Genomic DNA, 115,343 nt, shown 5'->3' with positions numbered 1-115,343 from the left:
ATCTTCATATCGCACTTTATTTGCTGGAGTAAAATCAGCTAAATTTCCTAATAAGAAACGGAAGGTGTTACGAATTTTCCGATAAACCTCTGCGACCTGCTTCAAGATTGCGTCTGAAACACGAACATCCGCTTGATAATCAACTGAAGCAACCCAAAGGCGTAAAATATCTGCACCTAACTGATTCATGACTTTCGCAGGGATAACGACATTCCCAATGGACTTACTCATCTTCCTGCCTTCTCCATCAAGCGCAAAACCGTGGCTTAATACTCCTTTATATGGTGCTTCACCTGTCACGGCTACAGCAGTAGATAATGACGAGTTAAACCAGCCTCGATACTGGTCCGATCCTTCAAGATAAAGATCAGCTGGACGAACTAAATCATCTCTTTCAAGCAAAACAGCTTGATGGGAAGATCCTGAATCAAACCACACATCCATGATATCTGTTTCCTTAGTAAATATACCATTTGGACTTCCTGGATGGGTAAAGCCGGCAGGTAGTAATTCTTTTGCCTCACGCTCAAACCATACATTCGAACCAAATTCACGGAATAAATCTGAAACATGATTAATCGTTTCATCTGTAATGATTTCTTCGCCAGTTTCTGCATAGAAAACAGGAATTGGTACTCCCCAGACACGTTGACGAGAAATACACCAGTCACCGCGGTCACGAACCATATTAAATAATCGCGTTTCACCCCAAGCAGGAATCCATTTTGTTTCCTTGACTGCATCTAGTAATTCATTACGGAAATCTTTAATAGATGCAAACCATTGTGCTGTCGCTCGGTAGATTACCGGTTTCTTCGTTCTCCAATCGTGTGGATATGAATGGGTAATAAACGAAAGTTTGAGCAATGCACCTGCATCTTCTAATGCTTGTGTGATTGGTTTATTAGCTTTATCGTAAAATAACCCTTCAAAACCTGGCGCTTCACTCGTCATCACACCTTTATCATCAACAGGGCATAGGACATCTAAACCATATTTTTGGCCCACGTAAAAGTCATCTTCCCCGTGACCTGGTGCTGTGTGGACACAGCCAGTACCTGCATCTGTTGTTACATGTTCTCCTAACATCACCAATGAATCCCGGCCATAAAGCGGATGGACAGTTAAAATATTCTCTAAATCATTTCCTTTTACCTTTTTAACAACGGTTAATTCTTCCCAGCCAATTTCCTTCGAAACAGATTCGAGAAGAGCCTCAGCAACTAGATATTTGTTTTCATTTGCTTCAACCACAACATATGTTAGGTCCGGATGTACAGAAATACCTAAGTTCGCCGGAATTGTCCAAGGAGTTGTTGTCCAGATAATAATTTGGGTGTCTGCATCTAGTACACCTTTTCCATCCTTCACCTTAAAGCCTACATAAATCGAAGCGGATTTTTTGTCTTGGTATTCAATCTCTGCTTCAGCAAGTGCAGATTCACTTGATGGTGACCAATAGACAGGCTTAAGTCCTTTATAAATATAACCTTTCTTAGCCATTTCACCGAAGACTTTAATTTGCTGTGCTTCATAGGCAGGTTTTAAGGTAATATAAGGGTTTTCCCAGTCACCGCGGACACCCAGACGTTTAAATTGTTCACGCTGATTGTCAATTTGCTCGAGTGCATACTTAGTACAAAGTTGACGGAATTCTGCAACCGTCATTTCTTTACGTTTCACACCTTTATTCGTTAACGCTTGCTCGATTGGTAGACCATGTGTGTCCCAGCCTGGTACGTATGGTGCATGGAAACCGCTCATGGATTTATAGCGGACAATCATATCTTTTAAAATTTTATTAAGGGCATGCCCCATATGGATGTCACCATTGGCATATGGAGGACCATCATGTAATACAAACATCGGACGTCCTTTGGTCCGTTCTTGAACTTTTTTGTAAATATTCAACTCTTCCCATTTTGCCTGAATCTCAGGCTCTCTTTGCGGAAGATTGCCACGCATCGGAAATTCAGTTTGCGGCATTAATAACGTATTTTTATACTCCATTTTTTCTTCCTCCTGTAATCCTCTTCATATAACAGAATAGCCAATAGACAAATAAAAAAACCCTCTCATCCCAAAATAGGGACGAGAAGGTTTTATTCCCGCGGTACCACCCTGATAGATAGTTCGAATCAAATCGACTATCCTCTTTAGCATTCGTAACGTGAATAACACGCCTAAGCCTACTAGCCTTAAATTAGGAAGTTCAGCTTTGGAACTCAAGGGTGATCTTCAATTTTTCAACTTTACCAGGCTTCCACCACCCCTGACTCGCTAAAAAAGTCCTAGAAAAATTATACTGTCCCTATCATCGTCATTGACCATTCTTTATAACTGTTAAGAAATTATATGCTATAAAAACACTTTTCGTCAAGCTAATGAATCTTCTTCTTCATGAACTTTTAGTTCTGTTGCATCTACCTCATATTCTAATAAGTGATCCCAATCATCGGTATTTAACATATCAAGCTGGGCCTCAATCAACATTTTAAAACGTGTACGGAATACTTTTGACTGCTTTTTTAAATCCTCGATTTCAAGAGCAATCTTTCTTGCTTTTGAAAGGGATTCATTGACAATCCGATCCGCATTTTTTTCCGCTTCCTTAATAATCAACTTTGCTTCCTTTTGAGCATTCCTTTTAACATCCTCACCCGCTTCTTGCGCAATGATGATTGATTTATTTAAAGTTTCTTCAATTGTAACAAAGTGACCAAGTCGCTCATTCATATCATTCAAGCGTTCTTCTAATTCTTTTTTTTCTCTAAGTACTAATTCATAATCCTTGATAACCTGGTCGAGAAACTCGTTTACCTCATCCTCATCATATCCTCTAAAACCCTTATTAAACTCCTTATTGTGAATATCCAACGGTGTTAACGGCATCAATGCCACCTCCATACAATCTCTAATTCTATATGTATATGCAAGAATTCGACATCATTCATCGAATTTCCTTCTTTATTTTTGTACTTATTTTTGTTTTCCGACATTTAGTCGCCATTTTTCTTTTTTTGTTTTCCCTTCAATGGCAAGAATTTTTGCTCGGCCACTACCTCTAACAGAAATCATATCACCCACACCGCATTCAAATGATGGATTTTCAATTAATGTCCAATTCACCTTCACGAGTCCCTGTTGAATAAAGAGTTGTGATTTCTGCCGTGACACATGATAAATTCCTGAAATCACAGTATCAAGCCTCAAAGAAGATATCGTTAAATCACTTTCCACCAATTTTTCATTGGTGGAAAGTGCATTTTCTATATCTGTTTCAGTTAGTTTTACGCCTGCCCTGCCAATTGTTTCAACGTTACTTAATATATAGTCGCTAATATCCTTTGCAGCAAAAAATTGGCATTTCCCATCTATAATGATGATATCCCCAAATTTCCCCCGCTTTAGGCCTAAGGACATAAGCGTACCCAATACCTGTCGGTGTTCGATTGTAACAAACTTGGTTGGATAATGGATGTTGAAAAGGCTTATTTGAAATTCATCATGATTAATCGAAGTTAGATAATCTGGAAAAATTAAGGCTCTTTTTCGTTCTACATCCGTGCCGCCGCCAAAAAGTTTATATTTTACATCACCATTTTCACCAATTAACATTTTAAGAATATGCTGTTCTCTTGGATCAAGGAAATCAGTTAATTTAGGAGTATATTGTGTGTCTACATAATTCTTCCAATTTAACACCTGATCAATAAATTCTCGCTCTTCTGGACGAAAGTGCTGATAAATATTCATAATTCAATACACAACCTAGATTCAATATTCTTAAGAAACAAGAAAACGATAGACACTTGATAATCCACTTTGCGCAAAATTAAGAACAAGAAAGGCAACGATTGGAGAGATGTCCATCATACCAATCGGTGGAATGATTCGTCTAAATGGCTCTAAATAAGGTTCACAAATCCTCGCAAAAAATTGTCCAATAGATGACTCTCTAGCGTTTGGGAACCAAGACATTAAAATATATATAATTAAGGCATACGAATAAAGTTGTATTAGCTTCTGTAATAAACTAAAAACCAGTGCCATTAAGCATTACCACCTCGTATTTTGATTTTCAAAGTCAGGAATAAGTTCTGATATATTTCCTGAAACCTCAACATTATCGGGTGTACATAAGAATATACTAAAACCAATCTTTTGAATGTCTCCACCAATTGCATAAACAGCGCCACTGAGAAAATCGACAATTTGTCTACCCTGATCACTATCAATTCGCTGCAGGTTCACGACCACTGCGCGGCGGCTTTTTAAATGATCAGCAATTTCAGTTGACTCAGAATAAGAGCGTGGCTCAACTAAAATTACTTTGGATGACTTTGTGGAATTGGCAGCCTTTTGCACGGTTTGCAAGCTGACGACGTTTTGGTTCTTTACCACTGGTTGTTGCTTTTGTTTTACAGGAAGTGGTTCAACTACTTCTGGATAATCAACTTTGTTATCATCATATTCATCATCCAAAAAGAAAAATGTTTTTAATTTCGATTTAATCGTCATGATTTTCTCTCCTAACCATCTTCACCAACAAGCGCAGTGCCTATTCTTACCATTGTAGCCCCTTCTTCAATAGCAATTTCAAAATCATTTGACATGCCCATCGAAAGTTCGGTGCAAGGAGCATAATCCAAATTTAAGGCTTGGACTTGTTTACGAAGTTCACTTAATTTATGAAAACATTCACGTATTTGCGATTCATTATCAGTAAGTGGAGCCATTGTCATTAAACCTTCAACACTGATGTGTTCAAACTTACGAAGTGATTCAATAAAAGTCAGTACTTCTTCAGCAGGTAAGCCATGCTTGGATTCTTCTCCAGAGACATTAACTTGGACCAAGCATTTTACCTTACGCTCTGCCCGTTTATTAATTTCTTCTGCAAGAGAAATCCTGTCCAAAGAATGGATATACTCAACAATATTAACAATATTCTTTACTTTTCGTGTTTGAAGTGAACCGATATAATGCCAAACAGGCTTGTCCCTAAGTTCTTCCCACTTCCTGAGGAGTCCCTCATCCCGATTCTCACCTAGATTTATTATTCCTGCTTGAAGTGCTTCATTTGCTCTCTCAGTACTAACATATTTAGTAACCGCTATCACCCTGACTTCTTCAGGGTTTCGCTTGACTCGAAGGCAGGCCTCAATGATTTGTTGTTTTATTATTTCGTATTTTGCTTCTACCATCATAAACGTTCCGTAGTCTCCTTCCAGCCTATAAAAGTTAACATTCTTCCTGTTTTCCCTTGGTCACGACGATGGGAAAAAAACTCTTTATTACAACTAGAACAAAAGTTTGTCAACTGGATATTCGTATTCGGCACACCAGACTTTATTAATATTTGTCTATTTACCTCACGTAAATCTAAGGAATATTGGCCTTCTTTAATTAAATTATAGGGTAAAATTTCGACATCTTCTAGTGTATTTTCGACCAAGTTTATCACATACTTATCAACAATATAACATTTTTCACAAATGGATGGGCCAATTGTAACTAGAATCTGTTCTGGGTTAATTCCTTCTCTTTTCCACGCAATGATCATTTCCCTTGCAATTTGACCTACAGTCCCTTTCCAGCCAGCATGGGCTACACCAATCATTTTTGATTCAGGAGCAATAAAAAAAAGAGGGACACAGTCGGCATAGCAGAGTGTTAACAAGACGCCCTCCTCATTCGTATAAAAACCATCTGTATCTTTAATAGCATTTTCATAGGAATTGGATCCTTTGCCACGGTCAAGTTTAGAAATTTTTTTCAGATGAATTCCATGTGTTTGTTCAGCTCCGACCCAGGACTTTAGTGGAAATGTGAGCAGGTCTGAAACTTTTTCTCGGTTGGAACAAACATCGCTTTGAATATCACCAACGTGAAACCCAAGGTTAAGGGATTTGTAATCCCCTTTGCTTACCCCGCCATTATTAGTGGTTATTCCTGCAACTAAACCTGGATATTTGCTTACCCAATTTTCAATAGTTAAAAAGGATTGATTTTTTAAAACAAAGGGTTCCATATTCATACCTCTTATGTTTTTTCTATAGTTTACCATGAAAAGAAAATTTGGTCACCGCAAAAACAAGAGTTAAACTTCTGCTTCTTCCGTTATATTTTCTGCACTGCCTTTATATCTAACCAAAATGACATCTTGACCTATTTTTAAAATATTCTTCCAAGGAATAACTACGTCGTCATCTTTACCAAAAAAGCCAAGTACTCTTCCGCTGCCGCTAATCACCACTGCTTCAATCTTTCCTGTTGTTAAATTTATCTCAATATCACCAATATTCCCAAGCCTCTTTCCATCTGCTACATTCACCACATCTTTAATTTGGAACTCAGAAATTTTTACCATCTCACTCACTCCCGGTTTTATTTCTATAAAATATATGTTTACTCAATGACATTTAGTAAAAGGAATAAAAATAAAGCTGCCCTAAGGACAGCCTAACTTTGGATATTTTTATTCATTTGTCTTATCGCAGCTTTTTCTAAACGAGAAACTTGTGCTTGAGAAATCCCAATTTCATCTGCGACTTCCATTTGTGTTTTCCCTTGAAAGAATCGTTTTCGTAAAATTAACTTTTCGCGATCATTTAGCCTGCGCATTCCTTCTTTTAATGCAATTTCTTCAATCCAATGGATATCTTTATTTTTTTCATCGCTTAATTGATCCATTACATAAATTGGGTCGCCGCCATCATTATAAATTGGCTCGAAAAGAGACACTGGGTCCTGAATGGCATCAAGGGCGAAAACGATTTCTTCATGTGGAACTTCTAAGACCTTCGCAATTTCTTCTGCGGTTGGTTCCCTTGAAGTTTCGCTCATCAATCGCTCTCTTACCTGTAGGGCTTTATAAGCAATATCCCTCAAAGATCTAGAAACGCGAATTGGATTATTGTCACGCAAGTACCTTCGAATTTCACCAATAATCATTGGAACCGCATAGGTTGAAAACTTTACGTTTTGGCCCAAATCAAAGTTATCGATAGATTTCATCAGCCCAATACAGCCAACTTGAAACAAGTCGTCAACAAACTCGCCTCTATTGTTAAAACGTTGAATGACACTTAATACGAGTCGTAAATTACCGTTGACGAGCTTTTCTCTGGCATAAATATCGCCCTCTTGCATTTGCTTGAAGAGTATTCTCATTTCTTCGTTTTTTAGGACAGGAAGTTTTGCTGTGTCCACACCGCAAATTTCAACTTTATTTCGAGTCAATCCTTTTCCCTCCTCACAGGAGTTGCTGTACAAAAAACAGTATCTCCTTGAGAAGGAAAAATATGCACTTATCCACGATGATGGACAAGTGCATATTTGTCGAAAAATGCAATTAAGTCACGAAAATCATAGGTTTTTAATGGAAAAAATTTTTTCTTCTTTACACCATTTTATTAAATTCTTTTCGCAGCCTTTTTATAATTCTTTTTTCTAAGCGGGAAATATAAGATTGGGATATTCCCAGCATGTCAGCTACGTCTTTTTGGGTTTTTTCTTCTCCATTTGTAAGACCAAACCGGAGTTCCATAATTTGTTTTTCACGGTCAGTTAGTTGATGAAGTGCTTTTGTCAGGAGCTTTCGGTCCACATTGGCCTCTAAGTCCTTTGTAATAATATCATCATCCGTCCCTAAAACATCAGATAATAATAGTTCATTCCCATCCCAATCAATGTTTAAGGGTTCATCAAAGGATACTTCTGACCTGATTTTATTATTGCGCCTTAAGTACATGAGAATCTCATTTTCGATACAACGTGAGGCATATGTAGCAAGTTTTATTTTTTTCTCAGGATTAAAGGTATTGACGGCTTTAATTAATCCAATGGTTCCGATACTAATTAAATCTTCGATATTAATCCCGGTATTCTCGAATTTTCTAGCAATGTATACAACAAGACGAAGATTTCGTTCAATTAATATTGACCTAGCTGCTTTATCACCACCAGGTAATTTTTTCAGCAGCATCTCTTCTTCATCTTTGCTTAAAGGAGGCGGCAAGGCCTCACTACCACCAATATAATAAACTTCATCTGTTTTTAAACCCAATTTCATTAATAGTTTATACCAGTAATAGGATAGGCGAAGCCTCCATTTTTTCATATGTGTTCCTCCTTCTAAAATATGTTTTTCTGAGTATAGTAATACTAACTCACCTTAATGGTTTTCATTTGCTGCTTAGGACCTGTGAGCATCTTTGGATGAACAATACATTGAAAGGCATCTTCACTTGAGAGTTGCTTTGTTGTAAAGGAAACAAGACCTTTTTCACATAAATATTGAGTATCTTTATGTTCAATAAAAATGTTTTCTGGCTTTACCGCAATAATTAGTTGATGCTCTTGTCCAATCACACGAGTAGGTATAATTCTGATCCTATTTTGCCATTCATCTGGAAGGTCTCCACTGCTATTGATAAGTAATTCTGGGTCTCCTGCAAGCTTTCTTATTGATTCTGAAATTGTTTCTAGTTGGTTTTTAATGGAAACAAACATCACAGGAAGCTTTGATAATGGATCATAAAGTTGATTCCCGCTATCCACTAATCCTTTAAAGGTAAGTGTTTCGTTATTTATATTGATTCTGACTTTAACAATTTGATCAAATTGTATTTTTGTCATCTCCATGCTTTCAACATTTTTCCTTGAGAAGTGCCAAGCAACGGGAAATCCAATTAGAACGAATAGCCAGCTTATCGGATCTCCAAACCCTTTTGTACTGGACACAAGGACCTTGGTTGTTAGCTCAGAATCATACTGTATAAAATAATGGGCCCCCATTAATGCTCCGCCGATTAAAAAGGTGGACACATAAAGTGTCATTAACGCCTTAAAGAAAAAAGACATCCGCTTATATCCAAAGGTTATTAACACCATTAGGATTGAAAATATGAATTTTGATATGGGATGGCTTGTATAGACATTTAATGGCGTAAATGATAATAAAATTATCAAGGAACCAATAAATCCTCCGGCAGCTAGTCTCCCTATTTTAATCTCTCTTTTTAGAAAAATAGCTGTTAAATATAGAAGCAGACTATCAAATAATAAATTTAGAGCCCAGATCACATCTAAATAAATAGTTACCAGCTTCCTCTCTATAGATTTATCAGCTTTTCCTTTCTGTTTACGAAAAAGTATAACGTACTTGCATGGATGAAGTGTGTCACTTTGTGTAATCAAACAAACAAAAATTTGCACTATTCACAACGTATTTTGTCAGATGGATTTTGTCATACATTTTTATTTTAAACATACAAAAGACACGACCCAAAACAAGGCCGTGTCTTTTGTATAATTATTCACTTTTTATCTTCTACGATTGCGGTTCCGTAAGAAGGTTGGAATATCTAATGTTTCATCTTGGGAAACTTGTGTATGGCGGACAGGCTCTTGCTGAACCTCTTCACGTTTTGGCTGTTCTCTTTTAACATTACCCATCTGTGGTTTAGCCTGACCAAAAGTAGGACGAGTAGCTTTTGGCTGCAAGGTTTCTTCTTTAAATCCAGTAGCGATGACAGTAACGATAATTTCATCCTTTAATGATTCATTGATAACAGAACCAAAAATCATATTTACTTCCTGATCAGAAGCAGTTGCTACGATATCAGCAGCTTCTTGAACTTCATAAAGACTTAAGTTTGTACCGCCTGTAATGTTCATTAGTACCCCTTGTGCTCCATCAATAGATGTTTCTAATAAAGGAGAACTAATTGCTTTCTTAGCAGCCTCTGCGGCACGGTTTTCACCAGCAGAAACACCAATACCCATTAAAGCAGATCCCTTATTAGACATGATTGTCTTTACATCAGCAAAGTCCAAGTTAATAAGACCAGGTACAGCAATTAAATCTGATATACCTTGTACACCCTGGCGAAGTACATTATCAGCTTCACGAAATGCTTCCAGCATTGGAGTGCTTTTATCTACAATTTCTAGGAGACGATCATTTGGAATCACAATTAGTGTGTCAACCGCATCTTTCATCGCACCAATTCCACCTGATGCTTGTCCAGAGCGTTTTTTTCCTTCAAATGTAAACGGACGAGTAACTACACCAACGGTCAATGCACCTAAGTCTCGAGCAATTTGAGCAATAACAGGTGCTGCACCAGTGCCTGTTCCACCGCCCATTCCCGCAGTAACAAATACCATGTCCGCACCACTTAATGCTGCTTCCAATTGTTCTTTACTTTCTTCAGCAGCTTTCTTTCCAACCTCTGGATTAGCACCTGCTCCTAGTCCACGGGTCAGTTTAGCACCTATTTGCATCTTAACTTCTGCTTTAGAAAGATTCAGTGCTTGAGCATCAGTATTAACAGCGATAAATTCTACTCCTTGAACGCCATGTTCAATCATTCGATTTACCGCGTTATTACCCCCACCCCCGACACCAATTACTTTTATAGTTGCAAGAGAATCTAAATTTGTATCAAATTCTAACATGACAATCCTCCTAATTCTTCGATTTCTTTTCGATTAGCCTATTCGAAAAAGTAACCAAGGAATTTTTTTACTTTTGATGACATCTTTTCTTCCGGATGTTTTTCTGCTTTTGGTTGTTTAGGTTGTTGATGTTGTTTAGGTGCTCTCTTTTCGGCAGGTTCAGAAATGGTTGAAGAACCAGCGTGTCCACCTGGTAATCTAGCATTCTTGTAAGCATACTTAATTAAACCAACCGCTGTGGTATATTGTGGTTCCCTTACACCAATATAGTCTGGCACCGCAATGCGTACTCTATTCTGTAATATAACCTGAGCAAGTTCAAGTACACCTTGCATATTTGCAATACCGCCAGTTAATACATAACCGCCCGGCAGGTCACTATATCCTAAGCGTTTCATTTCATGTAATACTAGTTCAAAAATCTCTTCCATTCTCGCTTCAATAACATCAGATATTTCCAGCTGATTAAACTGTTGATGTTGATCACTGCCAATGATTGGTACACTAAACACTTCATCTTCTGACGCTTCGTCATAGAATGCATGTCCGTGTTTGATTTTTATTTTTTCCGCATCTTCTGTCGAGGTCCGCAGGCCCACAGAAATATCTTTTGTAATATAGTCTCCGCCAATCGGAATAACACTTGTTTGGGAAATAAAACCTTCTTCGAAAACAGCAATTGTAGTGGAACCACCACCAAGATCGATAAGAGCGACACCGAGGTTTTTCTCATCTTTTGACAGTGCATAATCACCTGCTGCTAACGGCTGAAGAACAATATCTACTATTTCTAGACCGGCCCGTTCAACACATCGAAGAGTATTAATGATAATTGATTTGGAACCAGTAATAAGAATACCATCCATTTCCAAGCGAACCCCTATCATCCCACGGGGGTCGTTAATTTCATCTTTACCGTCGAGAATAAATTGTTTTCGGATAACTCCGATATTTTCTCTTTCAGGCGGAATCGAACCAACGTGTGATGCTTCAATGACACGAATGACGTCTTCATTCGTAATCTCTCTATTTTGGCTGGAAACAGCTACAATACCATGACAATGTTGAAGCATGACATTGTTACCTGAAATGCCAACCACCACATCCTTTATTTCCATCCCAATCATTCTTTCTGCCTGCTCTATCGCCCTTCTAATCGAATGAACGGTGTCGTCCATATCAACAATTGATCCTTTGCGCAATCCTTCGGATTTCACATTTCCAACACCAATTATATTTAATGAGTCTTTACCCGAGTCATTGACCATTTCACCAATGATTACTTTCACACTGGATGTACCGATGTCAAGACTAACATATATTTCATTGCTGTTCATTCTTTGGCACCTCCTTTAGATTTCCTTAAGTTGAACAACAACTATATTTTTTTTGTTCAATAAAAGTTCACTATACATATCATATAAAATTATTCGTCACAACTAAATGATTCCCTTTAAAAAAATTCAATTTTTTTCTACTTTTTCTTTGTTCGTTGACCATTTTGCCAATAATATTCGCCTTATTACGGCAATATTCTGAAACAGTCTGACACCAAACGCGAAAACTGCCGCTAAATATAAGTCTACACCAAGATTAACACCGAGAAAAGCTAAACTTGCAGCAAGTATAATATTAAAGAAGAACCCTGATACAAACACTTTTTCATCATATATATTTTGCAGGTATGCCCTGATCCCACCGAAAAGAGTGTCGAATGCTGCTAAGACAGCAATCGACAAATAATTGGAATATTCCTCAGGAATACGGATTTCTGTTAATAGTCCCAGAATGATCCCAATTACTAATCCTATGAATGGAAGCCACATTAAGAATCGCCTCCTTCTTTTGCCGGTTCCATGTAGCGGATGCGTATGGAATCATCGTAGGCTGGTACCGTTAAGTTCGGAATTGGTTTTGAAATCGAAAGTCTTAGATTTTCAATAAAGAATTCTTCCGTTGCTTTTGATACTTTCATCCGATTATATAATTTTTCAGCTGTAGAGTTATCATCTACACCTACAACAACTTCGATTGGCAACCTTTCAATCGTATGCCCATCAATTTTTGTTTCCATATTGATGTCGCGAATTACAGTGGTATTAATAATTCTCTTCCCATCGATTGCTACATATTTAGCTTCGTACATATTCAATTCGTTTAACAATCTTGTTAGGAGTTCAGGAGGAATAACTCTATTTACAGGTGTACCTATCTTAATTTCTTCGATTACTGGTTCAATCTTTAATTTAATACCAGGAACAGTAATTTCAGATAACCCGGCTTCAAGCTTTAGTTCCTTTAAAGTATCACTTAAGGCTTGTTCTTTGCTTTGTTTCCGTTTAGATTCATAGGCTGCCAGTTTTTCTTCATTTGAACGAATTTCACTTAATAAGTTGGATTGAAGTTCTTTTTCTTTTAATATTGCATCACGAAGCTGCCATATATCACGAGTATCCCGTTCAACAGGTTTTTTTACTGTTTGAAACTGGATAGCAATCATGAATCCTACTAAGACTGCGATCAAAGTAAAACTTAAATTTATTTTTTTGTTGTCCACTTTTTTCACCTAACCTTTTAAATTATCTTAACGTGGACATTTCCTCATGACTAACTGCCTAGGATGGGATCAAGAACAATTTCATTATCTTTTTCCAGTGTAAAAATAATATTATCGTTTACTAACTGATCTTTCACCCCTCCTATAAGGTTTATGGATGAAGAGAGGACTTCAGGATCTCCGATTGCTGAAATTATGAAAGGAGCTGGATGCTCAATTCCATCAACCGTAATAACTGGTCCATTACAAATAATATAAGAATGGCTTGTCAGCCTCTGACCATTTATGGCAACTGCTGCTGCCCCGGATATATAAAGCTCATTTACAACTTTAAATACGTGATGTTCATGAACAAGATAATTATTGATATTATCCTCCTTTGGGTCGTAAGCACCATCCGTCAGTGTAATCTTGACCCCTTTACCTTTAACCTTCACTTTCCCTAAGAACATTCGAAATTTCTCGGCATCTTCAGCAAGATTTTCATAAACCTCTGCCTCTTTAGAAAGATCTTTCTCATTTTTAAAAACCAAATCTTGTTTTTGACTTAATTCCTTTTGCAGTTCACGATTAGTTTTTTCTTCATTAATTAATTGGTTTCGAAGTGCAAGGGTCTGTTCCCACTGTCCATCAGAAACATTTGGTTTCCCTTTGTTCATTTCCAATTGTGTTAAATGATAGGAAAAGGCCATCAAAAATCCTAATACAAGGCAGACTAGGGACAAAACAACATGCTTACCCTTCACCCTTATCTTGCTCAACTTCTTTTTCCTCCACTTCGGTGTCAAAGGCCTTAAAATACGTTCCTACTTCCAGGTCAATAATCCCCTTTTTGTTGGGATCAATCTGAGAGATAATTGAGGGATAATGTACCATTTTTTCCGAGAAACTTCTTAATGTAGCACTAACCTCAAATCCATCATTCATAAATAAGGAAATATGATATTTATCAGTTTTTTTCGGAGTATAATGGATTTCAGAGATAGAGTTTGAAATTTCATTAGGAAGTTTTTCTAACTCTTTTACCATTTGATTGAGGGCTGCACCTTCTTTAAACTCGAATAAAATGGGAGAATTTACAGGAATTTTCTTCGCTGCTTTTTTGTTCACTATTTTCCCATTCTCCATAATTGGTAAGAATTTATTTTCTTTTTTCAGATAAGCAATTCTTTTGTGTTCTTTTACTTGGATGACCACTGTATTTGGCCAATGAGTCTTGATGGTAACTGTCTTTATCTCAGATAGACGCTTTATTCTCGATGCCGTTTCATCCTTTTTGATTTTCCAAATATTCGTATTATTCGAAAGGCCGCTCTGACTGATTAATTCCTTATCAGAATACACACCATTTCCTTTTATTGTTATCGTCTTTACATGGCTTAAAGGTGATTGTGAATAGGCGATAACTACTATCATTGTAAAAAACAGAATTAATAGGAGTACAAGGCGTCTGTTTGCTTTTCGTCTTCTTTGCTCCTTAAGCTTAGGAATACGGTCCTCGAGAGCTACAATTTTACCTTTTTCCATTTAAATTCCTCCACATAAAAAGCAGCTGCTCTAAAATAAGTAGACTAAGCCTGTCCAACATTCGATAGTGTTACCTCGAAAAGAGAAACAACGGCACGAAAAACCATGCCGTCACTAACTTTTTCGAGGTTGCACCTATAATATTATCAGTAATTATAACACAATATTTGTCATTCGGACGACATTTCTTACAAGAAAAGTAAGGATAATTTCTTTGGAAATTTAGTATAAATCCTTCCAGTTTTCTTATTTCCTACCGATTATTTCAACCTCTGTTTCCATTGTTACTTTATATAAGCTAAAAATGGTATCCTTGACATGTTGAATTAATGCCAGCACATCCTCTGCAGTGGCACCTCCAGCATTTACAATAAAATTCCCATGCATTTCCGAAATCTTTGCACCGCCAATACTAAATCCCTTTAACCCAGCGGTTTCAATTAATTTCCCAGCATAATTCGGCAGCGGATTTCTAAAAATACTGCCAGCACACGGAAAATTCCACGGCTGTGTCTCTTTCCGATAATCTTTGTTTTTTTGCATTTGTGCGACAATGGCTGATCGATCGCCTTTCACAAGATCAAAAACAGCTTCCACAACAATTCCTGGACGAGTTTTTTGTAGTACAGAAGTCCTGTAGGAGAACCCCATTTCCTCATTTGAGAGCCATTCCATTTTTCCATCATCAAATAAAATATGTGCTTTGGTTAAGATTTTACTAATATCCGAACCATGCGCACCTGCATTCATATAAACTGCCCCGCCAACTGAGCCAGGAATTCCACTCGCAAATTCCAGACCTGCAAGACCTTTTTTACTAATAAGTGTTGAAAAGCTGACGAGGGAGTGACCACCACCAACGGTAATACTTGTATCGTTAATCTCAAGGTGATCCATTCCAGAACTAAGCTTGATAACTGCCCCTTCAATCCCCTTATCCGACACTAACAGATTTGAGCCGCGGCCAATCGCACGCCATGGCAATCCATGATTTTCAATCACATTCATGACAGTTTTTAAATTTTCAACTGAAGACGGTTCTATAAAAAGGTCTGCAGGACCGCCTATTTTCATCGTTGTATGATTGGCTAATGGTTCATTTTCCTTAACCTTTCCGATATTTAAAGCCAATAACTCATTTAAGATTCCGTCCATAATTACCACCCTTACTTTCCTAGATGCATTTACATCAGTTTATGCTAAAAATCTTTATGGGCTACTTTTGATTTGTGTTTACCAGTTCTTGCATCAAGGAATAGAGTCTTGATGCTGAATCCGGAACACCCATTTTTTTAGCCTTAACCTTCATCTCTTTTAATTTATCTTTATTTAAAAGAATACGATCAATATGATTCACAAGACTATTATTATTTAAGTCTTTTTCTAATAATAGTTCTGCTGCACCATGGTCACTTAATGACCGAGCGTTTTTCTCTTGATGATTATTTGTTACATATGGACTTGGGACTAAGATGCTTGGGATACCAAGTGAAGTTATTTCTGCAAGTGTGGTTGCTCCTGCTCTCGATACCACTAAATCTACTCCTGCAAGTACTTCTGGCATATTATGAATAAACGGTTTAATGACTACATTTTTAGGGTTTCCAATTAATTCAACTTCTTTTCTGACATCCTCATAATGGACGTCGCCCGTAATATAAAGGACTTGATATGGTTTCTCAGCCAAATCAGCGAATGCCTTCACGACTGCCTCATTTATCGGCCTCGCACCACGACTACCACCGAAGATTAAAACCACTGGCATAGTTGCACTTAGTCCAGCACCGAGACGACCTTGAATCCCGTCTTTGCCCATTACTTCAGATGCACGAGGATTGCCCGTAAAAACTGTTTTCTGTACTGGAAAGTACTCTTTTGCCTCTTCAAAACAAATGGCAATCTTGTTTACATATCTGCTTAAAAATTTATTAGTTAACCCTGGAACACTATTTTGTTCGTGAATGATTGTTGGGATGCCCAACTTTGATGCAGCATACACTACTGGTCCGCATACATACCCGCCTGTTCCGATGACAATGTCTGGTTTGAATTCCTTTAACATTTTTTTACTGTCTTTCACTCCTTTTAGGAAGCGGAGAACCGTTTTTACATTTTCAAAGGATAGTTTTCTTTTAAAACCAGTTATATGAATCGCTTTAAAATCAATATTCTCCCGCGGAACTATTTTGCTTTCCAAGCCATTGGTTGTTCCTATGTATAAAAATTGTGCCTCTTTGTTCTGTTTTTGGATTTCACGAATGAGTGCGAGAGCAGGATAAATATGCCCGCCAGTCCCTCCGCCACTAACTACTATTTTCATTTTTTCCACCTCATTAACTATTTAACACCTAATGCCTACCCTATCTTACTATAAAAACTCACAAAATAACGCAAATGAAAAAAGAATGTTACCTAATTGTAAATTAACACAGCCTAAAATAAAAAAACCCTGCCGCTAAACAGGGTGAAGGTTCATAATCTCGAATACCTGCTGATATTAAGAAGAACACCTATCGCCATTAACATCAAGGTTAAACTAGAACCCCCGTAGCTTAAAAATGGTAAGGTAATGCCTGTAACAGGCATTAGACCTGTAACAACACCAATATTAATCATGACTTGAATCGCTACCATGGCGATGATTCCTACAGCTAGAAAGCTGCCGTATAAATCTGGTGCACCTAAAGCGATTCGTATTCCTCTCCATAACAACAGTGCAAACAAGAGTAATATAAATGATCCACCAATAAAGCCTAGTTCTTCAGAAAGAATCGCAAAGATGAAGTCTGTCTGGGGTTCAGGCAGGTAGAAGAACTTCTGTCTGCTCTCGCCAAGTCCAAGCCCAAACAATCCACCAGGACCAATTGCATAGAGTGATTGAATAATTTGAAATCCCGTTACAAGCGGATCCGACCAGGGATCCAAAAAAGATGTGATCCGTTTAATACGGTACGGAGCGGAGGCAATAAGACCAATAAATCCCGCGACTCCCAACAGTCCCAGAAAGGCAAAATGACTTACACGAGCACCTGCAATAAAAATCATCACAACACAGGTTCCCATCATCACCGTACCTGTGCCTAAATCAGGTTGAAGCATGATCATTGAAAAGGCAAGAAAGGCAAGACCTAATGAAGGAATAAGACCTTTCTTAAACGAAGTAATCAACTTTTGCCGTTCGGAAAGATACTTAGCCAAAAAAGCAATCATTGCCAGTTTCATAAATTCAGAAGGCTGTATTGAGAAGGCTCCAACACCTATCCAACTACGAGAACCATTCCTTTCATTTCCAATTCCAGGAATCAACACAAGGATAAGTAACAAAAAACAAACCAGTAGAAAGGTTTTGGACCAGGTCCGCCACGTCCAATAATTGATGTTCATGATGAAAAACATGGCAGCCACTCCAACCCCGGCAAAAAGAGTTTGCCTTTTCGCGAAGAAAAAGGAATCATTAAATTTATATTCAGCCCAAATAGCACTTGCACTGTAAACCATGATTAGCCCTATTGCCAAAAGTGTGAATGTTACAATCATTAAAATAAAATCAGGAGTAGTTCTCTTTGTCGGCACCACCATACACCTCAACTGCTAGTTTTAGGGCTTAGCAGAACCTCTAATTTTGCCTAGTGTCAAGTGCACTTGAAAAGTGAACTTTTCGACTAAGACAAGCCCTTACTTAAGCTTATGCACCGCATCGATAAAAATGTCTCCCCTGACCTCAAAAGTTTTATATTGATCCCAGCTTGCACATGCAGGAGATAATAATATCACGTCACCTGATTCAGAGTATCGATAAGCCTCAGGCACAGCCATGTCAACATTATCGACACGCTTGATTCGTTTTATTCCCGCTTCCTTCCCTATTCGTTCCATTTTAGGTGCAGTTTGCCCAAAGGTTATCATTGCTTTTACATTTTTCAAATAAGGAAGTAGTTCATCAAATTCATTTCCGCGATCCAAACCACCCGCAAGGAGAACTACCGGGGATTCAAAAGCAGCCAAGGCATTTACCGTTGCCAAAATATTCGTTGCTTTCGAGTCATTGTAAAACTTTCGTCCGTTCACTTCAGTTACGAATTGCAGACGGTGCCTGACACCAGTAAATGTTCGAAGAACCTGCTGGATGGCTTTATTTTCTACACCTGAAAGCTTTGCTGCAGCCATAGCGGATAAGATATTTTCAAGGTTGTGATTGCCTGGTAAAGCTATATTCTCAATTTCCATCACTTTATCATGATTAAACATAATCCAGCCATCAGATAGATAAGCACCTTCAGTCAGCTTCTTCTTCGTCGAAAAAGGAATAATTCTGGCATTAGAGTGACGCGCAACTTCCAATGTTTCTTCTTGGTCGGCATTGACAATAAGGTAGTCAACTTCCGTTTGATTTTTTGTAATGTTTGCCTTTGCATCAATATATTCCTTTTTTGTCCCATGATAATCTAAATGGGCATCATAAAGGTTCGTTAGAATGGCAATCTTAGGTTTAAATGTGTCAATTCCCATTAACTGAAAAGAGGATAATTCAATGACTATCGTATTTTCTGACGTAGCTTCTTCGGCTACCCCTGATGCCACTGTACCAATATTCCCTGCGATTAACGGGTGCTTCTGCCCCTCATTTAGCATCTCATAAACCAATGTTGTTGTTGTTGTTTTCCCATTGGTCCCTGTGATCCCAATAAATGGAGCTTCAGAGATTTCATAAGCAAGTTCAACCTCAGTAATTACAGGAATCCCTTTTTCTATAGCGCCTGCAATCATAGGGTTGTTATATGGAATACCGGGATTCTTGACAATCAACTCGAATCCTTCATCAAGCAACTCAATAGGATGATCCCCACAAATCACTTTAATCCCCTGTTCTAATAATCCCTGAGCTTCTGGATTTTCCGAAAATGGCTTTTTATCATTAACTGTGACAAATGCACCAAGTTTATGTAATAGGGCGGCAGCTGTTACCCCGCTTTTCGCCAAACCTAGGACAAGAATTTTTTTATGACTGAAAGATTTAATCTGTTTCAATTATAACCACACCTCAATATAGATTCCTAGTATCGCAAGAATTAATCCAACACTCCAAAAAGTGACGACCACCCGCCATTCCGACCAGCCAACTAATTCATAATGATGATGTAAAGGGCTCATACGAAAAATCCGTTTACCCGTCGTTTTGAAGGAAATAACCTGTAAAATAACTGATAACGTTTCAATAACAAATACTCCACCAATGATAATAAGTAAAATTTCAAGCTTCGTAAGAATAGCAATCGTTGCAATTGCACCACCGAGTGCTAGAGAACCTGTATCTCCCATAAAAACTTTTGCCGGGTGGGCATTAAATACCAAGAATCCTAGTACAGCACCTACCACCGCCACAGAAAATATCGCAATTTCTATCTGTGATTGATTCCATGCAAGAACTGCAAATGCACCAAATGCAATAGCAGCGGTGCCTGACACCAAGCCATCCAGTCCATCTGTTAAATTTACAGCATTGGAGAAGCCAACCAGCCAGAATATGATAAAGAAAATGAAGAACCATCCTAAATCAATTGTGGAATCTGTAAATGGAATGCTTATTTCGGTAGAAAAACCTTGTTGTTTATAAATAAAATAAAAAATTACTGAAATAATAATTTGACCTGCCAGCTTTTGTTTGGAAGTTAATCCTAGATTCCTTTTAAGAGCAACTTTGATAAAATCGTCTAAAAACCCAAGCAATCCAAAACCAAGTGTAACAAGAAGCAGCAAATATGTTTTAACAGTCGGTTCAGAAAACTTACCCGTCATGACAAGTGTTGTAATAACAATCGAAAATAAAATCATCACACCCCCCATAGTCGGTGTGCCTGATTTTATTTGATGGGATTTTGGTCCCTCCTCACGAATGCTTTGTCCAAATTTCAACCTTCTTAAGAAGGGAATAAAAACTGGAGAAAGCAATACCGAGATAAGAAATCCCATAATTATTGTGAAGAAAATAACTTGCTCGAGCATTTTATTCCCTCCCTTCAGCGTCGTTTTTGCTTGTAATTTCGTTTAACATCACAGCTATATCATATGTTTCTTTATTTTTATTAAGAAGTTTTTTATTTGAAATTTTAAAGTTAGTTATTTCCATAATTTTATCTGTTTCTCCATTTAATTTTTCATGATAACAATTTAAGATAGTTACAATCGCCTCTGCCGGGTCTGGTGTAAAGAATAGTGGAAACTGGTTTGGTATATAGCTTGGAAGTTCAAGTCCTTGATCCCAAATCGCTGCTATTGCCCCGTTCGAGATTGCATCAGAAAGTTCCCCAGCGTTTTTAGTTAATGATACAAATAATCCTTTAGGCTGTGCTGTGTGAGCTTGGTCGCAAACTGTAACAAATAGCAGGTTATCCTTGACGCCACGACTATTCTTAAATAGACTTACCAAGTCTTTTAAAGCTAAATACATAGCTATCTCCCCTCAATCGCTTCCCGAGCAACTAACCGATCGTCAAAATCGTGAACTTCATTGCCAATAATTTGATAGGTTTCATGACCTTTGCCTGCGATTAAGATTACATCACCTGCTGATGCCTCTCGAATAGCAGTTTGAATCGCTTCTTTGCGGTCAGGGATCATTCGGTATGCTGAACCTTGCACTCCTGCTTCCATGTCCTTCAAAATGGCTAATGGGTCTTCACTTCTTGGGTTATCCGAAGTTAGGATGGGATTTGTGGACCATTGGCAGGCTATTTGAGCCATCAATGGTCTCTTCGTACGATCACGGTCACCACCACAGCCAACTATAACGAAAACCTTTTTCTTAGCAAAATGCTGAACCGTTTTTAATACATTTTCAAGACTGTCTGGTGTGTGGGCGTAATCAACAATAACAGTAAAATCCTGTCCTGCATTTACAAGCTCAAATCTGCCTGATACTCCTTTTACACCTTCGATCGACTGGATAACTGCTTTAATATCAATGCCGGACACAACGGACGCCGCAATACTTGCTAAAACATTATACACACTGAATTTACCAATTAATTGCATTTTAATCGGATATTTTTCCGAATGAACCACAAGCTCGAACTGGGTACCTGAAGAAGTCATTTGAATATTCTTTGCTTGAAGATCAGCTATATTATCGATTCCATATGTAATAACATGTGCAGCAGTCGACCTGCGGTACATATCAGAAGCAGGGTCGTCTGCATTTAATACGGCAAACTTAGGTTTTTTCTGATCAAATGTATTACCCAGCTGGGCAAATAATAAACTCTTAGCACGCTTATATTCATCCATTGTTTTATGATAATCCAAGTGGTCCTGCGTTAGGTTTGTAAACACAGCCACATCATAATCGCAGCCATGTACTCGGCCAAGATCTAATGCATGTGAGGAAACCTCCATTACTGCTATATCAACACCTGCTTCAACCATTTGTCTAAAGGTTTTTTGAAGTGTTAAACTTTCCGGGGTTGTGTTTTTTGTTTCAATCGTCTTTTCAGCTATTTTAGTATACATCGTGCCAATTAGACCTGTTTTTTGATTGGCATCGGAGAATATTTTCTCAATTAAATGGCTGGTAGTTGTTTTCCCATTTGTTCCGGTAATTCCTATTAAGTGCAAGTTTTTCGTTGGCTGTTCATAAAAAGCATCAGCTAGCACTGCCATTGCTCTCGTTGTATCTTTAACAAGAATGACAGGTACATCTAGTAATAACGGACGCTCAGCCAATACAGCAGCTGCCCCGCTTTTTACTGCAGATTCTGCAAAATCATGGCCGTCTACTGTGTATCCCTTAATACAAATAAATAAGCTCCCGCTTTGCACCTTCCGATTATCGTTTTCAATCGAAGTTATTTCTGGATCCTCACCTAAATAAGGAACTAGAAGATGCAAATTCTTAAGCAGCTTTTGTAGCTTCATTTCTCTCAAATCCTCTCATAACCGTACATACATTGACTAATTATCATTTTGAAAATTCTTCTTAAGAAAGTTCCATCTTATTTTACATTAAAACATTTTATTTTGCTATTTAGTAATCAAAGCTTAATGAAAAAATTAGGCGGCGGAAATCATTCCGACCGCCTCTAATTTAATGAATTTTTTAATTGCATTAATCCTCCTTACCAAAATAAAGCCTAATTTTTGACCCTTCCTTAACTTTGGTACCTGCTTCAGGGGATTGTCTAACGACCACATCACCCTCACCACTTGCATCAATCTTTAGATTTATCAGTTGATCCATTAGTTCCATTTTTGTTAAACCTGTGAAATCCGGTAATTTTATTAACGGTGTATCCGGCCATTTCAATTCTTTTTCAATTTGACCCTTTCGAGGTTTAATCCCCATCTGACTCAAACTATCCTTCATAATATTACCAACAATTGGAGCACTGACTGTACCACCGAAGGCTGTAACTCCTTTTGGATTATCAACTGCCACATAGACAACAATTTGCGGATCATCTGCAGGGGCAAATCCAATAAAGGAAACGATAAAGTTATTTTCTAAATATCTCCCGTTTTGTGCTTTCTGGGCTGTTCCGGTTTTTCCGCCAACTCGGTAACCATCAACAAACGCCCTTCCCCCTGACCCCTGGGCAACTACACTCTCAAGGGCATGGCGAATTTCTTTTGAAGTTTCTTCCTTAATTACCCTGCGTTTTTCCACTGGGGAATTTCTCATTACGACTTCGTTTGTAATTGGATCGATGAGCTCTTTTGCAATATATGGCTTATATAAAATCCCGCCATTAATAGCCGCAGATACAGCCGTAACTTGCTGGATAGGTGTTACTGATACTCCTTGTCCAAAGGCTGTAGTTGCTTGTTCAACTGGGCCAACACGGTCTAAATTGAATAATATCCCTGTTCCTTCTCCTTGTAAATCAATACCGGTCTTTTGACCAAAACCAAAATCCTTCACATATTTAAACAATTTTTCTTTCCCGAGTCTTTGTCCTAATTCGACAAATCCAGGGTTGCAGGAATTTTGAACAACCTCTAAAAAGGACTGATCTCCATGGCCCCCTCGTTTCCAGCACTTTAACCTCGCCCCCGCAACCTGAACCGAACCCGAATCATGGAAATGCTCTTTTTCTAAATTCACTTTTCCTTCATTCAAAGCTGCCGCAAGGGTAATAATCTTAAATGTTGACCCTGGTTCGTACGTTGACCATACAGGAAGATTTCGATTATATACCTCTTGAGGAACATTTTGAAAATTAGCCGGATCAAAAGTTGGTCTGCTCGACATGGCTAATATTTCTCCATTATTCGGATTCATTGCAATGGCAACAATCCCATCCGGGTTATATTTTGCGTCCGCGATATCTAACTCTCTTTCTACTATCGTTTGGATTTTTGAATCGATTGTCAGCTTCAATGCGAGACCGTTTGTCGGCTTCTCATAATCATCTGCCATATCGTTCATTCTTTCCCCTTTAGCATTTGCATAAAATTTAACAGAGCCCCGTTCACCACTTAGTTCTTTATCATAATATTGTTCTAGTCCCATCAACCCCTGGTTGTCAACTCCTGCGAACCCAAGAACATGTGATAAATAGCTCCCCATTGGATAATGCCGCTTAGAATCTTCACCAATATAGACACCTTCGAGTCCTAGGGATCTGATTTCCTTGGCCTTCTCATGTGAAATTTTTCTGCCTTCCTTAATCCGAACAATTCTTTCTCTCAGTGTAATATCCCGATAGGCCTTTTCTTTTGACATATTTAAAACGGAGGCAAGCTTTTCCGCGGTTGTTGCCGGGTCTTTAATTTGTCTTGGAACAACCCAGACGGTTGGAGTACTAATATTTGTGGCAAGAGGCACCCCGTTCCTGTCAACAATTTCTCCTCGTTCAGGTTCAAAGGGAATATTACGGCTCCAAGAGTCTTTAGCACCTGCTGTTAACCAATCACCAAGGACAAATTGGACATATCCAAGCCGAATATCAATTATTAAGAAGGTGAGAATACCAATAAATAGTGCAATCATTAATCGTTTACGGACAGTAACATTTGAAACACGCATAGTTTGAACGACCCTCCTTTTTCTATCGTTCATTTATATGCTTGTACTTTTTTTCTTAGAACGCAGGTTTTGGTCATTAGATAGGAAAAATCCCGCTAAGACAGCGGGATTTTCTATTAATCCTGGACTAGATCCTCTGTATTTTCCTCAGTTTGACCTTGAGTATTTGTTTTTTCATTATTTTCCTGTTTCCACTGCTCTTCAGGAGTCTTTAAGTCAACGATTAAAAAATCTCCTTTTTGAACATGTGTTTTCGGTTTAATATTTTGCTGGGTTACAAACCCTTTTCCCTTTGAATTTAACTTCAATCCGGCAATATTCGCTACTTTCATTACATCTCTAAGTGACCAACCTGTCATATCAGGGGCAAATATTTCACCATTTGTTTGTATGATTACCTTCTCACCCTGTAAAACAGTTGTCCCAGACTCTGGTAAATGCCTGACAACCTCTGCTCCTTTTCCAATTACGATAGGTTCAATTCCTTTTCCTTTTAATTCAGCTACAGCTTCAGTAACCGATTTCCCCTTAAAATCTTCTAGTTTATTCAATTGTGCCTCTTCAAGTTGAGAAGGCTTAATGTTCAAGTAATGCAGGCTGTTTTTCATGACTGGGTTAAATATAGCAGAAACAGGTATTGCACCTTGACCAGTTTCAAGCCCCTCTAATTCAGGTTGCTGAACAGCAACATAAACAATTAATTCCGGATCATCCTTTGGTGCCATCCCTAAAAATGAGAACATATAGTTATTAGCACCTTGTAAATACCCGCCATTCGGTCCAGGAATATTAGCTGTTCCCGTCTTCCCAGCGACACTGTATCCATCAATTTTATACCGGCCGCCAGTACCCTTGGGTGAGGTAACAACTGTTTCAAGGATATCCCGAACCTCCTTGGCCGTTTCTTTTGTGATTGGTGTTGAAACAACTTTAGAGGACCCTGATTTAATAACCTCACCTGTATCATGATTGACAATTTTTTTTACCACATGCGGTTTAATCATTTTCCCGCCATTTGCAATGGCTGTTGCTGCTTGAATTTGCTGTATGGGAGTTATTGCAGTGCCCTGCCCGTAAGCCGTCGTAATTTTTTCAATCGGATAGGTAAATTGGATTTTCCCAGATGTTTCGTTGGGAAGGTCAATTCCTGTGGGCTGATCAAAGCCAAACTTTGTTAAATATTCTCGAAACTTTTCAAAGCCAAGCTTCTCTTTAGCTATTTTGGCGAAAGCAACATTTGATGAACGCTGTACCCCTTCAAGATAGGTGATCGGCCCCCATCCCGAGTAATTATGATCATGAATTGCTTTATCCCTTTTCGTTACTTGATATGAACCAGATTGATAGATTTCGTTGGGATTAAACACCTTTTCCTGGACGGCTGCGGCAAGCGTAAAAATTTTCATGGTCGAACCAGGTTCGAATGAAGTTTCAATCGCTTCATTATGCCAGCCGTCTTCAATTCCTTCTTTTGTTTTTGGATCAAAAGAAGGCCGTTGTCCCATTGCTAATATTTCACCGGTTTTCGGATCAGCCACAATCGCAATGATTTTCTCCGGTTTATATTCCTTAGCTGCTTTGTTCATGGCATCTTCTAAAAAGGTTTGAATCTTTTGGTCGATGGTCAAATAAACATCATTCCCATTTTTTGCAGGAGTAATTTTTTCTTTTCCATCCGGAAGTATATAACCCCACAAATCACTTTCAAAATTAATCTTCCCATTTGTACCCGTTAATTCATCATTTAGACTTTTCTCAATCCCCATTTTACCCACTGATTTAATACTTTTGTCCTTTTGTTCAATCCGATCAGCATAACCAACTAAGTGGGAAGCAAATACACCATTAGGATAGAAGCGCTTGGAATCACGGATAAATGTAATCCCTGGAAGTTTAAGTTTTTCAATCTTATTCTTTGTTTCGTGGGTAATATCTCTGCCTGCCTTGCCGAATTCAACCTGAAATTTATGACTTTTTATTCCTTTTGTTAAGATACTGTAAATCTCTAATTCATCCATTTCTAGATACTTTGCCAATTCTTGTGCCGTTTTCTCCGGGTTTTTTACGTGCTGCGGCTTTTTTGAATTTGTTGTCATCTTTTTATCTAAAATAGCAATTAACGTGTAGGCATTTGTATCTTCAGCAATCACTTTACCATTCCGGTCTAAGATATCGCCCCTTAAGGCGGTCAAATTCCCTTCTCTGCTATATTTTTCTTGAGCCTTTGCAGCAAGAGGCTGTCCATCAACTTCACCAGTGATTTGAATTGAAAAATACCTGAAAAGTAAAACAAAAAAGAGCAAACCGAAAAATCCAAATAAAAGGGTTGCTCCTGCATTCATATATGGCTGTTTCTTGTTCATTTCTAATGCACTACCTTGACGTTATTTTCGTTTTTAATTAGGCCCATTTCCTTGGCCTTTTTATAAATTCGATCGTATGCACTTAATTCGCTTACTTGAACCTGCAAATCACTATTTACTTTCTGTTGTTCCGATACCTTAGCTTCCATAATTTGTATATCTTTGTTAACATCATAAATTTTTGCTTGATTTGAAATAATATGAACGGCACCAAAACATACAAATCCAGCAAAGACTATTCCAATAATTTTTTCCCCTGGAGTGAGCCAGGATTTTTTAATAATGACTTGTCTCTTTTGTTGGACTTTCTCCTCCGTGTGTTGCTGTTCTACATTCTTCCTGGCAAGATTACTCAAACTCTTCCCCTCCAGCTTATTATTTATTTTTAAATCTAGTTTTGAATTTCTGAATTTTTCCTTACAGCTTTTCGGCAACTCTTAGCTTAGCAGATCTAGCGCGATTATTTTGCTCTAATTCTTCATCAGATGGAAGGATCGGCTTCCGCGAAATTAACTTTAATATCGGTTTATACTCATCAGGAATGATTGGTAAACCAGGAGGTAAATTAGGAGTTTCACTTGCTTTCTTAAAGGCTGCTTTGCAAATTCTGTCCTCAAGAGAGTGGAAGGTTATAACGCTTATTCTTCCCTCAGGGTTTAACATGTCAATCGCTTGATTTATTGACTGTTCGAACACCGCTAATTCATCATTCACAGCAATTCTGACTGCTTGAAAAACTCGCTTAGCTGGATGTCCACCTTTTCTTCTTGCAGGGGCCGGAATCGCGTCCTTAATCAGTTCAACTAATTCTGCCGTCGTTTCAATTGGTTTTACCATCCTTGCTGCTTCTATTTTACGAGCTATTTGTTTAGAGAACTTCTCCTCACCATAACGAAAAAAGATGCGCACCAAGTCTTCATAGGCCCAATGATTAACCACATCGTAGGCAGAAATATCGGCTTCATTATCCATTCTCATATCTAGTGGTGCATCATGATGATAGCTAAAGCCTCTTTCAGGAGTATCCAATTGCGGAGAAGAAACTCCAAGGTCGTAAAGTACTCCATCCACTTTAACAATTCCTCTATTTTCAAGTTCTTCTTTCAAATACAAGAAATTGCTTTTAATGATTTCTAAACGATCCCCATATTCAGCCAACTTCTCTTTTGCGTGTTCAATTGCAGTTTCATCTTGGTCAAATGCAAATAGTTTACCGCGGGCTCCAAGTTTTGAAAGAATAAGCGAACTATGCCCCGCTCCACCCAAAGTACAATCAACATAAATTCCATCAGGCTTAATATTTAAGCCATTAACAGCTTCCTTTAACAACACAGTTGTATGTTCAAACATGTAGTAACCACCTTTTCCAATCGAACAATATATAACAGAAAATATATTAACATAATTTATCCATTATATATCAAAGCCAATCATATTTTCTGCAATTTCTGCAAAAGATTCTTCTGACTCGGTAAAATAGTCTTCCCAAATCTGTTTGCTCCAAATTTCAATTCGATTGGAAACACCTAAAATTACACATTCTTTTTCCAACTTTGCATATTGCAAAAGTGGTGCAGGGATATTAATTCTTCCTTGTTTATCAAGTTCACTCTCGGTTGCACCTGAAAAGAAGAATCTAGTAAAAGCCCGGGCATCTTTTTTTGTCAGAGGTAAGCCTTTTAATTTCTCTTCAATCAGCCCCCACTCTGATAACGGGTAACCAAACAAACATTGATCCAATCCACGTGTAATGATAAACATTTCACCAAGTTCATCGCGGAATTTGGAGGGCACGATCAGTCGGCCTTTATTATCAATGCTGTGATGGTATTCACCCATGAACATACCCATGACCCCCACTTTCTATTAAAAATGTACCACATTCCCCCACTTTCCACCACCTATTTTTAAACTATTCTTCTTAAAACCATGAAATCCTTTTTTATCCAGAAATTTCACAAAAAAAAACTTCACTGCTGTGAAGTTTTCTACATTTTTATTACCTTATGCCGACCATCAAATTCAAATTTACCTGACATTAAGTCATGAATTAGATTCAACCCATATTGATTTAGGTAATAAAATATATTCCAAACCCTCTCTTGGGGAAAACCATCCGGTCTTAATGACAGATCCACACGATCATATTTTTTAAGGATATTGTCGTGTTTCAACTTTCCGGCCTCATATAATTTAGCTTCCATAAACCCGAGTTCTTTAAGTAAGTAACTTTCATTTTTCTTTAACAATGGTAATAGGCCGCGATCCAACTCAGCTGTCTTACCTTCTATTAATCTGTACTGATTTACTAATTGTTCTTTTGCAAGGGAAAATAGCGAAACCACTTCTTTATCTTTTATTTTTTCAAGAAATTGAGTTCTCTCTTTTTCTGTTCCATTGCTTAATATTTCATTTAAGTTTAAACGTAGATCAGAAACGTCTGTTTCAACAGATCGATCAAGGATCGTAATGTTTAAACGAGGAACAATAGGGGGCATCTTGATTTGAAAATATTCAAACACTAGTTTTAGTTCTGCCCAGTAAGAAATTTCTCCCGGCCCCGCAATAAAAGCAATAGATGGGAAAAGCCATTCCTGCATTAACGGCCGCGTCACCACATTATTGCTTAAAGAGGCTGGATTCTCCTCAGCAAGCTCCACTAATTGTTCTCTTGAAAAGGTAAGAGCCCCATTTTTCCCCACAAAACAATCATTATCACAGTCATATTCAAGTAAAATCCGATCATTCATTTTCTGATCATAGTAGAAAAGGTTCGCATTCCTTTCACTTGCATCAATCGTTACCGGAAAACCCTTTTCATCAATACGCCTTTGTTGTTCAAGTAGCTTGTGTGTAATCATTTCATGGTTAAGGATTTGCTTTTTAAAAAATTCTTTCTGCACCTTCCGAAAGTCATTGTTACCTGAGTCAACGATTAATAACCCATAATCCTTGAACAATTCCATAATAATATTTGCAAAAAAATCGACGAAGTTGGTTGAGATGGACACTTGTTTTACAGCAAAAGCTAAAAGTGTATTGGTATGTTCTGTCTCACCAAAATTCTCTATTAAGTTTTGTACCCAAGAAATGCAGACTTCTTTGTTTAACTGAATATCAGAAACCATTTTCTTTTGCAGGACTCTTTCTGGATATGTCCATTTATCAACCTTTTGATTCACAGGTACAAACACATGATTAACCTCTTGGTAATCATGGTCTTCTCCCGCAATCCAAAATACAGGAACCACTGGTACGCCGAGCTGTGCCTCTTTTTGCTCAGCCAATTTAATAATAGAAATTACCTTATGTATTGAATATAGCGGGCCTGTTAAAATACCTGCCTGCTGTCCCCCAATAACGACGAGGCTATTACTTGTTTTAAGTTTATCGATTGACTTTATAACAGCTTCAGACGATGGAAACCGCTTCATAAAGCTCTCAATATGTTCAGCAACCTCTAAGCGAGGAAATGATCGGTTACTAAGTTCAGCAACCCGTTTGGCATCATCGGTTCCATCATTAAACCGGTAATGAAAAAAAGGCTGGATTTCTGGAGATTGTTCCAAATAATTCGAAGCAAACCGATTGGCTGCTGGTAAAGAGAGATTTAAAATCTCCATTCTTGTACTTCCTTTCTGATCACCCAAATTCATTCTGTTAAGAGTATACCACTACCAACTTAATTTGAAAAAACTTTGGCTTATAATTCAGTTGGTAAAAGTAAAAATCAATGCTCGATGAATTAATCCATATAATGTTAAGGTGAGGTAAGCAAGAAGAAACAGGAGAAAATTAAAACGCCAAAAACCCTTTATCACTTTTTTTATGAGAATTTCTTCTTTTACTTTCCAATGAACCAACACAAAAATCATCGCTATTAAAATCATAATTAATATTATTACCCAAAAATATGATTTTTCCCATATAGTTACAATTAAAAAATGAACAGATATTATAAATAGAAATGTTGTAGAATCTAGTGATATATGCACTGCCTTTCGCGTGCTTTTTGTCACGAGTTTCGTGACTATAAAAACAAACAGGAATCCTAAAAATGGTATCGCAAAGAAAACAGAAATGAAATAGGATAGAAAAGTAATCAAGCGTATTCCTCCTTTATCATCTCTTTTCCTTTAATTAAGTAATATAGGTTAGCCACTTGAGGTGACTTCATCCCTTTATGTTCTGCCACTTCTAAAATATATCCCAATATTGCATCCACTTCTGTCATTCTGTGTGCTTCTATATCTTTAAGCATGGAGGAACGATTAGCAGAAGTATTATTACAAATAGTAATAATTTGCTGCAACTGTTCTTCAGTATTATCTAAATATAAAATTGAAGATACCTCGGAATATAAATTCTTTAGGACCTGAAAATAGTATTCATTTTTTATTAATTTGCCATTTTCCACCTCGAGGATGGCGGTTAATGGATTAATAACGGCATTGACAACTAGTTTACTCTGCAGCATTGTAAAATAATCATCCTTAAAAACAAGTGGAAATTCCAATGGTGCAAAAGAAATACAATCAAACAAAAATGTTGGGTTCCCTTTAAATACAGCCACTTTAGTCACAGCTTCACCATTATGGGAAACGGTATATGAATTTTCCTTCAGCGCTCCGTGCTCAACTGCACCAACAAAAATATTAGTGTTCGGGATGGTTTCAAGCTGTTTTAAATGGCCCATACCATTCTGTAAAAATAAGAGATTGTTAGGAAGAATGGGCAACTGATTAATTTTTTCAATAATTGGCCGAAGTTGATATTGCTTAACGGAAATGATGGTAAGATCCTCAATTCCCTTCCATTCGTTTATTGGCAATGCCTTCGTGTTGGAAATTGTTTGTTCCCCGTTTTTCTTCAGCACAATTCCATATTTATTTATCTCTGTTGCTTGTTCTGGTGTTCTAGTGTATACCGTAACATCTAATATCCTGCTAAAATACGCTGCGAATAGGAGGCCAATTGACCCAGCACCAATAATTCCAACCCTCATGGTAATCCCTCTTTTTTAGTCGTCTTTACCCATATTCTATCAGAAGCTGACGATAGTTTGTTACTAAGAATTAGAAAAAAATTAAGCCCTATTCGACAAACACCGAATAGGGCCAATAAAGTTAAACGGGGTATACCGGATGCTTACGTATGCTAAAATTAAAATCCTTGGTTTCATAATAAGCAAAGCGTTGAATCAAAACATTTCGTAATTCTGTTGGTGCGACAATTTCATCAACAATTAATTCCGATGCTAACTTATAAATGTCGATATGTTCTTTATATTCTTTATGCTTTTCTTGGACAAAAGCTATTTTTTCTTTCTGGTCTTCTATTTGATTAATTTTGTTCGAATAAACAGCATTGACTGCTGCTTCTGGACCCATAACTGCAATTTGTGCGGTCGGTAAAGCGATACAGCAATCCGGCTCAAAAGCTGGGCCAGCCATAGCATATAGACCAGCACCATAGGCTTTTCGAACAATGACAGAAATTTTCGGGACAGTGGCCGAACTCATCGCTGCAATTAACTTGGCCCCATGACGAATAATGCCCGCACGCTCCACCTTTGTTCCAATCATGAACCCAGGTACATCTGCCAAAAATAAAAGCGGAATATGAAAAGCATCACAGAGTTGAATGAATTTTGCTGCTTTATCTGCAGAATCTACAAATAAAACACCGCCTTTCACTTTCGGCTGATTAGCAATAATTCCAATCGGTCTTCCATCGATTCTTGCTAACCCCGTTATCAATTCAGGGGCAAACAATTTCTTAATTTCATAAAAACTTGAATTATCCACAAGTTTATCAATACATTCATACATATCAAACGGAGCGTTTTGGTTTTCTGGGATAATCGCTTCCAGCTCGCGGCCTTGTTTTGCTTCTACACCAGGTGTCATCTTTGGTTTTTCTTTAAAGCTTGCAGGGAAGTAGCTGATATATTTTTTGGCTGACTCGATTGCTTCCTCTTCGCTATAAGCGAGAATATCCCCACAGCCTGAGACTGAACAATGCATCCCCGCACCGCCCATTTCCTCAAGTGTAACCTTTTCACCGATTACTTTTTCAGCCATCCTTGGTGACCCCAAATACATAGAAGCATTTTGGTCAACCATGATGACGATATCACAAAAGGCAGGAATGTATGCTCCACCAGCCGCGGAAGGGCCAAACAAAATACAAACCTGGGGAATCATCCCGGAAAGTTTCACTTGATTGTAGAAGATTCTTCCTGCCCCGCGACGATTTGGAAACATCTCTAACTGATCTGTTATTCTAGCCCCGGCTGAATCAACAAGGTAGAATAATGGAACCTTTAGTTTTTCGGCAACTTCTTGAATACGAATAATCTTTTCAACTGTCCTGGCTCCCCATGAACCAGCTTTAACGGTTGAATCATTCGCCATAACACAAACCGTTTGGCCATTAATTTTCCCAATCGCCGTGACAACACCATCTGCAGGAAGATCACCAGCTTGAAAATTGGCAAATTTACCATCTTCTTCGTATTTACCTTCATCGAACAATAAGGCAAGACGTTCACGAACAAACAACTTCTTTTTCTCTTTTGCCTTCTCATGATATTTTGGATGTCCACCAGCTTCAATTATTTTACGGTTCTCATTTAACTGCTCATTCAATGTATTGGTTACAGACATGATTTTCACCCCTCAAACTTTATTCTAGGACGATCAATACGTCGCCTTCATTAACGAAATCACCAATGCTTACTTTTACATCTAATACTAAACCTTCTGAAGTGCTTTCAATTGGAATTTCCATTTTCATAGATTCAAGCATCACGACTTCCTGACCAAGTTGTACTTGATTCCCTTTTGCTGCGAATATATTTAAAACAGTACCTGCCATACTTGCTGTTATTTCTTTCATTTTCATTCTCCCCCTAGTTCACTAATTTTTTGGTTAAAAAGCTTGTGGTGTACTTTCCCTTTTGAAAATCATTATCTGTTAGTACATTAAGGAAAAGTGGTGCATTAGTTTTAATCCCTTCAATTTTTAAGTCTTTAAAGAAGCGAACCGCTTCTTCTAATGCTTTTACACGTGTTTCATTGTGAATAATAACTTTCGCAATCATTGGATCATAGAACGGTGTAACCACACTTCCTTCATCATAACCTGAATCAATTCTTACTCCCGCCGAATGACCCCATTCAAGCCTGCTGATTTTACCTGGCGACGGAAAAAAACGAACAGGGTCTTCAGCATAAAGCCTAAATTCAATAGCGTGACCTGACAATGTGATTTCATCTTGGAGCAATGGTAACCGTTCACCTCGAGAGATGAGGATTTGCCATTTCACTAAATCGAGACCAGTTATCATTTCAGTTGCCGGATGTTCAACCTGAAGGCGAGTGTTCATTTCTAGAAAATAAAAATTTTCCTTTTCATCAACAATAAATTCAATAGTTCCTGCATTTGTATAATTAACAGCACTCGCCGCTTTTAAGGCTGTTTCAAACATCATATTTCGAGAATGGTCCGATAAACAAGGTGACGGAGATTCCTCAATTACTTTTTGATGTCTTCTTTGAACAGAACAGTTTCTTTCAAACAAATGAACAATATTTCCATGGCTGTCTCCAAACACCTGGACTTCGACATGTCTTGCATCTTTGATATACTTCTCGATAAAGACTTCGTCAGAGCCAAAATAGGCCATTGCTCTTGCTTTTGTCTGGGCAAAAGACTTAACGAGCGCTTGCTCATCTTCACAAAATACCATTCCTATCCCGCCGCCGCCGCCGCTTGCCTTCAGCATAACTGGGAAGCCGATTGTATCTGCAAGAACAATTGCTTCCTCAATAGCTTTTATACCGCAGCCACTGCCGGGAACCACCGGGACACCCGCCTTTTCCATCGTCTGACGAGAAATAATTTTGTCACCCATTAATTCAATAGTTGCCGGGTTCGGGCCGATAAAAATAATACCTTCCTCTATTGCTCGTTTAGCAAATGTAGCATTTTCAGATAAAAAGCCGTAACCAGGGTGAATTGCATCTACTTTCTCTCGTTTTGCTATTTCTAAAATTTTATCTACTTGTAGATAGGATTTGTTTACAGGAGGCTCCCCCACACAGAAAGCCATATTTGCTGCTTTTACAAAGGGCATTTCCTTATCAGCCTCGGAATAAATAGCAATTGTTTCAATCCCCATCTCCTGACAGGTTCGAATAATCCGAAGGGCAATTTCTCCTCGATTAGCAATTAAAATTTTTTGCACGCTTTTTCCCCTTTCGTACCCTGTTTATTCCACCATTTATATGTTTCTACACGATTCTCTGAATTTCCTGCAAATTTCTGAAAACGCTTTCTGAACTTATTTGAAGAATTTTTTGAGTTTTTGTTATATAATTAGAGTGATTCATTTGAAAAATGCCAAAATTACTTCAGTTCATGTTATTCAAGAGCAAATGAATATATACAAGATTATGAGTAATCATATTTAGGAGGTTGACTATGGCAGTAAAAGTGGAAAGACTCAAAGTAAATTTTAAAACACTAGAAGAGTTTAAAAAATTCAAAGAATATGGGATTCAAGAATTATCAATGCTTGAAGATCTTGAAGCAAATATGGTTGATAATAATAGTGACTCACCTTTTTACGGAATTTATTTTGGAGACAAATTAGTAGCTCGAATGAGTCTATACCAAATTGATGCAAAGTTTGACCGCTATTTTTATCCGCCGCAAAATTACTTAGAGTTATGGAAACTTGAGGTATTACCGGATTATCAAGGTAAGGGTTATGGCAAGGCGCTTGTCGAATTTGCGAAAAGCAGCTTTGGTCTCCCGATTAAGACGAATCCAAGAGTACAATCAAGAGATTTTTGGGAAAAGATGGGCTTTGCGAATGTCGATTACGATATGGAGCGTGACCGCGGAGAAAATCCATTGGTTTGGTACCCTTCAGGCGTAGAGGCACAACAGCATAATTAATACAAATAAAAAAGCGGACATTTGGTCCGCTTTTTCTACTTTTCTACTCTTTCGAGGTTACCATTTTTGTCCATCTGGAATTTTACTTTTTGTTGCCGGTCCTCATCTTGAAGAACTACCATTTTCCGAGCTCTTTCCATAATTTCAATTAACGAACGATAATCCTCTTCAATAGCCTTTAAATTTTTAGATAATCTTTCGTTTTCTGCTGCCAAGTAGTATGCCTTTTTTTCCAACTCTTTGATTTTTTCATTAGATTTCTTCCGTTCCGCTTCATTGTTGGATGAGGCTAGTGCTTTTTGTTGGAGTCCCTCTAAAAAATGGATCACCGTCGAAAATGTAATTGTGCTTCCTTGTTCATTTCCTGTTGGAGAGGGAACAGCTTCTACTTTAACTTGTTCTTCAAATGATTCTATTTCATTTGAAACTGGCTGTTTTTTTAACTCTTTACGCTGCTTTTTAGCCAACTCAATGCCCGATTTATATTGTTTTCTAACAAACGAATTCCAACGAAAGCCACAGGCTGCTGAAGTACGTGTGAGCTGCTTCCCTACTTCTTCGAATGCTTGCAGTTGCGTCCCGCCTTCCCGGATGTGTCGTAACACAACCTCAGCAAGCAACAAGTCTTCATCTTGGGACCATGCATCTTGTCGAGTCGGTGACATGAAATCATCCCTCCTAGTGTTTTTATAATACATATGCATCTACTAGAAAAGATAGACTTAATCAAGCCCTGTGTTTTTCATCTTTATTCATTGTTTTTTCGTATAAACGCATTTACATATTCATGATGAATTTCGCTTTCCCAAAGGATTGCACACTCTCTAATCTCTTCATCTATTCTTTCACGCAGTTTTGTTTCTTCCCACTTTCTAATCCAAATTCTTTTATAGGATTTTAGTACACTTATATCGTTAGATATCATCTGTCCAAGGTATCTATCACAAGCCTGGAGAGAGTCATCCGTGTACAGTGAGTTAATAAACCCAATTTTCTTTAAATATGAGGCAGTTTGGAGCTCTGCTTCCATTAAAAGCTTCATTGCAATAGAAGCAGGCAGCTTTTCTGCTAAAATTGAACCTCCGCCCCATCCCGTTGTTATCGCTTGCTTTCCTTGGATAAACCCTGCCAATATACCTTCTCGCGCAATACGATAATCGCAAGCAGCCGCAAGTTCACAACCACCGCCAACTGCTGTTCCATTAATGAGAGCAATAGTCGGAATAGGCAATGTAAGCAGCGAATAAAGGATATTCGCCATCTTTGAGAGCATCCCATAAGCTTCTTCCTTTGTACGAAGGGAATGGAAAACAGACAAGTCTCCCCCTGAACAAAAAGCAAGATCATCTTCTCCGGTAATAACTAGTGCCTTAATATCAGGGTGAAAAGATCTTTTTATTGCTTCAGCCAATCCTTCCATGACTTCAAAATTAATAGCATTTCTTTTTTCACTTCTAGTAATGGTAAATACCAAATAACCCATATCACGTTTTTCAATTTTGTACGACAACCTATAACACAGCCCTTCTTTATTATTTCGCAAAAATGAGTATGTATAAATCCAAAGAAACGATAAAAGCACAAGGGAAATAACCCCTTGTGCTTTCTATCTTACCTTAAAATTAGTCGTTCACTACATCTTTTCCTTTGTATGTTCCGCAAGCTTTACATACACGGTGTGAAAGTTTCATTTCACCACAGTTTGGGCAGCTTACCATACCAGGTACGTTTAATTTAAAATGAGTACGACGTTTTCTTTTTGCAGTTTTAGAAGTCCTTCTAAAAGGTACAGCCATTCTTCCCACCTCCTTAAAGAGTATTAAGAAAGTAATGAAGGCCAGGAATGCTGGGTCTTCACTTTGCTTCTTAGATTTGTCGATTAAATTTACGAAGAAGAATTGTTTTCATCGAAAAACTTTGCGAGACCTGCTAGTCTCGGATCAATTTTTTTAGATTGATCTTCTCCATGAACAACTTCCCAATCCTTGCCAGATTGTGGAGCAGCATCTTCACGATTAACATCTTCGCAAAAAACTTGCATTGGTACCTCAAGTAAAAGAATCTCTCGAAGGATCGGCATCACATCAATCACTTCACCTTTCACTTGATATGCTTCCTCTTCAGTTTCATAAACTGAACCTTGCAAGAGAAACGTTTCAGTTGTTTCGACATTAATTGGAAGTTTAACATCCACTAAAGTACGAGAACATGGAAGTATTAAGTAACCTTCGATTTTTAAATGGAACGTTACTTTTGTTGAATCGATATCGCCCCGACCTGTAATATGCATCGGAGAAACTTCCCGGATGGTTGGATCATCTTGTTTGATCTCATCCACACGAACTATCTCATCAATAATAAATTCCTTGTTTCGATATTTTTGTAATTGACTTAATGTCCATTTCAATTGAATCACCCCAAGGCAACAAAGGTAATTATAGCCTTCGATAAATTTTTTGTCAATGTTTTTTCTTTACACCCCGTCAGATGATTAAAAAGCAAAATGCACCTATCTGTTTCCAATACTAGTTTAACCAGATTAGCCTTTTGCAAACATCCTTAATATCTTACCATATAATTTGATTGGTTTCCTTAAAATATTGCTATAATGTTAAGAAAAGCAAAAATCACACAGATTTTAAAGTTTTAAGGAGAAAACAAATGAGAGCTGTTGGATTAATCGTAGAGTACAACCCTTTTCATAATGGGCATGCCTATCATTTACAGGCATCTAAGGAAGCAGCAGAAGCTGATATTGTTATTGCAGTAATGAGCGGGAACTTTTTACAGCGCGGGGAACCTGCACTTGTGTCCAAATGGCAGCGAACCAAAATGGCATTGTTAAATGGAGTAGATATTGTTTTTGAACTACCTTATTGCTTCGCCACTCAAAAAGCAGAAACCTTCGCAAATGGTGCTGTGTCAATTTTGGATGCAGTGGGCACTCATTGCCTCTGTTTTGGAAGCGAGAGCGGAGACATATCCGATTTCTTTCGTACAATTGATCACTTAGAAGCGAAGCAACATCTATTTAATGAAAACATTAAACAGTTCCTAAGCACAGGTGTCAGTTATCCGAAAGCTTTATCCCTTGCATTTGGGCAATTGCCAGATTCGGATAAATATTTGGATTTAGCTAAGCCAAATAATATACTTGGACTCGAATACATCAAAGCTATAAAACAACAAAAGTCGAATGTCATCCCAATGACGATACCTCGAAAAAACGCTAACTACCATGATCAGGATTTTACCTCTGCAACGATTGCAAGTGCAACCAGTATCCGAAAAGCTATCTTTGCTGATAGCGATGGAAAATCTGCTATAGACCAATATGTACCAAAGGCTACCAAACAATTGCTAAATGAATATTTACAATTTTATCAAGTATTTCACCAATGGGAAAACTATTGGAGTTATCTTCAATTTCGTTTAATTCATTCGAGCCCTGAAGAGCTGAGGAATATTTATGAAATGGAAGAGGGGCTTGAAAATAGACTTCTCTCTGCGGCACGAGAGGCTGATACATATCTTGAGTATATGCAAAAAATTAAAACGAAACGTTATACTTGGACAAGACTGCAAAGATTATGTGTTCATATATTAACTAATTCAAAAAAAGAGGACATGGCAATGATCTCAGAAAAAGCCTCTTATTTAAGACTTCTTGGTATGACCACCAAGGGCAAAGAATACCTAAATAAAAACAAGGCTCATCTTAGTCTCCCCCTAATATCGAAACTTTCTTCTTTTAAAGGAAAAGAGATTAACCTAGATATTAAAGCAGCAAGGGTTTTTTCACTTGGGCTCCCTATCCATTTAAAAAATAAAATGATCCATCAAGAATATCAGCAGCCTCCGATTTATATAAAGTAAAAAGCTCTGTTAAACAGGGCCTGTTGATTTCCGCTCCAATCAACAGGATGCCAAAGTCAACAATATTTCTTAACTTAACCATAATAAAAAGATGATGCAGGCGCACCATCTTTTTATTATTTTTCCTTTAGCTTTTCTAAGTAGCTAACAGCTTCGTCAAATGTATCAATAGGAACAATTTTCATGTTGGTTTTTATCTCACGGGCCGTCTTTACAGCATCCCGGTAATTGGAACTCTTTATTCCTTTTTCATTCGGGGCTAAAAAGATTTCTGCGCCTGCTTTGTCCGCTGCAACTATTTTTTGTTCAATTCCCCCTATAGGACCAACCGTCCCATCCACTTCAATGGTCCCTGTACCTGCAATCTGATACCCTTTTGTCAGGTCACCGTCGGTCAACTGGTTATAGATTTCTAAAGAAAACATGAATCCTGCGGAAGGTCCACCAATTTCATCCGTCTTTACCTTAACTTTTGGATCAACCATTATTTCTTTATCATCAACGAGCGAAATCCCAATTCCAACCTTTCGAGGATCTTCTTTAAAAGCTTGGAGTTTTAATGTAACAGTCTTTGTACTTTTATTTCGTAAATAGGTTAATTCTACCTTGTCACCAGCATGTTTATTACTCACGTAACCAATGAATTTTTCCGAGGAAGGAAATTGCTTCCCATCCACTTTAAAAATCCGATCACCCGCGGAAAGTTTGCCATATGCAGGCATATCAGGAATCACTTGAACCACATAAATTCCCTTATATTTATATTTAACAGGCAGACCCGCTTTCCGGTAAGCTACCTCAATGGCATTTAATTTCGAACCCGCCATAAGATGGAGCTGTCGTACATTGTATTCTTCTTCGGTTTCTTTTTTATTTAATATCATATCAAGTGGATAAAGCTCCTCATATTTTCTAACTTTTGCTTCTATATAAGAGAAAACATTAGCTCTACCCATTCTAACCGTCGTAAGCATAAAATTTCCTTCATCCTTATCGCCGCCTTCAACACTGATGATTGGTCCCAGTTCCTTCGCCATTCCCGGTTTGGAGACATAGTATGGCAATGAATAAAACATTCCCCAAACAAAGATAATCGTAATAACTAGTGCAGACCCTATATATATTTTTTTGCGCATCGCAATTTTTACCCCTTCCACTGTTCAATCACGGTTTTTATTTGCGTTAGATGTTTTTTCGCTTCAGCCTCGCCTATATTAATAATCTCTTCAATATTTATAAAGGCTCGTGAACTATAAGTTTCGACAGGGGGACGAAGCATTACACTTGCAGCAATTTCCCGATTGTTAATTATCTCTGCTTGCATAATATCAATACTCTGCATGATGACATCATAGATAGAGGTAATTTCTGCGTTCCTCTTTACCCTTGAAACATCTACAGCGATAACGATATCTGCCCCCATCTCTTTAGCGACAGAAACAGGAACGCGATCAGATACGCCGCCATCTACAAGGATTCTGCCATTATATTTTTCGGGTACAAAAATTCCGGGTATCGAAATGCTTGCCCGGACTGCATCTGCAACAGGACCCTTTTTAAATACCACCTTTTCACCCGTCAATAAATCAGTAGCGACGATTCCAATTGGAATCGAGAGCTCCTCAATATTTTTACCGTGGGTAAATACCTTAATAAATTCTTTTACCTTTTTACCTGAAATAAAGCCCATTTTTGGAACTGTAAAGTCCAAAAAGTACTTCCTCTTAAAGGCAGTGGATAATTTATATAACCGATCCATATCAATACCTGCACCGTAAAAACTTGCAACTAGTGCTCCCATACTGCTGCCAGCAATCAGATGAATCGGAATTTCAGCGTCTATTAATGCTTTAATGACACCTAAATGAGCAAACCCGCGTGCACCTCCTGAACCAAGCGCCAAGCCTATTTTTGGGTGCTCCATAATTATAGACCTCCTATCAATACCTAATCAAAATAATTGATTTCTTAATTGACGGACTTTACGAATTCCTTCCATGTAAAAGTGAAATCTCGTTCAATCTTATGGTCTAAATAAACGTTCTATGAGTATATTTGAGTTATATGAGGACAAGTCAGGATGGAATATTTCTTTATTTTACCATTCATTTAATCGATTGCACAGTTCAACGATTTCCTCGGGAGGAGGTCTCTTCATTGTTTCGGTCCAAATTAAAAACAATTTTTTTATCCATATCCGTCACCATTCTAGCTGGCTCGCTAATATTTTATCCACAAGAGTCCTTGGATGCATCTATCCGTGGCTTAAATATGTGGTGGGAAATAGTTTTTCCATCCTTATTACCATTTTTTATTGTTTCTGAAATGTTAATTGGCTTCGGGGTTGTAAAATTTATTGGTGTATTATTGGAACCACTAATGAGACCTCTTTTCAAGGTTCCTGGTGTGGGCGGATTTGTTTGGGCTATGGGGATGGCTTCTGGATTTCCTGCTGGAGCAAAGTTCACTGCAAGATTAAGAGAAGAAGGCCAGTTAACACGAATTGAAGCGGAAAGACTTGTTTCTTTCACAAATTCATCAAATCCATTATTTATTTTCGGGGCTGTTTCGGTAGGATTTTTCTATAATCCACATTTAGGGGTTATCCTTGCACTATCTCATTATTTAGGAAATATTTGTGTTGGGTTAATCATGCGCTTTTATGGAAAAGAATCACCTGATGAAATCCCTCCGAAAAGAAAAAAGTTCAAAATCCGTTCAGCTTTATCAGCTTTGCATCAAACGAGACTAAAAGATAATCGACCAATTGGAAAACTACTTGGGGATGCCGTTAATTCTTCTATTCAAACCTTATTAATGGTTGGCGGGTTTATCATTCTTTTCTCTGTGATAAACAAAATACTTTATCATTTACATATTACGGCCACATTAGCAAAATCTATTGAGGTGCTGCTATCTGCGCTGTCCTTCCCTGAAATGTTAAGTATTCCGTTTATTTCAGGTTTATTTGAGATCACTTTAGGCAGTCAATTAACGAGTCAAAATCCAGATGCAACACTTTTACAAAAAGCGATGATTACCAGCTTTATTTTAGCCTTTAGTGGTTTTAGTGTCCAAGCCCAAGTTGCTAGTATCCTGGCACAAACAGATATTCGATTTAAACCATTTTTTATGGCGAGAATCCTTCAAGGTATTTTCGCAAGTTTGTTTGCATTGATCTTATGGAAGCCCGTTTATTTGCGTTTTAATGGGAATGAACAGCCTTCAAATGCCTTGCCAGTCAGTTTTTTCGAGAATGGCTCATGGGCAGACCCTCTATTTCATAAAATGATTGTCATTGGGCCGATTATCACCATCATCTCACTCATAGTTTATGTGCTTATTTTGTTTTCCCGCTTAAAAAAACAATAATAAAAGAGCTGGCAAGCATAGCCTGGCTCTTTTTTCATTTACCCTTTAAACTTCTTTTGTAATTCTTTTTCAACAATTGGCGGGACTAGGGACGAAATATCCCCATTATATTTCGCCACTTCTTTAACAATACTTGAGCTTAAGAAGGAATATTGATTATTCGTCATGATAAAAAAGGTTTCAATCTCATCATTTAGCACTCTATTCATCGAAGTAATTTGCATTTCGTACTCAAAGTCCGAAACTGCCCGCAATCCACGGATGATGGCATTAGCATTAACTGCCTTTGCATAATCAACCAGTAAGCCTGAATGAACATCTACTTTAACATTCGGAAGATCTTTTGTTACAGCCTTGATGAGATTCATTCGCTCTTCAACAGTAAATAATGGATTTTTAGATGAATTATTTAAAACGCTAACATAAACGGTATCAAATACTTTGGCGCCTCTTCTAATAATATCTAAATGACCAAATGTAATTGGATCAAAGCTTCCTGGACAAACGGCTATTTTCGTCAAATTGATTCCCCCTTACTCAATATCTGTTCGAATATAAATCGTTACCGCAATCATCCCATACTTTTCATGTTTTATTTGGCTAAATCGTCCTACTGCTTTGGGTAATTCAACATCAAAGCCATGCTCACACACAACGATTCCATCCTTGTTCACTACATTCTGATTATCCATCTTTTCCATTAAATTGACCAGTTGCTGTTTTTTGTATGGCGGATCTAAAAATATGTAATCAAAGCAAATCTCTCTTTTAATGAGAGCCTTAAGTGCTCTGTCAGCATCATTACGGTAAACCTCTGTCTGGTCCTCAAATTTACAGGCTTTTATGTTTTCCTGAATCACTTGAATAGCTTTTGGCTCTCGATCAATAAATATAATTTTATCCAATCCTCTGCTAAGTGCCTCCAAACCTAATCCACCACTGCCAGCAAACAGGTCTAACCCAATCCCTCCATCAAAATAAGGACCAATCATATTAAATATAGCTTCTTTGACCTTATCCGTTGTCGGCCTCGTCGTATTTCCGGGAACTGCTTTCAGCGGTCTTCCTTTACAACTGCCTGAAACCACTCTCACTTACCTATCACCACATTTTTTCAGAAATAATTTCTTAATTCATCCTACCATAGTTTATTAAAACTAGACAATTTCTGTGGATGATATCTTAATTATTTTGTCGAAGCACACCAAAGATTGTTATATCTCGAAATTTTATCATAAAACACGTATAAGCTTTTGGGTTGTGGAAATAATGTAATTAACAACATCAATTCGAGGATGTTGTTGCCAACCGCGGAGAAGACTTACGTTTCCCCATAAGTTCTTCCTCCGGTTTCTCCTCTCCCTTTGCCTTCTATCCTTTATGAGGATGTGGAAGGACCCTGCAGAAAGTTCTGCAGGTTTTTTTTTGTTTTTTATTCAAAAAATCCTTTTTAAGTGATAAAGTATTGAAGTATTGATTCATTCTAAAGGAGCGTTTTAATTGATCCAGCGTTTTATTGAATTAGGTGAGGGATATTCAGATTTATATGAATTACTAGAACTTATTAATGCCAATCAGCACCGTCTTCAACATCTGCTTGCACTTCACACAAAAATAGATGGCAGAGAACTAACCTCCTTGGTCGTTATTTTAAAACCTACTGACCCAGGAAAGTTCCAACCACTTTATGTTTGTCGTGAGGGCATTCCGAATCCAAATTATTGTCCTAATAAAAGGTATGAACTTTTTGCCCAAACTGCTGCCGCGTATAATAAACAAATTCACGAACTATCGGTTAAGCCATCTTCCATCTTTTATGAAAAGGAACTTTATTTCCAATACCTAATTGGGATTCTGAGGCTTAATCATTATTTATTACCACTACAATAGGAAAAGGTGAGGGACTAAATATATTCCCTCACCTTTTTAAATACCCATTTTATAGTCATATTCTTTTGCTTTATCGGGTGCTGAATTTTCATACTCCATTCTTAAGAATGGTTTATATGAAGGTTCTACTTTTTTTACAAACGAAAAAGAATTCAACTTTTCCATAATCTCATCTACTTCTTGTTGATTACAATACAGTACAACATATTTTAGCTTTTTTGAAACATAATGTACATTTCCGAAGCGTCTAAGCATTTTAGCTTGTTTTAATGAGTAAAGCCAAACCACCAATCCTTGTCTTTGAATAAACATACTATTTCCCCTTCAACAGAACCATCATTTTAACTAAGTCTAGCATATAAAAACGCTTCATTTCAATTCAAACTTTAATTCTTATCCATATTATATGGTAGTAAAAAAATATTTACTGTACTCTAAAGAAAAAAAATCAGCTAACATTAGCTGATTTTCTCATCCACACCCACAACTTCCTCCACCGCCACAGCCGCTTCTATGGTTGGAATTTGTTTCGAAAAACTGGTTGCCGGTTGGGACTTTTATATGTTCTGAAACAGCACCACCTACGATGATGCTGATTGCATCTAGAAGGTCTTGCAGGTCATTTTCTGCCAATTTAAACTCCGCTACTAGTGGATCCAAATCCATTTCTCTTTTACTTTCGCGGATTTGGGTCATTACCTTTTTATAATCAGGATGGTATTTTCCAAAGCGTTGAACCTCATCATATAATTCCTTTAGACTAACAAAACGCTTTATTTTACGCTGTGACTCCCTATTACTTTGCAATTTATATAAACAAATTTGATATTGTTCTGCAATTTCGGATTCCAGAACCATTTTTGCTAGTTGTTCAGCCTGTTCCAATAATTCAACTCTTTCTAATGTAGCAAGCACGATTACGCCCACCTCCAATGATATTTTAACATGAAAGTGTTAGTAATGCGAAAAATACAGTTTATCTAGTGATATTTACCATAAATTCTTTTTCCATTCCATACGGTTGATTATTTAAATCCACAACTTCAAGTTTAACCCTGTGGCTGCCCGGCGAAAGCCCTTTAATGATAAATGCTGCCGCATTAACTTCTGATTTTTTCTTACCATCAATCCATATCACAAGCTTTCCTAAATTCTTCTTTGAATGATCGGTTTCGCGAAAACTAATTCCTGAAACAACACAATTAATTAATACTGTTTCTCCTTTTATTTGGTGGTGGACAAATAATGAAGGTATTTCGGTCCTTGGCTTAATATGATTAAATCCGGAAAGCATTCCAATCAAAAAAATAATAAGGACTACCTGCGGAAGCTGTTTTTTCATTTTGATTCACTCCTTCTTTGATTGTATTGTTCGCCTCCATTTCATTTTTTAGTCTTAATCCTCTTGTTAACACACAAAAAAAGCCACAAAATAAACATGTGGACTTAGTTAATTTTGATTTTTCATTGCCTGAAACATATGATACATCATGGACGCCATTTGTACACTATTTGAAAATTTATTCACTTGATCTGGAATGGTCTTTTTATAATAGTGTAAGGACTCAATTTCAAGTGCTTGTAAATCATATGGATTTCTTGATAACTTTCGGTACCAGATTGGTTGTTCGCGGATAAACTGCTTTAAATCCTTCTGACTTTCAATATATTCAAGGACATCTCTTCTCATAAATTAAAGCCCCTTCCTATCAGTCTTTTCTAAACAAAAAGGGATGTTTTGGTCCTTCAGGTGGTTTTGCTGCCCCCCCCGCTGCATTGTTTCCTTGAAATTGCGAAAGGACGCTTTGGACTGCTCCGAGGGCCTGACTTAAGTTATTAATATGGTTTTGCATCTGATTCGGATCCATTTTCTTAACCATCCCCATAATTGTCGAAATCCAATCACCTTTTGATTCTGTGCTTGCTTCTTCAGCAGCTGATTCATCACTAGTTCCAATCGTTTCCCACCGAGTATCCTCTTCCCCTAACAAATACCACTCTTCATATAACTCCTGCCAGGTTGCCTTCCCCCTCCGTACTTCCTGGACAAGTTTAGGATTGCTTTTAACAAATTCTTTAAATTGTATAACGGTAGGGTGTAATTGTTTTTGTGTCATTTTTCTCACCTCAACCCATATTACTGCCAATAATACATTATGAAAGATCATTCAAAATGTGAAAGGACCACGCAGGATAAATATATTTAATATTTTTTCTGTAAATGATAAGATGGCAGAAGAATAAGGATTGAAAGAGGTATCTAGAATGAAAGATGAATTACGACAATTATTAGAAACATGTATCGAAAATGGTTCAGAAGCAGATCTCAGTTCACTTACCTTCCTCTTAGAAGGGCTAAAACAAAAAATTAATCAAAACCGCATTACCTATATTGACGGGATTCTTCAAATGGACAGGAAATTTGTAGAGAATACTTGCGAAATTACCATTCCCATTCATCCAATAATAAATAATAATCTAGACATCGTCCATGGCGGAATTACTGCTACTGTTCTTGATACTACGATGGGTAGTTTGGCTAATTACTATTTGCCAAAAGGATTTGGGGCTGTTACTAATCAATTAAATATCCATTACATAGCACCAGGTATTGGAGAAACGATTCATTGTAAAGCGGAGATAGTCCATAAGGGCAGCAAAACAATGGTAATATCAGGAGAAGCCTACCGGAGCGATGGAAAAAAAATGGCCTATGCGACAGGTACATTCTTTATTATTAACAAATTAGGACCAGGGGAGTTTGATACATAATGGTCACCGCCATCGTCATTCCAATTATTTTCCTTTACTTTTATTGGCTTACAAAAAAAGAGATGAAGGTAAATGATTCAAAGTGGGCTAGTACTGGTCACGTCCAGCACGAAGCAATTTTAATTGGGGAAATTAAAAGCATCATAGAGGAGAAACAACGGTTTTATTATCACCGTTATATTCATGTTCAATCATTAAGATTGCAAACAGAAACAAAATTAATTACAGTTCAAAAGATTACGCCCATTACTAAAGGCCTTCAGAAAGTTTCCTTTAAAGTAGGGGATACCATTAAAGTATATGGAATGTGGAAGGATAATAAATTTGTATTTAACGAATATGTTATTGAAAAAAGGTGACCTTAACGTCACCTTTTTATTGTTCTATTTTTTGAATGAAATTTTGTGTATAGTATTTTTCATAAACTCCTACTCCAAGATGTGAATAATCCTTATTTAATAGTGCCTCCCGATGACCTTTACTATTGAGCCAACCTTCCACCACAGCAGGGCCATCGGTATAGTTTGCCGCGATATTCTCACCTGCAGACTTATAAACCACTTCAGCAGTTTTTAATCTTTTTTCGAGGTCTCCAAATTTCTTAGATGTATGTGAGAAGTCATTGTTTTCTGACATGTCCTTACTATGTTGAAACGCTGCTTTAGCCGTATTTTCATCCCACTTTAAAACCTTTAATTTGTTTCTTTCTCTTAAGACATTGGTAATGTCAAATATCTGTTGTTCGGTGTCTTCTTCAATCTTGCGCTGCCTTTCCTCGCTAGGCTCAGGAGCCTGAATTAAGACTCCATTATAAACCAGTTCATAGGGACGCTGCTTGATTAGTGTAGACGCATCTAAGAAACGAACACTTGAGAGGTTTCCTGTGAACTTATCTATATATAGTTGAACAAAAATATCACCCAATTGTACCATCGGCCGAAGATTTAAATCAGTATCGTTTAGTTCAAAGCGATAAGAATTTCCCTTAAATTCGAGATTAACATTCGTATCAATATAGTGTGTATTAAAAATTTCCTCAACTGGTTGTCCAATTTCAAATGGTGCTACATCTAAATTCTGACCAATCGCAAAAATCGTAACAATACGCTTATTTTCTACACCCACTTGTAAATAGCCTTTAGAATTTTGATTATAAATATACCACTGATAGCCATACATAGATTCATCAATCCGTAATGGTCTACCAAGTTCCTTTTCTAAATCCTCTTCATTTTTTCCAATTAATAAAGCCAAACCTTCTTTTGGTTTCTCTGAGATAATTTTTTTACTAGGTTTATTCACTGGGTTTTGGCTTATATTTTGTTCTTTTACTTCTGATGTATTATTTTCTTTAATTAAAATAGTATCATCATTATTTTCGTTTATACTAACATAAAAACCAATGGTTAAAAAAACAGCTGAAAGGATTAAAATTTTTGACAGTATACGCAGAGGCATTCACCCTCTCTGGAACTTTTTCTATCATTATATGTATAGATAAAATTATTATATCATCTATAGCTTGAATAATAATAGTGATTATCATAAATATCAGATAAATGAACTGATTAAAAGAAAACAGGTACACTGAGTACCTGTTTTCTTTTAATCGACTATTTTTTTTATATAATAATTCTTAGTGTTGTACATTATTAAAGTTTTGTTCAGATATTTCTGTTAAGGCGACCTTTGCCTGATCATCAGTTAATTCTCTGATGGCGAAGTCACCTAATGAAACAATTCCAACTAATTTATCTCCTTCGACCACAGGTAAACGGCGGATTTGATGTTCTGCCATTATTTTTGCCGCTTCCTTGCTTGAAGCATCAGGTGTGACTGTAATCAGTTGATTACTCATGATATCTTCTACCTTGGTAGACCCAGGATGTTTTTCAGCCACACCTCTTACGACAATATCACGGTCTGTTATCATGCCCACAAGCTTGTCCTGGTCAAGAATCGGGATAGCACCTACATTTAACTCTTTCATTTTTAAAGCCACTTCATATACATTATCCAATAAAGTACAACTTTCAACGTCTTCCGTCATAATATCCCTGATATTTTCCATTTTCTTACCCCCATGGTATAATTATTACAGCTTATCATTATTCTAGGTTTTCCATCCAATAATGTTTTATTCGCCTGAATCTATTCATTGCAAGTTGCTTGATTTTCAACTATTATTAAAATTGAATAATAATTGCTTTACTGATAAAAGAAACATTGGGGTAATGGTATCGTTTTTAGGAGGGATTATTTATGAAATTCGAGAATACTGAGATTGAAAAGTTAAAGGCTGACTTAAACCGACTAGATGAAGTCATGTTAGACCACGGTTTAGTGCGCGAGGGGCAATGGGACTATGAACGTGTTACATATGACCGCAAGTTTGAATTAAAAGAAGGGGTATTTTATCTGCGCGTTCGCGGACATGCGATAGAAGGTGATATTGGGGCTAATAAAGCAACAATTCAATTAATGACCCCGCTATTAGGTAAACATTACTATCCGCATGGTGTGGAGTATGGTGAAGGTGAAAACTTCCCTGCCTCACTTGTGAACCAATGTAAAAAAATCCTTGATGCTGTGAAAGCCGAAGTAAGTAAATTTGCTCTATAAAATAAAATATAATAAAAAAGACGCATGGAGTCATGCGTCTTTTTTATTTTGAAGTTGCAAGGACCCTATTTTACAGTCCTAGGATTGCTTTAATCATCGAAGTGGTCTCTCCGCCATGATAAAATACATAAAGCAATAGATATACAGCAACTCCAGTGATTGCTGTAAAAAACCATATAACACTTGTTATTGGGCCAAGTTTGCGATGGATAGAAAGTTTATTTTTGTATCCGGTAAGAATAGACACAACACCGAACACAGCTCCTATTGTCGCAAGTGTAATATGAAAGATTAAAAATATGGTGTAATAAATTTTAATATTTTCTGGCCCACCGAACGACGTGTTTCCAATAAAGATTGTCCGGGAAGCATAAATGATAAAAAATATCACAGCAAAAATAGCAGCCAAAACCATTGTTTTTTTATGAGATTCAATCTTCCTGTGCGCAATTTGCCACCATCCAATGGCAACGGTAATAGCACTTAATACGATAAATGAAGTACTGATCGTGGGTAAAATCGGTAAGGAGTTCATTCCATATCCTCTCTTTTCTTATATTCTACAATAATAGTAGTTCAACTACCTTAACAATTCAACGGATAAACATGAAATTTCCTCTAAACAGTAAAAAAATCTCCCAAGAGTATGGGAGATTATTTTATAAGGAGAGGATTTAGCTGCTGCTTCATTTCTTGTTCAGTATCGTCTTGATCTTTTCGATACCATTCAAAGAAAACATGTCCAAGAATTACTCCGTAAATGATTTCTTGAATAATTTTCATTAATACTCCACCAAGCTGCTGGTCATGAAGCAGTGACATCGAACTAAAAAGCTCGGGACCACTTAAATTCAAGCTATCAAAGTTCGCAGAACCGACACATAAACTCATTACTTGTCCCCAAACCTGTGGGTCAGAATAGGTCGCATACATTGGAGTATCTGCAAAGATAATTAAGGCACAAGCAGGTGTTAACAGAATTCCATCTGCAAAAATATAACCCACCTTTTTTAGTCCACTTAATGTCTCATGTTCTGGCAATTGATTAAGTAACGGCCACCACATGAAAGTTGCAACAACAAATAATAGGATAGAATAAATAGCATGCAGCCAACCATTTTGCATGACATGGTCAAAAATTATTGGTACGTGATAAAAGGAAAATAAGCCATTAAAAACAATCAAGGCAATTAGCGGCTTTGTTAAAACTGTAAAGATAGAATTGACTGCGCTAATGCTAAAAATTTTCCTCCACACCCAATTTGGGATACTAATAATTAATATAGGTGGTACCACCAATACTAAAGCAGCCATTTGAATCATATGAACCCAAAACATAAGATGGGCTAATAAATCGACTGGCGAACCCTTAATGATATACAGAAGGATTATTGATAAAAGAAACAAACTACCTTGTGTTTTCGTTAAGGGCTCACTATTTGGAAACCAGGTTCTATATTTTGTTGTAAGTACAAAGTATCCTGCAGTAACTACAATTAAGATTAATAAAAAGTACGGGCTCCAAAGTGCTTTAAAACCAAAAATATCTAAAGTAAGCACCCAAATCACCTCTTTTTGAATTAAAAGAATTATTGACTCTATTATACCCTTGGTCAAAACGATAAGCAAAGAAATGGAAGCTTCCATTTCTTGCTCTTAAAAAAGAAAATCGGCTAGTAGCCGATTTTCTTTTTTTGAACCTATTACCACCAAATAATTGTTGAAAAGGCAAGTATAGTTATTGCTCCAACCAACACACCTGAGTATAAAAAGAGTGATGGAGCTTCATGCCCTTTATGGCTCATATGCATGAAATAATATAGTTGGAAAATAACTTGAACCACTGCTAATAAAATAATAAACGGTACAGTAAACCATGAAGTAAACCCTTTAATATATACAGCTGCAAAAGCAATTAATGTTAAAAAAATCATTAAGGCAAAAGAAACTAACTGATATTTCATTTCTTCTGCATTTTTCCTGCGACGATATTCAATGTCTACTCTTGGGTTACCTGAATTTAATTGTTGATTAGCCATCAGTTTATCCCACCATTCCCATTAAATATACTACTGTAAAGATAAATACCCAAACAACGTCAATAAAATGCCAGTATAAACTAAACACATAGAATTTTGGAGCGTTGTAAAGGTCTAAGCCACGTTTAGAATTTCTAAACATCAATGTTAAACACCAAAGTAAACCAAAAGCAACGTGGCCCCCGTGGAAACCAACTAGTGTATAGAAGGCAGATCCGAAAGCACTGCTTGTAAATGTATGCCCTTCATGGACATAATGGGTAAATTCGTAAACCTCTAGTCCTAAGAACCCTGCACCTAATAGAGCTGTAAGACCAAGCCAAACCATCATTTTTTTGAAGGCAAAATTCTTCATATGATACATTGCGTACACACTTGTTAATGAGCTGGTTAAGAGCAGCATTGTCGCAACAAATGTTAACGGTAATTCAAATAAATCCTTTGCTAAAGGATGACTTGAACTTGGAACTTTATCCTTTAATGCAAGGTATGTGGCAAAGAGGGAGGCAAAAAGAACTGTCTCTCCCCCTAGGAAAAACCAAAAACCTAAAAATTTATTTTTTGATTCAAGGGTTGATTTTTCCGGCGCAGCAGGCCATGTTTCATAAGTAAATTTTTCATCAGCGTGCATTATGCCTTTACCCCCTTATCATCGTCATCCATTAAGTCCTCTTTGTGAATATGGAATCCATGATCATCTTTTACTGAACGTAAGAACATGGAACCAAACGTTACTAACAATCCAATAATCATTACTGGTAAAGCCCAAGCCTTATCATTTACATGATACATTGCTCCAAAAGCTGCAATGAATAATCCTAAAGCCATCATAAACGGTAAGAAAGATGAATTAGGCATATGAATGTCACCAAGCGGCTCAGCTGGAGTCATTCCTTTTTTACCATCCATTTTTTCTAACCAGTATGCATCTAACCCACGAACAAGTGGAAGTTGTTTAAAGTTATAGAACGGTGGTGGTGAAGGGATTGCCCATTCTAGGGTTCTTCCATCTCCCCATGGATCATTACCGACTTTAACATTTTTCACAGATGTAACGATGATGTTATATAACATGACAATAACACCTAAGCCCATAAAGGCAGCTCCTATTGAACTAACCATGTTGGCACTGTCAAATCCTTGACCAGGAAGGTATGTGAATACGCGTCGCGGCATTCCCCATAAACCTAAGAAATGTTGGATAAAGAAGGTTAAATGGAACCCGATAAAGAACAACCAGAAAGTAATTTTACCTAACGTTTCATTCAACATTGTTCCAAACATTTTTGGCCAATAAAGATGTGTGCCTGCAAATACTGCAAATACTACACCACCAACAATAACGTAATGGAAGTGCGCAACAACGAAATAAGTATCATGGTATTGATAATCTGCTGCTGCGGAGGCAAGCATTACCCCTGTTACTCCACCCGCAAGAAATGATGGAATAAATGCCATTGCCCAATGCATAGGAGTGGTAAATTTAACACTTCCTCCCCACATTGTTAAAAGCCAGTTAAATATTTTAATTCCTGTCGGTACACCAATTGCCATAGTAGCTACTGCAAAAATGGCATTAGCTACAGGTCCTAAACCAGTTGTAAACATATGGTGAGCCCATACCATGAAGCCTAGGAAACCAATTAATACCGTTGCAAAAACCATGGAAGAGTAACCAAATAAACGTTTTCTTGAGAAAATTGGGAAAATCTCTGAAAAAATCCCGAATGCCGGAAGTATTAATATATATACTTCTGGGTGACCGAAGATCCAGAATAGATGTTCCCAAATTACGGTATTTCCACCTAATGTAACATCAAAGAAATTCGCACCAAACAATCGGTCGAACATCATTAGAACTAAACCAACTGTTAATGGAGGAAATGCGAACAAAATCAGTGCAGAAGTAACAAATGTAGTCCAAGTAAACAAAGGCATTCTCATATATGTCATACCCGGAGCACGCATGTTAATGATGGTAACTAGGAAGTTAATACCACCAATCAAGGTTCCTATACCAGATATCTGTAAACCTAAGATATAAAAGTCTACACCATGGCCTTTTGAGTGAAGTGCAAGTGACGCATAAGATGTCCAACCTGCATCAGGAGCTCCACCTAAGAACCATGAAAGGTTTAGAAATATTCCACCAAAGAAGAATAACCAAAATCCTAGAGCATTTACAAATGGAAACGCAACGTCGCGTGCTCCAATTTGTAATGGCATTACCGCATTCATAAATGCAAATACAAGCGGCATTGCAGCAAGGAAAATCATTGTTGTTCCATGCATTGTGATAATTTCATTAAATAATCCGGCACTAACAAAGTCATTATTAGGCACTGCAAGTTGGATGCGGATAAATATTGCCTCAAGTCCGCCCACTAAGAAGAAAAATCCACCTGCAATGAGATATAGGATAGCGATCTTTTTATGGTCAACAGTTGTTAAAAAGTCCCATAAAGTTGCCCCAAATCCCTTTTTTTGAGCATAGGTACTCACAATTTTACCTCCCTTTCAACCAATTCCCCTTTTATTTCTGAACCTTTAATCCCATTAAATACTCTGATAAGGCATTAAGCTGTTCTTCAGACATTTCAGGGTATTTACCTGTCATCATGTTTCCAGGTTTGTATGTTTCCGGGTTACGGATCCAATTTTTTAACTCTTCTTTATTATGATCCAAAACACCTGCTACACGAGTGCGATTACCAAAATCTGATAAATTTGGTGCAAGACGTGCTGTCTCAGGCATTTTATTTGATGGTGTTACGGCATGACAACCGATACAGCTTTGATTGAAAATTTCTTGTCCCTGTGCAGCAACAGTGCCTTGTGCTTTAGCTGGCTCTTTCACATTCTGCATCGAAGCAACCCAATCATCAAATTTATCTCTGCTGATTGCTTTTACTTTAAAGTCCATTAATGCATGGGATGGTCCACAAAGTTCTGCACATTTCCCATAGAAAAGATTTCCGGCTTCGTTGGCTTGTTTATCATCAAACTCTAACCAGAATTTATTGATATTATCAGTGTTAGTATCAAGTTTTCCACCAACAGCTGGTATCCAGAATGAATGTTTAACATCAGTAGACTTTAAATTGAAGTACACTTTTTCATTCGTAGGTACGACTAAATCCTGACTTGTTACAATCTTCTGTCCAGGATATTCAAAATCCCACCAGTATAAATGTGAGCGCACATTAATAACAAGCGCTTTTGTATTTTTCTTGTCCATTGGTGATACATCTGCAAGCTTAAAGGTTGCAGCTACTGTCGGAACGGCAAGAATCAATAGTAAAAGAATCGGTACAACAGTCCAAATAATTTCTAATTTGTGACTTCCTTCTACTTGTTTTGGGATTCTGTCATCCTTTCGTTTAAAACGAACCAAGATCAAAATGAAAATGATCGCGACAACAATAATAACCCCAACCATGATTAAAGTACTTAACTTCATTAAATCATATTGCGTTTTCGCAACTTCACCGGCAGGCTTTAACGTGGAAAGGTACGGTTCGCCACATCCGGAGAGTACAAGCGCTAAAATCGAAAATAACGAAATCAAACGCCACTTTGCAAGCCTTTTCATAGCTTAATCAAACCCCTCTTTCACTAATAAATTATAAAACATTTGGTGGATCAAAGAAGTATGTAGGATGACTGTTTCCTCCAATTTCATTTAGAAACAATCAATTGCAAAACTAAATCAATGTAACGATAACCATTGCTACAAAAATAATAGTTAAGTATTGCAAAGAGTAAACAAACATTAGTTTTGCCCACTTTATGTCATCTTTGATTCTATATCCATAAATCCCTAATGCCAGCCACCCGATATTTAATAAGATAGCAAGTACTAGAAATGGGATTCCTAACTTGGTTAGAAAAAACGGAATCGGTTGAAGTGCAGCAACCCAGAGAACGATGTGAATTTTGGTGGTTTTAAACCCCTTCACTACCGGTAGCATTGGAATACCAGCTGCTTTATATTCTTTAACTCTTCTCATCGCCAATGCATAAAAATGTGGTGGCTGCCAAGCAAACATTAAAACAAACAATGACCATGCCATAATATCAAGATTTGCATCGACCGCTGCCCACCCAATAAGCGGAGGTACGGCTCCTGAAATGCTCCCGATAATTGTATTGGAAACCAATTGCCTCTTCGACCACAGGGTATAGAGGAAAACATAGCTAAAAACTCCAAGCAGTCCAATTACTGTTGCAGTCATCGTAGTAAAGAATAAAGACAGTGTTCCCAGTCCAATGAGTAAAATACCTAATGAAAGAACTTTTACCGGCCCTATTTTCCCAGTTACAGTTGGTCGCGCTTTCGTTCTTTCCATTAAATGGTCAATATCGCGATCAACATAATTATTGATTGCACAGGACCCAGCGATAATTAATGAAGAACCAACTACGGTAAAAAAGACAATATCTAAATTATTTAGAAAGCTTTGCCCAGTAAAATGTAGTGCTAACCATAAACCAGTAAAAGTAGTAATAAGGTTGGAATTTACAATCCCTATTTTAATTAGGGCCATAAGGTCTTTCCAAGCTGTGGTTTGTAAATTGGTATTCAGGCCCGCAGCGCCATTATCAATAGCAGCATCTCCGTAAGCCTTAGAGTCAGACATTTGTTTCTCCTCCTAAACCTAAATAACAAAACATTCATCATTTAAGTACGTAATATTGATACTTCATTATTTATGCCCTCATTTGTAATAAAAAGGAATGCTCATCAGAAAAAATCAATAAATTTTTTTCGACTTGAATAATAATTATCAAAAAAGAATAGTGATTTTTAAAACACTTTCTCTGTATATTAAATCACACTTTCCGATATTTTTGTGAACTTTTTTTGAATAATTTTATACAAAATTGTAACAGAATTCATTATTTCATGACTAATGTATGAATTTTATGGTTAGGACCTCTTATTTTTATATATGAATCATTCTATAATATATACCCTTATCTATTACTAACAGACTAAAAGTAAAGTTTCAACTGTTTCCACTATAATAATAGTGTTAATCATTTGTTATTCAGGACCTTTTTATTACTAAAAGTTATTTAATAATCTATACTTAATTTCTGTTCTTTTTCGACATTATTCGGTATTATTAATAGGGATTTTAAAAATCTTGTTCTTTTCCATTTATTATACTGTCAGGTTTATCCAATGACAAATTATTGAACTTTTTAAGAGGTGACTTATTTGCGACGATCTTTGAAGTGGTTAGCGGTTGCCACTACCATCGGAATGATTTTTATTCTAATCGGCGGTGCTTTAGTGACAAAGACCGGTTCTGGAATGGGCTGCGGGAGGTCTTGGCCACTTTGTCATGGTAAATTCCTTCCGTTGGCTATAACACCAGAATTAGCTATTGAACTTGCCCACAGGCTTGTTTCCGGATTAGGTGGAATTATGGTTCTCATTCTATCTGTTTGGTCATGGAAGGCGATAGGGCATATAAGAGAAACGAAATTTCTTTCATTCCTTTCCTTTTTCTTTTTACTATTACAAGCATTAATCGGGGCAGCTGCAGTAAAATGGGGACAATCAAGTTTTGTCCTAGCCTTACATTTCGGTATTTCTCTTATCTCCTTTTCATCGGTGTTATTGTTAACACTTTTAATTTTTGAAATTGATAAGAAATTTAATGCAGAAAAACTTTATATTGATAAGAGAATGGGGTTCCATATTGTCGGTGTTTCCATTTATAGTTATCTTGTAATCTACACTGGTGCACTTGTTCGTCATACTAAGTCTAGCCTTGTTTGTCGAGACTGGCCTTTATGTTTAAATGACTCCCCAGTTTTCCCCTCTAACTTGTACGAATGGGTGCAAATGGGGCACCGGGCAGCCGCTGGTCTGATCTTTATTTGGATTACCTATATCCTTATTTTGACAATCCGCAAATATAAAGAGCAAAGAGTTCTTTATTGGGGTTGGATTATTTCCTTCATCCTTGTTTCCTTGCAAGTGATTGCTGGGGCCTTGATTATTTTCACTCGTTTAAATCTCTATATTGCGCTTTTACATGCGTTCTTTATTACTTGCTTGTTTGGGGTTTTAAGTTATTTTCTTTTGTTATATTCTAGGTCTAAGAAAAATTATCATTAAAAAAGTTGCTAGGGAATAAGATCCCTAGCAACTTTTTTTAGTTTTTCGATAAGTCAATTAAAAGGTCTCCCGTTAGTATTGCATCACCGCTTGATACATAAATATCCTTAACGATTCCTGAAAACGGTGCTTGAACGGTTGTTTCCATTTTCATCGCTTCGGTAATCATTAAATGATCACCGCGCTCTACTTTTTCACCTTTTTCGACGATCACCTTTACCACGGTTCCCGGCATTGTCGCGGCTAGTTGATTTTCATTTTTCGGATCAGCCTTTAACCTAGAAACTACCGTAGATTTAATACTTTCATCCTTTATGGAGACTTCACGCGGCTGACCATTTAATTCAAAGTAAACTACCCTCGTACCATCTGCTTGAGGATGACCGATAGAGACAAGTTTAACAATCAGTGTTTTCCCTGTTTCAATTTCCACTTCAATTTCCTCACCCAGTCGCATTCCATAAAGGAATGTTGGGGTATCAAGTACTGAGATATCGCCGTACTGCTCATCTATTTTCATGTAATCCATAAATACCTTAGGATATAAAGCATAAGAAATAACCTCAAAATCCGTTACTTGTCTGCCAAGTTCTTTAAACAATTTTTCTTTAATTTTCTTTAAATCCACTGAATTAAGCAATTCACCTGGGCGAACTTCCAATGGTTTTTTTCCTTTTAAGATTACTTGTTGTAAGTCTTCTGGAAAACCACCATATGGCTGACCAAGCGATCCTTCAAATAGTTCAACAACTGAGTCTGGGAAATCCAGCGTATCTCCCTTTATTAGTACATCTTCCTCAGTTAAATCATTTTGAACCATAAATAATGCCATATCACCAACAACTTTTGATGAAGGCGTCACTTTAACAATATCCCCAAACATATGATTTACACGTGAATACATTTCCTTTATTTCATCCCAACGGTCACCTAAGCTAACCGCTCTGGCTTGTTGTTGGAGGTTACTATATTGACCTCCTGGCATCTCATGTTGATATATTTCAGTATGAGGCGAAACCATACCACTTTCAAAATCTTGATAATATTTGCGGACATCTTCCCAATAATATGACAATTTTTCTAATGCTTTGATGTTTACTTTCGGTTGCCTTGATGTCCCTTCAAGAGCATAAAATAATGAATTAGCACTAGGCTGCGATGTTAGACCCGCCATTGTTCCTAATGCCGTGTCAACAATATCGACTCCTCCCTCTATTGCTCGAGCATACGTAAAAAGACCATTTCCGCTGGTATCATGTGTATGAAGATGGATAGGAATATCAATTGTTTCTTTTAGCTCTGAAATAAGAATGTACGCTGCCTCAGGCTTTAATAATCCAGCCATATCCTTAATTCCTAGTATATGAGCCCCTTGAAGTTCCAACTCTTTAGCCAAGTGTTTATAATATTGAAGATTGTATTTCGTCCTTGCCTGATCCAAAATGTCCCCTGTATAACATATGGATGCTTCAGCAATTTTACCAGTTTGACGAACCGCATCAATCGCAACTTCCATTCCCTTTACCCAATTTAAACTATCGAAAATTCGAAAAACATCAATTCCACCCGAAGCAGATTGATCCACAAATTCACGGATCAGATTATCAGGATAGTTTTTGTATCCTACCGCGTTCGCTCCACGTATCAACATTTGGAATAAAACATTAGGAATTTTCTTACGAAGTGAAATTAATCGGTCCCATGGATCTTCTTTTAAGAAGCGGTATGCCACATCAAAAGTTGCGCCTCCCCACATTTCAAAAGAAAATAAATCGGGTAAAAGTTTTGCAGAAGGCTTAGCGATATGAAGAATATCATTTGTACGCATACGGGTAGCTAAAAGTGACTGATGTGCATCACGAAAGGTCGTATCCGTTAATAAGACTTCTTTTTGATTCTTTACCCACTCAACAAGGCCCTCTGCACCGTACTTATCAAGGATTTGCTTAGTGCCCTCTTGATAAGGCAAATCATAAGGTAAATGAGGAATTCTTGGCTTCGAAAAAACTGGTCTTTTCTTCTTCTCAATTCCCGGAAAACCATTTACAGTGACTGTACCAATGTAGGATAACATTTTTGTCCCACGGTCTTTACGAAACGGAAAAATAAACAATTCCGGAGTCGTATCGATAAATGAGGTATCATATTCGCCGTTCCTAAACTTTTCATGCTTCACGACATTTTCTAAAAACGGTATATTCGTTTTAATTCCTCTAATCCTGAATTCCTGCAAATTACGAACCATTTTTGAGGCTGCTTGTTCAAAGGTCAGCGCCCAAGTTGATAGTTTTACTAATAACGAGTCATAATACGGTGTAATGACAGCACCTTGGAAGCCATTTCCTGCATCCAAACGTACTCCAAAACCTCCACCTGAACGATATGCCATAATTTTTCCTGTATCGGGCATAAAATTATTTAGCGGGTCTTCCGTTGTTACCCTTGACTGAATTGCAAATCCGTTAATTTGTATTTCTTCTTGTAAAGGTATACCAACTATCGGACCATGTATTTCATGTCCCTCGGCAATCAATATTTGCGTTTGAACGATATCGATACCCGTTACCATTTCTGTGACTGTGTGCTCTACTTGAACCCTTGGATTTACTTCAATAAAATAAAAATCATTTCCTGAAACAAGAAATTCTACTGTACCTGCATTCAAGTAATTTATATTTTTCATCAATTGGACAGCAGCTTCGCATATTCTTTTTCGTAATTCATCAGATATAGATACGCTTGGAGCAACCTCTACAACCTTTTGATGGCGCCTTTGGACGGAACAATCGCGGTCAAAAAGGTGAACTATATTCCCATGCTTATCACCAATAATCTGAACTTCTATATGCTTTGGATTTTCAATTAATTTTTCCAGATATACTTCGTCATTACCAAAAGCAGCCTTTGCTTCTGACTTAGCCCTTTCAAATGCTTCACGGATTTCATCTAGGTGTTTCACAATTCTCATCCCGCGGCCGCCCCCGCCAAGAGAGGCCTTAATGATAATTGGCAGCTTGTGTTCCTCCACAAAATCTTCTACCTCAGTTACATCTCTTACCGGACCTGGGCTTCCTGGAATGACTGGTATTCCAGCAAGCTCAGCTTGATGCCTTGCTTTAACCTTATCCCCGAACATATCTAGTTGTGTTATTTGAGGTCCAATAAAAATAATTCCTTCTTCTTCACAACGCTTAGCAAAATGAATATTTTCAGACAAAAAACCATAACCTGGATGAATGGCATTCGCACCGCTTTTTTTGGCGATTGCAATAATGCCGTCTATGTCTAAATAGGCATCAATCGGTTTTTTCCCTTCCCCTACGAGATAAGCCTCATCAGCTTTGTAACGATGGTAGGCTCCAGAATCTTCTTTAGAATAAATTGCAACAGTTCGAATATTCAGTTCTGTACAAGCACGAAAAACCCTTATGGCAATTTCTCCTCGGTTGGCGACCAATACTTTATTAATTTGTCTAGTCACAAAAAAGCACCTTCTATTCTATGTATTTTTAAAAACGCGAAGAGGTTAAATGTTCTTCGCGTTTTGACTAAATATAAAAAACCTTACCATCGCTTTGTTTAACTCGATTATCCATTTGTTCTTGGTTATTTTTATATTTCTTTTCATATTTATTGAACATTGCAACATTAACAAGTATTCCTGTTGCCGCTGCAAGCATTAAGAGAGAGGATCCCCCATAGCTTATAAATGGCAGTGGTACACCAGTAAGAGGAATTAACCCAGATACACCAGCTAGATTGATAAACGTCTGGATACCAATCATGCTGGAGATACCAAAAGCAAGGAGACTCCCAAAAGGGTCTTTACATTGTAATCCGACATATATTCCTCTCAATACAATATAAAAGAGAAGTATAATAACGAATCCCACACCCCAAATCCCTAATTCTTCGGCAATTACCGCCATGATGAAATCTGTATGTGATTCTGGAAGATAGCCAAGCTTTTGAATACTCTTCCCTAGGCCTAATCCATTAATCCCGCCCGAACCAATTGCAATGTAGGAGTTAGCTAAGTGAAATCCTTCATTATTTACGTACTTATCAGCAAACGGATTGTTTAATACGGCAAAACGACTTTGTTGTTCGTCAGAAAAAAACTTTCCCCAGGAGACCAAAACAAGCGGCAAAAGAACGATCATTACAATAATAAGTAATTTGCCGATACTTTTAAAACTCAGCCCAGAACACAAAATCATCGTACTTGCGATGGCCATAATAATCGCAGCAGTACCAAAGTCAGGTTGAATGATAATAAGTGAACATATAATAAAAAGATAAACTAAAGGTGGGAGAACACCTTTGTTAAATTGATTGATATAGGCTTGCTTTTTCGCATAGACGGCTGCCAAATAAATGATAGCTGCCAACTTCACAAACTCCGATGGCTGGAATAAGAAACTCCCAATTGAGTACCAGCTTTGCGCATTATTTTTTTCTACCCCAAATACAAATAAACCTAACAAAGATAAAAGAGAAGCTAGCACAATTAATACCAGAACTTTTTTGAACATCATGATCTTATATGGAAGAATTGCAGTGAAAAGGAAGATTACAGTAAAAATCATCAACCATACTTTTTGTTTTTGATAAAAGTAATCAGGTGGATAACCATACCTTTGAACTGCGGAAGCCATACTGGCACTGTATATCATAACAAGTCCAAAAGTACACAAAAGGATAGTAGCAATAATTAACGTATAATCATATGATTTCAATATTTTTTTTAGCATTTATTGGTCCTCATTTTCAATATTGATTTATATCATTCTATTATAATAGAAAATATACATTATTTCTTGAGGAAAGGTTAATTTGTTACAACAAATTAATATTGGAGTAGGCCCAATAATAAATGAAATCACCTGCTCATAATTAACAAAAAAACCCAAACAATGAACAGTAATTGTTTGAGTTCCTATGCAACTATTTCCTTAATGAAGCATCATGAAGCATTGATAACTCTTTCTCTAATGTATCGAGGATTGCTTTACCATCTTTACTATCTATTAAACCTAATCGAACAGCAAAATCTATCTCTCTTGATAGGCCAAACATTTGCGTATCCAGCACCTCTTCATAAAGAGGGCATTGGGGCATTGTGAGATTGTCCATTTGCACTTTGATTAGCCTTAATATTTTTTCTGCGTCAGCCTGTAATAAGGCAAATGCTTTTTCTTGGTGACTCACGATCATTTCAGAGGCCAACATAAATCCCCCCATTTCAGAGCGATAATTCAACTTATCTATAAATTTTACCGTTTACAACGGAAAATTGCAAGAACAATGAAGCCGATTAAATAAAGTAGCAAGTTGAGACTTTTGTTCTTCAAATATGATTTATCTTATCGCGGACCTGATTTTACTACTATGACATTTTGCCAAAAAGAAGTTATACTAATTATGCAAAGGTTTAGGGGGAATAAACTATGGAAAATATCATTATCATTTCAGGAAACGTGAAGTATACAATTACACTTGATCCAGGTGTGTGGATTTTTGACGACCGACGAGTTGATTTAACCACCTACTTTACAACAAAACTAGAGAATACTGAATCATTGGAAGAGTATACGAAAGCAGTATCCAAACATTGGGACCGTGAAATTATCGAGGGTGCGATTTACCCGCCCACATTGAAAACTGAAAAGAAATTTGAAAAAGAAAAGGTATTGACTGGAACCTTCGGTATACCATTAAAACCCTTTCTACAAAATTCAGAACCTTCTAGTGATGCAAATACATTTGTTATACATTGTATTGACAGTGAATATGAATACCCTCTAGAAAAGGCCAATGATTTTATCTTAGGATTTTCCAATAATGGAAAGCCACTTACAGGAGACGGTCCAATCCATGTCTATTTTGGCGATGGCTCAAATCTTACAAGTCCGATTAAAAACGTAAAGAGCTTTACCATAAAATAAGACGGGTGCCTTTGGCGCCCGTTTTATTTTTTTATATAATTTAGAGTAAGTCTGCAGCTAAAAGAGCTAATCCCGACCTTTCCCCTTTCATTAATTTAACATGTCCTGAAATAGACTGATCCTTAAACTTTTCTACAACATACGTTAAGCCGTTGTTATATGCATCTAGATAAGGATGATCAATCTGTTCAGGGTCTCCCATTAACACAATTTTACTACCTTCTCCAACACGCGTAAGAATCGTTTTCACCTCATGCTTCGTTAAATTTTGCGCTTCATCTATTATGATGAATTGCTTCGGTAAACTTCTGCCACGAATATACGTTAATGCCTCCACCTCAATTGATCCGAGTCCTGCTAAAATCGCATCAAGTTCACCAGGCTTTTTGGTGTTGAATAGAAATTCTAGATTATCAAAAATGGGCTGCATCCATGGTCGAAGCTTCTCCTGTTTCTCTCCCGGTAAAAAACCTAAGTCCTTCCCTACCGGTACTATCGGCCTTGCCACTAAAAGTTTTTTATATTCCCGGAAATCTTCCGTTTGCATTAAACCAGAAGCAAGTGCTAACAGCGTCTTCCCTGTTCCTGCTTTCCCAGTTAATGTAACTAAGTGAATATCTTTTCGTAATAACAATTCAATTGCCATTGTCTGCTGAACATTCCTAGAATGGATGCCCCAAACATGCTCTTGATTTAAAGCTAATTTTTTTACTTTCTTACTGGTTTTATCTACCATTCCTATGGCAGAGGCAGAACTGCCCAATGCATCTTTCATTACTAAAAATTGATTGGGATAAAATGGGTGATTTGCTATCTCCGAGAGATTCAGTTCACCTTTTTCATAAAAACGACCCAATAATTCGATGGGAATCAACACTTCAAAAAAGCCTGTGTAGATATGATCAATTTCAACCACTCGATCATTCAAAAAATCTTCGGCATCTAAACCAATTGCATCTGCTTTGACCCTGACAAGAGCATCCTTACTTACTAGAATAACCGGCTTTCCATTTTCTTTGGTTTGTTCTTCTAAAAATAAATTTTTCGCCACAGCCAAAATTCGATTATCATTTGTTTTTTCTACAAATATATCCTGAAGTTCATGAAAGGTACGATGATTCAACTCAATTCGGATGGTCCCTCCGTTTTCAAGAGGAATTTTTTCATGGAGTTTTCCTGAAGCTCTAAAACCATCAATTAACCTTGATACTTGTCTTGCATTTCTCCCTACTTCATCCATGTACCTTTTCTTTGAGTCCACTTCTTCAAGAACCACTGCAGGAATTACAACCTCATTATCTTCAAAGGAGAAGAGTGAATACGGGTCTTGCAACAAGACATTCGTATCTAACACGTATATCTTACTCAAAGCAACGCCTCCTGCTTTACTTGTTGTTTGGATTGCATCTTGCAAACAACCCTTCTGCTAGATTGGACTTTGGTAAAATATATGTTTATTGGAATAAAGATAGAAGGATTTCCGCACAATAAATGTTAGTGAGACATTCAATTCAGATAAATGATTTTGACTTTATCTCAATTATTTATAAAGCTTGCGGAGGTGGAATAAAAATGAAGAAAACCTTAATCATAACTGCATTATTGCTCATCCTAGCGGGCTGCAGTACAAAGAAGGAGCTCTCAAACAATGTAAATGATTCATCCGTTAAAGTAAAAAACAGTTATATTGAAAATGTTGATCGAAAAACAGGGCAAGAAATCTCGAAACGATTGGTAAAACTTGCAACAAGTATTCCAAATGTTAAAGATGCAACTGCTGTCGTTTTAGGAAGATATGCAATTGTCGGAATTGATGTAAACGCAAAAATTGATCGTTCACAAGTAGGGTCTATTAAGTATTCCGTGGCTGAAAGTTTAAAAAAGGATCCGTATGGTGCCAAATCAGTAGTCGTAGCCGATGCGGATACAACACAGCGTTTGCGAGAGATTCAAGAGGATATTAATAAGGGAAGGCCAATCCAAGGGATTATGGAAGAACTTGCCGATGTAGCGGGTCGATTAATGCCCGAGATCCCTGGAGATATACTTACCCCAAGCCCTAAAAATGCCCCTGAAAAGCCAGATAAGAAGCTAAATTCTAACGATCAAAAGAAGCTGGAAAAAGAACAAGAAGACCAATCTAACCACTACAAATAGAAAAGCAAAAAGCTTAGGGTAATTCCTAAGCTTTTCTTATTGCACCCATTACTTGATTGTCTAACTTTTGGGCAGCATTTTTATCATAGGTTTTATCATATTGAACCTCTGTGACTATTTTTGAACCATAAAACATTACATCCCTTACAGCAGTAATGTCCACCTGGATTAGAGCAAGTTTTAGTGGAACATCCTGCAGTCTTTCCTCTTTTACCTGAGCGTTCCCGTGAATAGCATATGTAGATTCGTTCGCAATCAAATTAATAACCACTTGATTGTTTTTATGAATATTTTCGATGATCCTAGAGCGATTATCAACTGCAAAATAGATGGTACTTTCATCCTTTGCAAGCACCCAGGAAATCGAGCTGACATTAGGACCCCCTGTTTCATAATCAACTGTTGCCAATGTCACGAACCGCTCTTTTTGCAGTTCATCATATAAAGGCTTAATTAGCACTGGTTCTACTTGATTTGCCATTTTTCTACATCCCCTTAAATTAGTCCTTTGCTCTGTTTAAAGAAACAGATATTCTCATATTACTACTATCCCATTCTTTCATCAAATTTAACCCATTGATTACTTACAAACATTCTGCCATGATATACTAGAGGAAACATCGGTTATTAGAAATAGTTAAAGAGGTGTCTTATGAGAGTTAAATGTGTAATTTGCGATAAAATTGAAGCAATCGAGGATGAATCGTTTGTTGCTAAACGACTTCGCAATCGTCCCATCCATACATATATGTGTAAAGAGTGCAATTCAAGAATAACGGAAAAAACGAATGCCAGATTTGAAACAGGAAATTTTCGATTATTTCGTAATAAAACTGAGGAAGACGATTGGTAAAACGAAAAATTCCAGACCCTATGAGGTGAGTAAAAAAAAACCATCAGGTCAATTCCAACTGGAATGACTTGATGGTTTTTTATTATTCTTCGATAGGGTAGTTCTCATATTTTTCTGGTTCATGATTAATCTGCTGCAGCATGACTTCAATTAATTCCCGCGGAAAGCGAGTATTTTTCGTTTCTTCTCCTTGTTGATAGGAAACATAATACATGACTACATCTGTTGTTACCTCAATGTTCGAGAGGTTAAGATCCGCCAGCATTTCCTCAAAAAGGTGTAATGTATCTCGAGCTGCTGTATCATCAGGCCGTGCGTCGCATACAACCTTAATTGTAAGCCAATTATATAGTGTATCCTGTACGGATTTCATTTACCAAAACCCCCGTTATTTCGCTTCTGCCTGATGCTTTTTCGTCTGATGTAAGCGTATTTTATAGATAATCAATAACACGGCCGCACCTGCGAGTCCCTCAGCGATTGGCAACGCATAAGAAAAAATCAGCATCACAAAGCATCCAATCAAGAGACAAATATAAATAACAATGTTTTTCAAAAGAGGCAATTTTTTTGCAAAGCCTAACTTATAGACAATGGCCGCTAAAATAACAATATATACATACTGTAACCACACAGCGGTTTTTACATCTGTTAGTTCAATGAAAAATCTAAGGCTAGGAGAGAATCCTTCCATCTTCTTGCACTCCTTTTACTTAACTCTGTTCAGCATATTTTTTCTTTTTAGCAGCTCTTTCACGTTCATTTTTATCAAGAATTTTCTTACGAAGACGAATTGATTCCGGTGTAACCTCACAATATTCGTCATCATTTAAATATTCTAAAGACTCTTCTAAGGTCATAATGCGCGGCTTTTTAATCACTGATGTTTGATCTTTGTTAGCTGAACGCACATTTGTTGCTTGTTTCATTTTAGTAATATTAACGGTGATGTCATTTTCACGAGTATTTTCACCCACGATCATCCCCTCGTAAATTTCAGTACCTGGTTCAACAAAAATAGTTCCACGGTCTTCCACTTGCATGATACCATATGTCGAAGCTTTTCCAGATTCCATTGAGACAAGCACACCTTGGTGTCGTCCACCAACTTGGCCTGGTAACATCGGCTGGTAGCTATCAAAGGTATGATTAATAATTCCATAACCACGAGTCATAGTTAAGAATTCAGTAGTGTAACCAATTAATCCACGTGCTGGCACATTAAAGATTAAACGAACTTGGCCGGTACCATTATTGATCATATCCAGCATTTCGCCTTTGCGGGCACCAATTGATTCCATTACAGAACCAGTATGCTCTTCAGGTACATCGATTTGGACTCTTTCCACTGGTTCACAACGTACACCATCAATTTCTTTAACAATAACTTCCGGTTTAGAAACTTGAAGTTCATAGCCTTCACGACGCATGTTTTCAATTAAGATTGATAAATGAAGTTCACCACGGCCAGAAACGATCCATGCATCAGGTGAATCTGTGTTATCCACTCGTAAACTTACATCTGTTTGCAATTGAGCACGTAATCTTTCTTCAATTTTCCTTGCAGTTAAATACTTACCTTCTCTACCTGCAAATGGACTGTTGTTAACAACAAATGTCATTTGTAATGTTGGTTCATCTATTCTTAGGATTGGCAGTGCTTCTTGATGTTCAACCGGGCAAACTGTTTCACCAACGTTGATATCTTCCATACCTGATACTGCAATTAAATCTCCCGCTACTGCTTCTTGGATCTCTTGACGCTTTAATCCAAAGAAACCGAAAATCTTGGTCACACGGAATTGTTTCACTGAACCATCTAATTTCATTAAGGCAACTTGTTGACCCACCTTCATCGTACCGCGGAAAACACGGCCGATCCCGATTCTGCCAACATAATCGTTGTAATCAAGAAGTGCAACTTGAAATTGTAATGGTTCTTCACGATTATCAACTGGAGCAGGTATATATTCAACAATTGCATCATACAAGGATTGCATATTTTCATCTTGCTTCTCAGGGTTAGTACTTGCTGTACCATTAATCGCTGAAGCGTAAATAACTGGGAATTCAAGTTGATCCTCATTTGCTTCAAGTTCAATAAATAAATCGATAACTTCATCGATTACTTCTGCAGGTCTTGCAAAGTCACGGTCAATTTTATTAACAACAACAATTGGAGTTAAATTCTGCTCTAATGCCTTTTTAAGAACAAAACGAGTTTGTGGCATACAGCCTTCATAGGCATCAACTACTAGCAATACCCCATCAACCATTTTCATAATCCGTTCCACTTCTCCGCCAAAGTCAGCGTGTCCTGGAGTATCCAAAATATTGATACGAGTATCTTTGTATTGAATCGCCGTGTTCTTCGCGAGGATGGTGATTCCACGCTCTCTTTCTAAGTCATTCGAATCCATAGCACGTTCTTCAACATGCTCGTTAGAACGAAATGTTCCAGATTGTTTCAACAATTGGTCTACCAATGTTGTTTTCCCGTGGTCAACATGGGCAATGATCGCAATATTACGTATATCATTTCTTATATTCAAAAAATTCCACTCCTATATTCTAAAAATAAGTCTATTTGTAGTTTCCCATTCACAACTAAAACATTATACCACAATTAAAGTGGAAACCCCTAACCATTTTATTGTAGAATTAAAATTATACTAAAGCACTCAATTTTTGAACTAAAAAAGGGGTATCAAAAAATGAAAAACGTGAAGTGGTCATTACTCGTTTATGCCATCCTTGCAGCCGCGAGTATAATGGGGATTGGCATTGCAATTAGCGAAAAAAGCATAATCGGTGCACTTGGCTGTATCATTGCAATTATCGTAATTATGGGGATGGGCTTTAAAACCAAAAGAAAAATGCGTGAAAATGGAGAATTATAAAAAGAAGAAGCCTGCATCGGCTTCTTCTTTTTACCATCTACCCTCTTTTAAGTAGTCCTTCAAGATTGATTGGTGCAATCCATGATTTGCAGTAAATAATGAATCCTGTGCAAGAAAATTAAGTTTTTCTCCCCTTAGATTTGTAACCACCCCGCCTAGTTCTTCAATAATTACTGCTCCTGCAGCAACATCCCAAGGCGATAAGCGCATCGAGAGGTATGCGTCAACCCTTCCTGTCGCAACAAACACCATTTCAAGGGCTGCTGAACCATATGACCTTGTTCCCCGTGAATCTTTCACTAGAGGTATCATTAAATTATGATCAATACGGTGATTTTCCATTACCCATGTTGCATTTAGTGCAATGATGGATTCCTTAACCAGTGTATCCTTGAGAGGTACCAGAGTCTTTTCATTTAAATAGGCTCCATTTCCCTTTTTGGCATGATACAGTTCATCATGGACCACATCGTAAATGAGTCCAATTTTACCAATCCCATTCTCATATATCCCAAGAGAAATAGCAAAATTTCTTTGTTGGTGTATAAAATTCATCGTTCCATCGATTGGATCAATCATCCAAACCACACCATCAAGACTTTCAAGTGTGTCTCCAAACCCTTCTTCTCCCAATATTTTATGATCGGGATATACCGCTCTGATTTTACTAATAAAAAATTGCTCAATTTCTTTATCCATATTTGTAACCAAATCATTAGCATTTGACTTCGTTTGAATATTCAATGTTTCATCAAAAGATAATCTAATTCTAGCTCCAGCGTCATTAACCCATTCCTTTGCATGAGAATAAATTTGATCCCAGTTCATAACACTCCTCCAAACACATCTAAATAAATTCCTGTCTAGATTTCAATGTATGTAGTATGATGCATGATAAATTAAATAATGTACCTTTAGCTTAATCAAATTGTTAGAACACATCAACTTTTAAGAGGTACACGTACCACATCAAAAAGGACAATAATAAACGAACCCCCTTCATTTTTGCTGGAGTTCGTTTTGATAAGTTCAGAGTATATTCTATTTCTCTCCATCCTGCTTTATTTCTCCTTGGATAAAAAACATCATAAATTTATCAAAGTGCTTTTAATCGTAATAATTCTTGGCGGATTTTTTCTAATTTTTGTTTGCATTCTTTCATTTTTTTCTCATTCTTTTCTTCAATCGCTTCGAATAATGTAGCTAATTCATAATCCATTTCCAATCTTAATACTGCAGTCCTTTCCTTTTCGCTTGCTTTTTTTAGTGAGGTATTCATCAATTGTTTCACGTTTCTCCTCCCCTTCCTGGATTTGATTCATTTTTCAGATTATTTTTTTACTGTATAATATGAGTCAGGGAGATATGTTGCAACAAATATGTGCTCTAACCTAGAAAGCATCAAACTATATGTCTCTCTGATTGTTATGCTACAATTAGAAACAAATGTTTATTTGGAGGTTTATATATGGGTTTTACAGGATTTACAAACGAAGATTTTGATGTTTTTTTAATAGATGGTTTAGAGGCAAGGATGGAGGCTTTGAAGGAAACGGTCCGACCTAAATTGGAAGAATTAGGAGATTATTTCGCCCCATTCATTTCTTCACATACGGATGATGAAATGTTTGTTCACGTGGCAAAACATGCCAGAAGGACCATTAATCCGCCTAAAGATACATGGTTTGTTCGCAAAGTATGATTGACTGAAAGCCCGTCGTTGCTTACTTTTACCCCCACTATAAAATGATTAAACATAATGAAGGAGTACGAAAAAATGCAATTTCAAGGATTTTCGAAAACTGATTTCGATACCTTTAATATAGAAGGTCTTGACGCAAGAATGGAAGCAATCGAAGAACGGATTCGACCAAAGTTCCGTGAAATCGGTCAAGTATTAACGGACGAACTTTCCGTTAGTCTTGGACAAGAAATGTTTTTACATATAGCGAAACATGCCCGCCGGACTGTAAATGCCCCGAAAGATACTTGGTTGGCAATAGCGGGGAATAAACGTGGATATAAACAACACCCGCATTTTCAAGTTGGATTGTTTGACGACCATGTTTTCATTTGGTTGGCGTTCATATATGAATTACCGAATAAAGAGGAAATCGCAAAGGCGTTCTTGAAGAACTTGAAAACGATCAAAACGACCATTCCAAATGATTTTGTTGTTTCCCAAGACCATATGAAGAAAGACGCAATGTCAATAAAGGAAATCAACTTTAAAGCTGCACTAGAACGTTTTCGGGACGTCAAGAAGGCGGAATTCCTTATTGGCCGACAAATTGCAGCCAATGACCCGATTTTAACCGACGGCAGGGAATTCTTGGACGTTGTAAGAAATACGTTTGAAGCACTTATCCCATTATATAAATTAGCGTATAAATAGAAAAAAGGCGTCTTCACCCGCTATGCAGAAACGGGTTCGGACGCTTTTTCATATGCCTTTTTATTTATCCACGTATTGAAATTTTGAATCCCCGTTTCGCTCCACGTTTTTCCGTCAAGATAAATTTCTTTTATACGTACGTCAACCTTACTTGGGACGCTTTTTATGATATTAATACTTTATTATAGTTTAACGTAGATTTAGTTATATTATGAATAGCTAAGAAAATCATCAAGTACATGTAATTTTAGCTGTTCTTGTGTTTCAAATGGATTTAGATATTTTTTCATATCCGAAAATACTGTCTCAATATTAGCTAAGTCAGAATCCGTATAAATAAGAGCATATATCTCAAATTCTCTAAAATAATCTTTAAGTTTTTTCATTTCCTTTTCAAAGTTCCCTAAAGCTATTGCGTTTATTTCTTTTTGTAACTTACCTTTAGTTCCTGATAAATAACCGTGTGTTGACCAAGGTGACAATTCAAACCCGTATTTATTTAAAGTATTCGGGTCTATTATAGTAAAATCAAGTCTATATTCGTGCTTTCTTGCTAGACCACCATATCTAAACTCGGGAATTAATAGTGGAATTTCTTCTGGTTCGTCTGAATTTCGAACTAAGTCACAATACTTACTCGCAATTTCAAGTTCATATTGTGACCCCGAACCCCGAACCAAAACATTCTTAAAAAATTTTAAATATTGCTCTATATCCGGAAATTCAATTTTTTCATTTTCAAAAGGTACCACAAGCCCTGTCTCTAATACATGACCGATAGTCCAATACTTTTTTTTGAAATGTCTAATTTCACTTACATCATTTTCCCAATTACCATTACTGAACCTTGGAGTAACTAGAATTCCGTATGTCGCATTTTCTTGACCTATCCACATTGTTGCTTCCTCAACTTTGGGACGCTTTTTTGATAAAGCAGTATAATTTCTCATGTAAGTTCTTTCTAAAAAAGTAAAAGCATAGTCCCTAACAACTTCATACCTTTGAATATATTGTAAAAGTTCATAAATATTGCTGCTTTCCTTATACCCTGTTATTTCCATCACTTCAGGTAGTAGTTGATTTAATTTTCTAGTTTTTGAAGCTAATTCTTTTTGAAAAGGAGACCATGCCATAATGTGCCCCCGACGAAATAATTTTATTTTCATATTAGTTTAAATTTTATTGTAAATCAATGGAAGTTTAATAGTTTTTGTAATAAAAAAGACTACTACCGAAGGCATCGCGGTTTCGAAATATATTAGAACACAGCAGCCGCTTCCGGCTTTTTCTTTGCCGCAGCTCCCTTCTTCTCTTTTGCATCTACCTTTGCCTTCGTTTGCTTTGCTGCTTCCACCTTTTCTTCGTGCTTGTTGTTTTGCCTACGCTTGTTGGCGTCCTTTTTTGCCCGACGAAATGAATTGAACCGCAACGACCCAAAGAATCAAACAAGCACCTGAAGCAAAAACGAACTTCTTCGCCTTGCCGCTTTTTTTAATTGCGCAACAATCGAAATTATTAGAAGAACAACCGTCTCAAGAAATAAAATCAACTTTTGAAATATGGACGTCTTTCGTTCAATGATTTAATATTGAACTTGAATGAACGGGGGTGGATATTTGGGGACGAAGTACGTTTTGCGAAGTCATTTAAAAGAGGTAATGGAAAAGGATTTTCGGGGAATCTCGGCGAATAAATTGGCGGCGACTATAGGCGAAAGGCGTTCGACGTTGAACGATTTGATAAATAACAAGGATATGGAAACACGCCACATTCCTGCCCGTTTAATAGCGAAATTGTGCGTTTGGTTCAAAATCACGCCTTCCGATTTGTTTTCCGTTATCGTCATTAATGAAGACGAAGAAGGCGAAGGGAAAGTTGTTGAAAGACTATCGAACAAGTATTGAAGGACTGACGAAAATAGACGAAAAAAAAGAGCCGCAAGGCGTCAAAACGACGTCAAGCGGCTTTTTTATGCGTTTTTTTCTGTTTTATCCATTGTCTTCAAATCGTCCCTCTTTATTTCTCCGAACGCCCTTCTTCGATCCAGTTCCGCTTTGTATTCGGTATAATCGAAATGACTGCTTGGACGAATAGGCGTCATGCTATTCGGGTGTAAATATACTTTACTTCTGGTTCTTTTACTGTAATGAATAGGTAACATAGTTTCACCCCTATATTGGCGATTAGACGCCTTTTCTTGTCTTTGTTGTGAATTGATATTCTTGCGGAAGTTTGGTCGTCTTTTTGTGTTTTTTGATTCGAAAATTGAATCGTTCTATTAAACCTTCAATATCTTCGCCTTCCATACTGCGGACAACAACGTCATTATTTATTCCTTCGCCTCATTCGGCTTCCCCCTTGTAATTAATATCGTTCAAATATTCCCGTTCCAAATCACGGACAACAAGAACCGGCAATTTGCAAAGACCTGCAATCTTGAAGATATTGTTCGGTGTATCATTCCGAAGCATATCCGCTGCCTTTTGTTTTCGGGATTCCAATTCAGTACGAAGATTATCTTCCCAAAATTCGCCCCTTGTTGCGTGAACTCCATAATCAATCCCGTTTGTTATTTGTTCCGTAATATCAAAAAGACGACGCATTATTCTGCACCGCCTTGAATCACTTTTAATTCCCTTTCAATTGCTTGTAATTCTTCGTTGATATCTTCGTCACTCATTTCTAGAAGACGCTGGTTATTGATTGTTGTTGTTTGATTAATTTCACGGCGTTCAACAAGAAGACCAAGCATTTTGACCGCCAATTCTATCGAACGGAAATCACCTTTTTTGATATTTCGTCGAAGTGCCCCCATAATATCGGGAATGTCGCTTTCCAATTCTTGAACTGCAAGTTCACGTATCGCACGTTTTATATGCGTCTTTTGACGGTATCGAAACAATTGCCTTTCGGATATTCCAACGGCTTCGGCAATTTCTTCGTAAGTTCTACCGCCCTTATCGGCAAGTTCAACGACAATCTTTGCTTCGAGTTCGGTCAATCCTTCGAAAATATCCACGTTATTCACCTCCTAACGTTGCAACAATAGAACGTAATATTTGAAGTTGATCCCGCAGTTCACCGTTTGTTGTTTCCTTCAACGGCGTTTTATTCCGTACCTTTTCGAACTTAGCCCAAAGTAAATTTGCCCGACGTTGTTCCAGTTCTTCCGCCTTTGAAAGTTTCCGTTCGGGCTTTGGATTTCGGCGACGAAGTTCTTCTTCAAGCTGCCGACGCTTTTCCCACGTTTCTATAAACGCTTGTTCTTCCCGCCAATTTAATTTTGTTGTATCAATCCCGTAAATCGTGATACTTAATTTTGAAATAAGTTTGTCAATTTCTTCCCAACGCTTCAAATCTTCACTTCCAGGCATTCCATTCACCCCCGTTAAACAGAACGCCAATTTCTACATGCAAACACGAAAAAATAGGCGTAACAAACAAAGACGGCAACAATCATTTTTAATTGTCACCGCCGTTTAATCGTTGAATTCAGCTTGTAGTTCAGCCATTTGCTTCGCTAATTGCTGGAATTCTTCGCTATTGGTAGAAATATATTCTTCTTGTTTATCTTTGTTTTCGTGATACGGCTGCATATAGTCATCGATAGCCTTTTGACGTTCCTCTAGTACGGCGTCCCGTTTACTTTGCAATTCCGACATTCCTAACGTAAGAAGTTCAATCGACGATAAAGAATTTCTATCCTTTAAATATCGTTCCCGAAGTGCTTCGACCGAATCAGAGGGTTTTTCTTGTTTCATAGGATTTCGCTTGTTGTAGCCGTCCATAATATCGTGAAGCGGTCGCCGTTTGGCTTCTTCATAACGTAAATTATCAAATTCGTTTAGCTTCATACCTTACAACCCCCGTTTTAATCGTCTTTGATACCGGTTCAAATCTTCCTTCGCAACTTCAAGATGTTTCGGACGTGCTTTGTTCACTTCGGTAGGAGATACGCCGACAAACTCGGATATTTCTTCGACCGATTTCCCTTCTTCCTTCATTGAAAGAATCATTTCTAACGTTTGGACTTGATAATCTAATTGTTTAACGAAGTATTCAAATGCCGACATAGTGCCTTGAACCATTAATTCGCACCCCCGAACAACTTCGGAATAACACCTGATTTATAGACTTGCTTTTGGAGATTTCCTTCGACGCCTAAACAATCTTCTTCCCGTGTCCAGCCGCCAGATATAATTGTCCTTTCGTTAATTGCAGCACCAAATCTTGCAGTTGGTTCGCCAAGTTCACGCATTACATTATTAAACTCGGCATTCACGCTGCCGACTTCCTTTGCAACCCGTCCAAGTTCGGCAAGTTCACGAAGGAATACGTTCCTTGCTTCGATAACCTTTGTCGCTTGTTCGTCATAACGCTTTTGAATCGCTTCAACCTTTTTAGCCCGTGCTTCTTTGACAAAGGGAACGGATTCAAGGGCGACGGATTTCCTAACGGCTTTCACCCGTTGGATAAGTTCGTCAATTTCCTTGATTTCATTTTTCTTCGCTTCAAGAAGTTCCTTTGCCCTTTCAACGTCTTTTTCGTCAACGTCCCCGAGTGCATATGATTCAATAGTACCGAAAAACGTTCAACTCATTATAATCGTATCAAAACAACCGAAAGGAATGATTTGCGTGACCGAACGATTAAACAAGTATAGTCGAATTGCTGCGTACTTGCGGAAATCACGGGAAGACTTGGACACGGAAGACACACTTTCAAAACACCGTCTTCAATTGAAAGAATTCATTACGAAGAACGGTTTTAAAAACGTTGAATTTTACGAAGAAATCGGTTCGGCCGATTCTATTTCCAGGCGTCCCGTTTTCATGGAACTATTGGATAAAGTTGAAGCTGGTGCATTTGACGCCGTGCTTGTAGTTGCTTTTGACCGTTTGACACGTGGAAGCCAAAAAGACGCCGGAATCATTAACGAAATCTTTAAGGAATCCGATACGCTTATTGTGACGCCAAATAGAACCTATGATTTGAACGAAGAGTCTTCCGAAATGCTTTCCGAATTCGAATCGTTGATTGTCCGTCAAGAATATCGTCAAATCAAGAAACGATTGAAGCAAGGCAAAATCAACGGGACGAAGGAAGGAAACTTCACAAACGGAAAGCCGCCCTTTCCTTATTACTACGATCGAAATACAAGGACGGTCAAGGTTGACGAAAACGGGCGTAAAATATACAACTACTTGTTAACGCTATTCCTTGAAGAAGGTCTTTCAACGGAAGAAATCGCCCAACGCTTCAACGTCGAAGGAATCCCGACAATTTCGGGGAAACCTAATGCGGTTTGGCGGCAATCACAAACGGCAAGACTTTTGAAACACGAATTTCATCTTGGTTATGTCTTTCACGGCAAATTTCGGCGTGTGAATGGTAATCATTACCGTGAAAACGACCCGTCAAAGATAATCAAGGTCAAAGGACATCATGAACCGTTGAAGACCGAAGAACAACATTGGTATATTGTTCAACGGCTTGAAGAAACCCGTCTTGTTCCGCACCGTGCCCGAAAGGGCGAATATATTCTTTCGGGAATATCGAAGTGTGCTTTTTGTGGTCATGGAATATCGTGGTATCGTGACCCAAAGAATCGTGTTTATTTGAAAAAGTGCCGTCATATTCTTCCCGACGGGATTCACCGCTGCGACAAGAATCAAGGTTGTCAAGAAGACGTCGTTCTAAGGGCGTTACGGGACGATATGGAAGACTTTGCAGCAAGGTTGTTCAGTAAGACCCAAGACGCCCCAAAACGCCGAAATCGGGGCGGCAAGGCGTTGATTGCACTTCAAATTGAAGCGATTGAAAAAGCAAACAAACGGATTGAACGAATAAAGGAATTATTTATCGACGGAATGATTGACCGAAAGGAATTCGAAAAAAGGAAAAAAGCCGAAGAACAAAAAATTAAAGCTGCGGAAAAAGAGGTTGAACGATTATCCCAATCAAATGAATTTATTGACGAAGCAAAGAAAAAGGAACGAATGAAGCGTTGGACTGAAATTAACTTGAAGGAACTATTCGAAGGGAATCTTTCGACCCGTGAAAAGAATGAAGGTTTCAAGAAATTGATTGAACGAATTGATTAAAAGCGGGAAGGCGAAAAAGTGGAATTAAATGTGTTATATAAATAAAACGGCGGCGGTCATTTTAACACAATAAAACGCTTGGTTAGCTATAAAAAATCTATCCAAGCGATATTATTATCTAATATTTCACTGTTCAATTATTGCCACCGTTAGCTGAACAAATTTATATAAAAAATTTTAGTTATTTAGGAAATATCCAGTTTTGTTAGACTTTTCTTTATTATAATTCCTACAACTAATCCGGGAATTACACACAACATAGGGAGCCAAACAGGTCCCAGTAAAACCCCAAATAATAGAAAACTTGAGGAATAAATACATCCCACATTGCATAAAAATATAAACATGGATAAAACATTAACCACTGATAATCAGCATGTACAATCGCATTTTGAATATCGCCTTGAAAACTTGCAATAATAATAACGTTGAAATTCGCTTGAACATTTACCAGAAACTCTAATATCACAAAAACAATGCCTTTAATTACTTTTCCGTTTAGAAACTGACCAAACCCAGGAAGGGCGATGCTCCATAATAATTTTTCAATTGCATTATTCACATGATCACAATCCCCTTATGATTATCCTCCCCTCATAGAAGTGCTATGATTTATAAAATTGGTTTCTATCAATTGGTTGTGGTGGTTGCTCTATCCAGCCTCGTTCAATCAAAAGTTTAAGCCCTTCGTCACCGTACTTCATTACCTCTGTTAAAATAAGGATATACTGGGTTGCTAAATCTTTTCTCATTGATACAGACAATGCATCTCCAAGTGCAGAAATAGCAATTTGGTTTGAAGTAGCTATAATAAACAGTATTAATCTTTCAGAAAATGGGGAAATTGTTGAATTTGTCACCTCCATAGTTATTGGAAATCCAGTAAAATGATCATTTTCTTTTAATAACTTATCAAATGTATCGACTTGCTTTTCAGCAAGTTTTTTTCCCTTTAATAAATAGTTCTTTATTTCCTTATCTTTTGTTACCTGTATTAATCCCATCAAAAGGATTAGACCAATTGCATTTCTTTCGATTTCGATAAAAAGTTCTGTTATTTCTAAAGTATTTAGAGGTCTTTTATCACCTAACCAAGTATTGATTAATGACGGGTGATCTTTAATAAACTCAACATTTTTTGGATACTCCATCTTTGGAGGTCGATCATTTAATCCTTTTGAAAGCATAAGGTTTAATGCTTCCTTATGTAATTTCGTTTCACTGTTTAGACACTCCTCAAAAAAATTATAAATATCGATTCGTGTCACTCTAGAAAGAGTATTTGAATATTGAGGAATAATTACTTGCCCTCCACGATATAGAAAACTTAATGCAAATAGGTCTGTATAAAGGGCAGGGGCTGTTAAGTCAATATCTTTATCCGAAAATCCCTTTGGTATTGGGAAGTTTTCTTTTTCGAAAATTGTTTCGATTTTCCTAATAATTGTTTCAACCAAAACCACAGCTTCTTTAATAATTGACTTTATCTCCTCATCTTGAAGATATTGAAGAAAATATTTATAAAAACATCTTACAGCTGTGTTTTGAATATATGTTCTCCACAGAGTTGCAATTTCAGCAGTAGTTAATTTAATATGAACATCATTATTTTCCATTTCCCATAGAAACCTCCTCAATATAATCCATTAAGGATAATATCCCCCAAAATAGAAAAAGTATCTATGGAACAACCTAACTTATCCATCAAATTTAAAAGCCTTATTTTGAATCCTCTAATTCGTAATATTATTGATGAACTAGTTCAACTACTTCTTTCCCTATCCTACCTCTTTAGTTTAAGTACAAGTTTTCACAAAGTCTTATTTATAAAATCATGTATTTATTTTACCTTATGAAATCAAGTTTTTTCGCTATTGTATTTTGTGAACAAAGCATACTTGGGTTGCATTCTCAAATAATCCTCGAGGTTATAAGATGCTTCCCCATTTTCAAATCGGCATGTGGAATACCCATTTGTTTATATGGTTTGCTGTTATTTATGAAGCACCTCAAAAAGAATTAATTGCTGAAAGATTTTCAAAAAAAATAGCAAAAATTTACAAAGATACACCAAAGGACTATGTTTGGTCAGTGGATCATACAAAGCCAGAAACCATTGCCCACAGACATTTATCAAAGGAAGAACTTCGTTCGCTTTTTGACCGCCTGCATAACGTAAAAAAAGCAGAATTATTATGTGGTTATACAATTGAAAGAGAAAAAGTCATTCAATTAGGTTCTGATCAATTAATTCAGCAAATTGAGGGTGTTTTTGAGAAAGTTGCCACTTTATATCGAATTTCACAAAATAGAAAGTAAGAAAAAAATCAGATCTTGCACAATAGGTGCAGGATCTGATTTTTTCTATTTCATTTTAATTCTATCCCCGGAGGCTGCATCTTTTACTTTTTTTATAGTTCGATAAGAAGAATAGCCACTCATTTCTTCAAATTCATTACAAATTGTCTTTTCTTCGGCTTTGCTGGGAACGATTTCTTTAAAGCGGCGATATGCCTTCAATACCACATCGCGGTCAATTCCCTGTTCATATGCCTTTTCAATTGTTTCAAAAAATGCAATTACATCCACAATTTCTTCTGTACTCCAATGATGGTCAATAGGATATTGGTATTCCATAATTTCACCTTCTTACTAATTCAACTAAACAGAATCATATACTTATTTTCCCCATTTTGCACGAATTTGTTCAGCATCATGTATCATTCGATGAAATAATTCTTCAACTGTAGGGACATCTTTTATTAAACCCATCACTTGCCCTGCCCATGCAAAACCATTATCAGGTACACCATCATAAATATAGCGTTGGTTTGCAGTTCCACTAATGTAATCTTTTAAATCATCATATCCCCCATTGTTTTTTTCAATTTCTAGAATTTTTTCTGTCCAACTATTAGCTAATGCTCTAGCCGGAGCACCGATAGTCCTTTTAATCACCACTGTGCCAGTTTCATTGCCTTCCACTAAGGTATTCTTATATAGTTCATTGGCATGAACACATTCTTTTGTTGCAATGAATCTTGTACCCATTTCAATACCCTCTGCACCTAAACTAAGGGCAGCCATTAGTCCACGTCCATCACCTATTCCCCCTGAAGCAATAACAGGTATAGAAACAGCATCTACCACTTGAGGCACTAGTACCATTGTACCTACATCATCTCGGCCAAGGTGGCCCCCACCTTCCTGCCCCACAACCATAACAGCATCTGCACCAAGTTCCTCTGCCTTAACTGCCTGTCTTCTGGCCGCAACAAGGACAAGTGTTTTTATCTGTGTACCATTTAATTGCTCAAATATGGGTGCAGGATTTCCTCCTGTCATTGAAACAACCGGAACCTTTTCATCAATAGCCACTTGTAGAAAATCGGCAAATGGTCTGCCATGCTGTCCAATCGCAAAGTTCACCCCAAAAGGATTGTTTGTTAGTTGTCTTACTTTACGTATTTCCGCTCGAAGTTGTTCAGGTTCAGCTAATGACATGGCAGTGATCTGCCCAAGACCACCTGCGTTTGAAACAGCTGAAGCTAATTCAGAATAGGCTAAATAGGCTAAACCCCCTTGAATTATCGGATAACGTATGTTTAATAATTGAGTCACTCGTGTTTTCCATTCCAATTGAAGCCCTCCTAAAAACTTTCTACTTGTTATTTCGTTACTTTAGGGTAATTTTCCTGTGTTAAAGGGAAACTATCGTAAACTGGATAAGGAATAACATAAATTTCTTTGCAATGAATGGGAATAATGCTATAATTCCTTTGTTTATTATTGAAATTCGACATAATTAGAGTATTTTTTACAAAGAGGTGTGTTTATAAATTGTCTCAAAATCAAACACCGTTATTTAGCGGTTTATTAGAACATGCAAAGAAGAATCCAATTCAGTTTCATATTCCTGGTCATAAAAAAGGCGCTGGGATTGACCCTGAATTTCGTAACTTTATCGGGGATAACGCCCTGTCTATCGACTTAATAAATATTGGTCCGCTAGACGATTTACATCAGCCAAAAGGGATTATCAAACAAGCGCAAGATTTAGCAGCCGAAGCCTTTGGTGCAGATAGAACATTCTTTTCTGTACAAGGCACAAGCGGAGCGATAATTGCGATGATTATGGCTGTTTGTGGTCCAGATGATAAAATTATCGTACCTAGAAATGTTCATAAATCTATCATGTCTGCGATTGTTTTCTCAGGCGCTATTCCGGTGTTTATCCAGCCCGAAATTGATAAGGAACTAGGTATATCTCATGGAATCACTCCCGATGCCGTGGCAAGAGCTCTTAAACAGCATCCAGATGCGAAAGCAGTATTAGTTATCAACCCAACTTATTTTGGTATTTCCGGGGATTTGAAAAAGATTGTTGAAATTGCACACTCTTATGATATCCCTGTCTTAGTTGATGAAGCCCATGGGGTGCATATTCATTTTCATGAAGAACTTCCACTCTCTGCAATGCAGGCAGGTGCAGATATGGCAGCTACCAGCGTTCATAAACTAGGTGGTTCGATGACTCAAAGTTCGATTCTCAATGTAAAAGAAGGCCTCGTTTCTGCCAAACATGTCCAATCCATATTAAGTATGCTTACTACCACCTCTACCTCGTATTTATTGCTTGCTTCACTCGATGTTGCACGTAAGCAATTAGCTACTAAGGGAAGGGACTTAATTGATAATACAATTAAAGTAGCACAATCGATTCGAAAAAGAGTTAATGAAATCGAAAATCTACATTGTATTGGTGAAGAAATCTTAGGATCAAAAGCTACCTTTGATTACGATCCAACTAAATTAATTATTTCAGTAAAAGAATTAGGATTAACTGGTTATGATGTAGAAAAATGGCTAAGAGAAAAACATAATATTGAAGTGGAACTTTCCGATTTATATAATATTCTTTGTATTATCACACTTGGAGACACAGAAACTGAAGCTGACTTACTAGTAAATGCTCTCAAGGAATTAGCGGACATATGCCAGCACAGTACCGATAGAATTGAGCCTGTAGAAGTTCTACTACCTGAAATCCCAGTGCTTGCATTAACACCTAGAGATGCATTTTATGCGGAAACAGAAGTTATTCCTTTTGAAGAATCAGAAGGAAGAATTATTGCAGAATTTGTGATGGTTTATCCACCAGGTATCCCAATTTTTATCCCAGGTGAAATTATTACAAAGGAAAACCTCCATTACATCCGGAAAAACCTCGAAGCAGGCCTTCCTGTACAAGGACCGGAGGATGATGAGCTCAAATCACTTCTTGTGATTAAAGAGTATAAAGCAATAAAATAGAACAAAAATACAGGATTCCATTTAGGAATCCTGTTTTATTTTTATTAGCTATTATTTATCTTCCTCTGTATGATGAGCCTCGCAACAATTGCACTTAGAATAAAGCACCGTTACTTTTTCATCTTCAAAATGATCAATAGTAGAATTACATGTTTGGCATACTAAAGTACCCATTTGCTCAATCCCCTTTTCATTAATGAATGTCATTAAAGCGAAGTATTTATATATCCTTAAACACATAATAATATATCACATTATAAATTTCAAGTCTAAATTGTATATCACATTTTAAAAATGTTCATAAAAAAAAGGCCTAAACAGGCCTTCCTTTTTGAATTATTACTCATATTGGGTGATAAATGGGATGGATGGGAGTGTTTCTCTGAAGAAGTCAGCTAAATCTTCGGCCTGCTGTTGGTCTGGTATACGGAATATAGTTTGAAGGTAATCAATATCTTCAATATCTTTGGGGTCAAGGAGAGTGGATCGGCCTGTTTGCATGCAAACAACTAAATGCTTCCCAAAAAACATGTTGGTATAAATAATTCCAAAATCATAACGAGTACTTTCCGTGGTAAATCCAATAAATCTCACTTTTGAATATTCATGCTCATCATAGAGCTTCTCAAAAATTCCCATAAGTTCCTCCTTCTTTTAGAATTTAATATTTAGAATATTATTATAATTCAAATTTTAACAAGAAACAAGAAACTTGTACAATTATTTCATGCGGCAGTTGTCATAAGATTTTATTCAGTGCTAGAATAGAGATGGTTAATATTAACTGACTAGTGGGGGGGAATGATGATGGCTGTTAACGCATACATTAAGCTAGTGCCTTCATCTGCTAAACAAAATGTAACTATTGAGGAAGTAAAAGATTTATTTCACGAGTATAAAAAAAATACAACAAAAACAGGAAACCAAATAGGATGGGAATACGGAGAGTCAGCCTTCCCATATGAAATGAAAGAAACAACAGAGGCCAAAGGAAAATGGTTCTATTTACGCTCAAATGATGAACGCTACTATGCTATTTTAGTTGGAATTGATCAGGAAACGATTCGTAATGAAGACGGTCAGGAATTTGAACAAACATACATACAAGTCACTTTACCTGATCAATCTACTTACGGTGATAAAGGAAAAGCCAATGAATTTTGTAAGTACCTTGCGAAAAAACTGCAAGGGGAACTCCATCTATTCAATGAACGTATCATGTATTATTATCCACGAAAATAAAAAAGCTCCTTGAGGGGCTTTTTTAGTGCATAAACATTTCCATGGTATAGTGAATCGAAGTGTATATAACGAGGCTTAAGGTAGTGATAAATAGAGTTTTACGCGCTGATTTGGTTACATGATTTCCAATTAAAAAGGCTAGATAAAAAAACACAAAAAACATGATGACTTTATATATAAGTTGGTCATGCTTTGACAACCATTCAATAAATGTATAACCACTCCAAATGATAAATTGTAATATCACGACAATATAGACCCTCATATTTATCACCACTCTTAATACATTCAAAATTGATATTAGAATGCTGTTTCTTTTAAGTATATGTTCTAAAAACGAGAGATATATTTTGTTTTTATGATACCAGGGATATTTTTACGCCTCAGTACATAAATCAAATCATCCTAAATAGAAAAAGTCCTTTCCGCTATTTAGCGAAAAGGACTTTTTTGTTTCTAAATTATTTCATAATATGGATTGGGCTTCCTAATGCAACTTCTGCCGCTTCCATTGTGATTTCTCCAAGTGTTGGATGTGCATGGATGGTCATAGCAAGATCTTCTGCAGTCATTCCTGCTTCAATCGCTAGGCCTAATTCTGCAATCATATCTGATGCGCTTGTTCCAGCAATCTGTGCCCCAATTACAAGTCCATCTTCTTTCCGAGTAATTAGTTTCAAGAATCCATCACCACTGTCTAATGATAACGCACGACCATTAGCAGCAAATGGGAACTTAGCTGCATTCACAGCAAGTCCTTCTTCTTTTGCTTGCGCTTCTGTATAACCAACAGATGCTAATTCAGGTTCAGAGAATACAACAGCAGGAATACCTAAATAATCAATTTCAGACGTGTGACCAGCAATTGCCTCAGCAGCAATTTTCGCTTCATATGATGCTTTATGTGCCAATTGAGGACCAGCAACAACATCACCAATAGCATAGATATTGCTAAGGTTCGTGCGACATTGTTTGTCAATCTCAATCAAACCACGGTCAGATAACTTAACACCCACTTGTTCTAATCCCATTTCATCAGTGTTAGGGCGTCTTCCAACCATTACAAACACATAATCTGCTTCGATTTTCTTTTCTTCGCCTTTTGTTTCGAACGTTACAACAACGCCGTTTTCAGTTTCTTCAACGCCCTTAGCAAATGCTTTTGTAAAGAATTCTGCACCTTTTTTCTTCATGCTTTTCTTTACAAGAGCAGCCATTTGCTTGTCAAAAACGCCAAGACCGAGTATTTCTTCCGCACCTTCTAAAATGGTAACCTGGCTGCCAAAGTTTGCATAAGCACCACCTAGTTCAATTCCGATTACTCCACCGCCGATAACAACGATTTTTTCAGGAATTTCATTTAAGTTAAGTGCACCTGTAGAATTCAGAACACGTTTTGAATATTTAAAGGCTGGGAGCTCGATAGGACGAGAACCAGTTGCAATAATTGCATTTTTAAAGGTATAAGTCTGTGCTGAATCTTCATTGATTACACGTAATGTATTGGCATCAACAAAATAGGCCTCACCACGAGCAATGTTTACTTTATTACCTTTTAATAAACCTTCGACACCACCTGTTAACTTTTTAACGATGCCTGCCTTAAATTCTTGAACTTTTGTAAAATCCACTTTTACATTTTCTGCGGTAATTCCAAAAGTATCCGAATGCATGGCTGTTTCGTAACGGTGTCCTGCCGAAATTAACGCTTTCGATGGAATACAACCGACATTTAAACAAACGCCGCCTACATATTCTTTTTCAACAATTGTCACCTTTTGTCCAAGCTGTGCTGCACGAATAGCTGCAACATATCCTCCTGGACCAGCTCCGATGACTATAGTATCTGTTTCAATTGGGAAATCTCCAACGACCATTATATTACGCCTCCATTAACAATAGTTCTGGATCGTTCAACAAACGTTTAATATGATTTAATGCATTTTGTGCTGTTGCTCCATCGATCATACGGTGGTCAAAGCTTAAAGATAAAGCTAATACTGGTGCCGCAACAATTTCACCATTTTTAACGATTGGTTTTTCTGCAATACGGCCAACACCCAAGATGGCAACTTCAGGGTGATTAATTACTGGAGTAAACCATTGACCGCCCGCTGAACCAATGTTGGAAATCGTACATGAAGCACCTTTCATTTCATTAGGAGCAAGTTTTCCGTCCCGTGCTTTTCCAGCTAATTCATTGATTTCGTTAGAAATTGTGAAAACTGACTTACGGTCTGCATCTTTTACAACTGGTACAAGTAAGCCTTTTTCTGTGTCAGCTGCAATTCCAATATTATAATAATGCTTATGAATAATTTCACTTGTTGCATCATCTAGTGATGTGTTTAATGCAGGGAATTCACGTAATGCACTTGTTAATGCTTTAACGATGTATGGTAAGAATGTAAGCTTAATGCCTTTGGCTGCAGCTACCTCTTTAAACTTCTTACGGTGTGAAACAAGTTTAGTTACATCCACTTCATCCATAAGTGTTACGTGTGGTGCAGTGTGCTTAGAGTTAACCATGGCCTTAGCAATTGCCTTCCGAATACCACTCATCTTCTCGCGTGTTTCTGGGTATTCACCTTGTGAAATAGCAGCGGCTGCTTTTGGTGCTTCCACTTCAGCTGTTTCAGTTACCGCAGCTGCATTAGTAGCTGCCTGTGGCGAAGGTGCTGCTCCACCGCTGACAAAAGCATCGATATCAGTCTTTAAAATTCGGCCAAGATTTCCTGTACCAGGAACTAACTGGATATTTATTCCTTTTTCACGAGCGTATTTACGAACAGACGGCATTGCTACAATTCGACGATTTGGATCTACTTCAACATGCGGTGCCACTGCTACTGCTGCTGGTTGTGGTGCTGCATCTTGTTTAACCTCTGGCGCAGGGGCTGCTGCCGCTGGCTTCTCTTCTTGTTTTGGTTCATCAGCATGTTCATCGCCTTTAAATTGAAGGTTTTCGTAACCAGGAGCATCAAAGGTTACCAAAACTTGTCCAACTGTTGCGACAGTACCTTCGCCAACTAATACATCAACTACTGTTCCTTCAACAGGGGAAGGGATTTCTACTACAGCTTTATCATTTTGAATCTCGCAAAGTACATCATCTTCTTGAACTTTGTCACCTGGTTTTACGAACCATTTAACAATTTCGCCTTCATGTATACCTTCACCGATGTCAGGCATTTTAAATTGAAATGACACTAGGATTCATCCTCCTAAATTACATGTTTTTTTGAGCAACATAACTAGAAATATTAGTGTACGATTAAATAGGTTAATTAAAAGGTTAAAACCTTTTTAGCTGTTGCAATGACATCTTTATAATTCGGAAGCCAAACAGCTTCTGCTTGCGGGAATGGAAAAACAGTATCTGGAGCAGCCACACGTAAGACTGGTGCTTCCAAACTTAAAATTGCACGATCATTTATTTCAGCAACAACATTTGCTGCAATACCAGCTTGTTTTTGCGCTTCTTGAACAACAATCGCACGGCCAGTTTTTTCAACGGATGCAATAATTGTCTCAATATCAATCGGGCTTACAGTCCGTAAATCAATTACTTCCGCAGAAAAACCTTCTTTTTCTAACTCTTCTGCAGCTTTCAATGACTCATGTACCATTGCACCATAGGTAACAATTGTAACGTCTGTACCTTCACGTTTAACTTCAGCTTTTCCTAGTGGAATTGTATATGACTCTTCAGGAACTTCTTGACGGAAAGATCGGTATAACTTCATATGCTCAAGGAAAACAACTGTATCATTGTCACGGATAGATGAAATGAGCAGCCCCTTAGCATCATAAGGAGTGGAAGGAATAACAACCTTAACTCCAGGTGTCTGAGCCATAAGTCCTTCTAAACTGTCAGCGTGCATATCAGGAGTATGTACCCCTCCGCCAAATGGCGAGCGAAATGTTACAGGCGCACTAAACTTTCCACCTGAACGATAACGTTGACGGGCTAATTGACCAGCAATAGAATCCATGACCTCAAATACGAATCCAAAAAATTGAATTTCTGGAACCGGGCGGAATCCTTGCAAACTTAGACCTACTGCTAAGCCGCCGATACCAGATTCAGCGAGTGGAGTGTCAAATACACGATCTTCGCCAAATTCCTGTTGCAACCCTTCGGTTGCACGGAATACACCACCGTTTACACCAACGTCCTCACCGAATACTAACACATTTGGATCGTTGCGTAATTCCGAACGTAAAGCATCTGTAATTGCTTGAATCATTGTCATTTGAGCCATGGCTTACTTCGACTCCTTTTCTTTGTATATTTCATATTGTTCTTTTAAGTTTTGAGGCATTTCTTCATACATAATAGACATTAAATCTGTTACCTTTTGTTTAGGTGCAGCATCCGCTAATTTAATTGCTTCTTTAATGTCTTCTTTCGCTTGTTCAATTACTTCATTTTCTTTTTCTTCTGACCATAGACCTTTGTTTTCAAGGAATTTACGGAAACGAACTAATGGATCTTTCTTTTCCCATTCATTGTCAAGGTCTGCTGTACGATAACGAGTTGGATCATCACCCGCCATAGTATGTGGACCATATCTGTATGTTAAAGTTTCAATGAATGTTGGACCTTCACCATTAATTGCACGTTCGCGTGCTTCACGTACAGCCGCATAAACAGCAAGTGGATCCATACCATCAACTTGAATTCCTGGAATTCCAGCTGCAACAGCTTTTTGAGCGAGAGTTTTGGCAGCAGATTGCTTTTCAACAGGAGTTGATATAGCGAATCGGTTATTTTGAGCAATGAAGATGGCTGGAGCTTTATATGCGCCGGCAAAGTTCATTCCTTCATAGAAATCCCCTTGTGATGTTCCTCCATCACCGGTATAAGTAATAGCTACTGCCTTTGTTCCACGCTTTTTAAAAGCAAGAGCAACACCGGCAGTTTGTACATACTGGGCACCGATGATAATTTGAGGATGAAGAACATTTACTCCGTCCGGAATTTGCATACCTTGAAAATGTCCTCTTGACCATAAAAATGCTTGGGATAATGGTAAGCCATGCCAAACAATTTGCGGAACATCACGATATCCTGGTAAAATAAAATCTTCTTTTTCTAATGCAAACTGTGAAGCTAATTGTGAAGCTTCTTGCCCAGCAGTTGGAGCATAGAAACCTAATCTTCCTTGACGATTTAAAGAAATAGAACGCTGATCAAGAATTCGTGTATAGACCATGCGACGCATTAATTCTTGAAGTTGTTCATCGCTTAAGTCTGGCATCGCAGCTTCGTTAACGATTTCACCAGATTCATTTAGAATTTGAAGTGTTTGAAATTGTTCCTCAACAACTTCTAGTGTTTTCTTCGCATCAAGCTTAGCGTTTTGAGTTTTAGAAACCATTTAGGTCACCTCTTCCTTTCAATTCAGGAGCTAAATTTTTGAAAATATTATCCACTAAGTTAGATTACCCAAAACCTAAAGAATAAAAGCAGATATTCAGGCCTATTCATTTTAACTTTGTATTGGGTAAACCCGTGATATTACATAGAAAATTGGTTAGCTTAGTCTTAAACATACTAATAAATAGTTTTCACAGAAAAGATAAGATAAAACAATTTTCTTTTACCTCACCATCATTTTATTCTGTATCACTATTTTATGTAACATCATTGATACAATTAATGAACTCATTTACAAGTTTACCTCATTAGTTTTTACACGTCAAATAGTATGTATTAATATTTTTCAACACTAACATGTTGCTAATTAATTGTTTATTATTCCTTCTGTATCATTAGATTTCAAAATCTGTTATATATATATTTTCTTTTTTTGCAGTTGTTATAATATAAAAAAATCGGCATGGTTTGCCGATTTTTTTATATTAAATACTATTTAGTTACTTGAATTAAGTCCTGCCTGCTTATAAAATGACAACTTTTTGTCATTGTATTGTTCTGTCAGCATATTAAATTTTTCATTTGCATTAGAAATCCTTTTATATGTTTCATTGAGTTTATTTACTTGGGCTTCAAGATCATCAAGTGGGAGGTTTTTATTTTTAAACATTTCGTATAATGCTTTATCATTTTTAAGGGCTTCATTATATTCAGTGAATAACTCTTCATGCGCTTCATATCTTTTCATCATCGTCTCATACATTTCATTTGCTAATTTCGTAAGGCTTGGATCTTCAAATTTATCCTTTATTTTTTTAGCTTTTGAAAATTCCTTTTCTGAGAGCTTGATACTGTTTGTTTCCTTATCCATAAGTTCTTTTCTTTGATCTACTAATAAAAGGGCTTCATCTGAAAGCTTAACGATTTGATCATATTCTTTCATGCCGAGTTCAATAATATGGTCATAAATCGCTTTTTCCTTTTTTTCAAGTTCAAAAAGCGGATTCTGTTGTTCCTCGAATACCTTTTCTGCCGTTACGACTTTTTCTAACACGGTATACATTTTTTCTTCAGGTGTTTTTTCTTTTGTACATCCTGCAAAAATCACTGCCAAAACCAATATAAAAAAAATAAAACTAGAATTTTTTATAAATGACATGTTTTAAACCTCCTGCTTATTCCATATTCTACTATATCGGCACTTGGTTTGTTTGACAATAACAAGTTTGTGAAAAGGATTCATCAGGTGGGCTTTAATCAATTGTTAACTTTTTATTAATTGTCTGATAGACTAATTATTATCAATAATTCAGTTAGAGTACAGGAGTGAGTGTTTCATGATAACGATGGGTGATATCATACGAGATGGCCATCCTTCCCTTAGAAAAGTGGCAGCAGAAGTATCCATGCCGCCTTCTGAAGAGGATAAACAAATACTAAGCAGCTTATTAGAATATGTCATTAATAGCCAAAATCCTGAAATGTCTATACAATACGGCCTGCGCCCTGGAATCGGTTTAGCCGCCCCACAAATCAATGTCTTAAAACGAATGATTGCTGTCCATTTAATGGATGAGACAGGGACTCTTTATAGTTATGCGCTATTTAACCCAAAAATTATTAGCCATTCTGTTGAAAAATCCTATTTGAACTCCGGCGAAGGCTGCCTGTCCGTTGATAGAGCAATTCCTGGCTACGTCCCGAGATATGCAAGAATCACGGTAAAGGGAACAACTCTAAACGGTGAAGAAGTGAAACTTCGTTTAAAAGGACTTCCTGCTATTTGTTTTCAACACGAAATTGATCATTTAAATGGGATTATGTTTTATGATTATATTAATCATGAAGATCCATTAAGACCGATAGAAGGTGCCATTGCAATCGAGCGGTAAATCGCCATATTTGAAGTTGTAAAAACATAAAAGAACTGGCCCAAGGGTCGGTTCTTTTTTAGCTGGATTTTATATTGTCAATCTAATTCCATGTTTAACCATGATTGAATCAGCATTTTCTTCATATAATAAAGTAAAAATACTCTTATTTTAAAAAAACTTCAATAATCTGCCATAGCTTACTTTACATTGGACAAGGTTCGTATAAAATAGGAGATAAGGAGATGATCCACTATGTTAAAGAAGCTTAGAAAGAAGCTCTTAAAACAGTGGAATGATTTACTACGAAAAAAATCTATTGCATAAATACATTGCCTAAATTTATTTAGGGCCCTTCAAACTTGCGAAGGGCTCCTTCATTATTGTAAATTGTAAAAACAACGATTCTTTTTACATACTTTTCATACAAGACTAATGTTTTCCAAAGAAAATAAATGAAAAAGATGAAAATGTTTTATATAATAGAAAAAGCTATGTCCCAAGTTAGGAGCGATATTGTAATGATATTTAAAGTATATTATCAGGAAAGCATCACAGAAGTACCTGTCAGAGAGAATACAAAAACCCTTTTTATTGAAGGTGAATCAGTAAGAGACGTCCGTTCAAAAATTGCTGACCGTGGCTATAATGTTGAATCCGTTCAAGAAGTTAAGGGAGCACACCTTAGTTATGAACAACAAAATGAAGACTATAACGTATTGGAGAAATGATAATTTATGAAATTTGTTAAGAATGATCAAACTGCAGTTTTTGCCCTGGGTGGATTAGGCGAAATTGGCAAAAACACATATGCAGTTCAGTTCCAGGATGAAATAATTTTAATTGATGCCGGCATAAAATTTCCAGAGGACGAGCTATTAGGCATTGATTATGTTATTCCGGATTATACCTATCTGGTTAAAAATCAAGAAAAAATAAAAGGTTTATTTATTACTCATGGACACGAGGACCACATTGGTGGTATTCCCTATTTATTACGTGAAGTCAATGTTCCAATTTATGGAGGCAAACTGGCTCTTGGATTAATTAAAAATAAACTTGAAGAACACGGCTTATTAAGAAATGCAAAGCTGATTGATATAAAAGAAGACGATGTCATTAAGTTCCGCAAAACATCGGTTACTTTTTTCCGCACCACTCATAGTATTCCTGATTCTTATGGAATTGTTGTTAAAACACCACCAGGTCAAATTGTTCATACTGGTGATTTTAAATTTGATTTTACTCCTGTCGGTGAACCAGCTAATTTAACTAAAATGGCCGAAATCGGTAAGGAAGGCGTACTTTGTTTACTCTCAGACAGTACGAATAGTGAAATACCTGAATTTACGATGTCAGAACGCCGCGTAGGCGAAAGTATTAACGATATTTTCCGTAAAGTGGATGGCCGAATTATATTTGCTACCTTTGCATCGAATATTCACCGATTGCAGCAAGTAGTAGAGGCTGCCGTGGTATATGGAAGGAAAGTAGCAGTTTTTGGACGAAGCATGGAAGCTGCCATAAATATTGGACTTGAGTTAGGGTATATTAATGCACCTAAAGAGACCTTTATTGAAGCAAATCAAATTAATCGACTGCCTGCTGATAAAGTTACCATCCTTTGTACTGGAAGTCAGGGCGAGGCGATGGCTGCCCTATCAAGAATTGCAAATGGTACACACAGACAAATTCAAATCATTCCCGGAGATACCGTTGTATTTTCATCTTCACCAATTCCTGGGAACACAATCAGCGTGAGCAGAACTATTAATATGCTCTACAGAGCAGGTGCTGAAGTCATTCACGGAAAACTCAGCAATATTCATACCTCTGGTCACGGTGGACAGGAAGAACAAAAGCTTATGCTTCGCTTAATCAGACCGAAGTTCTTTATGCCTATTCATGGTGAATATCGTATGCAAAGAATGCATGCTAAGATTGCCGTTGATTGTGGCGTACAAGAAGAAAACTGTTTTATCATGGATAATGGTGAAGTATTAGCTCTTTCCGAGGATACAGCACAAGTTGCAGGAAAGATCCCATCTGGTTCCGTTTATATTGATGGCAGCGGAGTAGGCGACATCGGAAATATCGTCTTACGTGACCGTAGGATCCTCTCAGAAGAGGGGTTAGTGGTTGTGGTGGTAAGTATTAATATGAAAGAATTTAAAATTGCATCAGGACCAGATTTAATTTCACGTGGATTTGTTTATATGCGAGAATCAGGCGATTTAATCAATGACGCACAGAACCTCATCACCAAACACTTGAATAGGGTAATGGAAAGAAAGACAAGCCAATGGTCGGAAATTAAAAACGAAATTACCGATACATTAGCTCCTTTCCTGTACGAAAAAACAAAACGCAGACCAATGATCTTACCAATCATTATGGAAGTGTAAATAATAAGAGAAGCGGAAGCACCTGTAGGGGCGCTTCCGCTTTTCTTTATTGTCTAGCTCCAGCGCCTAGGGGCTCGGGGTCATTAGCCAATCAGACATGAAGGTTAAAGAACAACCTTCACGCCTGCTCGTCTTATGCCTGTCGCCCCTGAGCAAGGCGCTTCCGCTTTTCTTATTCCAATACCTTTTTTTCAAATCGATCGATATCCTGGTCTGTTCCGATTACAATTAACACATCATTAGCGTGAAAGGTTTCTTTCGCTTGTGGAGAAACAATAATCTCTTCTCCTCTTTTAATAGCAACAATATTCAAACCATATCTCTTCCGAATGTCCAAATCCATAATCGTATGACCACTAAGTCTTCCATTCGCGACAATTTCAACAATACTGTGTTCATCTGAAAGTTCAAGATAGTCAACAACGTTACTAGAGGCCATATTGTTTGCTATACGTCTTCCCATATCTCTTTCTGGGTGAACAACACTGTCTGCTCCAATTTTACGAAGGACTTTTTCATGGTAATCGTTTTGAGCCTTTACTGTAATACGTACGACACCTAGTTCTTTTAGAATAAGGGTTGTTAGTATGCTTGATTGAATATCATCGCCAATAGCAACGATTACATGATCAAAGTTCCGGATCCCTAAGCTTTTTAAAACGGCTTCGTCTGTTGTATCACCTACAACTGCATGGGAAGCAATCATAGCATATTCATTGACACGTTCCTCATTTTTATCAATTGCCAGTACTTCCATCCCCTCATCGGTCAGTGTACGGCAAATACTTCCACCGAATCGGCCCAGCCCAATGACTGCAAAGCTCATTTTCATAGTATTACCCCTCTGCATCAAACATTCTTACTATGATCCATTTTAGCATTATTCATTAAAGATATATAGTATGGTACTTCTATTTACTCAGGTCTGTTTTTCTTCTTTCTATAAAAGAAAACGAAAAGAAATCCTAATAATAATAAAATAGCTATGATAGGGATATTGCCAATAATCAATACAACTAAACTTGATAAGCCAGCCAACAACATATTGATACTTTTCATAAATTGTTTTTTTGTTTTTTCCCAAGTATTTAACTTGTCTTTATCGATCGTTGGAATAACTACGCTTTTTTCATATAAAGTGATGTTAACCGTCGATAGGGATGTTTGATTTTCTAAGAATTTCATCTTTCCTTCAATGGCCTCGATTTCCTCTTGGACAACTGCTAAATCAGCAGAGATTTTCAATAAATCTTCTGTCTTTACAGCACTTTTCATGAATGCTGTTAACCGCTCTTCCACTACCCTTTTTGATTTTAATCTTGATTCAAGATCAACATATTCCTCCGTTACATCCTGCCCCGTAATGCTTCTATGCAGAACCTCAGCAGCTTGGCTCTCTGCATCATGTAAAAAAGCTTGAAAGTTTTTTTGTGGTATTCTTATTCTAATGCTGCCACTTACTTGCTCCTTCCCCTCTTTGTACACATTGGACTCAGTAATATAGCCACCATATTTGATTACTTTCTCTTCAAGAGTTTGGACCGTTTTATCGAATTTTTTTACACGTAGTTCGAGATCCGCTTGATAAATGACCATTTGGTTTTGAATTTTTATATTATTGGGTTCAGTTGGTTTTTCCGCCTTTCCCGATTCACCTGAATAAAAGTCTGCTTGCTCGCTACTTCCTGATTGAGCTTTATTTAAAGCCACATCATTACTTTGAGACATTTTTTCACTTTTTTCCTCACTGCCCGCACTGCAACCAGCAATACAAATTAATAAGATAATAAATAGGATAGGTAACCTTCGTATTCTATTTTTCATCTTCAAACACCCCTTTAATTCTTATTGTTATGGCATGTATAAATATTTACTTATAAATACCGACGAGTAAAAGGCTGCAAGGTTACAGTCATATAAAAAAGCTGCCCGTTGAATTACAACGGGCAGCTTTTCAATGGTTATTATTCTGTTTTTTCCAATTCATCCAAGACACGGTTTACACGTTTCTCGAGCATTTTCATGCCGCTTCCACCTGCTTGGAAATGACGGAGCTTCCCTTCACGGTCAAAGACATAATACGCAGGGACATATTGATTTTCGAACGCTTCTGTTAACTTATGTTCACTGTCTACAAAAATCGGTTGATTGATACCATGTTCTGCGGCTACTTGTTTAATTTCCTCGATATTCAAATCGTTTTCAGAACGCGGCATATGAACAGCAACCACATTTAATTTGTCCTTAAAATCATCACGAAATTGGTTGACTTGAGGCATTGCTTCTTTACAAAGATGGCAGCTGACCGACCAAAAATGGATTAATGTTGGTTTTTCACCGATAAGGTCAGACTTTGTTACTTCACCATTTAACCATTCAACAGCCCCGGTTAATTCTGGCATTGGTTCACGTAATTTCATGTGGTATCCCCCTATTAAAAAGACCTAACACTATAATAGGTTAGGTCAATCTATTTTCTACAAATTATACATTCAATGTAGCTTGTCCAGGCTTCCAGTTAGCTGGGCAAAGACCACCAGTTTGTAATGCTTGAAGTACACGAAGAGTTTCATCAACATCACGGCCGATATTGTTGTGGTTCACAACAGAATACATTAATTCACCTTCAGGGCTGATAATGAATAATCCGCGTAATGCGATCCCTTCCTCTTCAATTAGAACACCATAGTCACGAGCTACAACATGGTTAGTATCAGCTGCTAATGCGTAGTTTAAATCACCAAGACCATTTTCTTTACGGTCTGTTTTGATCCAAGCAAGGTGAGTATGAATAGTATCAGTAGATGCACCAATAACAACTGCATCTAAATCATCAAACTCTTCATAGCGGTCTGATAAAGCTGTGATTTCAGTTGGACAAACAAATGTAAAGTCCATTGGATAGAAGAATAATACAGTCCACTTATCGTTTTTCATGTTTTCTTCTAGACTTACTTTACCAAATTCTTTGTTTGGCAATACTGCATCCATTTCAAAACGTGGTGCTTGTTTACCTACCATACGTTCAGGCATTCAAATCCCTCCAAATATTAAGTGGTTATAGCAATTCTCATTTGCTATCCTTTATCACAATACTAATTATAGGGTAGAACTTATTTCGAGTCAATATTAAATTATAATCAATTTAATTAAATAATTATTATTAATTATAACCCTATTTCCCCTCCATAAGTTTACCCTATTTACTTCAGAATAAAACGACGATATGTAACAATTTCCCTTTTAATTCTCTTTTATTTTATCATGATTGCGAATCAGAATAAAATAATCAGCCTGCTTATCTATTCCCCAGATGAGAAAAATAAGATCTAATAACTTTAATTGCTACACCTATTGCTTCTTCCTGTGGATTTAACTTTGCATGGTGCAATCCATATGGTGATTCTACACCAAGCCAAAACATAAGCCCGGGGATTTCTTTTAACATATAACCAAAGTCTTCACCTGTCATCGCTTCCTTACACTCAATGACATCCACATTGGTTTCTTCTTCAATATATTGCATAAAGTCTCTTGTGATCGACTCCGTGTTATATACTTGATGATACATCGAACCATAATCGATTGAGACTTCACATTCAAAGCCTGCTTCGATTCCTTTAACAATTGCTTCAATGCGATGTTTAACCTTTTTCATTGATTCAGCTGAAAGCGATCTAATCGTTCCTTCCAGTCTTGCATTTTCAGCAATAATATTTTGAACTGTGCCTCCAGTAATTTTCCCTATGGTTATAACAGCACTATCTAATGGGTCAACATTTCTCGAAACAATGGTTTGGAGCTGATTGACCAATGAACATGCGGCAACAACCATATCATTCGTTTCGTGCGGTCTTGCTGCATGCCCCCCCTTGCCCTTTAGATCAATAAACAATTCAGAGGTATTTGCAAATAATAACCCTTCCTTCAATGCTATTGATCCAACGGGATACTCTGGTGCAATATGTAAGGCAAAAATCAGGTCTGGCTTCCATTTTTGCATTTCTTCTGATTTTAACATTGGTTCTGCTCCGCCAGGTCCTTCCTCGGCCGGTTGGAAAACAAATAAAAGGTCATCTTTAATTGGATTCTCTGTGAAATAAGTAAGTACCCCAAGAGCAATGCTCATGTGAAAATCATGGCCACAAGCATGCATCTTGTCATTATGTGTAGATGAAAAGGGTAAGTCTGTATCTTCACTTATAGGTAATCCATCAATATCTGTTCTATAACCAATTGTTTTATGAGGATCGATACCGTGGATCTTAACAAACAAACCAGTCTTCCATTTCTTTATGGTCATACGGTCTTGTGGCAAAGATTCAAGGTAATTTAACAAGTATGCCTGTGTTTTAAACTCTTGGAATCCTAGTTCTGGAATTTGATGAAGGTCACGGCGGATTTTGATAAAATGATTCATTTAATTACCTTTCCCCCCTATAAAAGAAGCGTGGAAAAGATCCACGCTTCCACTTTTATTATCTAACCCTAGTACCTCTAGGCAATTCCGCTTTTATAGTTGTCGAAGTTCTTGCATAATTTCAGTTTTCGATTTTGTTTTTTCATCGATGTCTTTTATTTTCCTAGCAGGCATACCAGCTACAACTGTGTACGGCGCTACATCTTGAGTAACTACTGCACCTGCAGCAACTACTGAACCTTGTCCAACTGTTACCCCCTCAAGGACCACGGCATTTGCACCAATAAGAACGTCATCTTCAATTACAACTGGCTTAGCAGATGGTGGTTCAATTACTCCCGCTAATACTGTTCCAGCTCCAATATGACAATTCTTTCCAACCGTTGCTCTGCCGCCAAGGACAACACCCATATCAATCATGGATTTTTCGCCAATCACTGCACCAATATTGATAACAGACCCCATCATAATAACTGCATTATCCCCAATCTCTACTTGATCACGGATAACAACACCTGGCTCGATTCGTGCATTAATATGCTTCATATCTAATAAAGGGATTGCAGAATTACGGCGGTCATTTTCAACTACATAATCTTCAATATTTGCTTTATTCGCTTCTAATATTTCATTAATATCAGACCACTCACCAAAAAGAACACCAGTATTCCCATTAATAAAAGTTTTTGTATCATTACCAAAATCAATACCCTCTAATTGACCTTTTACATAAACCTTTACTGGTGTAGATTTTTTGCTATTTTGAATAAAAGAAATAATTTCATTTGCATCCATCATTTTCATTAGTAGGCCCCCTATTGTTGTCGTTACTAAAAATTACTTTATCAAACAAAAGAACTGAAAACAAGGAAAAACCACCTTATTCTTCTGAAGATTCTGCGATATATTCCTTAATTAATTCGACAAAAGCTTTAACTTGCTTTAGTTGAAAGGCTGATTCATAGCCCAAAAGCCATGTATCACGTTTTAAGGGGTGATTATTCTCATCTACAAGCGGTATTTTGAAAATTTCCCTGTCAGTTTTCGTTAATGTTATCGCCGGTAGTATAGCATAACCGATACCATTAAAGGCCATTTGTTTACAGGTTTCAATTTGATCGACGACTACTGTTCTTTTTGGTGAAGTCTTAAAATTTCTCATCCACCAATCCTGAATTTCTTGATAATAATTTGAATCACTTTTAAATTGAATGAAGGGACGGTCTGTATGTAACACTTGTTCAGGACTAGTAATTTCCCTGTCAACTAAATATAACGGGTCATTAAAAAGGTGAACCTTAACCCCTTTCCAATCAGGAGTTCCCCGAATAATTCCAATATGAACTTGGTCCTCATATAAGAATTTTAAAATTTCGCTGCTCCATCCGGTCACTAATGAAATCTTAACTTGAGGGTATCTATCAATAAATTTCTTTAACACCTGCGGAAGCCAGTTTTGCCCTACAATCGAAGCAACAGCAATTTTTAAAGTGCCTGACACCCCCGATTGGAGAGAATAAATAGTTTCACGAACCTTTTCTTGCTTGGTAAGTACATCATTGACAAATTCAATGACATGTTCACCAGCAGGAGTTAGTGATAAACCTTTTTGTGAGCGAATAAATAGTTTAGTGCCCCAATCTTTTTCAATTGTTTGCAAGCGTTGTGAAAGGGCGGGTTGTGAAACAAATAGTCGTTCCGACGCCTTTCGCATATTCATTTCCTGAGCCAATACAGATAGTAGCTGAAATTCAGATAATGAGGACAAACGGACCACTCCTTAAAAAAAGCCCTGTGAAGTTACACAGAGCTATCAATCTTTTTCGGTATAAATAATATTAATAGTAAACTAATAACAGCAAATGCAAGGACAACATAATAAACAAAGTGAAGGGAATGGGTCAATCCATTCTGTAAGATACTTCGGGCTGATTCTGAGAGTTGGTCTCGTTCAGTAGATTTTAAGAGGATATTGACATCATCCACTGAATATGAATGTCTATTTTGGCTGAAATACTGACTTAGCCGATTATTTAGGATACCTCCTAGTAATGCGGCACCAATTGTATTTCCAAGATTCCGCATAAACATATTAGATGCGGTGGCGATTCCTCTTTGTTCCCAACGAACAGTACTTTGAATCGAGACAATAAATGCTGTTGATGTTAAGCCCATCCCTAATCCTACCAAAAATGAACCCAACGCTGCCCATAACGGCCCAGATGATGCTAACATTGTCACAAAAGTTATACTGCCGATGATTAAGGACACCCCGCCAATAATCGAAGTTTTTCGATAGCCAATGGTAATTAACCATCGTCCTGCTAGAGTGGATGCGATAGGCCAGCCTATTGACATCGTTGTCAATGTAAATCCTGCGACAATAGGGGTTTGTTCCATCACACCTTGGACAAATGTTGGTAAAAAGCTGGAGATTCCAATTAACATAATACCTGTTGTAAGCGATGTTGTGTTAGCGATAAGAATTGAACGTTCTTTCCATAGCGAAAATGGCATAACTGGCTCCTTAGCACGGCTCTCTTGAAGCACGAACAAAAGGAATGTTAAGGCACAAAATGCAAATAAACTAAGTGTCTGCCATGAATCCCAAGCAAAGCGGCTTCCACCCTCCACAAGAATAAACATCAGCGAAGAGATCATGAACGTCATCAATAGCGCACCAAGATAATCTATCTCATGTTTTTTCTTACTGATATCTTCATGTAAAAACATCCAGAGACCCACTAATGAAAGAATCCCAAGTGGAATGTTAATCCAGAAAACATAATGCCAGCTAACATATTGAACAAGTAATCCCCCAACTGCTGGTCCTGTAATTGCCGAAATACCCCAAACACTAGATAGATATCCCTGAATTTTCGCTCTTTCCTCAGTAGTGTAGATATCACCAACGATGGTTGTCGCGATTGGCGTTACAGCCCCAGCGCCAAACCCTTGAATCAAACGAAATACTATCAACATTTTCATGGAAGTAGCGAACCCACATAGTATCGAACCGATTAAAAAGAATATAATACCGATTGTAAGTATTGGTTTCCGACCGAATAAGTCAGATAATTTCCCATAGATGAGCACGGTTACAGAATTCATTAATAAGTACGCAGAAAATACCCAGCTATAAAGGGTGAATCCGCCTAGGTCTGCAACTATGGCCGGCATAGCAGTGGAAACAATCGTGGCTTCAATCGCTCCCATAAACATTGCTAACATCACTGATGCTAATACTAGTGGTTTTTTTGTTTGCTTTTTTCGTGAATCTTCTTTGGTAATCTTTCCAGTAGGGATACTCATATTACCACCTCAAACGTTAAAAAAATCAAGCTCCCATTTTGGGAGCCTAAAAGCATCATTTTTCAGTGTTTTGAATTTTGTTAATTATTTTATTTAATTGATTTAATAAAGTGCTTCTTGGTAATATTCCTTCAAAATAACCATCATCAGTCTCTACACATAAAAAAGGTTGAGTAACAAGTAACTCAAGGCATGTTTTAATTGATGCCGAAATTTTCACGCGCGGTACCGAGCTTTTCATAATCTCTTCTACACGCTTTCTTTCAAGTTGTTCAAACTCAATTCGTTCTAATCCTAGAATTGAATCCATAATAATTGGTGTGCTAATTAACCCATGAAGTTTGTAATGGGGATCTAACACAGGAATTGCCGTATAACCGCTTTTTGTTAAAACTAATAAGGCATGTTCGAGGTTATTCCCAATTTGCACATGTGCGACCCGTTCAGAGGGGATCATTAATTCTTTTATCGTTAATTTTAAAAATTCATCGTTAGGAAGACTGATCATCGCCGTAACTCCTCAATTTGTTTTTCTACAGTTACATTCTACCATAGTATCCAGGAGTCTGTGTTAAATTTGGTACCGTAACGTTGGAAACGTTTCCTCCTCCTGCACCATTGTGCACGACATGAAAAAGAAAGGAACCCTTAAGGTCCCTTATTGAATCAAATCAAAAATTTCAATTGTAATCATATCAATATTATCAAATTGATAACGTTTTGGTTTTTCCTTTTCATTATAGACCTCTAATTCAAATGTCTCCGTTTTCGGATGAAATGTTACTTGACACTTCCGATCTCCGTTTACTTCGAAATAGCGTTGTGCTGGTTCACCACTATTTGCTGTTTCCTGAAGATTTTTTAACCTCGTTAATATACCTTGAAGCTGTGACATATGCTTCGACTCCTTTCCAACCAAACAAACATCTACAATTATATTTCTCATTTAGCATTTTTCTATCCGAGTGGATGACTTTCACAATTTTCCAGACGTAATTAAATATGCCAATATTAAAAGAATAAAATAACACTGACCATTTGTCCAAGTAAAAATAATAAAATAGGGTAATTTTTTCTATGTGACTGAAGTTTGGGTATTAAACATATAACAATCCTTTAAAGTAATTGATCGTTTTGGAATAAGTATTGATAGGCAATATCAATAAATAAATAATCATCCCCATTCATAGGAAAAGAAAAAGTACGAATGGTTTCTCCAGTTTCTATATCAGAGTATAAGTCAGATAAGATCCCTTTCCGCTCATTTCTCATTTTAATAATATTTTCTAAAAAATATGGCCGCCAGCTCCAGTTCTTATGAATGTATTCTGCTTGTTCAATCCATCCATCTATCCCTTTGAAAATATTGACAGATTTCTGGAAGCCATCCTCATCACAGACATACATCCTAAAAGCTATCTGGTCTAATTCTTTTATTAAAGCCTGAAAAAGGGTTTGAAATGTTCCATTCCTGTTTTTCATCACAATCTCTTGAACCTTAGCTTGAAAGGTTTCTGCAGTCGTATAAACAGCCTCTAATTTCTTTTTTTCATAGGAAATAAAGTCATGAAACTTATCTTTTAATCGCTCTTTCAACAAATCATGTTGAATAAAGTCAGGTGCAGGCGGATGTAAATAATATCCCTGATAATAGCGGCCGCCATTTTTCCATGCAAATTGCAGCTGATAACTCATCTCAATATTCTCAAACAAGAGGGTTGCACCTATTTTCCTTGCCAGCAGGGATAACGAATACAATACATCATTAAAATTTATTCCTGTTGATGTTGATTTTAAAGCCTGTAAGTTAATTTTCAAAATATCTGGTTCCAGCTGCCCAATCCGTTCAAAATAATGACTTTCACTATCAATTCTTGCAATGGCTATTTTTATTCCATATGTTCGATAATATTGCAGTAAGTGATCAAATTGATTTAAATCCCCAGAATAATTCCGATCAGATATTTCAAGGACAATTCGAGTGAGATTAAACCCTTTTTTTTCAAAAGAGAGCAGTTCTTGTAAGAAAGGCTCACCATGCCCGTACATTAATAAATCAGCATGTCTATTTAAAAATATACTTACATCCTCATCTAGGGTCAGTGCTTTTTCTAGCGCCATTTTAACTAATAACAAATCTACTTCGTATTTATATTCATCAGGAATTTGATCATCTTGAAAAAAGTTCCCTAAACTAATGATATTCTCTTCAGATTTATATCTCCCTAAGACCTCATAGGCAATTACACTTTGTTGATCGGCACTAAAAATCGGTTGAAAATAGGGAAATACATTTTCAAGATCCGATAGTATTTCCAAAGCATCCATCCAAGTACCTCCAAAAATTTTTTCTTATTATACCATACGCTTATGTAAAGTTTATCGTTCTTTTCCAAAAGGATACCATTATAACCGCCTAGAAACAATCATATCCTATACCCAAGTTGTATGATAAGGAGGATATGTTTTGAAAAGACTTTGTTTATTAACCATGATCCTTCCTATGTTTGGATGTAGCCATTTTGATGCTGATACCAATGATAACATTGAAATTAAACAGCCTCTCTCCGCGGTAACAGTAGAAGAGAGCACACCCAACTCTTCAGCACCTAAGTTAAATAGTACTCCTTACAATATTCACGATGTAACAGAGCAAGTGATAAATGTTAAGAATAAAGTAAATAAAAGCAAGTCGGTTACTACCACCCAAAAGAAAAAAGAATCCGTAATGTTGAATGTAGTGCTAATAAAGCAAAATCCTGAGTTACGATACGGTTGTGAAGTCACAAGTCTTGCAATGGTGTTAAATTATGCCGGGGTAAAAACAAGCAAGTTCGACCTTTACAGATCTGTTCGGAAAGATTCAGACCCGTTAATCAAATCACCAAAGGGTGATATTTTACGTTGGGGAAACCCTGCTGATGGCTTTGTTGGGGATATGACTGGCCGCAGAGCAGGTTATGCTGTGTTTGACAAACCAATGATTGATTTAATCAACCAAAAACTTCCTGGAAGAGCGGTTAATTTAACAAACAAGCCCTTCGACCAAGTATTAGAGCATGTATCTGCTGGATATCCTGTTGTAGTTTGGACAACCGGGGATTACCGCCTGCCTGACCGTTGGGAGGGATGGTACCACGGGAAGCAATATATTAAAACTCCCCTTGATTTACATGCCGTCGTTTTAGTAGGGTATGACACCAATTATGTCTACTTGAATGACCCCCTTTCAGGTAGAAAAAAAGTACGGGTTGGTAAACAACAATTTATATCATCGTGGAAAGCATTAAAAAGCCGAGCAGTTAGTTACCATTAGGAAAAGCAGCCAAATTTGGCTGCTTTTAAGAATATTTTATCTTTTTATGAATAAACACATACAAAGTACCTTTCCACTTGCATTATTTATCGTTTTTAATGAAAATACAGAAAGATGCTGCTTTTTTGGTAAATAACAGATAGGCTGGTAGAAAAAATGGCTAAAAAACAGACGAGGAGAACGTTTTTAAGACGATCATTTGGCTCAGTCCTTACCCTTCTTGGCTTAAGTTCGGGTGGATTTCTATATGCTAACCGAATAGAGCCTTCCTTACTCGATATACAAGAACTTCAAATAAAACATCCATTAATCCCAAAAAGCTTTGATGGGATAAAACTAGTACAATTTAGTGATACTCATTTAGGTTTTCAGTATAGTCTTCACCAATTTACTAAATTAGCAAAAAAAATTAATAGTCTTCAACCTGATATAATTTTGTTTACTGGAGATTTAATGGATGAGCCCAATCAATATACAGAGATTAATAAATTGATGCCGATTTTAAAGGGTTTACATGCTCCATTTGGAAAATACTGCATTTTTGGAAATCACGATCATGGCGGATATGGTTCTGATATTTACAGAAATATCATGGAGAACTCTGATTTCAACGTCCTTTTAAATGAATCAGCTCCAGTTAAAATGAGTGATGGAAGCATGATCTGTTTGCTCGGAATTGATGATGCGATGTTAGGGAATCCTAATCTGCCATTGGCATTAAGAAATGTGCCTCAAAATACTTTTAAACTATTATTATCGCATGCCCCTGATCTTGCACAAACCGCGGCACAATATCCGGTCCATTGGCAACTTAGCGGCCATAGCCATGGGGGACAGATTAAAATCCCATTTTTGGGAGCACTTGTGACTCCCCCATTTGGCCAATTATACCCAGAGGGTCTTTATTCAGTTGGTGATGATTCCCCACTATCACTCTATGTGAACAGAGGAATTGGAACCACTCGCCTCCCTTTTCGCTTTTTGTCAAAACCTGAGTTAACTATTTTTACGCTTAGACACGAAAAGTAATCAAGAAAAAACTCCTTTCCATTATTTTTGAAGGGGAGTTTTTTTAAATTAGAAAAAGTTCTTTACAATAATGTTTGTACATTCGATTATTTATATTTTACAATGAAATTAACGTTATATTCCTTTTTCTTAATAAAAAAGGTATAATATAGGTGTTTTATATAACTGAAAGGAGAACATATTTTGAATCGTGATCAGAAAGGCCCCCTAATCAATCTAAATCTAACCATCGACAACCTCGCACAAGCTATCTTTATTGTGAATCGCCATGCCAAAACAGCACCTAATCCCAAATTATTGTACAAATTAAAACAGGAAACACTTAAGAAATTAATTAACGAAGGTAAAGCGAAAAAAGTGGGTCTCCATTTTTCTGAAAATCCGCGAAATAGTCAACAGCAGTCCGATGTGCTAGTTGAATGTGGAAGGTACACATTTCATATGCCTCCAACGAAAACTGACTTTCTAAATCTACCTCATTTTGGGAAATTAGACGAACGAGTAAGAAATCCAAAAGCAACACTTTCCCTTAATTCAGCAAAAGCATTACTTCAACTTTATACAGGTATTTCAGATCTTGAGCAAATTCCACCGAAAAATAAAAAAAGCAAAACCTATCAAAAACCCATCTTCAAAAAATTAGGCGAAAGATACTCTTGAAGCCAGGTCTCCTGGCTTTTTCATTTGGAACGTCTGTCCTTTTTCGCAAAAGCTTCGTGATGATTTTGTGAACAATATCACTAAAATATAGACGTGTATTCACAGCAGATTTACAATACAGTTATAGATAAATAATTCAAAGAGGTGCTTTACCAATGAAAGGAACTGCGATTCTTTTTCAGGAGCAAAATGTTACATTTATTGAAGATGTTGATCATTCTATTTATGAAGAAATTAAAGAACAGTGTGGTTGTGAACAATGTCATTGCAAACTCGAAAATAAATTAGTTAATTTCGGTGCTGTATCACCTGTATTTTGGCACGAAGACGAAGTTGACTGGGACTATGGCTACTAAAGATACTGTCATTTTAAATACACCACCACCCTCTAAAAACGATCTGAGAGCTCAGATCGTTTTTTTCATCGCTGTTTGGTAGAATCTTCACCCCAAAATAGTCTATAATCATTTTATACATAAAAAGAAATGAAGATATCCTCGGAAGGATGGACAATGTTGGAGCATTTAATCAATCAACGCGTAAAAAATATCGAAATCTCCGGAATTAGAAAGTTTTTCAATATGGTGGCCGATGTCGATGACTTAATTTCCTTTACGATTGGGCAGCCTGATTTTCCTACTCCAGAGCATGTGAAAATGGCCGGTATTGATGCGATTAAGCAAAACTTCACTTCATACACCCATAATGCAGGAACGATAGAATTAAGGGAAGCTGCTTGTAATTTTGTTAAAACTAAATATGGCTTGGATTATAAACCTGAATCAGAGGTTATTGTTACTGCAGGGGCAAGCGAAGCAATCGATATTGCATTTCGGACTATTTTAACAGAGGGTTCGGAAGTTCTTTTACCGGGGCCGATTTACCCTGGCTATGAACCAATTATTAATATGATGGGAGCAACCGCAGTCCATGTCGATATTCGACAAAATCAGTTTCGCTTTACTCTAGAAATGATTAAACCCTTAATTACTGAGAAGACCCGCTGTATCGTACTCCCCTACCCTTCTAACCCAACGGGAGTGAGTCTTACAGAATCAGAGTTAAGAGAAATAGCCGATTATCTTAAGAATAAAAATATCTTTATCCTGGCTGACGAAATATATAGCGAGCTTACCTATGATCAGCCACATAAGTCAATTGCTGCTTTTCTAAAGGAACAAACCATCCTCATTAATGGTTTATCAAAATCCCATTCAATGACAGGCTGGAGAATCGGCTTTTTATTTGCCCCTGATAGCATCGCAAAACATATTTTAAAGGTTCATCAATATAATATTTCTTGTGCCACTTCCATAGCACAGAAGGCAGCCTATGCGGCATTAACAACAGGTATTGATGATGCGATTGTTATGAAAGAAGAATATTTAAAAAGAAGAGAGTATGTTTACAAGCGTTTATCGGCTATGGGACTTAATGTAGTTAAGCCAGACGGTGCATTTTATTTCTTTATAAAAATCCCTGAAACCATCGCATTAAACAGCTTTGATTTCTGCCTTAAGCTTGTTCAAGATACAAAAGTGGCTGTTGTTCCAGGTAGTGCTTTCTCAGAATATGGAGAGGGCTATTTCCGTTTATCGTTTGCTTGTTCGATGGAATTATTAGAACTCGGCCTAAACCGGCTAGAACCATTCTTGAAAAACTTGAAATAGGGAAAATTTAAGACCCTCACAATGAATGTGAGGGTCTTAAGATGTAAGTATTACTGCCCTTTGTATTTCCCATTATTTTTAGGTGCTTTTTCTTTTTTTGCTTTTTCTTTATGAACTTGATTTGCCGCTGCTGAACCTATTTCAGTGGCGAATTCTTCGTTGGCAACTGCAGAATCAAATCCCTTTTTATTCTTTTGTTTAGCGTCGTTCTTTTTCGTCCTTTTAGCCATGTTACAATTCCTCCTATATCAAGATATCTCTCATAGTTTCAAATAGATAGGAGGAATTTATTCAATCCAATTTATCACTTCCAATATTTATAAAGCGCTTGGGTACCGCTATTTTCTTCTCCTCTTTCTGCCAATTGATCATATAAAGACTTTGCCAAGGAAAGACCTGGCACTTCCATCTCCATTCGTTCTGCTTCATCTATCGCGATTTTCATATCTTTAATAAAATGCTTTATGTAAAAACCAGGTTCAAAATTTCCTGCTAACATTCTAGGAGCAAGATTGCTCAACGACCAGCTGCCAGCAGCTCCGGTGGTTATACTTTTAAGGACATTTTCAGGGTCCAGACCAGCTTTTTCAGCATAATTAATCGCTTCACAGACACCCATCATATTTGAAGCAATCGCAATTTGATTGCACATTTTTGTATGCTGACCTGCACCAGGTTTACCTTGATAGACTACGTTAGTTCCAAGAAGTTCTAAAATAGGCCGCACCTCTTCAAATGCTTCCTTTTCACCACCAGCCATGATCGAGAGTTTAGCTTCTTTCGCTCCCACATCTCCACCAGATACTGGTGCATCTATAGCCTGGATTCCTTTTTTCTTTGCCTCCTCATAAATTCTAACCGCAAGTGAAGGAGAGGAGGTTGTCATATCGATAAAGTAACTACCTGAAGTTCCATTAAAAATTAAACCATCTTCATCGAAGTATATTTCTTCCACATCTGTAGGATAACCTACCATTGTAAATGTCACCGATGCCTTTTCAGCCACCACTTTGGGAGTTGCAGCCCAATCTGCACCTAGATCTAATAGTTCTTGTGCTTTTTCCTTTGTCCTTGAATAAACAACTAAGGAGTATCCAGCATTTATTAAATGACCTGCCATACTTTTTCCCATAACCCCAGTCCCAATAAAACCAACCACCGTATTTTCTGGTGAAAGCAACATCATCATCCCTCTCATGTTTATTTTCTTATTTATTTTAGCATTATCTATTAAAAATATCGCAAAAAAAAACCGGAGCGTCCCAATCGCTCCAGTCTTTGTGCTCCATCTCCAATATTATGCACATCTTTATTTTGCCCTTTTTCATTCCAACATAATCATAAATTACAACTCTGATGAAAAGTTTGTGAGATAGACACGTCCGAATACTTCTTGATTATTAAAGACTTCAATCGAAACCGCATTATTCTTTTCAATCATGTTTTTAAGTTCATGAATATGTAAATCTTCTTTTAGTGGAAGCGGGTCCATAAAAATATATTTTTCGCTTTTTCCTTTTACTTCTAAATATTCACCGTTTAACACTTGATCTTCGCCGTATACTATTTCTCTTTTACCAATTGCGGCTGCTAGTTTATCATCATGAATAGTTACTTTCACTTTATATAATTGCTGCCCTGATAATATTTCATTGTTAATTCGAAAACGGAACTGTAATTCATTATTTTTTGTCAACAAAGCATCTGCATAACGATTGACAATTAATTCATTGGAAAACAGTAAACCACAGCCACTCATTAGCATGGACCCACATAGAACCAAGAGCAAAACAGTCATGAAACGAATATTTTTCAGCATGTAATAACACTCCCTTAATATTTTTACCATAGCCAAAATACATCGGTAATAAACGTAAAGAAAGGTTAATATAGGAAAAAACTTTTTTTAAATTGCTTTGATCATCCCTCCATCTACTAAAAATGAACTGCCTGTCATATAAGAATTAGCATCAGATAATAGGAATGCCGCAACATTTGCAAATTCCTCAGGAGTACCGTATCTCTTTAAAGGAATTCCTTCCTTGGCCTTCAATGCAATGGTTTCTCTGTCAACCCCTAATTTATCTGCGTTTACTTGATCTAAATGATTAACGCGGTCCGTGGCAATCCGACCAGGTGCAATCGTATTAATTAAAATATGATATGGAGCTAACTCAGACGCTAGTGTCTTTGAAAGCCCAACAATGCCAGTCCGGAAAGTGTTTGAGAGTATTAATCCTGGAATCGGTTCTTTAATTGAAGTAGATGCGATGTTAAGAATTTTCCCGCCTTGCTGTTTTAAATAGGGCAATGCTGCACGAATCATTCGAACATATGATAATAAATTCAATTCAAAGGAACTCTGCCATTCATCATCTGTTAATTCCTCAAACGAACCTGCAGGGGGACCTCCAGCATTGTTCACTAGCAAATCGATACTTTGAAATGTATCTGCAGTTACTTTTACCAACTGATTAATATCCACTACATTCATTATGTCAGTTTTTTGGTAGGCTACTTTTCCCATTCCGAGAGATTCAAGCTGACTTGCTTTCTGTCTTAGCTTTTCCTCTTCACGTCCAGAAATCATAACATTTGCTCCCTCTTTTACTAAACGTTCAGCTATTGCAAACCCTAGACCCTGGCTCGAAGCAACAACCAAAGCTGTTTTACCAGTTAAATTCAACTCCATCGTGTTCGATTCCTCCTTCATAAATCTACTACTAGTATACAGGATATATTGAGGGAATACTTGGTAAAATTTCATAAAAAAAGAGACAGATTTATTCTGCCTCTTTTCCAAAAACTAGAGTGGTCTTTAAAAGGTATGTGCCAAATCTTTTGCTCTTGCAATTGCATTTTCTTTAATTTCTTGCGCCTTGTCAGGCATAGCATTATGACCTTCTACAAACAATCCTTCAAGAGAAGGAACTCCAAAGAAACTCATCATCACACTAATATACCGGTGCCCCATTTCCATCTCTGCTGCAGGCCCCTCTGAGTAAAATCCACCTCGTGCTTGTATGTGCAAGGCTTTTTTATCAGTTAACAAACCTATTGGACCTTTTTCCGTATATTTAAAGGTCTTTCCTGCAACTGCTACTGAATCAAGATATGCCTTCATAATGGGTGGAAATGAGAAATTCCATAGAGGCGTGACAAATACATATTTATCGGCACTCACAAACTGCTCACTTAACTCGTTAAGGCGGCTGACTTTCTGCTTTTCTTCTCCTGTTAGTTCATCAAAGCTTTGACCGGAACGGAGTTTCCCCCATCCGCTAAATACATCAGCATCAATATGAGGTATATTTTCTTTATACAAATCTAAATGTATAACCTCGTCACCAGAATTAACTTGTTTATAGCTATCAATAAAAGCCTTACCTACTGCCATACTATAGGATTGTGTTTCATCGTGAGGATGTGCCGTGATATACAAAACGCGTACCATTCATGCTCCACCTTTCATTTGAATAAAGACATTATTATTATCAGTTTAAAGGCAGGAAAATAATCAAAAAGGATCTGCCCGAAGACAAATCCTTTTTCTTCCATTATTTATTCATTTGTATCAAGGGAGTAAGGGTTCCGACCAATATTACTTCTCATTTCATCAGTCATCTGGAATGTTTCATTAACCAATGACTCATTTGTTGCCTGACCTAGTAGTGAACTCCCATCATAATGTACAGGTTTTTGTTCCATATGTCCTTTCACCTCCGCCATTACTACTATAGTATGTATAATTATCACCTAATATATTTCCTGATTTTGTCTATCAACCACCCAAAAGAACTTCCATAAAAAAGGGTATTTAGCATTACTTATTATACTCAAAGATCGATAATAAAAATGACAAATATATGAAAAGTCAAAAAAATATATGTATGCATAACAAAAAGACCGGCTAATCTTCAGCCGGTCTTTCTGTTTCATATATTTACTTTGTTGCAGCATTAACTGCTTCGATAACCTGATCAGTTGTTTGCATATTTAAAACTTCTTGAGCAAGCTTCTCCATATCAGATTTTTTCAAATTCCTGATTTGAGAACGAGCTTTTAAAATTGATGTAGCACTCATTGAAAATTCATCAAGTCCAAGTCCAATGAGAACTGGAATAGCTGTTTCATCTCCTGCCATTTCCCCGCACATACCTGTCCATTTTCCTTGTGCATGTGCTGCATCAATAACCATTTTTACTAATCGTAAAATGGATGGGCTATATGGCTGGTATAAGTAAGAGACACGCTGATTCATTCGGTCTGCAGCCATTGTATATTGAATTAAATCATTTGTACCAATACTAAAGAAGTCTACTTCTTTTGCAAATTGATCCGCTAAGACGGCCGTTGAAGGAATTTCAACCATAATACCAAGTTCAATACCTTCAGCAACTTTCTGGCCTTCTGCAAGAAGTTTTTGCTTTTCTTCTTCAAGAATTGTTTTGGCAGCACGGAACTCATCTAGTGTTGCAATCATTGGGAACATGATTTTTAAGTTTCCATAGTTGCTCGCACGTAACAGTGCTCTAAGCTGAGTTCGGAAGATGCCTTGCTCTTCTAAACATAAGCGAATTGCACGGAAGCCTAAAAATGGATTCATTTCCTTTGGAAGATCCAAGTAAGGAAGTTCCTTATCTCCACCAATATCTAGGGTACGAACAACCACAGGTTTACCATTTAAACCCTCTAAAACAGCCTTGTAGGATTCAAACTGTTCTTCTTCTGTTGGTAGTTGGTCTCTTCCCATATAGAGGAATTCAGTCCGATATAGACCTACACCCTCACCGCCATTTTCAATAACTCCTTTTAAATCCTTTGGAGTTCCGATATTGGCTACTAACTCAACATGGTGATCATCATTTGTTACAGTTGGTTCATTAACAAGCTTGGCCCATTCGGCTTTTTGAACTTCATACTCATTATGAATTTTACGGTACTGATCAACAAGCTCAGGTGTTGGGTTAATATGTACCTCACCCTTAAGTCCATCAACAATAACAAGATCTCCATTATTGATTTCCTCTGTCGCTGCCTTTGTTCCAACTACCGCTGGAATTTCCATTGAACGAGCCATTATAGCTGAATGAGAGGTACGTCCACCAATGTTTGTTGTGAATCCTAAGACAAATTGTCTGTTTAATTGAGCTGTGTCGGAAGGAGTTAAGTCTTCAGCAACAATAATCACTTCTTCAGCAATCATACTTGGATTAACAAGCTGCACACCTAATAGATGAGCTAATACACGCTTCGTTACGTCACGAATATCTGCTGCACGTTCTTTCATATATTCATTATCCATCTGTTCAAACATCATAATGAACATATCTGCTGTTTCCTTTAATGCAGATTCAGCATTTACTTTATCAGACTGAATTTTATCTTCAATTGGTGAATTTAATTCAGGGTCACTTAATACAAGTAGATGTGCTTCAAAAATCGCTGCTTTATCAGCTCCAAGGTCTACTTTTGCACGGTCACGAATTGCTTCGAGTTCTGTTTTAGATTTCTCTATAGCCTTGCGGAAACGGTCAACCTCAGCAGCAGCATCATCAATTGTTCTTGATTCAAAAGATAAATCTGGTTCAACAAGACGGTATGCTTTTGCAATAGCGATCCCGTTTGATGCGGCTATTCCCTGTAAAAAAGTCATTATTCTGCCAATCCTTCTTTTTTCAATGTCTCTTCAAGGCTATTTAATGCATCGTTTGCATCGTTTCCTTCTGCAGAAATGGTAATATCAGCTCCTTGGCCAA

Annotated in this window: 130 protein-coding genes, 2 pseudogenes and 1 other annotated feature (2 of these 133 only partly in view); of the genes and pseudogenes, 27 read left to right on the top strand and 105 right to left on the bottom strand. The window is 37.2% G+C overall.

Features of this window, described 5'->3' with window-relative positions; translation table 11 throughout:
* The 35 genes from ileS to COJ96_RS09380 all read right to left on the bottom strand — a co-directional run.
* Positions 1 to 2,010: the 5' portion of an isoleucine--tRNA ligase gene (ileS, locus tag COJ96_RS09550; RefSeq protein WP_098572691.1), read on the bottom strand. 756 nt of this gene lie to the left of the window's left edge; only the first 2,010 of its 2,766 coding nucleotides appear in the window; its start codon is at positions 2,008 to 2,010; its stop codon lies off the left edge, out of view.
* A gap of 74 nt (positions 2,011 to 2,084) precedes the next feature.
* Positions 2,085 to 2,327: a binding site (T-box leader), on the bottom strand.
* Positions 2,328 to 2,376: 49 nt separating this feature from the next.
* Positions 2,377 to 2,892: a DivIVA domain-containing protein gene (locus COJ96_RS09545; RefSeq protein WP_026566392.1), complete on the bottom strand. Its 516-nt coding sequence runs from the start codon at positions 2,890 to 2,892 to the stop codon at positions 2,377 to 2,379.
* Positions 2,893 to 2,979: 87 nt separating this feature from the next.
* Positions 2,980 to 3,756, bottom strand: coding sequence for a YlmH family RNA-binding protein (locus COJ96_RS09540; RefSeq protein ID WP_098572690.1), 777 nt, complete (start codon positions 3,754 to 3,756; stop codon positions 2,980 to 2,982).
* Between the two features lie 30 nt (positions 3,757 to 3,786).
* Entirely contained in the window at positions 3,787 to 4,053 is a 267-nt protein-coding gene (locus COJ96_RS09535) for a YggT family protein (RefSeq protein ID WP_098572689.1), read from the bottom strand.
* A gap of 6 nt (positions 4,054 to 4,059) precedes the next feature.
* Positions 4,060 to 4,521, bottom strand: coding sequence for a cell division protein SepF (locus COJ96_RS09530; RefSeq protein ID WP_098572688.1), 462 nt, complete (start codon positions 4,519 to 4,521; stop codon positions 4,060 to 4,062).
* Between the two features lie 11 nt (positions 4,522 to 4,532).
* A complete protein-coding gene (locus COJ96_RS09525; protein ID WP_098572687.1) occupies positions 4,533 to 5,210 on the bottom strand; it encodes a YggS family pyridoxal phosphate-dependent enzyme in 678 nt (225 codons plus the stop codon).
* Positions 5,207 to 6,034, bottom strand: a complete 828-nt coding sequence (pgeF, locus tag COJ96_RS09520) for a peptidoglycan editing factor PgeF (protein WP_098572686.1) — start codon at positions 6,032 to 6,034, stop codon at positions 5,207 to 5,209. Before pgeF ends, COJ96_RS09525 begins: the two co-directional genes overlap by 4 nt.
* Before the next feature lie 69 nt (positions 6,035 to 6,103).
* The gene (locus tag COJ96_RS09515; RefSeq protein ID WP_098572685.1) at positions 6,104 to 6,373 is read right to left on the bottom strand and encodes a YlmC/YmxH family sporulation protein; all 270 of its coding nucleotides are present in this window, start codon (positions 6,371 to 6,373) and stop codon (positions 6,104 to 6,106) included.
* Positions 6,374 to 6,465: 92 nt separating this feature from the next.
* Complete coding sequence (gene sigG / locus COJ96_RS09510; RefSeq protein WP_026566385.1) at positions 6,466 to 7,245, bottom strand: RNA polymerase sporulation sigma factor SigG; 780 nt, start codon at positions 7,243 to 7,245, stop codon at positions 6,466 to 6,468.
* A 160-nt stretch (positions 7,246 to 7,405) separates the two neighbouring features.
* Positions 7,406 to 8,125: an RNA polymerase sporulation sigma factor SigE gene (sigE, locus tag COJ96_RS09505; protein ID WP_026566384.1), complete on the bottom strand. Its 720-nt coding sequence runs from the start codon at positions 8,123 to 8,125 to the stop codon at positions 7,406 to 7,408.
* Positions 8,126 to 8,169: 44 nt separating this feature from the next.
* Positions 8,170 to 9,222 (bottom strand): sigma-E processing peptidase SpoIIGA, encoded by a 1,053-nt coding sequence (gene spoIIGA, locus COJ96_RS09500; RefSeq protein ID WP_306460585.1) that lies wholly within the window; start codon positions 9,220 to 9,222, stop codon positions 8,170 to 8,172.
* A gap of 108 nt (positions 9,223 to 9,330) precedes the next feature.
* Positions 9,331 to 10,467, bottom strand: coding sequence for a cell division protein FtsZ (gene ftsZ / locus COJ96_RS09495; RefSeq protein ID WP_098572684.1), 1,137 nt, complete (start codon positions 10,465 to 10,467; stop codon positions 9,331 to 9,333).
* Positions 10,468 to 10,505: 38 nt separating this feature from the next.
* The gene (gene ftsA / locus COJ96_RS09490) at positions 10,506 to 11,804 is read right to left on the bottom strand and encodes a cell division protein FtsA (protein ID WP_098572683.1); all 1,299 of its coding nucleotides are present in this window, start codon (positions 11,802 to 11,804) and stop codon (positions 10,506 to 10,508) included.
* A gap of 126 nt (positions 11,805 to 11,930) precedes the next feature.
* Positions 11,931 to 12,293 (bottom strand): small basic family protein, encoded by a 363-nt coding sequence (locus COJ96_RS09485; RefSeq protein WP_098572682.1) that lies wholly within the window; start codon positions 12,291 to 12,293, stop codon positions 11,931 to 11,933.
* Complete coding sequence (locus COJ96_RS09480) at positions 12,293 to 13,024, bottom strand: DUF881 domain-containing protein (protein ID WP_098572681.1); 732 nt, start codon at positions 13,022 to 13,024, stop codon at positions 12,293 to 12,295. The genes COJ96_RS09485 and COJ96_RS09480 overlap by 1 nt, the downstream gene beginning before the upstream one ends.
* Before the next feature lie 50 nt (positions 13,025 to 13,074).
* Positions 13,075 to 13,785: a DUF881 domain-containing protein gene (locus COJ96_RS09475; RefSeq protein WP_257148474.1), complete on the bottom strand. Its 711-nt coding sequence runs from the start codon at positions 13,783 to 13,785 to the stop codon at positions 13,075 to 13,077.
* On the bottom strand, positions 13,760 to 14,551 hold the full coding sequence (locus tag COJ96_RS09470) for a cell division protein FtsQ/DivIB (RefSeq protein ID WP_098572680.1): 792 nt from the start codon (positions 14,549 to 14,551) through the stop codon (positions 13,760 to 13,762). The genes COJ96_RS09475 and COJ96_RS09470 overlap by 26 nt, the downstream gene beginning before the upstream one ends.
* A 246-nt stretch (positions 14,552 to 14,797) precedes the next feature.
* Positions 14,798 to 15,706, bottom strand: a complete 909-nt coding sequence (gene murB / locus COJ96_RS09465; protein ID WP_098572679.1) for a UDP-N-acetylmuramate dehydrogenase — start codon at positions 15,704 to 15,706, stop codon at positions 14,798 to 14,800.
* 61 nt (positions 15,707 to 15,767) lie between these two features.
* Positions 15,768 to 16,871: an undecaprenyldiphospho-muramoylpentapeptide beta-N-acetylglucosaminyltransferase gene (murG, locus tag COJ96_RS09460; RefSeq protein WP_098572678.1), complete on the bottom strand. Its 1,104-nt coding sequence runs from the start codon at positions 16,869 to 16,871 to the stop codon at positions 15,768 to 15,770.
* Between the two features lie 152 nt (positions 16,872 to 17,023).
* The gene (spoVE, locus tag COJ96_RS09455; protein ID WP_098572677.1) at positions 17,024 to 18,124 is read right to left on the bottom strand and encodes a stage V sporulation protein E; all 1,101 of its coding nucleotides are present in this window, start codon (positions 18,122 to 18,124) and stop codon (positions 17,024 to 17,026) included.
* A gap of 102 nt (positions 18,125 to 18,226) precedes the next feature.
* Complete coding sequence (murD, locus tag COJ96_RS09450; RefSeq protein WP_098572676.1) at positions 18,227 to 19,579, bottom strand: UDP-N-acetylmuramoyl-L-alanine--D-glutamate ligase; 1,353 nt, start codon at positions 19,577 to 19,579, stop codon at positions 18,227 to 18,229.
* Positions 19,580 to 20,554: a phospho-N-acetylmuramoyl-pentapeptide-transferase gene (mraY, locus tag COJ96_RS09445; RefSeq protein ID WP_098572675.1), complete on the bottom strand. Its 975-nt coding sequence runs from the start codon at positions 20,552 to 20,554 to the stop codon at positions 19,580 to 19,582.
* Between the two features lies 1 nt (position 20,555).
* A complete protein-coding gene (locus tag COJ96_RS09440) occupies positions 20,556 to 20,999 on the bottom strand; it encodes a hypothetical protein (protein ID WP_098572674.1) in 444 nt (147 codons plus the stop codon).
* Positions 21,000 to 21,001: 2 nt separating this feature from the next.
* Positions 21,002 to 22,462 carry a UDP-N-acetylmuramoyl-L-alanyl-D-glutamate--2,6-diaminopimelate ligase gene (locus COJ96_RS09435; RefSeq protein ID WP_098572673.1) on the bottom strand — a complete coding sequence of 487 codons (1,461 nt, stop codon included), beginning with the start codon at positions 22,460 to 22,462 and terminating at the stop codon, positions 21,002 to 21,004.
* Positions 22,463 to 22,652: 190 nt separating this feature from the next.
* Positions 22,653 to 24,572: a stage V sporulation protein D gene (locus COJ96_RS09430; protein WP_098572672.1), complete on the bottom strand. Its 1,920-nt coding sequence runs from the start codon at positions 24,570 to 24,572 to the stop codon at positions 22,653 to 22,655.
* Positions 24,573 to 24,688: 116 nt separating this feature from the next.
* Positions 24,689 to 26,935, bottom strand: a complete 2,247-nt coding sequence (locus COJ96_RS09425) for a penicillin-binding protein (RefSeq protein ID WP_098572671.1) — start codon at positions 26,933 to 26,935, stop codon at positions 24,689 to 24,691.
* Positions 26,936 to 26,937: 2 nt separating this feature from the next.
* On the bottom strand, positions 26,938 to 27,291 hold the full coding sequence (ftsL, locus tag COJ96_RS09420; RefSeq protein WP_098572670.1) for a cell division protein FtsL: 354 nt from the start codon (positions 27,289 to 27,291) through the stop codon (positions 26,938 to 26,940).
* A gap of 61 nt (positions 27,292 to 27,352) precedes the next feature.
* Positions 27,353 to 28,285 (bottom strand): 16S rRNA (cytosine(1402)-N(4))-methyltransferase RsmH, encoded by a 933-nt coding sequence (rsmH, locus tag COJ96_RS09415; protein WP_098572669.1) that lies wholly within the window; start codon positions 28,283 to 28,285, stop codon positions 27,353 to 27,355.
* 63 nt (positions 28,286 to 28,348) lie between these two features.
* Positions 28,349 to 28,780 carry a division/cell wall cluster transcriptional repressor MraZ gene (mraZ, locus tag COJ96_RS09410; protein ID WP_098572668.1) on the bottom strand — a complete coding sequence of 144 codons (432 nt, stop codon included), beginning with the start codon at positions 28,778 to 28,780 and terminating at the stop codon, positions 28,349 to 28,351.
* Between the two features lie 143 nt (positions 28,781 to 28,923).
* Positions 28,924 to 30,558: a bacillithiol biosynthesis cysteine-adding enzyme BshC gene (gene bshC, locus COJ96_RS09405; RefSeq protein ID WP_098572667.1), complete on the bottom strand. Its 1,635-nt coding sequence runs from the start codon at positions 30,556 to 30,558 to the stop codon at positions 28,924 to 28,926.
* 87 nt (positions 30,559 to 30,645) lie between these two features.
* Positions 30,646 to 31,041 (bottom strand): DUF3397 domain-containing protein, encoded by a 396-nt coding sequence (locus COJ96_RS09400; RefSeq protein ID WP_098572666.1) that lies wholly within the window; start codon positions 31,039 to 31,041, stop codon positions 30,646 to 30,648.
* On the bottom strand, positions 31,038 to 31,940 hold the full coding sequence (locus tag COJ96_RS09395; protein ID WP_098572665.1) for a 2-dehydropantoate 2-reductase: 903 nt from the start codon (positions 31,938 to 31,940) through the stop codon (positions 31,038 to 31,040). The genes COJ96_RS09400 and COJ96_RS09395 overlap by 4 nt, the downstream gene beginning before the upstream one ends.
* Positions 31,941 to 32,061: 121 nt before the next feature.
* Complete coding sequence (locus tag COJ96_RS09390) at positions 32,062 to 33,603, bottom strand: acyl-CoA carboxylase subunit beta (RefSeq protein ID WP_098572664.1); 1,542 nt, start codon at positions 33,601 to 33,603, stop codon at positions 32,062 to 32,064.
* 19 nt (positions 33,604 to 33,622) lie between these two features.
* The gene (locus COJ96_RS09385; RefSeq protein ID WP_098572663.1) at positions 33,623 to 33,835 is read right to left on the bottom strand and encodes a biotin/lipoyl-containing protein; all 213 of its coding nucleotides are present in this window, start codon (positions 33,833 to 33,835) and stop codon (positions 33,623 to 33,625) included.
* A gap of 13 nt (positions 33,836 to 33,848) precedes the next feature.
* Positions 33,849 to 35,186 carry an acetyl-CoA carboxylase biotin carboxylase subunit gene (locus tag COJ96_RS09380; RefSeq protein ID WP_098572662.1) on the bottom strand — a complete coding sequence of 446 codons (1,338 nt, stop codon included), beginning with the start codon at positions 35,184 to 35,186 and terminating at the stop codon, positions 33,849 to 33,851.
* Positions 35,187 to 35,422: 236 nt separating this feature from the next.
* On the opposite strand from COJ96_RS09380, the gene COJ96_RS09375 reads away from it, so the two are divergent.
* The gene (locus COJ96_RS09375) at positions 35,423 to 35,902 is read left to right on the top strand and encodes an N-acetyltransferase (RefSeq protein WP_098572661.1); all 480 of its coding nucleotides are present in this window, start codon (positions 35,423 to 35,425) and stop codon (positions 35,900 to 35,902) included.
* A gap of 35 nt (positions 35,903 to 35,937) precedes the next feature.
* Here the strand turns inward: COJ96_RS09375 and COJ96_RS09370 are convergent, their stop codons facing one another.
* The 4 genes from COJ96_RS09370 to COJ96_RS09355 form a co-directional block, all read right to left on the bottom strand.
* Positions 35,938 to 36,567, bottom strand: coding sequence for an RsfA family transcriptional regulator (locus COJ96_RS09370; protein WP_098572660.1), 630 nt, complete (start codon positions 36,565 to 36,567; stop codon positions 35,938 to 35,940).
* 83 nt (positions 36,568 to 36,650) lie between these two features.
* Entirely contained in the window at positions 36,651 to 37,412 is a 762-nt protein-coding gene (locus COJ96_RS09365; protein ID WP_257148473.1) for an enoyl-CoA hydratase/isomerase family protein, read from the bottom strand.
* Between the two features lie 112 nt (positions 37,413 to 37,524).
* Complete coding sequence (rpmF, locus tag COJ96_RS09360) at positions 37,525 to 37,698, bottom strand: 50S ribosomal protein L32 (RefSeq protein WP_026566356.1); 174 nt, start codon at positions 37,696 to 37,698, stop codon at positions 37,525 to 37,527.
* An 89-nt stretch (positions 37,699 to 37,787) separates the two neighbouring features.
* The gene (locus COJ96_RS09355) at positions 37,788 to 38,309 is read right to left on the bottom strand and encodes a YceD family protein (RefSeq protein WP_098572659.1); all 522 of its coding nucleotides are present in this window, start codon (positions 38,307 to 38,309) and stop codon (positions 37,788 to 37,790) included.
* Between the two features lie 254 nt (positions 38,310 to 38,563).
* Between COJ96_RS09355 and COJ96_RS09350 the strand changes: the two genes are divergently transcribed.
* Positions 38,564 to 39,778: a nucleotidyltransferase gene (locus COJ96_RS09350; RefSeq protein ID WP_098572658.1), complete on the top strand. Its 1,215-nt coding sequence runs from the start codon at positions 38,564 to 38,566 to the stop codon at positions 39,776 to 39,778.
* A gap of 116 nt (positions 39,779 to 39,894) precedes the next feature.
* Here the strand turns inward: COJ96_RS09350 and COJ96_RS09345 are convergent, their stop codons facing one another.
* Both COJ96_RS09345 and COJ96_RS09340 read right to left on the bottom strand, forming a co-directional pair.
* The gene (locus COJ96_RS09345) at positions 39,895 to 40,914 is read right to left on the bottom strand and encodes a SepM family pheromone-processing serine protease (RefSeq protein WP_098572657.1); all 1,020 of its coding nucleotides are present in this window, start codon (positions 40,912 to 40,914) and stop codon (positions 39,895 to 39,897) included.
* An 8-nt stretch (positions 40,915 to 40,922) separates the two neighbouring features.
* On the bottom strand, positions 40,923 to 41,702 hold the full coding sequence (locus tag COJ96_RS09340) for a patatin-like phospholipase family protein (RefSeq protein ID WP_098572656.1): 780 nt from the start codon (positions 41,700 to 41,702) through the stop codon (positions 40,923 to 40,925).
* Between the two features lie 233 nt (positions 41,703 to 41,935).
* On the opposite strand from COJ96_RS09340, the gene ylbJ reads away from it, so the two are divergent.
* Positions 41,936 to 43,150, top strand: coding sequence for a sporulation integral membrane protein YlbJ (gene ylbJ, locus COJ96_RS09335; protein ID WP_098572655.1), 1,215 nt, complete (start codon positions 41,936 to 41,938; stop codon positions 43,148 to 43,150).
* Between the two features lie 38 nt (positions 43,151 to 43,188).
* Here the strand turns inward: ylbJ and coaD are convergent, their stop codons facing one another.
* Together coaD and rsmD are read right to left on the bottom strand one after the other, a co-directional pair.
* On the bottom strand, positions 43,189 to 43,671 hold the full coding sequence (coaD, locus tag COJ96_RS09330) for a pantetheine-phosphate adenylyltransferase (protein ID WP_098572654.1): 483 nt from the start codon (positions 43,669 to 43,671) through the stop codon (positions 43,189 to 43,191).
* A gap of 12 nt (positions 43,672 to 43,683) precedes the next feature.
* Positions 43,684 to 44,244 (bottom strand): 16S rRNA (guanine(966)-N(2))-methyltransferase RsmD, encoded by a 561-nt coding sequence (rsmD, locus tag COJ96_RS09325; RefSeq protein WP_098572653.1) that lies wholly within the window; start codon positions 44,242 to 44,244, stop codon positions 43,684 to 43,686.
* Between the two features lie 406 nt (positions 44,245 to 44,650).
* Between rsmD and COJ96_RS09320 the strand changes: the two genes are divergently transcribed.
* Positions 44,651 to 45,040, top strand: a complete 390-nt coding sequence (locus COJ96_RS09320) for a DUF7147 family protein (protein ID WP_098572652.1) — start codon at positions 44,651 to 44,653, stop codon at positions 45,038 to 45,040.
* 36 nt (positions 45,041 to 45,076) lie between these two features.
* Here the strand turns inward: COJ96_RS09320 and COJ96_RS09315 are convergent, their stop codons facing one another.
* The 5 genes from COJ96_RS09315 to COJ96_RS09295 all read right to left on the bottom strand — a co-directional run bounded on the left by COJ96_RS09315 (position 45,077) and on the right by COJ96_RS09295 (position 47,157).
* A complete protein-coding gene (locus COJ96_RS09315) occupies positions 45,077 to 45,352 on the bottom strand; it encodes a YlbG family protein (protein WP_098572651.1) in 276 nt (91 codons plus the stop codon).
* A gap of 159 nt (positions 45,353 to 45,511) precedes the next feature.
* On the bottom strand, positions 45,512 to 45,955 hold the full coding sequence (locus tag COJ96_RS09310) for a YlbF/YmcA family competence regulator (RefSeq protein WP_098572650.1): 444 nt from the start codon (positions 45,953 to 45,955) through the stop codon (positions 45,512 to 45,514).
* A 61-nt stretch (positions 45,956 to 46,016) separates the two neighbouring features.
* Entirely contained in the window at positions 46,017 to 46,382 is a 366-nt protein-coding gene (locus tag COJ96_RS09305; protein WP_098572649.1) for a hypothetical protein, read from the bottom strand.
* Positions 46,383 to 46,490: 108 nt separating this feature from the next.
* Positions 46,491 to 46,730 (bottom strand): YlbE-like family protein, encoded by a 240-nt coding sequence (locus COJ96_RS09300; protein WP_098572648.1) that lies wholly within the window; start codon positions 46,728 to 46,730, stop codon positions 46,491 to 46,493.
* A 19-nt stretch (positions 46,731 to 46,749) separates the two neighbouring features.
* Entirely contained in the window at positions 46,750 to 47,157 is a 408-nt protein-coding gene (locus COJ96_RS09295) for a YlbD family protein (protein ID WP_098572647.1), read from the bottom strand.
* Between the two features lie 148 nt (positions 47,158 to 47,305).
* Here COJ96_RS09295 and COJ96_RS09290 point away from each other — a divergent pair, with 148 nt between their 5' ends.
* Together COJ96_RS09290 and COJ96_RS09285 are read left to right on the top strand one after the other, a co-directional pair.
* The gene (locus COJ96_RS09290) at positions 47,306 to 47,812 is read left to right on the top strand and encodes a PaaI family thioesterase (RefSeq protein ID WP_098572646.1); all 507 of its coding nucleotides are present in this window, start codon (positions 47,306 to 47,308) and stop codon (positions 47,810 to 47,812) included.
* Positions 47,812 to 48,171 carry a hypothetical protein gene (locus COJ96_RS09285; protein WP_098572645.1) on the top strand — a complete coding sequence of 120 codons (360 nt, stop codon included), beginning with the start codon at positions 47,812 to 47,814 and terminating at the stop codon, positions 48,169 to 48,171. Before COJ96_RS09290 ends, COJ96_RS09285 begins: the two co-directional genes overlap by 1 nt.
* 16 nt (positions 48,172 to 48,187) lie before the next feature.
* Here COJ96_RS09285 and COJ96_RS09280 read toward each other — a convergent pair whose 3' ends face one another.
* Complete coding sequence (locus tag COJ96_RS09280) at positions 48,188 to 49,270, bottom strand: CAP domain-containing protein (RefSeq protein ID WP_098572644.1); 1,083 nt, start codon at positions 49,268 to 49,270, stop codon at positions 48,188 to 48,190.
* A gap of 178 nt (positions 49,271 to 49,448) precedes the next feature.
* Positions 49,449 to 49,883, bottom strand: a complete 435-nt coding sequence (locus tag COJ96_RS09275; RefSeq protein ID WP_098572643.1) for a CBS domain-containing protein — start codon at positions 49,881 to 49,883, stop codon at positions 49,449 to 49,451.
* A gap of 191 nt (positions 49,884 to 50,074) precedes the next feature.
* Here COJ96_RS09275 and COJ96_RS09270 point away from each other — a divergent pair, with 191 nt between their 5' ends.
* Positions 50,075 to 50,434, top strand: coding sequence for a YugN family protein (locus tag COJ96_RS09270; protein ID WP_098572642.1), 360 nt, complete (start codon positions 50,075 to 50,077; stop codon positions 50,432 to 50,434).
* Between the two features lie 70 nt (positions 50,435 to 50,504).
* On the opposite strand, the gene COJ96_RS09265 is transcribed toward COJ96_RS09270, so the two are convergent.
* From COJ96_RS09265 to cyoE, 7 genes are all read right to left on the bottom strand, one after another.
* The gene (locus COJ96_RS09265) at positions 50,505 to 50,969 is read right to left on the bottom strand and encodes a DUF420 domain-containing protein (RefSeq protein ID WP_098572641.1); all 465 of its coding nucleotides are present in this window, start codon (positions 50,967 to 50,969) and stop codon (positions 50,505 to 50,507) included.
* 119 nt (positions 50,970 to 51,088) lie between these two features.
* Positions 51,089 to 51,994: a cytochrome c oxidase assembly factor CtaG gene (gene ctaG / locus COJ96_RS09260; protein ID WP_257148472.1), complete on the bottom strand. Its 906-nt coding sequence runs from the start codon at positions 51,992 to 51,994 to the stop codon at positions 51,089 to 51,091.
* Between the two features lie 143 nt (positions 51,995 to 52,137).
* Entirely contained in the window at positions 52,138 to 52,473 is a 336-nt protein-coding gene (gene ctaF / locus COJ96_RS09255; RefSeq protein WP_098572639.1) for a cytochrome c oxidase subunit IVB, read from the bottom strand.
* Between the two features lie 4 nt (positions 52,474 to 52,477).
* Positions 52,478 to 53,104, bottom strand: a complete 627-nt coding sequence (locus tag COJ96_RS09250) for a cytochrome (ubi)quinol oxidase subunit III (RefSeq protein WP_026566335.1) — start codon at positions 53,102 to 53,104, stop codon at positions 52,478 to 52,480.
* Positions 53,104 to 54,975 carry a cytochrome c oxidase subunit I gene (gene ctaD, locus COJ96_RS09245; RefSeq protein ID WP_098572638.1) on the bottom strand — a complete coding sequence of 624 codons (1,872 nt, stop codon included), beginning with the start codon at positions 54,973 to 54,975 and terminating at the stop codon, positions 53,104 to 53,106. The genes COJ96_RS09250 and ctaD overlap by 1 nt, the downstream gene beginning before the upstream one ends.
* 31 nt (positions 54,976 to 55,006) lie before the next feature.
* On the bottom strand, positions 55,007 to 56,065 hold the full coding sequence (gene coxB, locus COJ96_RS09240) for a cytochrome c oxidase subunit II (protein ID WP_098572637.1): 1,059 nt from the start codon (positions 56,063 to 56,065) through the stop codon (positions 55,007 to 55,009).
* Positions 56,066 to 56,177: 112 nt separating this feature from the next.
* On the bottom strand, positions 56,178 to 57,113 hold the full coding sequence (cyoE, locus tag COJ96_RS09235; protein ID WP_098572636.1) for a heme o synthase: 936 nt from the start codon (positions 57,111 to 57,113) through the stop codon (positions 56,178 to 56,180).
* Between the two features lie 584 nt (positions 57,114 to 57,697).
* Here cyoE and COJ96_RS09230 point away from each other — a divergent pair.
* Positions 57,698 to 58,606 (top strand): COX15/CtaA family protein, encoded by a 909-nt coding sequence (locus COJ96_RS09230; protein WP_098572635.1) that lies wholly within the window; start codon positions 57,698 to 57,700, stop codon positions 58,604 to 58,606.
* A gap of 37 nt (positions 58,607 to 58,643) precedes the next feature.
* Here COJ96_RS09230 and pyc read toward each other — a convergent pair whose 3' ends face one another.
* From pyc to COJ96_RS09215, 3 genes are all read right to left on the bottom strand, one after another.
* On the bottom strand, positions 58,644 to 62,087 hold the full coding sequence (gene pyc / locus COJ96_RS09225; protein ID WP_098572634.1) for a pyruvate carboxylase: 3,444 nt from the start codon (positions 62,085 to 62,087) through the stop codon (positions 58,644 to 58,646).
* Between the two features lie 67 nt (positions 62,088 to 62,154).
* Positions 62,155 to 63,360, bottom strand: a complete 1,206-nt coding sequence (locus COJ96_RS09220) for an FtsW/RodA/SpoVE family cell cycle protein (RefSeq protein WP_098572633.1) — start codon at positions 63,358 to 63,360, stop codon at positions 62,155 to 62,157.
* 193 nt (positions 63,361 to 63,553) lie between these two features.
* Positions 63,554 to 63,835: an Fpa/YlaN family protein gene (locus COJ96_RS09215; RefSeq protein ID WP_098572739.1), complete on the bottom strand. Its 282-nt coding sequence runs from the start codon at positions 63,833 to 63,835 to the stop codon at positions 63,554 to 63,556.
* Between the two features lie 221 nt (positions 63,836 to 64,056).
* Between COJ96_RS09215 and COJ96_RS09210 the strand changes: the two genes are divergently transcribed.
* On the top strand, positions 64,057 to 64,554 hold the full coding sequence (locus tag COJ96_RS09210; RefSeq protein WP_098572632.1) for a hypothetical protein: 498 nt from the start codon (positions 64,057 to 64,059) through the stop codon (positions 64,552 to 64,554).
* A gap of 40 nt (positions 64,555 to 64,594) precedes the next feature.
* On the opposite strand, the gene COJ96_RS09205 is transcribed toward COJ96_RS09210, so the two are convergent.
* Positions 64,595 to 65,923, bottom strand: a complete 1,329-nt coding sequence (locus COJ96_RS09205; protein WP_098572738.1) for a PhoH family protein — start codon at positions 65,921 to 65,923, stop codon at positions 64,595 to 64,597.
* Between the two features lie 203 nt (positions 65,924 to 66,126).
* On the opposite strand from COJ96_RS09205, the gene COJ96_RS09200 reads away from it, so the two are divergent.
* Positions 66,127 to 66,711: a YhcN/YlaJ family sporulation lipoprotein gene (locus COJ96_RS09200; RefSeq protein WP_098572631.1), complete on the top strand. Its 585-nt coding sequence runs from the start codon at positions 66,127 to 66,129 to the stop codon at positions 66,709 to 66,711.
* A gap of 25 nt (positions 66,712 to 66,736) precedes the next feature.
* Here COJ96_RS09200 and COJ96_RS09195 read toward each other — a convergent pair whose 3' ends face one another.
* Positions 66,737 to 67,192 (bottom strand): pyridoxamine 5'-phosphate oxidase family protein, encoded by a 456-nt coding sequence (locus tag COJ96_RS09195; RefSeq protein ID WP_098572630.1) that lies wholly within the window; start codon positions 67,190 to 67,192, stop codon positions 66,737 to 66,739.
* 171 nt (positions 67,193 to 67,363) lie between these two features.
* Here COJ96_RS09195 and COJ96_RS09190 point away from each other — a divergent pair, with 171 nt between their 5' ends.
* The gene (locus COJ96_RS09190) at positions 67,364 to 67,564 is read left to right on the top strand and encodes a YlaI family protein (protein ID WP_098572629.1); all 201 of its coding nucleotides are present in this window, start codon (positions 67,364 to 67,366) and stop codon (positions 67,562 to 67,564) included.
* Between the two features lie 82 nt (positions 67,565 to 67,646).
* On the opposite strand, the gene COJ96_RS09185 is transcribed toward COJ96_RS09190, so the two are convergent.
* The 3 genes from COJ96_RS09185 to typA are packed head-to-tail and all read right to left on the bottom strand — an operon-like array spanning position 67,647 to position 70,116.
* Positions 67,647 to 67,937: a hypothetical protein gene (locus COJ96_RS09185; RefSeq protein WP_098572628.1), complete on the bottom strand. Its 291-nt coding sequence runs from the start codon at positions 67,935 to 67,937 to the stop codon at positions 67,647 to 67,649.
* Positions 67,938 to 67,952: 15 nt separating this feature from the next.
* Positions 67,953 to 68,258 carry a YlaH-like family protein gene (locus COJ96_RS09180; RefSeq protein WP_098572627.1) on the bottom strand — a complete coding sequence of 102 codons (306 nt, stop codon included), beginning with the start codon at positions 68,256 to 68,258 and terminating at the stop codon, positions 67,953 to 67,955.
* Positions 68,259 to 68,277: 19 nt separating this feature from the next.
* The gene (typA, locus tag COJ96_RS09175; protein WP_098572626.1) at positions 68,278 to 70,116 is read right to left on the bottom strand and encodes a translational GTPase TypA; all 1,839 of its coding nucleotides are present in this window, start codon (positions 70,114 to 70,116) and stop codon (positions 68,278 to 68,280) included.
* 162 nt (positions 70,117 to 70,278) lie between these two features.
* Between typA and COJ96_RS09170 the strand changes: the two genes are divergently transcribed.
* Positions 70,279 to 70,464, top strand: coding sequence for a YlaF family protein (locus COJ96_RS09170; protein WP_098572625.1), 186 nt, complete (start codon positions 70,279 to 70,281; stop codon positions 70,462 to 70,464).
* A gap of 30 nt (positions 70,465 to 70,494) precedes the next feature.
* On the opposite strand, the gene COJ96_RS09165 is transcribed toward COJ96_RS09170, so the two are convergent.
* Positions 70,495 to 71,292 carry an inositol monophosphatase family protein gene (locus COJ96_RS09165; protein WP_098572624.1) on the bottom strand — a complete coding sequence of 266 codons (798 nt, stop codon included), beginning with the start codon at positions 71,290 to 71,292 and terminating at the stop codon, positions 70,495 to 70,497.
* 268 nt (positions 71,293 to 71,560) lie between these two features.
* Complete coding sequence (locus COJ96_RS09160) at positions 71,561 to 71,755, bottom strand: hypothetical protein (protein ID WP_098572623.1); 195 nt, start codon at positions 71,753 to 71,755, stop codon at positions 71,561 to 71,563.
* Positions 71,756 to 71,932: 177 nt separating this feature from the next.
* Here COJ96_RS09160 and COJ96_RS09155 point away from each other — a divergent pair.
* Positions 71,933 to 72,148 (top strand): annotated as a pseudogene (locus COJ96_RS09155) (DUF1054 family protein); the annotation flags it as partial.
* Between the two features lie 93 nt (positions 72,149 to 72,241).
* Positions 72,242 to 72,859, top strand: coding sequence for a YktB family protein (locus tag COJ96_RS09150; RefSeq protein WP_098572622.1), 618 nt, complete (start codon positions 72,242 to 72,244; stop codon positions 72,857 to 72,859).
* A 209-nt stretch (positions 72,860 to 73,068) separates the two neighbouring features.
* Here COJ96_RS09150 and COJ96_RS09145 read toward each other — a convergent pair whose 3' ends face one another.
* The gene (locus COJ96_RS09145) at positions 73,069 to 73,992 is read right to left on the bottom strand and encodes a hypothetical protein (RefSeq protein WP_098572621.1); all 924 of its coding nucleotides are present in this window, start codon (positions 73,990 to 73,992) and stop codon (positions 73,069 to 73,071) included.
* 483 nt (positions 73,993 to 74,475) lie between these two features.
* On the opposite strand from COJ96_RS09145, the gene COJ96_RS09140 reads away from it, so the two are divergent.
* Positions 74,476 to 74,763, top strand: coding sequence for a helix-turn-helix domain-containing protein (locus tag COJ96_RS09140; protein ID WP_257148471.1), 288 nt, complete (start codon positions 74,476 to 74,478; stop codon positions 74,761 to 74,763).
* Between the two features lie 65 nt (positions 74,764 to 74,828).
* Here COJ96_RS09140 and COJ96_RS09135 read toward each other — a convergent pair whose 3' ends face one another.
* From COJ96_RS09135 to COJ96_RS09105, 7 genes are all read right to left on the bottom strand, one after another.
* Complete coding sequence (locus tag COJ96_RS09135; protein WP_098572619.1) at positions 74,829 to 75,020, bottom strand: hypothetical protein; 192 nt, start codon at positions 75,018 to 75,020, stop codon at positions 74,829 to 74,831.
* 181 nt (positions 75,021 to 75,201) lie between these two features.
* Positions 75,202 to 75,462 (bottom strand): hypothetical protein, encoded by a 261-nt coding sequence (locus COJ96_RS09130; RefSeq protein ID WP_098572618.1) that lies wholly within the window; start codon positions 75,460 to 75,462, stop codon positions 75,202 to 75,204.
* Positions 75,462 to 75,878 (bottom strand): phBC6A51 family helix-turn-helix protein, encoded by a 417-nt coding sequence (locus COJ96_RS09125; RefSeq protein WP_180230031.1) that lies wholly within the window; start codon positions 75,876 to 75,878, stop codon positions 75,462 to 75,464. The genes COJ96_RS09130 and COJ96_RS09125 overlap by 1 nt, the downstream gene beginning before the upstream one ends.
* Position 75,879: 1 nt before the next feature.
* Positions 75,880 to 76,233 carry a hypothetical protein gene (locus tag COJ96_RS09120; protein WP_098572616.1) on the bottom strand — a complete coding sequence of 118 codons (354 nt, stop codon included), beginning with the start codon at positions 76,231 to 76,233 and terminating at the stop codon, positions 75,880 to 75,882.
* Between the two features lie 105 nt (positions 76,234 to 76,338).
* Positions 76,339 to 76,713 carry a hypothetical protein gene (locus tag COJ96_RS09115; protein WP_098572615.1) on the bottom strand — a complete coding sequence of 125 codons (375 nt, stop codon included), beginning with the start codon at positions 76,711 to 76,713 and terminating at the stop codon, positions 76,339 to 76,341.
* A gap of 3 nt (positions 76,714 to 76,716) precedes the next feature.
* Positions 76,717 to 76,947 (bottom strand): hypothetical protein, encoded by a 231-nt coding sequence (locus COJ96_RS09110; RefSeq protein WP_098572614.1) that lies wholly within the window; start codon positions 76,945 to 76,947, stop codon positions 76,717 to 76,719.
* Positions 76,947 to 77,324 carry a hypothetical protein gene (locus COJ96_RS09105; protein WP_098572613.1) on the bottom strand — a complete coding sequence of 126 codons (378 nt, stop codon included), beginning with the start codon at positions 77,322 to 77,324 and terminating at the stop codon, positions 76,947 to 76,949. The genes COJ96_RS09110 and COJ96_RS09105 overlap by 1 nt, the downstream gene beginning before the upstream one ends.
* Positions 77,325 to 77,496: 172 nt before the next feature.
* Between COJ96_RS09105 and COJ96_RS09100 the strand changes: the two genes are divergently transcribed.
* Positions 77,497 to 78,963 (top strand): recombinase family protein, encoded by a 1,467-nt coding sequence (locus COJ96_RS09100; protein ID WP_180230030.1) that lies wholly within the window; start codon positions 77,497 to 77,499, stop codon positions 78,961 to 78,963.
* 185 nt (positions 78,964 to 79,148) lie between these two features.
* Here COJ96_RS09100 and COJ96_RS09095 read toward each other — a convergent pair.
* Positions 79,149 to 79,525 (bottom strand): annotated as a pseudogene (locus COJ96_RS09095) (hypothetical protein).
* A 43-nt stretch (positions 79,526 to 79,568) separates the two neighbouring features.
* Entirely contained in the window at positions 79,569 to 80,579 is a 1,011-nt protein-coding gene (locus tag COJ96_RS09090; protein ID WP_098572611.1) for a DUF3231 family protein, read from the bottom strand.
* Between the two features lie 319 nt (positions 80,580 to 80,898).
* Between COJ96_RS09090 and COJ96_RS09085 the strand changes: the two genes are divergently transcribed.
* Positions 80,899 to 81,282 carry a DUF1054 family protein gene (locus COJ96_RS09085; protein WP_098572610.1) on the top strand — a complete coding sequence of 128 codons (384 nt, stop codon included), beginning with the start codon at positions 80,899 to 80,901 and terminating at the stop codon, positions 81,280 to 81,282.
* Positions 81,283 to 81,327: 45 nt separating this feature from the next.
* On the opposite strand, the gene COJ96_RS09080 is transcribed toward COJ96_RS09085, so the two are convergent.
* Both COJ96_RS09080 and COJ96_RS09075 read right to left on the bottom strand, forming a co-directional pair.
* A complete protein-coding gene (locus tag COJ96_RS09080) occupies positions 81,328 to 81,600 on the bottom strand; it encodes a UPF0223 family protein (RefSeq protein WP_098572609.1) in 273 nt (90 codons plus the stop codon).
* A gap of 42 nt (positions 81,601 to 81,642) precedes the next feature.
* The gene (locus COJ96_RS09075; protein WP_098572608.1) at positions 81,643 to 82,602 is read right to left on the bottom strand and encodes an NAD(P)H-dependent flavin oxidoreductase; all 960 of its coding nucleotides are present in this window, start codon (positions 82,600 to 82,602) and stop codon (positions 81,643 to 81,645) included.
* A 201-nt stretch (positions 82,603 to 82,803) separates the two neighbouring features.
* Between COJ96_RS09075 and COJ96_RS09070 the strand changes: the two genes are divergently transcribed.
* Positions 82,804 to 84,276, top strand: a complete 1,473-nt coding sequence (locus COJ96_RS09070; protein WP_098572607.1) for an aminotransferase class I/II-fold pyridoxal phosphate-dependent enzyme — start codon at positions 82,804 to 82,806, stop codon at positions 84,274 to 84,276.
* Between the two features lie 51 nt (positions 84,277 to 84,327).
* Here COJ96_RS09070 and COJ96_RS09065 read toward each other — a convergent pair whose 3' ends face one another.
* On the bottom strand, positions 84,328 to 84,450 hold the full coding sequence (locus COJ96_RS09065; protein ID WP_098572606.1) for a GapA-binding peptide SR1P: 123 nt from the start codon (positions 84,448 to 84,450) through the stop codon (positions 84,328 to 84,330).
* A gap of 165 nt (positions 84,451 to 84,615) precedes the next feature.
* Complete coding sequence (locus COJ96_RS09060; protein ID WP_098572605.1) at positions 84,616 to 84,915, bottom strand: DUF3055 domain-containing protein; 300 nt, start codon at positions 84,913 to 84,915, stop codon at positions 84,616 to 84,618.
* Between the two features lie 168 nt (positions 84,916 to 85,083).
* Between COJ96_RS09060 and COJ96_RS09055 the strand changes: the two genes are divergently transcribed.
* Entirely contained in the window at positions 85,084 to 85,518 is a 435-nt protein-coding gene (locus tag COJ96_RS09055) for a DUF1885 family protein (protein WP_180230029.1), read from the top strand.
* Between the two features lie 461 nt (positions 85,519 to 85,979).
* Here COJ96_RS09055 and lpdA read toward each other — a convergent pair whose 3' ends face one another.
* From lpdA to COJ96_RS09025, 5 genes are all read right to left on the bottom strand, one after another.
* Positions 85,980 to 87,395 carry a dihydrolipoyl dehydrogenase gene (lpdA, locus tag COJ96_RS09045; protein WP_098572602.1) on the bottom strand — a complete coding sequence of 472 codons (1,416 nt, stop codon included), beginning with the start codon at positions 87,393 to 87,395 and terminating at the stop codon, positions 85,980 to 85,982.
* A 4-nt stretch (positions 87,396 to 87,399) separates the two neighbouring features.
* On the bottom strand, positions 87,400 to 88,728 hold the full coding sequence (locus COJ96_RS09040; protein ID WP_098572601.1) for a dihydrolipoamide acetyltransferase family protein: 1,329 nt from the start codon (positions 88,726 to 88,728) through the stop codon (positions 87,400 to 87,402).
* Positions 88,729 to 88,805: 77 nt separating this feature from the next.
* Positions 88,806 to 89,783, bottom strand: coding sequence for an alpha-ketoacid dehydrogenase subunit beta (locus COJ96_RS09035; protein WP_098572600.1), 978 nt, complete (start codon positions 89,781 to 89,783; stop codon positions 88,806 to 88,808).
* A gap of 3 nt (positions 89,784 to 89,786) precedes the next feature.
* On the bottom strand, positions 89,787 to 90,902 hold the full coding sequence (gene pdhA, locus COJ96_RS09030; protein ID WP_098572599.1) for a pyruvate dehydrogenase (acetyl-transferring) E1 component subunit alpha: 1,116 nt from the start codon (positions 90,900 to 90,902) through the stop codon (positions 89,787 to 89,789).
* Positions 90,903 to 91,397: 495 nt separating this feature from the next.
* Positions 91,398 to 92,060 (bottom strand): YkyA family protein, encoded by a 663-nt coding sequence (locus tag COJ96_RS09025; protein WP_098572598.1) that lies wholly within the window; start codon positions 92,058 to 92,060, stop codon positions 91,398 to 91,400.
* Between the two features lie 178 nt (positions 92,061 to 92,238).
* On the opposite strand from COJ96_RS09025, the gene def reads away from it, so the two are divergent.
* The 3 genes from def (at position 92,239) to rnjA (ending at position 95,177) form a co-directional block, all read left to right on the top strand.
* Positions 92,239 to 92,793 carry a peptide deformylase gene (gene def, locus COJ96_RS09020; protein WP_098572597.1) on the top strand — a complete coding sequence of 185 codons (555 nt, stop codon included), beginning with the start codon at positions 92,239 to 92,241 and terminating at the stop codon, positions 92,791 to 92,793.
* Between the two features lie 500 nt (positions 92,794 to 93,293).
* Positions 93,294 to 93,503 carry a DNA-dependent RNA polymerase subunit epsilon gene (locus COJ96_RS09015; RefSeq protein ID WP_098572596.1) on the top strand — a complete coding sequence of 70 codons (210 nt, stop codon included), beginning with the start codon at positions 93,294 to 93,296 and terminating at the stop codon, positions 93,501 to 93,503.
* A 6-nt stretch (positions 93,504 to 93,509) separates the two neighbouring features.
* Positions 93,510 to 95,177, top strand: a complete 1,668-nt coding sequence (rnjA, locus tag COJ96_RS09010; protein ID WP_098572595.1) for a ribonuclease J1 — start codon at positions 93,510 to 93,512, stop codon at positions 95,175 to 95,177.
* A 172-nt stretch (positions 95,178 to 95,349) separates the two neighbouring features.
* Here the strand turns inward: rnjA and COJ96_RS09005 are convergent, their stop codons facing one another.
* From COJ96_RS09005 to COJ96_RS08955, 11 genes are all read right to left on the bottom strand, one after another.
* A complete protein-coding gene (locus COJ96_RS09005; protein WP_098572594.1) occupies positions 95,350 to 96,009 on the bottom strand; it encodes a potassium channel family protein in 660 nt (219 codons plus the stop codon).
* 83 nt (positions 96,010 to 96,092) lie between these two features.
* Entirely contained in the window at positions 96,093 to 97,001 is a 909-nt protein-coding gene (locus COJ96_RS09000) for a DUF4349 domain-containing protein (protein WP_098572593.1), read from the bottom strand.
* 140 nt (positions 97,002 to 97,141) lie between these two features.
* Positions 97,142 to 97,597, bottom strand: coding sequence for a TlpA family protein disulfide reductase (locus COJ96_RS08995; RefSeq protein WP_098572592.1), 456 nt, complete (start codon positions 97,595 to 97,597; stop codon positions 97,142 to 97,144).
* A gap of 64 nt (positions 97,598 to 97,661) precedes the next feature.
* Positions 97,662 to 98,210 carry a peroxiredoxin gene (locus COJ96_RS08990; RefSeq protein WP_098572591.1) on the bottom strand — a complete coding sequence of 183 codons (549 nt, stop codon included), beginning with the start codon at positions 98,208 to 98,210 and terminating at the stop codon, positions 97,662 to 97,664.
* A gap of 265 nt (positions 98,211 to 98,475) precedes the next feature.
* Positions 98,476 to 99,597 (bottom strand): N-acetyldiaminopimelate deacetylase, encoded by a 1,122-nt coding sequence (locus COJ96_RS08985; protein ID WP_098572590.1) that lies wholly within the window; start codon positions 99,595 to 99,597, stop codon positions 98,476 to 98,478.
* Positions 99,598 to 99,690: 93 nt separating this feature from the next.
* Positions 99,691 to 100,401: a 2,3,4,5-tetrahydropyridine-2,6-dicarboxylate N-acetyltransferase gene (gene dapD / locus COJ96_RS08980; RefSeq protein WP_098572589.1), complete on the bottom strand. Its 711-nt coding sequence runs from the start codon at positions 100,399 to 100,401 to the stop codon at positions 99,691 to 99,693.
* A 76-nt stretch (positions 100,402 to 100,477) separates the two neighbouring features.
* Complete coding sequence (locus COJ96_RS08975; protein WP_098572588.1) at positions 100,478 to 101,365, bottom strand: transcriptional regulator CcpC; 888 nt, start codon at positions 101,363 to 101,365, stop codon at positions 100,478 to 100,480.
* 32 nt (positions 101,366 to 101,397) lie between these two features.
* Positions 101,398 to 102,909: an MDR family MFS transporter gene (locus tag COJ96_RS08970; RefSeq protein WP_098572587.1), complete on the bottom strand. Its 1,512-nt coding sequence runs from the start codon at positions 102,907 to 102,909 to the stop codon at positions 101,398 to 101,400.
* 55 nt (positions 102,910 to 102,964) lie between these two features.
* Entirely contained in the window at positions 102,965 to 103,417 is a 453-nt protein-coding gene (gene cbpB, locus COJ96_RS08965) for a cyclic-di-AMP-binding protein CbpB (RefSeq protein ID WP_098572586.1), read from the bottom strand.
* Positions 103,418 to 103,567: 150 nt separating this feature from the next.
* Positions 103,568 to 103,804 (bottom strand): YkuJ family protein, encoded by a 237-nt coding sequence (locus COJ96_RS08960; protein ID WP_026566292.1) that lies wholly within the window; start codon positions 103,802 to 103,804, stop codon positions 103,568 to 103,570.
* A 221-nt stretch (positions 103,805 to 104,025) separates the two neighbouring features.
* Positions 104,026 to 105,237 carry an EAL domain-containing protein gene (locus tag COJ96_RS08955; RefSeq protein WP_098572585.1) on the bottom strand — a complete coding sequence of 404 codons (1,212 nt, stop codon included), beginning with the start codon at positions 105,235 to 105,237 and terminating at the stop codon, positions 104,026 to 104,028.
* A 139-nt stretch (positions 105,238 to 105,376) separates the two neighbouring features.
* On the opposite strand from COJ96_RS08955, the gene COJ96_RS08950 reads away from it, so the two are divergent.
* The 5 genes from COJ96_RS08950 (at position 105,377) to COJ96_RS08930 (ending at position 109,584) form a co-directional block, all read left to right on the top strand.
* Positions 105,377 to 106,225: a C39 family peptidase gene (locus tag COJ96_RS08950; protein ID WP_257148470.1), complete on the top strand. Its 849-nt coding sequence runs from the start codon at positions 105,377 to 105,379 to the stop codon at positions 106,223 to 106,225.
* A gap of 156 nt (positions 106,226 to 106,381) precedes the next feature.
* The gene (locus COJ96_RS08945; RefSeq protein ID WP_098572584.1) at positions 106,382 to 107,254 is read left to right on the top strand and encodes a metallophosphoesterase; all 873 of its coding nucleotides are present in this window, start codon (positions 106,382 to 106,384) and stop codon (positions 107,252 to 107,254) included.
* 183 nt (positions 107,255 to 107,437) lie between these two features.
* On the top strand, positions 107,438 to 107,914 hold the full coding sequence (locus tag COJ96_RS08940) for a YkyB family protein (RefSeq protein ID WP_098572583.1): 477 nt from the start codon (positions 107,438 to 107,440) through the stop codon (positions 107,912 to 107,914).
* Positions 107,915 to 108,069: 155 nt separating this feature from the next.
* Entirely contained in the window at positions 108,070 to 108,270 is a 201-nt protein-coding gene (locus COJ96_RS08935; protein ID WP_098572582.1) for a hypothetical protein, read from the top strand.
* 159 nt (positions 108,271 to 108,429) lie between these two features.
* The gene (locus tag COJ96_RS08930; protein WP_098572736.1) at positions 108,430 to 109,584 is read left to right on the top strand and encodes an aminotransferase A; all 1,155 of its coding nucleotides are present in this window, start codon (positions 108,430 to 108,432) and stop codon (positions 109,582 to 109,584) included.
* A gap of 50 nt (positions 109,585 to 109,634) precedes the next feature.
* Here COJ96_RS08930 and COJ96_RS08925 read toward each other — a convergent pair whose 3' ends face one another.
* The 8 genes from COJ96_RS08925 to COJ96_RS08895 form a co-directional block, all read right to left on the bottom strand.
* Positions 109,635 to 109,814, bottom strand: a complete 180-nt coding sequence (locus tag COJ96_RS08925) for a hypothetical protein (RefSeq protein ID WP_098572581.1) — start codon at positions 109,812 to 109,814, stop codon at positions 109,635 to 109,637.
* A gap of 74 nt (positions 109,815 to 109,888) precedes the next feature.
* The gene (locus tag COJ96_RS08920; protein WP_180230037.1) at positions 109,889 to 110,767 is read right to left on the bottom strand and encodes an NAD(P)-dependent oxidoreductase; all 879 of its coding nucleotides are present in this window, start codon (positions 110,765 to 110,767) and stop codon (positions 109,889 to 109,891) included.
* Positions 110,768 to 110,929: 162 nt separating this feature from the next.
* On the bottom strand, positions 110,930 to 111,403 hold the full coding sequence (locus tag COJ96_RS08915; protein ID WP_098572580.1) for a hypothetical protein: 474 nt from the start codon (positions 111,401 to 111,403) through the stop codon (positions 110,930 to 110,932).
* An 87-nt stretch (positions 111,404 to 111,490) separates the two neighbouring features.
* A complete protein-coding gene (locus COJ96_RS08910) occupies positions 111,491 to 112,276 on the bottom strand; it encodes an SDR family oxidoreductase (RefSeq protein WP_098572579.1) in 786 nt (261 codons plus the stop codon).
* Between the two features lie 126 nt (positions 112,277 to 112,402).
* A complete protein-coding gene (locus COJ96_RS08905) occupies positions 112,403 to 113,038 on the bottom strand; it encodes an FMN-dependent NADH-azoreductase (RefSeq protein WP_098572578.1) in 636 nt (211 codons plus the stop codon).
* Between the two features lie 107 nt (positions 113,039 to 113,145).
* Positions 113,146 to 113,292 carry a hypothetical protein gene (locus COJ96_RS28530; protein ID WP_180230028.1) on the bottom strand — a complete coding sequence of 49 codons (147 nt, stop codon included), beginning with the start codon at positions 113,290 to 113,292 and terminating at the stop codon, positions 113,146 to 113,148.
* A 235-nt stretch (positions 113,293 to 113,527) separates the two neighbouring features.
* The gene (gene ptsP / locus COJ96_RS08900; protein WP_098572577.1) at positions 113,528 to 115,240 is read right to left on the bottom strand and encodes a phosphoenolpyruvate--protein phosphotransferase; all 1,713 of its coding nucleotides are present in this window, start codon (positions 115,238 to 115,240) and stop codon (positions 113,528 to 113,530) included.
* Positions 115,240 to 115,343, bottom strand: the final stretch of a protein-coding gene (locus COJ96_RS08895) for a phosphocarrier protein HPr (RefSeq protein ID WP_026566280.1). The gene runs 163 nt beyond the window's last position; 104 of the gene's 267 nt are visible here — the last part of the coding sequence; the start codon falls outside the window, past its right edge; the stop codon is at positions 115,240 to 115,242. The genes ptsP and COJ96_RS08895 overlap by 1 nt, the downstream gene beginning before the upstream one ends.

Origin of the sequence: Bacillus sp. AFS073361 (assembly GCF_002567005.1) — a bacterium.
Lineage (GTDB): Bacteria > Bacillota > Bacilli > Bacillales > Cytobacillaceae > Neobacillus.
Note: the sequence above shows the minus strand (reverse complement) of the source record. Positions and strands in the feature narration are given on the sequence as shown.

Excerpts from the sequence above, each read along its gene's own strand:
- COJ96_RS09295 (WP_098572647.1), bottom strand. The coding sequence starts at position 47,157 with ATGACACAAAAACAATTACACCCTACCGTTATACAATTTAAAGAATTT.
- rnjA (WP_098572595.1), top strand. The coding sequence starts at position 93,510 with ATGAAATTTGTTAAGAATGATCAAACTGCAGTTTTTGCCCTGGGTGGA.
- COJ96_RS09440 (WP_098572674.1), bottom strand. The coding sequence starts at position 20,999 with ATGTATTTAGCTTTAAAAGACTTGGTAAGTCTATTTAAGAATAGTCGT.
- COJ96_RS09270 (WP_098572642.1), top strand. The coding sequence starts at position 50,075 with ATGAAATTCGAGAATACTGAGATTGAAAAGTTAAAGGCTGACTTAAAC.
- ctaF (WP_098572639.1), bottom strand. The coding sequence starts at position 52,473 with ATGGCTAATCAACAATTAAATTCAGGTAACCCAAGAGTAGACATTGAA.
- COJ96_RS09425 (WP_098572671.1), bottom strand. The coding sequence starts at position 26,935 with ATGAACAAGAAACAGCCATATATGAATGCAGGAGCAACCCTTTTATTT.
- COJ96_RS09280 (WP_098572644.1), bottom strand. The coding sequence starts at position 49,270 with ATGCCTCTGCGTATACTGTCAAAAATTTTAATCCTTTCAGCTGTTTTT.
- COJ96_RS08915 (WP_098572580.1), bottom strand. The coding sequence starts at position 111,403 with ATGCTGAAAAATATTCGTTTCATGACTGTTTTGCTCTTGGTTCTATGT.
- COJ96_RS09350 (WP_098572658.1), top strand. The coding sequence starts at position 38,564 with ATGAGAGCTGTTGGATTAATCGTAGAGTACAACCCTTTTCATAATGGG.
- ptsP (WP_098572577.1), bottom strand. The coding sequence starts at position 115,240 with ATGACTTTTTTACAGGGAATAGCCGCATCAAACGGGATCGCTATTGCA.
- COJ96_RS09060 (WP_098572605.1), bottom strand. The coding sequence starts at position 84,915 with ATGGGAATTTTTGAGAAGCTCTATGATGAGCATGAATATTCAAAAGTG.
- coxB (WP_098572637.1), bottom strand. The coding sequence starts at position 56,065 with ATGAAAAGGCTTGCAAAGTGGCGTTTGATTTCGTTATTTTCGATTTTA.
- COJ96_RS09535 (WP_098572689.1), bottom strand. The coding sequence starts at position 4,053 with ATGGCACTGGTTTTTAGTTTATTACAGAAGCTAATACAACTTTATTCG.
- COJ96_RS09180 (WP_098572627.1), bottom strand. The coding sequence starts at position 68,258 with ATGGAAGGATTCTCTCCTAGCCTTAGATTTTTCATTGAACTAACAGAT.
- COJ96_RS09005 (WP_098572594.1), bottom strand. The coding sequence starts at position 96,009 with ATGAAAATGAGCTTTGCAGTCATTGGGCTGGGCCGATTCGGTGGAAGT.
- COJ96_RS09285 (WP_098572645.1), top strand. The coding sequence starts at position 47,812 with ATGGTCACCGCCATCGTCATTCCAATTATTTTCCTTTACTTTTATTGG.
- COJ96_RS08905 (WP_098572578.1), bottom strand. The coding sequence starts at position 113,038 with ATGGTACGCGTTTTGTATATCACGGCACATCCTCACGATGAAACACAA.
- COJ96_RS08995 (WP_098572592.1), bottom strand. The coding sequence starts at position 97,597 with ATGAAATTACGTGAACCAATGCCAGAATTAACCGGGGCTGTTGAATGG.
- COJ96_RS08990 (WP_098572591.1), bottom strand. The coding sequence starts at position 98,210 with ATGCCTGAACGTATGGTAGGTAAACAAGCACCACGTTTTGAAATGGAT.
- rpmF (WP_026566356.1), bottom strand. The coding sequence starts at position 37,698 with ATGGCTGTACCTTTTAGAAGGACTTCTAAAACTGCAAAAAGAAAACGT.
- COJ96_RS08960 (WP_026566292.1), bottom strand. The coding sequence starts at position 103,804 with ATGTCACAGCTTCAAGGTATATTAACGAGGTTAAAAAATCTTCAGGAA.
- COJ96_RS09290 (WP_098572646.1), top strand. The coding sequence starts at position 47,306 with ATGAAAGATGAATTACGACAATTATTAGAAACATGTATCGAAAATGGT.
- dapD (WP_098572589.1), bottom strand. The coding sequence starts at position 100,401 with ATGAAAATGATGGATGCAAATGAAATTATTTCTTTTATTCAAAATAGC.
- COJ96_RS09110 (WP_098572614.1), bottom strand. The coding sequence starts at position 76,947 with ATGGTTCAAGGCACTATGTCGGCATTTGAATACTTCGTTAAACAATTA.
- COJ96_RS09120 (WP_098572616.1), bottom strand. The coding sequence starts at position 76,233 with ATGCCTGGAAGTGAAGATTTGAAGCGTTGGGAAGAAATTGACAAACTT.
- COJ96_RS09170 (WP_098572625.1), top strand. The coding sequence starts at position 70,279 with ATGAAAAACGTGAAGTGGTCATTACTCGTTTATGCCATCCTTGCAGCC.
- COJ96_RS09115 (WP_098572615.1), bottom strand. The coding sequence starts at position 76,713 with ATGAAGCTAAACGAATTTGATAATTTACGTTATGAAGAAGCCAAACGG.
- COJ96_RS09435 (WP_098572673.1), bottom strand. The coding sequence starts at position 22,462 with ATGAAGCTACAAAAGCTGCTTAAGAATTTGCATCTTCTAGTTCCTTAT.
- COJ96_RS09345 (WP_098572657.1), bottom strand. The coding sequence starts at position 40,914 with ATGCGCAAAAAAATATATATAGGGTCTGCACTAGTTATTACGATTATC.
- COJ96_RS09130 (WP_098572618.1), bottom strand. The coding sequence starts at position 75,462 with ATGCGTCGTCTTTTTGATATTACGGAACAAATAACAAACGGGATTGAT.
- COJ96_RS09375 (WP_098572661.1), top strand. The coding sequence starts at position 35,423 with ATGGCAGTAAAAGTGGAAAGACTCAAAGTAAATTTTAAAACACTAGAA.
- COJ96_RS09200 (WP_098572631.1), top strand. The coding sequence starts at position 66,127 with ATGAAGAAAACCTTAATCATAACTGCATTATTGCTCATCCTAGCGGGC.
- COJ96_RS09000 (WP_098572593.1), bottom strand. The coding sequence starts at position 97,001 with ATGAAAAATAGAATACGAAGGTTACCTATCCTATTTATTATCTTATTA.
- COJ96_RS09065 (WP_098572606.1), bottom strand. The coding sequence starts at position 84,450 with ATGGGTACTTTAGTATGCCAAACATGTAATTCTACTATTGATCATTTT.
- COJ96_RS08920 (WP_180230037.1), bottom strand. The coding sequence starts at position 110,767 with ATGTTGCTTTCACCAGAAAATACGGTGGTTGGTTTTATTGGGACTGGG.
- COJ96_RS08955 (WP_098572585.1), bottom strand. The coding sequence starts at position 105,237 with ATGGATGCTTTGGAAATACTATCGGATCTTGAAAATGTATTTCCCTAT.
- COJ96_RS09525 (WP_098572687.1), bottom strand. The coding sequence starts at position 5,210 with ATGATGGTAGAAGCAAAATACGAAATAATAAAACAACAAATCATTGAG.
- COJ96_RS09300 (WP_098572648.1), bottom strand. The coding sequence starts at position 46,730 with ATGAGAAGAGATGTCCTTGAATATATTGAAAGTCAGAAGGATTTAAAG.
- COJ96_RS09190 (WP_098572629.1), top strand. The coding sequence starts at position 67,364 with ATGAGAGTTAAATGTGTAATTTGCGATAAAATTGAAGCAATCGAGGAT.
- COJ96_RS09090 (WP_098572611.1), bottom strand. The coding sequence starts at position 80,579 with ATGGAAAATAATGATGTTCATATTAAATTAACTACTGCTGAAATTGCA.
- COJ96_RS09485 (WP_098572682.1), bottom strand. The coding sequence starts at position 12,293 with ATGTGGCTTCCATTCATAGGATTAGTAATTGGGATCATTCTGGGACTA.
- COJ96_RS09135 (WP_098572619.1), bottom strand. The coding sequence starts at position 75,020 with ATGTTACCTATTCATTACAGTAAAAGAACCAGAAGTAAAGTATATTTA.
- COJ96_RS09540 (WP_098572690.1), bottom strand. The coding sequence starts at position 3,756 with ATGAATATTTATCAGCACTTTCGTCCAGAAGAGCGAGAATTTATTGAT.
- COJ96_RS09165 (WP_098572624.1), bottom strand. The coding sequence starts at position 71,292 with ATGAACTGGGATCAAATTTATTCTCATGCAAAGGAATGGGTTAATGAC.
- COJ96_RS09395 (WP_098572665.1), bottom strand. The coding sequence starts at position 31,940 with ATGAGGGTTGGAATTATTGGTGCTGGGTCAATTGGCCTCCTATTCGCA.
- COJ96_RS08925 (WP_098572581.1), bottom strand. The coding sequence starts at position 109,814 with ATGGCTAAAAGGACGAAAAAGAACGACGCTAAACAAAAGAATAAAAAG.
- COJ96_RS08910 (WP_098572579.1), bottom strand. The coding sequence starts at position 112,276 with ATGGAGTTGAATTTAACTGGTAAAACAGCTTTGGTTGTTGCTTCGAGC.
- COJ96_RS08945 (WP_098572584.1), top strand. The coding sequence starts at position 106,382 with ATGGCTAAAAAACAGACGAGGAGAACGTTTTTAAGACGATCATTTGGC.
- pdhA (WP_098572599.1), bottom strand. The coding sequence starts at position 90,902 with ATGGTTTCTAAAACTCAAAACGCTAAGCTTGATGCGAAGAAAACACTA.
- COJ96_RS09195 (WP_098572630.1), bottom strand. The coding sequence starts at position 67,192 with ATGGCAAATCAAGTAGAACCAGTGCTAATTAAGCCTTTATATGATGAA.
- COJ96_RS09220 (WP_098572633.1), bottom strand. The coding sequence starts at position 63,360 with ATGCTAAAAAAAATATTGAAATCATATGATTATACGTTAATTATTGCT.
- COJ96_RS09185 (WP_098572628.1), bottom strand. The coding sequence starts at position 67,937 with ATGAAATCCGTACAGGATACACTATATAATTGGCTTACAATTAAGGTT.
- COJ96_RS09385 (WP_098572663.1), bottom strand. The coding sequence starts at position 33,835 with ATGAAAGAAATAACAGCAAGTATGGCAGGTACTGTTTTAAATATATTC.
- COJ96_RS09265 (WP_098572641.1), bottom strand. The coding sequence starts at position 50,969 with ATGAACTCCTTACCGATTTTACCCACGATCAGTACTTCATTTATCGTA.
- COJ96_RS09370 (WP_098572660.1), bottom strand. The coding sequence starts at position 36,567 with ATGTCACCGACTCGACAAGATGCATGGTCCCAAGATGAAGACTTGTTG.
- COJ96_RS09150 (WP_098572622.1), top strand. The coding sequence starts at position 72,242 with ATGCAATTTCAAGGATTTTCGAAAACTGATTTCGATACCTTTAATATA.
- COJ96_RS08935 (WP_098572582.1), top strand. The coding sequence starts at position 108,070 with ATGAAAGGAACTGCGATTCTTTTTCAGGAGCAAAATGTTACATTTATT.
- cyoE (WP_098572636.1), bottom strand. The coding sequence starts at position 57,113 with ATGTCTGACTCTAAGGCTTACGGAGATGCTGCTATTGATAATGGCGCT.
- COJ96_RS09015 (WP_098572596.1), top strand. The coding sequence starts at position 93,294 with ATGATATTTAAAGTATATTATCAGGAAAGCATCACAGAAGTACCTGTC.
- COJ96_RS09305 (WP_098572649.1), bottom strand. The coding sequence starts at position 46,382 with ATGAAAAAACAGCTTCCGCAGGTAGTCCTTATTATTTTTTTGATTGGA.
- mraZ (WP_098572668.1), bottom strand. The coding sequence starts at position 28,780 with ATGTTCATGGGTGAATACCATCACAGCATTGATAATAAAGGCCGACTG.
- def (WP_098572597.1), top strand. The coding sequence starts at position 92,239 with ATGATAACGATGGGTGATATCATACGAGATGGCCATCCTTCCCTTAGA.
- COJ96_RS09470 (WP_098572680.1), bottom strand. The coding sequence starts at position 14,551 with ATGGAAAAAGGTAAAATTGTAGCTCTCGAGGACCGTATTCCTAAGCTT.
- COJ96_RS09025 (WP_098572598.1), bottom strand. The coding sequence starts at position 92,060 with ATGTCATTTATAAAAAATTCTAGTTTTATTTTTTTTATATTGGTTTTG.
- rsmH (WP_098572669.1), bottom strand. The coding sequence starts at position 28,285 with ATGTTTGAACATACAACTGTGTTGTTAAAGGAAGCTGTTAATGGCTTA.
- COJ96_RS09145 (WP_098572621.1), bottom strand. The coding sequence starts at position 73,992 with ATGGCATGGTCTCCTTTTCAAAAAGAATTAGCTTCAAAAACTAGAAAA.
- COJ96_RS09085 (WP_098572610.1), top strand. The coding sequence starts at position 80,899 with ATGCTTCCCCATTTTCAAATCGGCATGTGGAATACCCATTTGTTTATA.
- murB (WP_098572679.1), bottom strand. The coding sequence starts at position 15,706 with ATGGACGGAATCTTAAATGAGTTATTGGCTTTAAATATCGGAAAGGTT.
- COJ96_RS09035 (WP_098572600.1), bottom strand. The coding sequence starts at position 89,783 with ATGGCTCAAATGACAATGATTCAAGCAATTACAGATGCTTTACGTTCG.
- lpdA (WP_098572602.1), bottom strand. The coding sequence starts at position 87,395 with ATGGTCGTTGGAGATTTCCCAATTGAAACAGATACTATAGTCATCGGA.
- pgeF (WP_098572686.1), bottom strand. The coding sequence starts at position 6,034 with ATGGAACCCTTTGTTTTAAAAAATCAATCCTTTTTAACTATTGAAAAT.
- ftsZ (WP_098572684.1), bottom strand. The coding sequence starts at position 10,467 with ATGTTAGAATTTGATACAAATTTAGATTCTCTTGCAACTATAAAAGTA.
- COJ96_RS09055 (WP_180230029.1), top strand. The coding sequence starts at position 85,084 with ATGGCTGTTAACGCATACATTAAGCTAGTGCCTTCATCTGCTAAACAA.
- sigE (WP_026566384.1), bottom strand. The coding sequence starts at position 8,125 with ATGAAAAAATGGAGGCTTCGCCTATCCTATTACTGGTATAAACTATTA.
- cbpB (WP_098572586.1), bottom strand. The coding sequence starts at position 103,417 with ATGATCAGTCTTCCTAACGATGAATTTTTAAAATTAACGATAAAAGAA.
- COJ96_RS09275 (WP_098572643.1), bottom strand. The coding sequence starts at position 49,883 with ATGGAAAATATCAGGGATATTATGACGGAAGACGTTGAAAGTTGTACT.
- murG (WP_098572678.1), bottom strand. The coding sequence starts at position 16,871 with ATGAAAATAGTAGTTAGTGGCGGAGGGACTGGCGGGCATATTTATCCT.
- COJ96_RS09515 (WP_098572685.1), bottom strand. The coding sequence starts at position 6,373 with ATGGTAAAAATTTCTGAGTTCCAAATTAAAGATGTGGTGAATGTAGCA.
- COJ96_RS09390 (WP_098572664.1), bottom strand. The coding sequence starts at position 33,603 with ATGTCTGTAACCAATACATTGAATGAGCAGTTAAATGAGAACCGTAAA.
- COJ96_RS09080 (WP_098572609.1), bottom strand. The coding sequence starts at position 81,600 with ATGGAATACCAATATCCTATTGACCATCATTGGAGTACAGAAGAAATT.
- COJ96_RS09250 (WP_026566335.1), bottom strand. The coding sequence starts at position 53,104 with ATGCACGCTGATGAAAAATTTACTTATGAAACATGGCCTGCTGCGCCG.
- COJ96_RS09340 (WP_098572656.1), bottom strand. The coding sequence starts at position 41,702 with ATGGAGCACCCAAAAATAGGCTTGGCGCTTGGTTCAGGAGGTGCACGC.
- COJ96_RS09210 (WP_098572632.1), top strand. The coding sequence starts at position 64,057 with ATGGAAAATATCATTATCATTTCAGGAAACGTGAAGTATACAATTACA.
- COJ96_RS09545 (WP_026566392.1), bottom strand. The coding sequence starts at position 2,892 with ATGCCGTTAACACCGTTGGATATTCACAATAAGGAGTTTAATAAGGGT.
- mraY (WP_098572675.1), bottom strand. The coding sequence starts at position 20,554 with ATGCTCGAGCAAGTTATTTTCTTCACAATAATTATGGGATTTCTTATC.
- COJ96_RS08985 (WP_098572590.1), bottom strand. The coding sequence starts at position 99,597 with ATGAATCATTTTATCAAAATCCGCCGTGACCTTCATCAAATTCCAGAA.
- COJ96_RS28530 (WP_180230028.1), bottom strand. The coding sequence starts at position 113,292 with ATGGAACAAAAACCTGTACATTATGATGGGAGTTCACTACTAGGTCAG.
- COJ96_RS09315 (WP_098572651.1), bottom strand. The coding sequence starts at position 45,352 with ATGTTTATTCAAAGACAAGGATTGGTGGTTTGGCTTTACTCATTAAAA.
- ftsA (WP_098572683.1), bottom strand. The coding sequence starts at position 11,804 with ATGAACAGCAATGAAATATATGTTAGTCTTGACATCGGTACATCCAGT.
- COJ96_RS09530 (WP_098572688.1), bottom strand. The coding sequence starts at position 4,521 with ATGACGATTAAATCGAAATTAAAAACATTTTTCTTTTTGGATGATGAA.
- COJ96_RS09430 (WP_098572672.1), bottom strand. The coding sequence starts at position 24,572 with ATGCGTGTTTCAAATGTTACTGTCCGTAAACGATTAATGATTGCACTA.
- bshC (WP_098572667.1), bottom strand. The coding sequence starts at position 30,558 with ATGGAGATTTTAAATCTCTCTTTACCAGCAGCCAATCGGTTTGCTTCG.
- COJ96_RS08970 (WP_098572587.1), bottom strand. The coding sequence starts at position 102,909 with ATGAGTATCCCTACTGGAAAGATTACCAAAGAAGATTCACGAAAAAAG.